At 61.0% G+C, this 113,867-nt stretch carries 103 protein-coding genes and 1 riboswitch (2 of these 104 only partly in view); of the genes, 62 read left to right on the plus strand and 41 right to left on the minus strand.

Annotation, left to right across the window (positions count from 1 at the left end):
* Positions 1 to 508, minus strand: the 5' portion of a protein-coding gene (locus tag C7U61_RS03505) for an HAD family hydrolase (RefSeq protein WP_106996933.1). Its footprint begins 197 nt before the window's first position; the window shows 508 of its 705 coding nt (coding positions 1–508); it begins with the start codon at positions 506 to 508; its stop codon lies off the left edge, out of view.
* 302 nt (positions 509 to 810) lie between these two features.
* Between C7U61_RS03505 and C7U61_RS03510 the strand changes: the two genes are divergently transcribed.
* A complete protein-coding gene (locus C7U61_RS03510) occupies positions 811 to 1,863 on the plus strand; it encodes an aldo/keto reductase (RefSeq protein ID WP_106996716.1) in 1,053 nt (350 codons plus the stop codon).
* Between the two features lie 48 nt (positions 1,864 to 1,911).
* On the opposite strand, the gene C7U61_RS03515 is transcribed toward C7U61_RS03510, so the two are convergent.
* Positions 1,912 to 2,937, minus strand: coding sequence for an NAD(P)-dependent alcohol dehydrogenase (locus C7U61_RS03515; RefSeq protein ID WP_106996717.1), 1,026 nt, complete (start codon positions 2,935 to 2,937; stop codon positions 1,912 to 1,914).
* A gap of 110 nt (positions 2,938 to 3,047) precedes the next feature.
* Between C7U61_RS03515 and C7U61_RS03520 the strand changes: the two genes are divergently transcribed.
* Positions 3,048 to 3,947, plus strand: coding sequence for a LysR family transcriptional regulator (locus C7U61_RS03520; protein ID WP_106996718.1), 900 nt, complete (start codon positions 3,048 to 3,050; stop codon positions 3,945 to 3,947).
* A gap of 20 nt (positions 3,948 to 3,967) precedes the next feature.
* On the opposite strand, the gene C7U61_RS03525 is transcribed toward C7U61_RS03520, so the two are convergent.
* Positions 3,968 to 4,264 (minus strand): YciI family protein, encoded by a 297-nt coding sequence (locus C7U61_RS03525; protein ID WP_106996719.1) that lies wholly within the window; start codon positions 4,262 to 4,264, stop codon positions 3,968 to 3,970.
* An 84-nt stretch (positions 4,265 to 4,348) separates the two neighbouring features.
* On the opposite strand from C7U61_RS03525, the gene C7U61_RS03530 reads away from it, so the two are divergent.
* On the plus strand, positions 4,349 to 5,233 hold the full coding sequence (locus C7U61_RS03530) for a LysR family transcriptional regulator (protein ID WP_245410726.1): 885 nt from the start codon (positions 4,349 to 4,351) through the stop codon (positions 5,231 to 5,233).
* Between the two features lie 38 nt (positions 5,234 to 5,271).
* Here C7U61_RS03530 and C7U61_RS03535 read toward each other — a convergent pair whose 3' ends face one another.
* The 4 genes from C7U61_RS03535 to C7U61_RS03550 form a co-directional block, all read right to left on the minus strand.
* On the minus strand, positions 5,272 to 5,619 hold the full coding sequence (locus C7U61_RS03535) for a DUF305 domain-containing protein (RefSeq protein ID WP_181315785.1): 348 nt from the start codon (positions 5,617 to 5,619) through the stop codon (positions 5,272 to 5,274).
* 95 nt (positions 5,620 to 5,714) lie between these two features.
* The gene (locus tag C7U61_RS03540; RefSeq protein ID WP_106996721.1) at positions 5,715 to 6,092 is read right to left on the minus strand and encodes a hypothetical protein; all 378 of its coding nucleotides are present in this window, start codon (positions 6,090 to 6,092) and stop codon (positions 5,715 to 5,717) included.
* Between the two features lie 75 nt (positions 6,093 to 6,167).
* The gene (locus tag C7U61_RS03545; RefSeq protein WP_106996722.1) at positions 6,168 to 6,437 is read right to left on the minus strand and encodes a type II toxin-antitoxin system RelE/ParE family toxin; all 270 of its coding nucleotides are present in this window, start codon (positions 6,435 to 6,437) and stop codon (positions 6,168 to 6,170) included.
* Positions 6,421 to 6,648, minus strand: coding sequence for a DUF6290 family protein (locus C7U61_RS03550; RefSeq protein ID WP_106996935.1), 228 nt, complete (start codon positions 6,646 to 6,648; stop codon positions 6,421 to 6,423). Before C7U61_RS03550 ends, C7U61_RS03545 begins: the two co-directional genes overlap by 17 nt.
* Positions 6,649 to 6,813: 165 nt before the next feature.
* On the opposite strand from C7U61_RS03550, the gene hisS reads away from it, so the two are divergent.
* The 3 genes from hisS to hisG all read left to right on the plus strand — a co-directional run bounded on the left by hisS (position 6,814) and on the right by hisG (position 10,346).
* Complete coding sequence (gene hisS / locus C7U61_RS03555; protein ID WP_106996723.1) at positions 6,814 to 8,337, plus strand: histidine--tRNA ligase; 1,524 nt, start codon at positions 6,814 to 6,816, stop codon at positions 8,335 to 8,337.
* 195 nt (positions 8,338 to 8,532) lie between these two features.
* The gene (locus tag C7U61_RS03560; protein WP_106996724.1) at positions 8,533 to 9,651 is read left to right on the plus strand and encodes an ATP phosphoribosyltransferase regulatory subunit; all 1,119 of its coding nucleotides are present in this window, start codon (positions 8,533 to 8,535) and stop codon (positions 9,649 to 9,651) included.
* On the plus strand, positions 9,651 to 10,346 hold the full coding sequence (gene hisG, locus C7U61_RS03565; protein ID WP_106996725.1) for an ATP phosphoribosyltransferase: 696 nt from the start codon (positions 9,651 to 9,653) through the stop codon (positions 10,344 to 10,346). Before C7U61_RS03560 ends, hisG begins: the two co-directional genes overlap by 1 nt.
* A gap of 72 nt (positions 10,347 to 10,418) precedes the next feature.
* Here the strand turns inward: hisG and C7U61_RS03570 are convergent, their stop codons facing one another.
* A complete protein-coding gene (locus C7U61_RS03570) occupies positions 10,419 to 10,862 on the minus strand; it encodes a DoxX family protein (RefSeq protein WP_106996726.1) in 444 nt (147 codons plus the stop codon).
* A 217-nt stretch (positions 10,863 to 11,079) separates the two neighbouring features.
* Between C7U61_RS03570 and C7U61_RS03575 the strand changes: the two genes are divergently transcribed.
* A complete protein-coding gene (locus C7U61_RS03575) occupies positions 11,080 to 11,787 on the plus strand; it encodes a glutathione S-transferase C-terminal domain-containing protein (protein WP_106996727.1) in 708 nt (235 codons plus the stop codon).
* Positions 11,788 to 11,843: 56 nt separating this feature from the next.
* On the opposite strand, the gene C7U61_RS03580 is transcribed toward C7U61_RS03575, so the two are convergent.
* From C7U61_RS03580 to groES, 3 genes are all read right to left on the minus strand, one after another.
* Positions 11,844 to 12,302, minus strand: coding sequence for a hypothetical protein (locus C7U61_RS03580; protein ID WP_106996728.1), 459 nt, complete (start codon positions 12,300 to 12,302; stop codon positions 11,844 to 11,846).
* Between the two features lie 457 nt (positions 12,303 to 12,759).
* Complete coding sequence (gene groL, locus C7U61_RS03585) at positions 12,760 to 14,400, minus strand: chaperonin GroEL (protein ID WP_106996729.1); 1,641 nt, start codon at positions 14,398 to 14,400, stop codon at positions 12,760 to 12,762.
* A gap of 74 nt (positions 14,401 to 14,474) precedes the next feature.
* The gene (gene groES / locus C7U61_RS03590) at positions 14,475 to 14,771 is read right to left on the minus strand and encodes a co-chaperone GroES (protein ID WP_004109735.1); all 297 of its coding nucleotides are present in this window, start codon (positions 14,769 to 14,771) and stop codon (positions 14,475 to 14,477) included.
* A 423-nt stretch (positions 14,772 to 15,194) separates the two neighbouring features.
* On the opposite strand from groES, the gene C7U61_RS03595 reads away from it, so the two are divergent.
* From C7U61_RS03595 to C7U61_RS03620, 6 genes are all read left to right on the plus strand, one after another.
* Positions 15,195 to 16,043, plus strand: a complete 849-nt coding sequence (locus C7U61_RS03595) for a TIGR01459 family HAD-type hydrolase (RefSeq protein WP_106996730.1) — start codon at positions 15,195 to 15,197, stop codon at positions 16,041 to 16,043.
* A gap of 15 nt (positions 16,044 to 16,058) precedes the next feature.
* On the plus strand, positions 16,059 to 17,042 hold the full coding sequence (locus tag C7U61_RS03600) for a bifunctional riboflavin kinase/FAD synthetase (protein WP_106996731.1): 984 nt from the start codon (positions 16,059 to 16,061) through the stop codon (positions 17,040 to 17,042).
* A 133-nt stretch (positions 17,043 to 17,175) separates the two neighbouring features.
* Positions 17,176 to 17,373, plus strand: a complete 198-nt coding sequence (locus C7U61_RS03605; RefSeq protein ID WP_034508488.1) for a DUF3311 domain-containing protein — start codon at positions 17,176 to 17,178, stop codon at positions 17,371 to 17,373.
* Positions 17,363 to 18,838 carry a sodium:solute symporter family protein gene (locus C7U61_RS03610; RefSeq protein WP_106996732.1) on the plus strand — a complete coding sequence of 492 codons (1,476 nt, stop codon included), beginning with the start codon at positions 17,363 to 17,365 and terminating at the stop codon, positions 18,836 to 18,838. Before C7U61_RS03605 ends, C7U61_RS03610 begins: the two co-directional genes overlap by 11 nt.
* Positions 18,839 to 19,137: 299 nt before the next feature.
* Positions 19,138 to 22,020 carry an isoleucine--tRNA ligase gene (gene ileS, locus C7U61_RS03615; RefSeq protein WP_106996733.1) on the plus strand — a complete coding sequence of 961 codons (2,883 nt, stop codon included), beginning with the start codon at positions 19,138 to 19,140 and terminating at the stop codon, positions 22,018 to 22,020.
* A gap of 134 nt (positions 22,021 to 22,154) precedes the next feature.
* Positions 22,155 to 22,790, plus strand: coding sequence for a hypothetical protein (locus C7U61_RS03620; protein ID WP_106996734.1), 636 nt, complete (start codon positions 22,155 to 22,157; stop codon positions 22,788 to 22,790).
* 37 nt (positions 22,791 to 22,827) lie between these two features.
* Here C7U61_RS03620 and C7U61_RS03625 read toward each other — a convergent pair whose 3' ends face one another.
* Entirely contained in the window at positions 22,828 to 23,286 is a 459-nt protein-coding gene (locus C7U61_RS03625; RefSeq protein WP_106996735.1) for a nucleoside deaminase, read from the minus strand.
* A gap of 71 nt (positions 23,287 to 23,357) precedes the next feature.
* Between C7U61_RS03625 and C7U61_RS03630 the strand changes: the two genes are divergently transcribed.
* Genes C7U61_RS03630 through C7U61_RS03640 form a run of 3 tightly spaced genes read left to right on the plus strand, consistent with a single transcriptional unit; the run spans position 23,358 to position 26,735 of the window.
* On the plus strand, positions 23,358 to 25,277 hold the full coding sequence (locus C7U61_RS03630; RefSeq protein WP_106996736.1) for a pseudouridine synthase: 1,920 nt from the start codon (positions 23,358 to 23,360) through the stop codon (positions 25,275 to 25,277).
* A 6-nt stretch (positions 25,278 to 25,283) separates the two neighbouring features.
* Entirely contained in the window at positions 25,284 to 25,850 is a 567-nt protein-coding gene (gene rsmD / locus C7U61_RS03635; protein WP_106996737.1) for a 16S rRNA (guanine(966)-N(2))-methyltransferase RsmD, read from the plus strand.
* A gap of 18 nt (positions 25,851 to 25,868) precedes the next feature.
* Positions 25,869 to 26,735 carry a patatin-like phospholipase family protein gene (locus tag C7U61_RS03640; protein WP_106996738.1) on the plus strand — a complete coding sequence of 289 codons (867 nt, stop codon included), beginning with the start codon at positions 25,869 to 25,871 and terminating at the stop codon, positions 26,733 to 26,735.
* 55 nt (positions 26,736 to 26,790) lie between these two features.
* On the opposite strand, the gene C7U61_RS03645 is transcribed toward C7U61_RS03640, so the two are convergent.
* Positions 26,791 to 28,611, minus strand: a complete 1,821-nt coding sequence (locus C7U61_RS03645) for a monovalent cation:proton antiporter-2 (CPA2) family protein (RefSeq protein WP_106996739.1) — start codon at positions 28,609 to 28,611, stop codon at positions 26,791 to 26,793.
* A 150-nt stretch (positions 28,612 to 28,761) separates the two neighbouring features.
* On the opposite strand from C7U61_RS03645, the gene C7U61_RS03650 reads away from it, so the two are divergent.
* From C7U61_RS03650 to lpxK, 6 genes are all read left to right on the plus strand, one after another.
* On the plus strand, positions 28,762 to 30,114 hold the full coding sequence (locus C7U61_RS03650; RefSeq protein ID WP_106996740.1) for a TldD/PmbA family protein: 1,353 nt from the start codon (positions 28,762 to 28,764) through the stop codon (positions 30,112 to 30,114).
* A gap of 27 nt (positions 30,115 to 30,141) precedes the next feature.
* Positions 30,142 to 30,948 (plus strand): 3'(2'),5'-bisphosphate nucleotidase CysQ, encoded by an 807-nt coding sequence (locus C7U61_RS03655; protein ID WP_106996741.1) that lies wholly within the window; start codon positions 30,142 to 30,144, stop codon positions 30,946 to 30,948.
* 61 nt (positions 30,949 to 31,009) lie between these two features.
* Positions 31,010 to 31,255 carry a DUF4170 domain-containing protein gene (locus C7U61_RS03660; protein WP_106996742.1) on the plus strand — a complete coding sequence of 82 codons (246 nt, stop codon included), beginning with the start codon at positions 31,010 to 31,012 and terminating at the stop codon, positions 31,253 to 31,255.
* Between the two features lie 179 nt (positions 31,256 to 31,434).
* Entirely contained in the window at positions 31,435 to 32,754 is a 1,320-nt protein-coding gene (waaA, locus tag C7U61_RS03665) for a lipid IV(A) 3-deoxy-D-manno-octulosonic acid transferase (RefSeq protein ID WP_106996743.1), read from the plus strand.
* 12 nt (positions 32,755 to 32,766) lie between these two features.
* The gene (locus tag C7U61_RS03670) at positions 32,767 to 33,498 is read left to right on the plus strand and encodes an HAD family hydrolase (protein ID WP_106996744.1); all 732 of its coding nucleotides are present in this window, start codon (positions 32,767 to 32,769) and stop codon (positions 33,496 to 33,498) included.
* An 83-nt stretch (positions 33,499 to 33,581) separates the two neighbouring features.
* The gene (gene lpxK / locus C7U61_RS03675; protein WP_106996745.1) at positions 33,582 to 34,631 is read left to right on the plus strand and encodes a tetraacyldisaccharide 4'-kinase; all 1,050 of its coding nucleotides are present in this window, start codon (positions 33,582 to 33,584) and stop codon (positions 34,629 to 34,631) included.
* Positions 34,632 to 34,757: 126 nt separating this feature from the next.
* Here lpxK and C7U61_RS03680 read toward each other — a convergent pair whose 3' ends face one another.
* Entirely contained in the window at positions 34,758 to 34,988 is a 231-nt protein-coding gene (locus C7U61_RS03680; RefSeq protein WP_106996746.1) for a DUF2093 domain-containing protein, read from the minus strand.
* 163 nt (positions 34,989 to 35,151) lie between these two features.
* A complete protein-coding gene (gene mutL, locus C7U61_RS03685) occupies positions 35,152 to 36,984 on the minus strand; it encodes a DNA mismatch repair endonuclease MutL (RefSeq protein WP_106996747.1) in 1,833 nt (610 codons plus the stop codon).
* 377 nt (positions 36,985 to 37,361) lie between these two features.
* Between mutL and C7U61_RS03690 the strand changes: the two genes are divergently transcribed.
* A complete protein-coding gene (locus tag C7U61_RS03690) occupies positions 37,362 to 39,062 on the plus strand; it encodes a response regulator (protein WP_245410735.1) in 1,701 nt (566 codons plus the stop codon).
* Between the two features lie 126 nt (positions 39,063 to 39,188).
* Entirely contained in the window at positions 39,189 to 40,544 is a 1,356-nt protein-coding gene (locus C7U61_RS03695) for an EAL domain-containing protein (RefSeq protein ID WP_106996749.1), read from the plus strand.
* A 96-nt stretch (positions 40,545 to 40,640) separates the two neighbouring features.
* Here C7U61_RS03695 and C7U61_RS03700 read toward each other — a convergent pair whose 3' ends face one another.
* The 5 genes from C7U61_RS03700 to C7U61_RS03720 form a co-directional block, all read right to left on the minus strand.
* Positions 40,641 to 41,261 carry a PRC-barrel domain-containing protein gene (locus C7U61_RS03700; RefSeq protein ID WP_106996750.1) on the minus strand — a complete coding sequence of 207 codons (621 nt, stop codon included), beginning with the start codon at positions 41,259 to 41,261 and terminating at the stop codon, positions 40,641 to 40,643.
* Between the two features lie 357 nt (positions 41,262 to 41,618).
* Positions 41,619 to 42,506 carry an SMP-30/gluconolactonase/LRE family protein gene (locus C7U61_RS03705; protein ID WP_106996751.1) on the minus strand — a complete coding sequence of 296 codons (888 nt, stop codon included), beginning with the start codon at positions 42,504 to 42,506 and terminating at the stop codon, positions 41,619 to 41,621.
* 3 nt (positions 42,507 to 42,509) lie between these two features.
* Positions 42,510 to 43,145 (minus strand): 2-dehydro-3-deoxy-6-phosphogalactonate aldolase, encoded by a 636-nt coding sequence (locus tag C7U61_RS03710; RefSeq protein ID WP_106996752.1) that lies wholly within the window; start codon positions 43,143 to 43,145, stop codon positions 42,510 to 42,512.
* Entirely contained in the window at positions 43,145 to 44,077 is a 933-nt protein-coding gene (locus tag C7U61_RS03715; RefSeq protein WP_106996753.1) for a 2-dehydro-3-deoxygalactonokinase, read from the minus strand. Before C7U61_RS03715 ends, C7U61_RS03710 begins: the two co-directional genes overlap by 1 nt.
* A gap of 37 nt (positions 44,078 to 44,114) precedes the next feature.
* On the minus strand, positions 44,115 to 44,885 hold the full coding sequence (locus tag C7U61_RS03720) for an SDR family oxidoreductase (protein ID WP_106996754.1): 771 nt from the start codon (positions 44,883 to 44,885) through the stop codon (positions 44,115 to 44,117).
* A 148-nt stretch (positions 44,886 to 45,033) separates the two neighbouring features.
* Between C7U61_RS03720 and C7U61_RS03725 the strand changes: the two genes are divergently transcribed.
* From C7U61_RS03725 to C7U61_RS03780, 12 genes are all read left to right on the plus strand, one after another.
* The gene (locus tag C7U61_RS03725) at positions 45,034 to 45,849 is read left to right on the plus strand and encodes an IclR family transcriptional regulator (RefSeq protein WP_106996755.1); all 816 of its coding nucleotides are present in this window, start codon (positions 45,034 to 45,036) and stop codon (positions 45,847 to 45,849) included.
* A 314-nt stretch (positions 45,850 to 46,163) separates the two neighbouring features.
* Entirely contained in the window at positions 46,164 to 46,904 is a 741-nt protein-coding gene (locus tag C7U61_RS03730) for a LuxR family transcriptional regulator (protein WP_181315775.1), read from the plus strand.
* A gap of 626 nt (positions 46,905 to 47,530) precedes the next feature.
* Positions 47,531 to 48,685: an iron-sulfur cluster carrier protein ApbC gene (gene apbC, locus C7U61_RS03735; protein WP_106996756.1), complete on the plus strand. Its 1,155-nt coding sequence runs from the start codon at positions 47,531 to 47,533 to the stop codon at positions 48,683 to 48,685.
* Positions 48,686 to 49,090: 405 nt separating this feature from the next.
* Entirely contained in the window at positions 49,091 to 50,068 is a 978-nt protein-coding gene (locus C7U61_RS03740; RefSeq protein ID WP_106996757.1) for a magnesium transporter CorA family protein, read from the plus strand.
* Positions 50,069 to 50,085: 17 nt separating this feature from the next.
* Entirely contained in the window at positions 50,086 to 51,987 is a 1,902-nt protein-coding gene (locus C7U61_RS03745; RefSeq protein ID WP_106996758.1) for a potassium transporter Kup, read from the plus strand.
* 172 nt (positions 51,988 to 52,159) lie between these two features.
* On the plus strand, positions 52,160 to 53,338 hold the full coding sequence (locus C7U61_RS03750) for a cell wall hydrolase (RefSeq protein WP_106996759.1): 1,179 nt from the start codon (positions 52,160 to 52,162) through the stop codon (positions 53,336 to 53,338).
* Positions 53,339 to 53,649: 311 nt separating this feature from the next.
* Positions 53,650 to 53,994, plus strand: a complete 345-nt coding sequence (locus C7U61_RS03755) for an AtpZ/AtpI family protein (protein WP_106996760.1) — start codon at positions 53,650 to 53,652, stop codon at positions 53,992 to 53,994.
* 78 nt (positions 53,995 to 54,072) lie between these two features.
* On the plus strand, positions 54,073 to 54,825 hold the full coding sequence (locus tag C7U61_RS03760; protein ID WP_106996761.1) for a F0F1 ATP synthase subunit A: 753 nt from the start codon (positions 54,073 to 54,075) through the stop codon (positions 54,823 to 54,825).
* 67 nt (positions 54,826 to 54,892) lie between these two features.
* Positions 54,893 to 55,120 (plus strand): F0F1 ATP synthase subunit C, encoded by a 228-nt coding sequence (locus C7U61_RS03765; RefSeq protein ID WP_015338972.1) that lies wholly within the window; start codon positions 54,893 to 54,895, stop codon positions 55,118 to 55,120.
* Positions 55,121 to 55,198: 78 nt separating this feature from the next.
* Positions 55,199 to 55,792, plus strand: a complete 594-nt coding sequence (locus C7U61_RS03770) for a F0F1 ATP synthase subunit B (RefSeq protein ID WP_106996762.1) — start codon at positions 55,199 to 55,201, stop codon at positions 55,790 to 55,792.
* A 3-nt stretch (positions 55,793 to 55,795) separates the two neighbouring features.
* Positions 55,796 to 56,287, plus strand: coding sequence for a F0F1 ATP synthase subunit B (locus tag C7U61_RS03775; RefSeq protein WP_106996763.1), 492 nt, complete (start codon positions 55,796 to 55,798; stop codon positions 56,285 to 56,287).
* Positions 56,288 to 56,403: 116 nt separating this feature from the next.
* Entirely contained in the window at positions 56,404 to 57,168 is a 765-nt protein-coding gene (locus C7U61_RS03780) for a phosphotransferase (RefSeq protein WP_106996764.1), read from the plus strand.
* A gap of 4 nt (positions 57,169 to 57,172) precedes the next feature.
* Here the strand turns inward: C7U61_RS03780 and C7U61_RS03785 are convergent, their stop codons facing one another.
* Together C7U61_RS03785 and C7U61_RS03790 are read right to left on the minus strand one after the other, a co-directional pair.
* Positions 57,173 to 57,832 carry a ribonuclease HII gene (locus C7U61_RS03785; protein ID WP_106996937.1) on the minus strand — a complete coding sequence of 220 codons (660 nt, stop codon included), beginning with the start codon at positions 57,830 to 57,832 and terminating at the stop codon, positions 57,173 to 57,175.
* 105 nt (positions 57,833 to 57,937) lie between these two features.
* A complete protein-coding gene (locus C7U61_RS03790; RefSeq protein ID WP_106996938.1) occupies positions 57,938 to 59,095 on the minus strand; it encodes a PA0069 family radical SAM protein in 1,158 nt (385 codons plus the stop codon).
* A 239-nt stretch (positions 59,096 to 59,334) separates the two neighbouring features.
* On the opposite strand from C7U61_RS03790, the gene C7U61_RS03795 reads away from it, so the two are divergent.
* Together C7U61_RS03795 and C7U61_RS03800 are read left to right on the plus strand one after the other, a co-directional pair.
* Positions 59,335 to 59,853, plus strand: a complete 519-nt coding sequence (locus tag C7U61_RS03795; RefSeq protein ID WP_106996765.1) for a glycosyl transferase — start codon at positions 59,335 to 59,337, stop codon at positions 59,851 to 59,853.
* A gap of 172 nt (positions 59,854 to 60,025) precedes the next feature.
* Positions 60,026 to 60,334, plus strand: coding sequence for a hypothetical protein (locus C7U61_RS03800; RefSeq protein ID WP_106996766.1), 309 nt, complete (start codon positions 60,026 to 60,028; stop codon positions 60,332 to 60,334).
* A 31-nt stretch (positions 60,335 to 60,365) separates the two neighbouring features.
* Here C7U61_RS03800 and moaB read toward each other — a convergent pair whose 3' ends face one another.
* From moaB to C7U61_RS03820, 4 genes are all read right to left on the minus strand, one after another.
* Positions 60,366 to 60,920, minus strand: a complete 555-nt coding sequence (gene moaB, locus C7U61_RS03805; RefSeq protein ID WP_106996767.1) for a molybdenum cofactor biosynthesis protein B — start codon at positions 60,918 to 60,920, stop codon at positions 60,366 to 60,368.
* Positions 60,920 to 61,834, minus strand: a complete 915-nt coding sequence (locus tag C7U61_RS03810; RefSeq protein WP_106996768.1) for a 4-(cytidine 5'-diphospho)-2-C-methyl-D-erythritol kinase — start codon at positions 61,832 to 61,834, stop codon at positions 60,920 to 60,922. Before C7U61_RS03810 ends, moaB begins: the two co-directional genes overlap by 1 nt.
* A gap of 7 nt (positions 61,835 to 61,841) precedes the next feature.
* Complete coding sequence (locus C7U61_RS03815; protein ID WP_106996769.1) at positions 61,842 to 63,698, minus strand: tetratricopeptide repeat protein; 1,857 nt, start codon at positions 63,696 to 63,698, stop codon at positions 61,842 to 61,844.
* Between the two features lie 122 nt (positions 63,699 to 63,820).
* Complete coding sequence (locus C7U61_RS03820) at positions 63,821 to 64,837, minus strand: polyprenyl synthetase family protein (protein ID WP_106996770.1); 1,017 nt, start codon at positions 64,835 to 64,837, stop codon at positions 63,821 to 63,823.
* Positions 64,838 to 64,945: 108 nt separating this feature from the next.
* Here C7U61_RS03820 and C7U61_RS03825 point away from each other — a divergent pair, with 108 nt between their 5' ends.
* The 10 genes from C7U61_RS03825 (at position 64,946) to C7U61_RS03870 (ending at position 75,047) form a co-directional block, all read left to right on the plus strand.
* Positions 64,946 to 65,176, plus strand: a complete 231-nt coding sequence (locus tag C7U61_RS03825; RefSeq protein WP_106996771.1) for a DUF2007 domain-containing protein — start codon at positions 64,946 to 64,948, stop codon at positions 65,174 to 65,176.
* Between the two features lie 8 nt (positions 65,177 to 65,184).
* A complete protein-coding gene (locus C7U61_RS03830) occupies positions 65,185 to 65,961 on the plus strand; it encodes a methyltransferase (RefSeq protein ID WP_106996772.1) in 777 nt (258 codons plus the stop codon).
* Positions 65,962 to 66,070: 109 nt separating this feature from the next.
* Positions 66,071 to 66,931 (plus strand): S49 family peptidase, encoded by an 861-nt coding sequence (locus C7U61_RS03835; RefSeq protein WP_106996773.1) that lies wholly within the window; start codon positions 66,071 to 66,073, stop codon positions 66,929 to 66,931.
* A 16-nt stretch (positions 66,932 to 66,947) separates the two neighbouring features.
* Positions 66,948 to 67,139, plus strand: coding sequence for a hypothetical protein (locus C7U61_RS03840; RefSeq protein WP_106996774.1), 192 nt, complete (start codon positions 66,948 to 66,950; stop codon positions 67,137 to 67,139).
* Positions 67,140 to 67,258: 119 nt separating this feature from the next.
* Complete coding sequence (locus tag C7U61_RS03845; RefSeq protein ID WP_106996775.1) at positions 67,259 to 68,218, plus strand: glycine--tRNA ligase subunit alpha; 960 nt, start codon at positions 67,259 to 67,261, stop codon at positions 68,216 to 68,218.
* Positions 68,219 to 68,407: 189 nt separating this feature from the next.
* A complete protein-coding gene (locus C7U61_RS03850; protein ID WP_106996776.1) occupies positions 68,408 to 68,959 on the plus strand; it encodes a LemA family protein in 552 nt (183 codons plus the stop codon).
* An 87-nt stretch (positions 68,960 to 69,046) separates the two neighbouring features.
* Positions 69,047 to 70,303 carry a 3-phosphoshikimate 1-carboxyvinyltransferase gene (locus tag C7U61_RS03855; RefSeq protein WP_181315786.1) on the plus strand — a complete coding sequence of 419 codons (1,257 nt, stop codon included), beginning with the start codon at positions 69,047 to 69,049 and terminating at the stop codon, positions 70,301 to 70,303.
* 91 nt (positions 70,304 to 70,394) lie between these two features.
* Positions 70,395 to 72,329 (plus strand): DUF2207 domain-containing protein, encoded by a 1,935-nt coding sequence (locus C7U61_RS03860; protein WP_106996778.1) that lies wholly within the window; start codon positions 70,395 to 70,397, stop codon positions 72,327 to 72,329.
* An 85-nt stretch (positions 72,330 to 72,414) separates the two neighbouring features.
* Positions 72,415 to 74,529, plus strand: coding sequence for a glycine--tRNA ligase subunit beta (glyS, locus tag C7U61_RS03865; protein WP_106996779.1), 2,115 nt, complete (start codon positions 72,415 to 72,417; stop codon positions 74,527 to 74,529).
* A 14-nt stretch (positions 74,530 to 74,543) separates the two neighbouring features.
* Entirely contained in the window at positions 74,544 to 75,047 is a 504-nt protein-coding gene (locus C7U61_RS03870) for a DUF523 domain-containing protein (protein WP_106996780.1), read from the plus strand.
* 72 nt (positions 75,048 to 75,119) lie between these two features.
* Here the strand turns inward: C7U61_RS03870 and C7U61_RS03875 are convergent, their stop codons facing one another.
* From C7U61_RS03875 to purD, 3 genes are all read right to left on the minus strand, one after another.
* Entirely contained in the window at positions 75,120 to 76,934 is a 1,815-nt protein-coding gene (locus C7U61_RS03875) for a methyl-accepting chemotaxis protein (protein WP_106996781.1), read from the minus strand.
* A 366-nt stretch (positions 76,935 to 77,300) separates the two neighbouring features.
* Positions 77,301 to 77,729: a plant virulence effector HPE1-like domain-containing protein gene (locus C7U61_RS03880; protein WP_106996782.1), complete on the minus strand. Its 429-nt coding sequence runs from the start codon at positions 77,727 to 77,729 to the stop codon at positions 77,301 to 77,303.
* A 112-nt stretch (positions 77,730 to 77,841) separates the two neighbouring features.
* Positions 77,842 to 79,110, minus strand: a complete 1,269-nt coding sequence (purD, locus tag C7U61_RS03885; RefSeq protein WP_106996783.1) for a phosphoribosylamine--glycine ligase — start codon at positions 79,108 to 79,110, stop codon at positions 77,842 to 77,844.
* A 244-nt stretch (positions 79,111 to 79,354) separates the two neighbouring features.
* Here purD and C7U61_RS03890 point away from each other — a divergent pair, with 244 nt between their 5' ends.
* Both C7U61_RS03890 and C7U61_RS03895 read left to right on the plus strand, forming a co-directional pair.
* The gene (locus C7U61_RS03890) at positions 79,355 to 81,664 is read left to right on the plus strand and encodes a Tex family protein (RefSeq protein WP_106996784.1); all 2,310 of its coding nucleotides are present in this window, start codon (positions 79,355 to 79,357) and stop codon (positions 81,662 to 81,664) included.
* 144 nt (positions 81,665 to 81,808) lie between these two features.
* Positions 81,809 to 83,068, plus strand: a complete 1,260-nt coding sequence (locus tag C7U61_RS03895) for a cyclopropane-fatty-acyl-phospholipid synthase family protein (protein WP_106996785.1) — start codon at positions 81,809 to 81,811, stop codon at positions 83,066 to 83,068.
* 87 nt (positions 83,069 to 83,155) lie between these two features.
* On the opposite strand, the gene C7U61_RS03900 is transcribed toward C7U61_RS03895, so the two are convergent.
* Entirely contained in the window at positions 83,156 to 83,590 is a 435-nt protein-coding gene (locus C7U61_RS03900; RefSeq protein ID WP_106996786.1) for a hypothetical protein, read from the minus strand.
* Positions 83,591 to 83,885: 295 nt separating this feature from the next.
* Here C7U61_RS03900 and C7U61_RS03905 point away from each other — a divergent pair, with 295 nt between their 5' ends.
* Together C7U61_RS03905 and ubiA are read left to right on the plus strand one after the other, a co-directional pair.
* Positions 83,886 to 84,671, plus strand: a complete 786-nt coding sequence (locus C7U61_RS03905; RefSeq protein ID WP_245410736.1) for a MipA/OmpV family protein — start codon at positions 83,886 to 83,888, stop codon at positions 84,669 to 84,671.
* A gap of 52 nt (positions 84,672 to 84,723) precedes the next feature.
* The gene (gene ubiA, locus C7U61_RS03910; protein WP_106996788.1) at positions 84,724 to 85,686 is read left to right on the plus strand and encodes a 4-hydroxybenzoate octaprenyltransferase; all 963 of its coding nucleotides are present in this window, start codon (positions 84,724 to 84,726) and stop codon (positions 85,684 to 85,686) included.
* A 77-nt stretch (positions 85,687 to 85,763) separates the two neighbouring features.
* Here ubiA and C7U61_RS03915 read toward each other — a convergent pair whose 3' ends face one another.
* Positions 85,764 to 86,330 carry a DUF6101 family protein gene (locus C7U61_RS03915; RefSeq protein ID WP_106996789.1) on the minus strand — a complete coding sequence of 189 codons (567 nt, stop codon included), beginning with the start codon at positions 86,328 to 86,330 and terminating at the stop codon, positions 85,764 to 85,766.
* 318 nt (positions 86,331 to 86,648) lie between these two features.
* Here C7U61_RS03915 and C7U61_RS03920 point away from each other — a divergent pair, with 318 nt between their 5' ends.
* Both C7U61_RS03920 and C7U61_RS03925 read left to right on the plus strand, forming a co-directional pair.
* Positions 86,649 to 89,165: a DUF1217 domain-containing protein gene (locus C7U61_RS03920; protein ID WP_106996790.1), complete on the plus strand. Its 2,517-nt coding sequence runs from the start codon at positions 86,649 to 86,651 to the stop codon at positions 89,163 to 89,165.
* Positions 89,166 to 89,384: 219 nt separating this feature from the next.
* Positions 89,385 to 92,357 (plus strand): DNA translocase FtsK, encoded by a 2,973-nt coding sequence (locus C7U61_RS03925; RefSeq protein ID WP_106996791.1) that lies wholly within the window; start codon positions 89,385 to 89,387, stop codon positions 92,355 to 92,357.
* A gap of 109 nt (positions 92,358 to 92,466) precedes the next feature.
* On the opposite strand, the gene C7U61_RS03930 is transcribed toward C7U61_RS03925, so the two are convergent.
* Complete coding sequence (locus C7U61_RS03930; RefSeq protein WP_106996792.1) at positions 92,467 to 93,018, minus strand: MOSC domain-containing protein; 552 nt, start codon at positions 93,016 to 93,018, stop codon at positions 92,467 to 92,469.
* A gap of 71 nt (positions 93,019 to 93,089) precedes the next feature.
* Here C7U61_RS03930 and phnF point away from each other — a divergent pair, with 71 nt between their 5' ends.
* Positions 93,090 to 93,824 carry a phosphonate metabolism transcriptional regulator PhnF gene (gene phnF / locus C7U61_RS03935; RefSeq protein WP_106996793.1) on the plus strand — a complete coding sequence of 245 codons (735 nt, stop codon included), beginning with the start codon at positions 93,090 to 93,092 and terminating at the stop codon, positions 93,822 to 93,824.
* A gap of 2 nt (positions 93,825 to 93,826) precedes the next feature.
* Here phnF and C7U61_RS03940 read toward each other — a convergent pair whose 3' ends face one another.
* From C7U61_RS03940 to C7U61_RS03950, 3 genes are read right to left on the minus strand one after another with little or no spacing between them, the layout of a single operon-like run.
* Entirely contained in the window at positions 93,827 to 95,257 is a 1,431-nt protein-coding gene (locus C7U61_RS03940; protein ID WP_106996794.1) for an FAD-binding oxidoreductase, read from the minus strand.
* Between the two features lie 33 nt (positions 95,258 to 95,290).
* The gene (locus tag C7U61_RS03945; RefSeq protein ID WP_106996795.1) at positions 95,291 to 96,265 is read right to left on the minus strand and encodes an L-threonylcarbamoyladenylate synthase; all 975 of its coding nucleotides are present in this window, start codon (positions 96,263 to 96,265) and stop codon (positions 95,291 to 95,293) included.
* 59 nt (positions 96,266 to 96,324) lie between these two features.
* Positions 96,325 to 96,942: a DUF6656 family protein gene (locus C7U61_RS03950; RefSeq protein ID WP_106996796.1), complete on the minus strand. Its 618-nt coding sequence runs from the start codon at positions 96,940 to 96,942 to the stop codon at positions 96,325 to 96,327.
* A 349-nt stretch (positions 96,943 to 97,291) separates the two neighbouring features.
* Positions 97,292 to 97,496, plus strand: a riboswitch (cobalamin riboswitch).
* Between the two features lie 96 nt (positions 97,497 to 97,592).
* On the opposite strand from C7U61_RS03950, the gene C7U61_RS03955 reads away from it, so the two are divergent.
* Together C7U61_RS03955 and C7U61_RS03960 are read left to right on the plus strand one after the other, a co-directional pair.
* The gene (locus tag C7U61_RS03955) at positions 97,593 to 98,837 is read left to right on the plus strand and encodes an aromatic ring-hydroxylating dioxygenase subunit alpha (protein WP_106996797.1); all 1,245 of its coding nucleotides are present in this window, start codon (positions 97,593 to 97,595) and stop codon (positions 98,835 to 98,837) included.
* A 2-nt stretch (positions 98,838 to 98,839) separates the two neighbouring features.
* Complete coding sequence (locus C7U61_RS03960) at positions 98,840 to 99,928, plus strand: hybrid-cluster NAD(P)-dependent oxidoreductase (protein ID WP_106996798.1); 1,089 nt, start codon at positions 98,840 to 98,842, stop codon at positions 99,926 to 99,928.
* Here the strand turns inward: C7U61_RS03960 and C7U61_RS03965 are convergent.
* Complete coding sequence (locus C7U61_RS03965; protein WP_106996799.1) at positions 99,925 to 100,935, minus strand: GH25 family lysozyme; 1,011 nt, start codon at positions 100,933 to 100,935, stop codon at positions 99,925 to 99,927. The genes C7U61_RS03960 and C7U61_RS03965 overlap by 4 nt on opposite strands.
* A gap of 245 nt (positions 100,936 to 101,180) precedes the next feature.
* Between C7U61_RS03965 and C7U61_RS03970 the strand changes: the two genes are divergently transcribed.
* On the plus strand, positions 101,181 to 101,651 hold the full coding sequence (locus C7U61_RS03970; protein ID WP_106996800.1) for a BA14K family protein: 471 nt from the start codon (positions 101,181 to 101,183) through the stop codon (positions 101,649 to 101,651).
* Between the two features lie 70 nt (positions 101,652 to 101,721).
* Here C7U61_RS03970 and C7U61_RS03975 read toward each other — a convergent pair whose 3' ends face one another.
* A complete protein-coding gene (locus C7U61_RS03975) occupies positions 101,722 to 102,723 on the minus strand; it encodes a transporter (RefSeq protein ID WP_106996801.1) in 1,002 nt (333 codons plus the stop codon).
* A 286-nt stretch (positions 102,724 to 103,009) separates the two neighbouring features.
* Here C7U61_RS03975 and C7U61_RS03980 point away from each other — a divergent pair, with 286 nt between their 5' ends.
* Together C7U61_RS03980 and C7U61_RS03985 are read left to right on the plus strand one after the other, a co-directional pair.
* Complete coding sequence (locus tag C7U61_RS03980; RefSeq protein WP_106996802.1) at positions 103,010 to 104,788, plus strand: acyl-CoA dehydrogenase; 1,779 nt, start codon at positions 103,010 to 103,012, stop codon at positions 104,786 to 104,788.
* 9 nt (positions 104,789 to 104,797) lie between these two features.
* A complete protein-coding gene (locus tag C7U61_RS03985; protein WP_106996803.1) occupies positions 104,798 to 105,550 on the plus strand; it encodes a crotonase/enoyl-CoA hydratase family protein in 753 nt (250 codons plus the stop codon).
* Positions 105,551 to 105,719: 169 nt separating this feature from the next.
* Here the strand turns inward: C7U61_RS03985 and C7U61_RS03990 are convergent, their stop codons facing one another.
* Both C7U61_RS03990 and C7U61_RS03995 read right to left on the minus strand, forming a co-directional pair.
* Positions 105,720 to 106,970 (minus strand): class I SAM-dependent RNA methyltransferase, encoded by a 1,251-nt coding sequence (locus C7U61_RS03990; RefSeq protein ID WP_106996804.1) that lies wholly within the window; start codon positions 106,968 to 106,970, stop codon positions 105,720 to 105,722.
* Positions 106,967 to 107,707 (minus strand): TlyA family RNA methyltransferase, encoded by a 741-nt coding sequence (locus tag C7U61_RS03995; protein WP_106996805.1) that lies wholly within the window; start codon positions 107,705 to 107,707, stop codon positions 106,967 to 106,969. Before C7U61_RS03995 ends, C7U61_RS03990 begins: the two co-directional genes overlap by 4 nt.
* A gap of 111 nt (positions 107,708 to 107,818) precedes the next feature.
* Here C7U61_RS03995 and C7U61_RS04000 point away from each other — a divergent pair, with 111 nt between their 5' ends.
* Complete coding sequence (locus C7U61_RS04000; protein ID WP_106996806.1) at positions 107,819 to 108,826, plus strand: DUF4424 domain-containing protein; 1,008 nt, start codon at positions 107,819 to 107,821, stop codon at positions 108,824 to 108,826.
* A gap of 223 nt (positions 108,827 to 109,049) precedes the next feature.
* A complete protein-coding gene (locus C7U61_RS04005) occupies positions 109,050 to 110,987 on the plus strand; it encodes a methyl-accepting chemotaxis protein (RefSeq protein WP_106996807.1) in 1,938 nt (645 codons plus the stop codon).
* A 295-nt stretch (positions 110,988 to 111,282) separates the two neighbouring features.
* On the opposite strand, the gene dxs is transcribed toward C7U61_RS04005, so the two are convergent.
* Together dxs and C7U61_RS04015 are read right to left on the minus strand one after the other, a co-directional pair.
* Positions 111,283 to 113,199, minus strand: coding sequence for a 1-deoxy-D-xylulose-5-phosphate synthase (gene dxs / locus C7U61_RS04010; protein ID WP_106996808.1), 1,917 nt, complete (start codon positions 113,197 to 113,199; stop codon positions 111,283 to 111,285).
* Positions 113,200 to 113,324: 125 nt separating this feature from the next.
* Positions 113,325 to 113,867: the 3' portion of a pirin family protein gene (locus tag C7U61_RS04015; protein WP_106996809.1), read on the minus strand. 381 nt of this gene lie beyond the right edge of the window; only the last 543 of its 924 coding nucleotides appear in the window; its start codon lies off the right edge, out of view; it ends in the stop codon at positions 113,325 to 113,327.

Below are 113,867 nucleotides of genomic sequence, written 5' to 3' on the forward strand. Positions count from 1 at the left end.
GTCCATCGCCCACCTTGGAAAAAATGCGGCGATAGGTAGAGGCGGTCTTGTCCGAGACGATTTCGACGGCGTCGAAGAGATCGCCGAGCCCGGATTGCGCAAGCTTGCGCTCCTGATCGAAAAGATCGCCCTTGGTAATCAGCACCAGAAGATATTTTCCCGTCAGGGCCTCCAGCGTCTGGCGCACATGCGGCAGTGTTTCGACGGGATGGGCGAGAAGATCGCGGCCGATATCGAGAATTTGCGCGATGACGGTCGCCGGCACTTCGCCTTCCGTGATCTCGATGGCCGTCTCGATCATCGAGAGGGTGAAGCCCTTTATGCCGAAACCGTAGTGGCGGAGATTGCGCTTTTCAGCCTCCAATAGCCGTGCGGCAATGACGTCGCTTGCGGCGTGATCGGCGAGTAGCTCGGTAAACTGCAGTTCCGTCAGCCGATAGAACTGTTCGTTCTGCCAGAGCGTGTCGTCGGCGTCGAAGCCGATCGTGGTCAAGGGGCGTTGCGTCATCGGTATGTCCGTTTTGCGCATGAATATGAAACCGGAATCTAATCCGTGCCCGGCCGGACGCAAGAGCAAGTGCGGGTAACGCATCGTGATCGGCCCGAGGTCTCGCGTTGAAATCGGTTTCCGGTGCATTATGTCTTTGTTGTCTCGATCGCTGCGGAGCCAGAGCCCGGCGTTGACGACCGTCCTATGACCTCCCCGGGGCAACGCCGACAGCGGCTGCCGTGCCGAGGCCAATTCATAGCTCAAAGATAAGTATTCACCGGTCGGAAGCGTCTTCCGGCTGACCACAAGGGAATTCTCCTATGCGTTACAACCAACTGGGCAATACCGGCCTCTTCGTCTCCGAACTCTGCCTGGGCACGATGACCTTCGGCGAAGCCAATCCCAACAACAGCCTTTGGGGTTCGATCGCCGATGTCGACCAGGCGCTGGCCGACAAGATCGTCGAAGGCTCGCTTGCCGCTGGCGTCAATTTCATCGACACCGCCGACGTCTATTCCTTCGGCAATTCCGAAAAGCTGCTCGGTCAGGCCTTGAAGAACCTCGGCGTTGCTCGCAAGGATGTCGTCATCGCCACCAAGGTCTATGGCGTCATGGGCGATAAGCCGAACGATCGCGGCGCCTCCCGCGGTCATATCATGGACTCGGTGCAGGCAAGCCTCGACCGTCTCCAGACGGATCACATCGATCTCTATCAGATCCATGCCACCGACACGGTGACCCCTATCGACGAGACACTGCGGGCGCTGGACGATCTCGTTTCGCGCGGTCTCGTCCGCTATGTTGGCGTATCCAACTGGCAGGCCTGGCGCATCGCCAAGGCGCTCGGCATTTCCGAACGCCGCGGCTTTGCCCGCTTCGAGACGGTGCAGGCCTATTATTCCATCGCCGGCCGTGATCTCGAGCGGGAGATCCTGCCGCTGATGTCGGAAGAAAAGCTCGGGCTCATGGTCTGGTCGCCGCTGGCCGGCGGTCTTCTGTCCGGCAAATATGGCCCTGGTGCGCCAGGCAATGGCGAGGGGCGGCGTGCGAGCTTCGATTTCCCGCCTGTCGAAAAGGACCGCGCCTGGGCCTGCGTTGCCGCCATGCGCGAAGTGGCGGAGAAGCACGGCTCCAGCGTCGCCACGGTGGCGCTTGCCTGGATATTGGCGAAGCCCTTCGTCACCAGCATCATCATTGGCGCGAAGCGTCTCGATCAGCTGGATCAGAACCTGGCGGCCGTCAAGCTGAAGCTCGATGCCGACGATATGGCGAAGCTCGATGACGTCAGCGCGCTTGCACCCGAATATCCCGGCTGGATGCTCGCACGCCAGAGCGCCCAGCGCGTGCCCCAACCCTTCGAGCCGAAGGGGTGATATCATGCAAAGCCGGGCCGCAGCTTTTCGCGGCGGCCCGGCTCCACGTCAAAGTTCGATGACGATCTTGCCGAAGGGGCCGCGATCGAGGTGATCGAAAGCGGCCGGTACCTTGTCGAGAGCATAGCGATGGTCGATGACCGGCTTCAGGCCGATGCCGTCGACCGCACGGACAAAATCTTCTAGCGAGCGGCGGTGGCCGACACCGATGCCCTGCACCGTCGGCGACTTCAGCAGCAACGGTGCCACCGGACCGGATATGTCGAAGCCCTCAAGGACACCGATGACGGAAATCCGGCCATGAGGCGCCACCGCCTTGAGCGACTGGCCGAAATTCGGCCCCCCGGCGATTTCGATGATATGGTCGATACCGCGATCGTTGGTGAGGCGATAGGCTTCTTCCACCCAATCGCTTTTGCTGCGGTCGATGCCATGACGAGCGCCCAAGGCCCTGGCCCGCTCGAGCTTTTCCTGTCCTGAGGAGGTTACGAAGACCTCGGCGCCCTGGGCTGCGGCGATTTGCAGCCCGAACAGCGCCACACCGCCCGTTCCCTGCACCAGCACACTGTCACCGGGCTTGATCTTGCCGCGCTCGACCAGCGCGAACCACGCCGTTAGACCGGCGCAGGGCAAGGTGCTTGCCTCGGCATAGTCGAGGCTCGTCGGTGCAGAGACGAACCAGTCCTCCGGCATGGCGATATATTCCGAGAGCACACCGGGATAGAAGCCGCCGAGCGTCTTGTAGGGCGGTGTGCGGGCGTCGCCGAGCGGCTTGCCGTCGATCCAGCCGGGATGGAAGGTCGAAATGACCGGATCGCCCGCGGAGAATCTGGTCACGCCGTCTCCCACCGCTTCGATGACGCCCGCCATATCGGACGCCGGTACGAAGGGAAATTGGATCGGCAGTCCCATGCCGGTCTCGCGGACGAGCTTGTCGCGATAATTCAGAGAAACGGCCTTCACCCGCACCAGCACTTCGCCCCGCGCGGGCGAGGGAATTGCGGTTTCTGTGAGGTTCAAGGGAGCGCCGACGGCAATCGTATCGAGAGTCCAGCGCTTCATGGTCTTCGTCATCATGATCTCCTGAGAGGAATTGGAAGCAATGGACGCAGCATATCGTTGCTTTCTAGTCGACAGTGGCGATATTATTTCCGCTTACTGGTTCCCTTCAGGAAGCAATTATCATGAATGACATACTCAGCGGCATTCCGGAATTCGTGGAGGCGGTCGAAGCCGGCGGCTTTTCGGCAGCGGCGGCGCGCATGAATCTCTCGCGCTCGGCGATCGGCAAGACCATCGCCAAGCTGGAGAGACGGCTGAACGTGCGTCTGTTTCACCGTACCACCCGCATGCAGAGCCTCACGGATGAGGGACAGGCCTTTTACGAGCGCTGCCGCCGGGCGCTGGACGAGATACAGTCCGGCGAGGCCATGCTGGAATCGGGCAAGCGCGAGGTTACCGGACGTCTGCGCATCTCGATGCCGGTGCTCTTCGGTCGCCGCTGCGCCGCGCCGCTGCTGCTGGAGCTGGCGCGTATTCACCCCAAGCTTGAACTGGACCTTTCCTTCAGCGATCGTGTGGTCGATTTGTTTGACGAAGGTTTCGATCTCGCCATTCGCAATGGCGTGTTGCGGGACGAGGCCGGCCTTGCCGCCCGCAAGATCGCCTTTCATCGCATGACGCTATGTGCCTCGCCTGATTATCTTGCGGCCAGAGGCACGCCGCAGGCCATTGCCGACCTCGATAGCCACGATCTCGTCGTCTATGCGAGATCGGGGGAAGCCAAGAGATGGACCTTCCTGCGGGACGACGGCACGGCCGTCGATTATTTTCCGCAGACGCGGTTGCGTCTCGATGATCTGGAGGTCATTGCGGATGCGGCTGCCGCCGGAATGGGTATTGCCTGGCTGCCCTGCTGGCTCGTACGGGGCTATGTGCACGCGGGCAAGCTCACGCCGGTGCTCAATGTCTCCAGCCGGCCCGTCAACGTCTATGCCGTCTGGCCGCAGGTGCCGCAGCTTTCACTGAAGATGCGGATGGTCATCGATCTGCTGGCTGCGCGGCTGCCTGACGTCATGGATTGAGCATGTGACGAGGCCTCCGCTTAAAGAAGCGCCCCCTCCGCAAATACCCGGTTCCAACTAAAGACCTTAACGGATTTGCGCAGGCCTGCCGCCCAGAATGGATCGTCCTTCATCAGACGATCGACGGCATCGGCGGTTTCCGCTTCGACAAGCCAGAGCCCGCCCGCAAAAGCGTCGCTCTCCCGGCTGAGTGGTCCGGCCGTCCTGATGGAAGCGGCATTCGCCTCCAGGAAGGCGATGTGGCGCGGCAAATACTCCTTGCGGATCGCGGCGGCGTTTTGTGGATCGTCCTCGAACAGGACTGCGAACAGGGTCATCGTTATCTCCTTGCTAGATATCTCCAGTCTATTGCTGCAATAATGCTGATGCATGCGGTAAGTTTGCCATTGGGAGCTGCAAAATTGCACGACATCGATTGGAATGACCTGCGCCATGTTCTGGCGCTCGCGCGGGGTGGATCCCTTGCCGCTGCCGGAAGGGCGCTCGACACGGATGCGACGACGGTCGGCCGCCGCCTGCGCATTCTGGAGAAACGCTTCGGCACGACACTGTTTTCGCGCGATGGAGGTAGCACCCTATTGCCGACGCTGGCGGGCGAGATCGCGTTGGCGAAGGCCGAGACGATCGAGGCCGAAGTCATGGCGCTGTCGGGCGCGTTGGATGCAGCAGATCCCATGGCGCTCGGTAAGGTACGCCTCACGGCGGCACCTTCCTTCATCGGCCGGCTGTTGATCCCCTCGCTGCCCGGTCTGCTGGCGCAACATTCCGGCCTGCAATTGGAACTCATCGGCGATTCCAGAAATCTCAATCTGACCCGACGCGAGGCGGACATGGCACTGCGCTTCGCAAGACCTACCGATATGACAAATGGCAAAGTCGTCGCCAGACGGATCGCGACGCTGGACTATGCCGTCTATGTCGCTGCCGGGCAGGAGAGGCACGCGGAAGATTTGCCTTGGATCATCTATGAAGAGTCAATGGCGCATCTGCCGCATGCTCGCTGGATTGCCGCACAGGCAGAAAAGTCGGGTCGTTCCAGCCAGCTTGCGGTCAACGATGCCGAGGCTCTGCTGCAGGCGGCGACTGCAGGATTAGGGCGCGGACTGCTGCCGAAAATCCTGGCCGAGAATGCGGGAGGTCTTTGCCGCGTCGATAGTGGCGACAGCAATCTGCCGGTGCGAGAGATGTGGCTGCTGATGCATGCCGAGCTTCGTCCGCTCGTGCGCATTCGCGCCGTTTCCGGTTGGTTGGATGGGATCTTCCGCCGTCCGCATCCGGAGCGGTGAGAGAGGCGGCCGGATGCCGCCTCCCATGATGAGATGAATTACTTGCCGTGCTTCTTCAGCCAGGCTTTCATTTCCTTGATCTCGGCTTCCTGCGCGGTAATGATGCCTTCCGCCATTTTGCGCAGTTCGGGGTCTTTTCCGTATTTCAGCTCGATCTTGGCCATGTCGATCGCGCCCTGATGATGCGGGATCATGCCGCGGACGAAATCTGCATCCGCATCGCCGCTGTAGCGGATCATCATGTCCTTGTGCATCTTGCCCATGGCATCGTCAAACGCCTTGCTGGAAGCGCCTTGGTCTCCCATCGGCTTGCTCATATCCATGCCCTTCATATCGTCTGCAGAGGCAGGAAGGGTAATGGCAAGGACGAATGCGCCGGCAAGCATCAGTGATTTTGAGGTGGACATAGCTATTCTCTCCGTTTCCGGGACGGTATCTGGATTTGAGCGGATGGCCGCTCGTTGGTTGATACAGATGATCGTCAGATGAGACGAGGAGGGGGTGCCGTCGGTTGCCGACGCGAATCGGCAAGAGGTTGGCCGGGTGCAGGCGCTGGATAGGAGATGGCGGGTCCGCCGTCTTCCTCCATAAGCGTCGGCATTAGGGCAAGGCAGGCAGAACAGGATGCGACATGGGCCATGCCGCCGGCGCAAGGGTTCTTCGGCTTCTTTTCCTGATGCTGCGCCATGTCACCATGGCCGGCCATGCCAGGCATATCGGCCATGCTCCCGTGCATGCTCATGGTCGATGCGGCGGGCCTTGCGATGGCGGAATCGCAGATAGGACAGTTCGCCAGTGCCGGCATGGCGCCGTAGAGCAGCCAGGCAACTATCATTGTCAGGACGGCAAGGAAACGCATGTAATCAATATAGGAGGAAGTAAGGCAGGCGCCAACCCGGGGTTTTTCATTATTGTTCCGAATCCAAAATTGTGCCTAACGATAAACATCGCGGCGGTTCCCGATTTCGATAACGAGCACGACCAAGCGGCTATCCTGCAGGTCGCAGATAATTCGGTAATCGCCGACCCGATAACGCCAATAATTTCCCAATCGCGCGCCCTGCAGAGCATCGCCAACTTGGCGGCGATCATGCAAGGTGACGAGACGTTCCTCGAGAAAGCTCCTTATTCTCTTACGTGTCTCGAGATTGAGTTTTTCGACGAATTTGCGAGCAGATCGCGCATACTCAATCGTCCAGGCCACGCCAGAATTCCTCGGAGCTTACGACCTCGTCTTCACCGTTCTTAATCCGCTCCATGGCGCGTTCTGCTAAATATACGTCTTCCATTTCGTCCAAGTGCGCCTCAACGGCTTGACGAATGTAGAAGGTTGCAGTCCGGCCCGTTCGCTCGGCCAGCGCCTGCAGGCGCTCATAGGTTTCATCCGGCAGACGGATGGCGGTTTGTTTGCTCATCAAGGTGGCCTGGGTAGGAATTGGGATGCATGTATCCCAAATATAGATCTTTCTTGTCCATCTGTCATCCATCGTTTGTCGGCCGCTAACTTATAACAATCCTTGCCGCATTCCGCCCAATCCGCTAGTTAACCGCGACTGTTCCCATACCGGATTACCCTAGAGATGAGCGACAAACAAAAGAAACCGCAGAAGCTCAAGGCCCGCCTGCCGCGTGGCTTTGTCGATCGTTCGGCCAGCGACATTCGCGCCGTCAACGAGATGACCTCCAAGATCCGGGCAGTTTACGAGCATTATGGTTTCGATCCCGTCGAAACGCCGCTGTTCGAATATACCGATGCGCTCGGCAAGTTCCTGCCCGATAGCGACCGGCCGAATGAGGGCGTGTTCTCGCTTCAGGATGACGATGAGCAGTGGATGTCGCTGCGCTATGATCTGACGGCGCCGCTCGCCCGTCATGTCGCCGAGAATTTCAACGAGATTCAGCTTCCCTACCGTACCTATCGCGCCGGCTACGTCTTCCGCAACGAGAAGCCAGGGCCCGGCCGCTTCCGCCAGTTCATGCAGTTCGACGCCGATACCGTCGGCGCGCCGGGCGTGCAGGCGGATGCCGAGATGTGCATGATGATGGCCGACACGCTGGAGGCCTTGGGCATCAAGCGTGGAGACTATGTGATCCGCGTCAACAACCGCAAGGTTCTCGATGGTGTGCTGGAAGCCATCGGCCTCGGTGGTGATGACAAGGCCGCTCAGCGCCTGAACGTGCTGCGCGCCATCGACAAGCTCGACAAGTTCGGCCCGGAAGGCGTGGCGCTGCTGCTCGGCGCCGGCCGCAAGGACGAGTCCGGCGATTTCACCAAGGGTGCCGGTCTTGACCAAGGCCAGATCGACAAAGTGCTCTTCTTTGTCGGTATCAAGAACTATGTCGAAAGTGCTGTCCAGCTTGCCGAGCTCGTCGCCGGCACGTCCAAAGGCGGGGAAGGCGTCGAGGAACTGAATTTCATCGGCAGCCTCGTCACCAGCGCGGGCTATCAGTCGGATCGTATCAAGATCGATCCCTCCGTCGTGCGCGGGCTCGAATATTACACTGGCCCCGTCTATGAGGCCGAACTGCTGTTCGACGTCACCAACGAGAAGGGCGAGAAGGTCGTCTTCGGCTCGGTGGGTGGCGGCGGCCGTTATGACGGGCTCGTCTCGCGCTTCATGGGCCAGCCGGTGCCGGCCACCGGCTTTTCCATCGGCGTGTCGCGCCTGATGACGGCGCTGAAGAACCTCGGCAAGCTCGGCACGGACGAGGTGATCGAGCCCGTGCTCGTCACCGTCATGGACGGCGATGTCGATGCCATGGGACGCTACCAGCGCTTCACGCAGCAGCTGCGCGCCGCCGGCATCCGCGCCGAGATGTTCCAGGGTAACTGGAAGAAGTTTGGTAACCAGCTGAAATATGCCGATCGCCGCGGCTGCCCGATCGCCATCATTCAGGGCGGCGACGAGCGTGCCCAGGGCGTGGTGCAGATCAAGGATCTGATCGAGGGCAAGCGCCTTTCCGGCGAGATCGAGGACAATGCAAGCTGGCGAGAAGCTCGGGTGGCGCAGGAAACCGTGCCGGAAGCCGAACTGATCGAGAAGGTCAAAGCGATCTTGGCGGCACAGGCGGAAGACCGAAAGAGGGCACTCGGCAATGTCTGAGCGGGTCGGGCAGTTTCGTTTTCACCTTCTCCCCTCGGGGAGAAGGTGGCCCGAAGGTTCGGATGAGGGGGGCTCTCGGCTCATGCGAGCTATTCATCTTTCGGCGCTCAGAATCCTCGTCACGTCATTCCTCGGCCCCCTCATCCGCCCTGTCGGGCACCTTCTCTCCGCCGGGGAGAAGGGGAGAACAGCCCCATGCCCCTGATCAACCTCCCGGATTTTGCAGGCGATCTCCTTGACGAATTCTCCGTTCGCCGAACGGAGAGGGTGGATACGCCCATCATCCAGCCGGCCGAGCCCTTTCTCGACATGGCCGGCGAGGATCTTCGCCGGCGCATCTTCATGACCGAAAGCGAAACCGGCGCCAGCCTTTGCCTGCGCCCGGAGTTCACCATCCCGGTCTGTCTGCGCCATATCGAGACCGCTACCGGCACGCCGAAGCGCTACTCCTATCTCGGTGAAATCTTCCGCCAGCGCCGCGAAGGCGGTCATGAGTTCTATCAGGCCGGCATCGAGGATCTGGGCGATGGCGATACGGCAGGCGCCGACGCCCGTGCCATGGGTGACGCCATCGGTATCCTGAGCCGGCTCGTTCCTGGCCAGCCGCTCTCGGTGACGCTGGGCGATCAGGCCGTATTCGAAGCGGTGGTACAGGCGCTGGGGCTGCCTACAGGCTGGCAGAAGCGGCTGATCCATGCCTTCGGCAACATGATGCAGCTCGAAACGCTGCTCGCACGGCTCGCAGGCCCGCAGGCGGTCACCGGGCTCGATGCGCACGTACTCGATTTCCTCAATCGCGGCGACGAGCAAGGGCTCATCAAACATATAGATGCGACCATGCAGGCGACCGGCTATTCCACCAATGCCAGCCGCTCGCCGCAGGAAATCGCCCGGCGCCTTCGCGAGAAGCTGGTCCTGTCCGAAACGCGCCTCGATGATGCAGCCTTTCGCGTGCTGGAGGAGTTCTTGTCCCTGAGCGTGCCGCTTGCGGACGCTTCGTCGGCGCTGGCAGGTTTTGCCGATGCGGCAGGGCTCAAGCTCGGGAGCGCATTGAAGAGCTTCGATGCCCGTGTCGCGGCACTGGCCAAAGCCGGTGTCGATGCCTCGAAGATCGATTATCGCGCCGCTTTCGGCCGTCCGCTTGATTACTATACCGGTCTCGTCTTCGAAGTGACGGTGCGGGGATCGAGCGCGGTGCTCGCCGGTGGCGGTCGCTTCGACCGGCTGATGACCCTGCTCGGGGCCAAGGACCATATCCCGGCCGTCGGCTTCGCGCTCTGGCTCGACCGCATCGAAACCGCGAGGGCAGCCTGATGACCATCACGATTGCGCTCCCCTCCAAGGGCCGGATGAAGGATGATTGCTCGGCGGTTTTCGAGCGCGCCGGGATGCCGATCGTCGCGGTCGGTAATGACCGTTCCTATCGCGGCCGTGTTGAAGGTTGGGACGGAGTCGAGATCGCCTTCCTGTCGGCCTCGGAAATCTCCCGCGAGATAGGCAATGGCAGTGTCGATTTCGGCATTACCGGGGAGGATCTCGTGCGCGAGGGCATGGCGGAGGCGGATCGTCGGGTCGAATTCTGTGCAAGGCTCGGCTTCGGCCATGCCGACGTCGTCGTCGCGGTGCCGGAAATCTGGCTCGATGTCGATACCATGGCCGATCTTGGCGATGTCGCCGCCGATTTTCGCGCCCGCCATGGTCATAGGCTCACCGTTGCGACGAAATATTGGCGGCTGACGCAGCAATTCTTCTCCAGCCAGCACGGCATCCAGCTCTACCGCATCGTCGAAAGCCTCGGCGCAACGGAAGGGGCGCCGGCCGCCGGCTCGGCCGATATCATCGTCGACATCACCTCCACCGGATCGACCCTGAGAGCGAACCACCTGAAGGTCTTGTCGGATGGGATCATCCTGCGTTCGGAGGCTTGCCTGGTGCGCGCCCGCAAGGAAAGCCACGAGGGCAATCCGATGGTTCAGCGTATCATTGCGGCTGTGCGCAGCGCGCTCTGATTTCTTCAAGTTTCACGTAAAAAGGCCCGCCGGAATTCCGGCGGGCCTTTTGTCTTGGGAGACAGGCAGCACTTAGGCCGCGGCGTAGGCACCGCGGCGAGCGTCGAGCGAGTAGACGCCTGCACCGTTGGCGGCGAGCATGACGTAGGCTCCGGCGAGCGTGATGTTCTTCAGGAAGTTCACGAAGTTCAGGCCGTTGATCCAGCCGTTGGCAGCAGCCGGGAAGTCCGGAACGTTGACGGTGCCCAGGTGGAAGACGACGCCGGTGAAGACGCAGAAGAGGGCGAGCAGCCAGCCGACGATGCGGACCTGGAAGCCGATGAGGACACAGACGCCGGTAACGAATTCAAAAGCGCCGGCAAGATAGGTGAGCAGCGTCGCGGCCGGCATCCCGGCGCCGGCGATCATGCCGGCCGTACCGGCAGGGTCAGTCAGCTTGCCGAAGCCGGCGAAGATGAACATGAAGGCGAGCAGGATGCGCGCCACAAGAATGATGATGTTGTTGGTATTGGACATCAGGGGGTCTCCGGTAAATTCGCTTGGGTTCAAGTGGCGATAATTTCCTGGAGACGGATATTCGTGATTTTTGGTGAGTTGAAAAGATAAACAACTGCGCACAATTAGTTCACAATCATTGAACAATGATCCGCCCAGATAACTCTTCCCATACAAGCCTTATCGGCTATTGTGGCGCCAAATCAGTCATCAAATCAGAGCCTTCAGGAGCAAGCCCATGGCCGATCTGTCTTCCTTTCCGATCACGAAGCGCTGGCCTGCCAGCGATCCCGATGTTATCCAGCTCTATTCTCTGCCGACGCCGAACGGCGTAAAGGTCTCGATTGCGCTGGAGGAGCTTGGCCTTCCCTATGAGCCGCATCTGATCTCCTTCGGCACCAATGATCAGAAATCGCCGGAATTCGTTTCGTTGAACCCGAACGGCCGCATCCCGGCAATCATCGATCCCAACGGACCCGGCGGCAAGCCGATCGGTCTGTTCGAGTCCGGCGCGATCCTGGTCTATCTGGCGGAAAAGACCGGCAAGCTCATTCCGAGCGATGCTAACAGGCGCTACGAGACTCTTGAATGGGTCTTCTTTCAGATGGCAGGCGTCGGTCCCATGTTCGGCCAGTTCGGCCACTTCTTCAAATTCGCCGCCGAAAAGGTCGCCAATAACTCCTATCCGGTTGAGCGTTATCGCGATGAGGCCAAACGCCTGCTTGGCGTTCTGGAGAGCCGCCTGCAGGGGCGCGAATGGATCATGGGCGATGAATACACCATCGCCGACATCACGACGTTCCCCTGGGTTCGCGGCGTCGACGTCTTCTATGGCGGCCGGGAGGTATTGGAGCTCGAACGCTTCCCTTCGGTCATGGCGTGGCTCGACCGTGCGCTTGCGCGTCCCGCAAGCCAGCGCGGTCTCAGCATTCCGAAGCGGGATTGATCAGGTAGAACCGGTAGCTGGTCAGATGAACTCGCCTGACCATGGGCGACAGTGATTTACTGCCGGGTAGCGAGTTGGCTCCCCGGGTCCAGCTTGAAGCGGGGAAACAGGAAAACGCCGACCATGCTGCCGGCATGCTGCTTATCCGCGGCGACGGATTCGCCGACACAGAAGACCGGCCGGCGATGACCACCGGTGGCGAGCGTGGTCGTGGAATAGCAGAAGCAGGAATGGGTGGCGGCCGCCTGCTCGAAAAGATCGAGGATACGCGCCCGATCGTGCAGGTCATAGCAATGCATGAGGCTCAGCAGACCGCATTCCGAGGAGCTCAACCCATGCAGCATGGTGCTCCACTGCCCAAGTTTGATGATGCCGCTTGAAAGATCGCCCGCCCATCCCTCGGAAACACAGAATTGCGACAGAAGATCCGGGTCATGGGCTTGGAACTCCAGCGAGCCGGGTGCAAACGGTGCGGAAAAATTGGCCTTGGCAATCTTGAACAAACTGACCCCCATTTGAGCGCCAGGTCCCCCTTGCGCTTTATCCAAATTCCGGTGCGTCTTCCGGATGGAATGTCTTCCCGAACGCCGCGCCCGATGAAATGCAGAGCATTTGGCTCTAATGCTTCCTTTTTCGGGCGTGTCGATCCCGGCTATGAAGTCATTTCAAGTAAAAAATCCGGACGCGCATCAACTCTCAAGATCATAACCATGCGCGGGCGCCGATTAATCGTGCCGAAAATAAGTAAAATTTGCGTGCATTGCAGCTAACCCTCCAAAATCGCTGCGTCGCGATTTATAAGAGCTTTTCTGAAAACGGCAATGGGGCAATTTGCGTAAATTTGCGCTACCGCGAAACTTGCCGATCCCTAGTCGAAGCATAAAGGCTAAAACGAAAAGGGCGACCCCGGAGGGCCGCCCTTCGTCAATTCCCGCTGTCGGATGGAACAATCGTGTTAAGGCTGAAGCCTTATCACATCATGTCCATGCCGCCCATGCCGCCCATGCCGCCCGGCATGCCGGCAGGGGCATCCTTCTTCGGCAGTTCGGCGATCATGGCTTCGGTGGTGATCAGCAGCGAGGCAACCGAAGCTGCGTTCTGCAGAGCCGTACGAACAACCTTGACCGGGTCGACGATGCCCATGGCGATCATGTCGCCAAACTCGGACGTTTGTGCGTTGTAGCCGTAGTTGTCTTCGTTCTTGTCGAGAACCTTGCCGACAACGATCGAAGCTTCGTCACCAGCGTTTTCAGCGATCTGGCGAACCAGCGACTGCAGGGCGCGGCGAACGATGTTGACGCCGGCTTCCTGATCCTGGTTTTCACCCTTGGCAGTGATCTTCGTGGAGGAGCGCAGGAGAGCAATGCCGCCGCCCGGGACGATACCTTCCTGAACGGCAGCGCGCGTCGCGTTGAGAGCGTCGTCGATGCGGTCCTTCTTTTCCTTCACTTCGACTTCCGTCGAGCCGCCGACGCGGATGACGGCAACACCGCCGGCGAGCTTGGCAAGACGTTCCTGCAGCTTTTCGCGGTCGTAGTCGGAGGTGGTTTCTTCGATCTGAGCCTTGATCTGCGCAACGCGGCCTTCGATGTCGGACTTGGCGCCAGCGCCGTCGACGATCGTCGTGTTTTCCTTGGAGATCGAAACCTTCTTGGCGCGGCCGAGCATGTCGAGGGTGACGGACTCGAGCTTGATGCCGAGATCTTCGGAGATGACGGTGCCGCCGGTGAGGATGGCGATGTCTTCCAGCATGGCCTTGCGGCGGTCGCCGAAGCCCGGAGCCTTGACGGCAGCGATCTTGAGGCCGCCGCGCAGCTTGTTGACGACGAGGGTGGCAAGAGCTTCGCCTTCGACGTCTTCAGCGATGATGAGAAGCGGCTTGCCGGTCTGAACGACGGCTTCGAGAACCGGGAGCATGGCCTGCAGGTTCGAGAGCTTCTTCTCGTGGAGCAGGATGAACGCGTCTTCGAGGTCGGCGATCATCTTTTCCGGGTTGGTGACGAAGTAGGGGCTGAGGTAGCCGCGGTCGAATTGCATGCCTTCGACGACTTCGAGTTCGGTTTCGGCGGTCTTGGCTTCTTCAACCGTGATGACGCCTTCATTGCCGACCTTCTGCATGGCTTCGGCAATATCGAGACCGATCTGCTTTTCGCCGTTTGCGGAGATCGTGCCGACCTGGGCAACCTCTTCCGAGGTGTTGATCTTCTTGGCCTTGGCCTGGAGATCCTTGACGACTTCTGCAACGGCGAGGTCGATGCCGCGCTTCAGGTCCATCGGGTTCATGCCGGCTGCAACGGCCTTGGCGCCTTCGCGAACGATAGCCTGGGCGAGAACGGTTGCAGTGGTGGTGCCGTCACCGGCGACGTCGTTGGTCTTCGAAGCGACTTCGCGGACCATCTGCGCGCCCATGTTTTCGAACTTGTCTTCCAGTTCGATTTCCTTGGCGACGGAAACGCCGTCCTTGGTGATGCGCGGAGCGCCGAAGGACTTGTCGATCACGACGTTACGACCCTTCGGGCCGAGCGTAACCTTCACTGCGTCAGCGAGGATATCGACGCCACGAAGCATCTTTTCGCGTGCGCCGCGGCCGAATTTTACTTCTTTAGCTGCCATGTTTGAAACTCCTGAATTCGCGTTTTCGGGGCTTTAAGGCCCGTCAGCTGTATCGGAAAAGGGGACCGGCCGGATTAGCCGATGATGCCCATGATGTCGGCTTCCTTCATGATCAGAAGGTCTTCGCCGTTGAGCTTGACTTCGGTGCCGGACCACTTGCCGAACAGAACGCGATCGCCAACCTTGACGTCGAGTGCTACGACCTTGCCGGATTCATCGCGAGCACCGGAACCGACGGCGACGATTTCGCCTTCCTGCGGCTTTTCCTTGGCGGTGTCTGGAATGATGATGCCACCCTTGGTCTTTTCTTCCGACTCGACTCGACGAACGACGACGCGGTCATGAAGGGGGCGGAAATTGGTGCTTGCCATTGTCTAATCCCTCGATCAAATGACATTCACGGATCAGCGGGGATCCGTATGGATTTGTTAGCACTCATCCTCTGAGAGTGCTAGCGACGGTGATTTAGGGGTGGCTTCCGGACGAGTCAAGAACAGCACTGTGAATTTTTTGCGGCGCATAGCGGCTTGTTTTGAGGATGATTAACGCCCGTAGCAGTGCCGCGTAGCACGCCGTTGCAAAGATTCTCTCATTTTGCCCTCCGGAAGAAGGGCCAGGTCACGCCCTTTCCGAAACGTCATGCCACTGCTTCCGCTGCGCAATCTCGCCGCTCGCCGACCTTGCCCATGCCTGCTCCTCGGACCTTGTGCGGCGCAAAAACCTTGCATGCCGCTCTTGTAATTTGCCGGCCGGTTTGCGATGTCAGCCCGTGCTTTATTTGATGCGAGGACGGCATGGGCAAACGGATCGGGAGCTTTCGCGACATCGGCGGACTTTATGATGTTGCGCTCTGCGATGTCTGGGGCGTGCTCCATAACGGCGCCACCGCCTACAAGGAGGCCTCCATCGCGCTTGAAGCGGCCCGCGCCGAAGGGCTGACCGTCGTCCTCATCACCAATTCTCCGCGCGTCGCTCCGAAGGTGGTCGAGCAGTTGCGGGCGATCGGCGTACCCGATAGCGTCTACGACCGCATCATCACGTCGGGCGACGTAACGCGCAAGCTGATCGCCGAAGGCCCGAAGAAGGTGTTCCTGCTCGGTCCCGAGCGCGATATCGGCATCCTGGAAGGTCTGGACGTTCAGCGCGTCGAGGCCGGCGAGGCGGAAAGCATCGTCTGCACCGGCTTCTTCGACGACGAGACTGAAACGCCTGACGATTATACCGATATGCTGACGGCGTGGTCGGCCCGCAACGTGCCACTGATCTGCGCCAACCCGGATCTTGTGGTCGAGCGCGGCCATCGCATGATCCCCTGCGCCGGCGCCATGGCCGCCTATTACGAGCGGCTCGGCGGCCAGACGCGCATTGCCGGCAAGCCGCATCAGCCGATCTACAATGCGGCGATCGCCGCGGCCCGCGAGGTGAAGAGCGAATTTCCGCTGTCGCGCGTGGTGGCGATCGGTGACGGCATGCCGACCGACGTGCGCGGCGCACTCGATTACGGCCTCGATCTTCTTTATATCAGCCATGGCATCCACGCCCGCGAATATGTCGTCGAGGGCCATACGGATGAGGCCGCTCTCGGCGCCTTCCTAGCGCGCGAACAGGCCTCGCCGAAGTGGTGGATGCCACGCCTTGTCTGAGGAGAGTGGCAGCCGATGACCGTTTTCCATCGCAACGAAACCCGCGAGCCGCTTCCCGATGCCTTGAAGGGTGGGGTGGTCGCCATCGGTAATTTCGACGGCGTGCACCGCGGCCATCAATCTGTATTGAACCGTGCGCTGGAGATCGCCAGGGAGCGCGGGCTGCCTGCTCTGGTGCTGACCTTCGAGCCGCATCCGCGCACGGTCTTCAAGCCTGAACAGCCCGTCTTCCGCCTGACCCCGGCACCATTGCGAGCGCGGCTGCTGGAAGCGCTCGGCTTCAACGCCGTCATCGAATATCCTTTCGATCGCGCCTTCTCGCAGCGTTCGGCGGATGAATTCGTCCACTCGATCCTGATCGATTGGCTGCACGCCTCGGAAGTCGTCACCGGCTTCGATTTCCATTTCGGCCATGATCGCCAGGGACGCCCCGCCTTCCTGATGAATGCCGGTAGCCGTAACGGCTTCGGCGTGACGCTGATCGATGCCTTCCGCGACGAAAACACCGAGGTCATCTCATCGAGCCGCATTCGTGCGCTGCTCGCGGAAGGCGACGTCGCCCAAGCCGCCGGCCTGCTCGGCTATCGCTATACTGTTCAGGCGCCCGTCATCGGCGGCGAGAAGCTTGGCCGTACGCTCGGCTTCCCTACGGCAAACATGCAGCTTCCGGCCGAGACATCGCTGAGGGCAGGCATCTATGCGGTTCGCTTCCGAACGGCCGATGGCGTCATTCGCGATGGTGTCGCCAGCTACGGCCGGCGCCCGACGGTAACCGACAACGGCGCGCCGCTGCTGGAAACCTTCGTTTTCGATTTCAGCGGCGATCTTTACGGCCAGGTCTGTTCAGTCTCCTTCTTCGGCTATCTCCGTCCCGAACTGAAGTTCGATGGTCTCGACCCGCTGGTTGCGCAGATCCGCAAGGATGAGGACGAGGCGCGCGCGCTGCTTGCCGGCGTTCAGCCGCTCAGCGAGCTCGACCGGACCATCGCCTTCACCTGATTTTACTTGCCGAATTGCGCGCGGGGATTGCGGCGCTGCAATATCTTTTTGCCTTGAGCGGGTGGGAAGGATGCTGCAATGCTCATACAGCCGGGTGCGAGTCGCCGCGCCCATTTTCCGAAAGGCGCACGAGATGGATAAACGTTTTGGGACAGCGGCCTGCTGGCTGCTCGTTATTCCCTATATTGGTTTGCTTTGGGTCCCCTTCTACAACAGCCATGACCCGGTTCTGCTGGGATTTCCTTTCTTCTACTGGTATCAGCTGGCCTGGGTGCCGATCACCGCTGTTCTGACCTGGATCGCCTATCGGAGCATGCGCCATGATGACTGATATCGATCCGACAGCGCTTGCCGTCTTCATCTTCTTTTTGGCGCTCGTGACCATCATGGGCTTTGTAGCGGCCCGTTGGCGCCGGCCGAAGACTCTGGCCCATATCGACGAATGGGGCCTCGGCGGCCGCACCTTCGGCACCTGGATCACCTGGTTCCTCGTCGGCGGCGACTTCTACACCGCCTATACCGTGATCGCCGTCCCGGCGCTGGTCTACACCGTCGGTGCCTATGGCTTCTTCGCGCTGCCCTATACGATCGTCGTCTACCCCTTCGTCTTCATGGTCATGCCGCTTCTCTGGAGGCGTGCGAAGGATTACGGCTACGTCACGGCGGGCGACGTCGTGCACGGGCAATATGGCTCGCGGGCGCTCGAACTGGCGGTCGCTCTGACGGGTGTTATCGCGACGATGCCCTATATCGCCCTGCAGCTCGTCGGCATGACGGCGGTGTTCAAGGCGCTCGGACTTCATGGCGAGCTGCCGCTCGCCGTCGCCTTCATCATCCTGGCGCTCTATACCTATTCGGCGGGCCTTCGCGCTCCGGCGCTGATCGCCTTCGTCAAGGACATCATGATCTATATTGTGGTGATCGCGGCCATTGCCCTTATCCCTGCCAAGCTTGGCGGCTATGCCAATGTCTTCGCGGCGGCCGATGCGGATTTCAAGGCCAAGGGCGCGGGCAGTCTGCTCCTTGGTGGCAACCAGTATGTCGCCTATGCGACGCTGGCACTGGGTTCGGCGCTGGCCGCTTTCATGTATCCTCATACGCTGACCGGCATCTTCGCCTCCAACAGCGGCAATACCATCCGCAAGAATGCGGTGCTGCTGCCGGCCTATACGCTGCTGCTCGGCCTGCTGGCTCTGCTCGGCTATATGGGCCACGCGGCAAATCTGAAGCTGGACAGCGCCAATGACGTGGTGCCGGCACTGTTCCAGAACCTGTTCTCCAGCTGGTTTGCTGGCTTTGCCTTCGCGGCCATCGCCATCGGCGCGCTTGTTCCCGCAGCGGTGATGAGCATCGGCGCGGCCAACCTCTTCACCCGCAACTTCTGGAAGGCCTATGTCGATCCGCAGGTTTCCGATGCGGGCGAGGCCAAGGTTGCCAAGATGACGTCTTTGGTCGTCAAGGTCGGCGCGCTTCTGGTCATCATTTTCCTGCCGACGCAGTTCGCGCTCGATCTGCAGCTGCTCGGCGGCATCTGGATATTGCAGACGCTGCCGGCCCTGGTCTTCGGTCTCTATACCAGGTGGTTCCGTGCGCCTGCACTGCTCGCCGGTTGGTTCGTCGGCTTCTTCGGCGGCACTTATCTGGTCGGGGATGCCGGCTGGAAGCCGCTGCATATGGTTCCGCTCGGCGAAGCGGGTTTCACCGTCTATACGGGGCTGCTGGCGCTTCTCGCCAATATCGTCGTGGCTGTCATCGTCAACGCGGTCATGCCGGCGCGGGCAGAAGCACGGGCCTGAGCGGATCGGACCTCAATCGGCCGCGGGCGGGAACGTCCGCGGCCTTTCTATGTCTCGCCGGCATTGTTTCCTCTTCCTTTCCTTGGAAAAAACGCCTATGAACCGGCGACCATGACCCAATTTCGGCTGAGCCACTCGATACGAATTATTGGCCCGGCCTTCCGCGCGCTGTAAGCTGCCGGAAGGTCCGGGTTTTTGGCGCTTCGTTCAAGAGGCGCTTTCCGCCGCCGAAAAATCCCCGTATGGCTGCGCCAGTTCCGGCGCAAGACGCCCGAGACACCGAGGCAATTGTCACGACTATGACCGATACCGTTGAAAAGATGGATTACTCCAAGACCCTTTACCTGCCGGAAACCGATTTTCCGATGCGCGCCGGACTGCCGCAGAAGGAGCCGGAACTGGTGAAGCGCTGGGAGGAAATGAACCTCTATAAGAAGCTGCGCTCTTCCGCCGCCGGCCGCGAGAAGTTCGTGCTGCATGACGGCCCTCCCTATGCCAATGGCCACATCCATATCGGCCATGCGCTGAACAAGATCCTCAAGGACGTCATCACCCGCTCGTTCCAGATGCGCGGCTATGACAGCAACTACGTCCCCGGCTGGGATTGCCACGGTCTGCCGATCGAATGGAAGATCGAGGAAAAGTACCGCGAGAAGGGCAAGAACAAGGACGAGGTTCCGGTGAACGAGTTTCGCCAGGAATGCCGCGACTTTGCCGCCGGCTGGATCAAGATCCAGTCCGAGGAATTCAAGCGCTTGGGCATCACGGGCGATTTCGACAATCCCTATCTGACCATGAACTTCCATGCGGAATCCCGCATCGCCGGCGAACTCCTGAAGATCGCCCGCACCGGTCAGCTTTATCGCGGCTCCAAGCCGGTCATGTGGTCGGTGGTCGAGCGCACGGCGCTCGCCGAAGCCGAAGTCGAGTATGCCGACGTCGAGAGCGATATGATCTGGGTGAAATTCCCGGTGGCCGAAGGCCCGGCGCATCTCGCCGGCGCCTTCGTCGTCATCTGGACGACCACCCCCTGGACGATCCCCGGCAATCGCGCAATCGCCTATTCCTCGCGCGTGTCCTACGGCCTCTATGAGGTCACGGAAGCGGCGAATGATTTCGGTCCGCGCCCCGGCGAGAAGCTGATCTTTGCCGATAAGCTGGCAGAGGAATCCTTTGCCAAGGCAAAGCTGCAGTACAAGCGCCTGAGCGACGTGACCGCCGCCGATCTGGCCGCACTCACCTGTGCTCATCCGCTCGCGTCCCTCGGCTACGGCTTCAAGGTGCCGCTGCTCGATGGCGATCACGTCACCGACGACGCCGGTACGGGCTTCGTGCACACCGCACCGAGCCACGGCCGCGAGGACTTTGACGCCTGGATGTCGCATGCACGCGATCTCGAGGCGCGAGGCATCTCGTCCGTCATTCCGTTTCCCGTCGATGACGCCGGCTTCTACACCGCCGATGCCCCCGGCTTCGAAGGCGGACGCGTCATGGACGACAACGGCAAGAAGGGCAATGCCAACGACCTCGTCATCAAGGCGCTGATCGAGACGAACACGCTGTTTGCGCGCGGCAGGCTGAAGCATTCCTATCCGCATTCCTGGCGGTCGAAGAAGCCGGTCATCTTCCGCAACACGCCGCAGTGGTTCGTCTATATGGACAAGGAGTTCGCCGACGGTTCGACGCTGCGCTCGCGCGCCCTGAAGGCGATCGACGATACCCGCTTCGTCCCGGCAGCCGGCCAGAACCGCCTGCGTGCCATGATCGAGCAGCGCCCGGATTGGGTCCTCTCGCGCCAGCGCGCCTGGGGTGTGCCAATCGCGATCTTCGTCGACGAGCAGGGCAACATCCTGCAGGATGACGGCGTCAACGCCCGCATTCTCGAGGCTTTCGAGCAGGAAGGCGCCGATGCCTGGTTTGCGGAAGGCGCGCGCGAGCGCTTCCTCGGCGAAAAGGCCAACGAGCCCTGGACGCAGGTCATGGATATCCTCGATGTCTGGTTCGATTCCGGTTCGACCCACACCTTCACGCTCGAAGATCGCCCGGATCTCAAGTGGCCGGCGGATGTCTATCTCGAAGGCTCCGACCAGCATCGCGGCTGGTTCCATTCGTCGCTGCTCGAAAGTGCTGCGACGCGGGGCCGCGCGCCTTACAACACCGTCGTCACCCATGGCTTCACTATGGACGAGCAGGGCCGCAAGCAGTCGAAATCGCTCGGCAATGTCGTTGCCCCGCAGGATGTGATGAAGGACGCCGGCGCCGATATCCTCCGCCTCTGGGTCATGACCACGGACTATTGGGAAGATCAGCGCCTCGGCAAGGCCATCATCCAGACCAATGTCGATGCCTATCGCAAGCTGCGCAACACCATCCGCTGGATGCTTGGCACGTTGGCACATGACAAGGGCGAAGTGATCGCCTATGCCGACATGCCGGAGCTCGAGCAACTGATGCTGCACCGTCTCGCCGAGCTCGATGAGCTGGTGCGAGAAAGCTACGACGCCTTCGACTTCAAGCGCATCGCCCGCGCCCTGATCGATTTCGCCAATGTCGAGCTTTCGGCCTTCTACTTCGACATCCGCAAGGATGCGCTCTACTGCGATGCTCCGTCGAGCCTGCGCCGCCGCGCCTCGCTCGCCGTCATCCGTACGATCTTCGACTGCATGGTGACATGGCTGGCGCCGATGCTGCCCTTCACCATGGAAGAGGCCTGGCTGTCGCGCAATCCGTCGGCGGTCTCGGTTCATCTCGAGCAGTTCGTCACCGTTCCCGTCGAATGGAAGGACGAGGCGCTGGCCGAGAAGTGGAAGAAGATCCGCGCCGTGCGCAGCGTCGTTACCGGCGCTCTGGAAATCGAACGCAAGGACAAGCGGATCGGCTCCTCGCTGGAAGCTGCCCCGGTCGTCTACGTCGCCGATCCCGAGCTGCTGAAGGTACTCGAAGGCCAGGACTTTTCGGAAATCTGCATCACCTCCGGTATCACCATCGTGGGTGAGCAGGGGCCTGCGGATGCCTTCCGCCTCGACGACGATGCCAGGGTCAGCGTCGTGCCCAAGCTTGCCGAAGGCCGCAAGTGCGCCCGTTCCTGGCGCATCACCACGGACGTCGGCTCCGATCCGGAATATCCGGATGTCTCGGCGCGCGACGCTGCGGCACTCCGTGAGCTTGCGGCTATCAACTGAAGAAAATTGCCGGATGAATTGCCTTTGCGGCGTTCATCCGGTAAAAGCTGCCTGAAAATGGCCAGAATTTTACGGCAGTTGCCGTTGGATGGGGTCCTATCGCGTTTATTCCGGCATGGCTGGGAAGGGTTTTCATGAGAGCGATGCATAAGGTTCGTGTCGGCGTCAGCTTGGCGGCACTTGTGGTTGGCTGCGGCGCCATGTCCGGTTGCCTTAGCAGCCCGACTTACGGCACCGACAAGACGGCCGGCGTGCAGCTCCTCGATGATCTCGGCGACATCGCCTCCGTTTCCGCGGCGACGCCGAAGGATAAGGGCGTGAAGTATCCAAACCGTCCGGGTCTGGTTCTGCCTGCGGACAAGGATCGCGACAATCTCGCCGCGCCGCAGCAGTCTCTGGCAAGCAAGGACAACCCGGCCTGGCTGGAATCGCCGGAAGAAGCCCGCAAGCGCCTCGCTGCGGAAGCCGACGAGAAGAAGAACAACGTCAACTATCGTTCGCCGCTCGCCCAGGCCGACAGCGCCAAAAATCACATGAGCGAAGCGCAGCAGACCGCCGCCTATCGTGCCGCGCGTCAGGATCAGGCCGGCACCTATATCGATCAGCGTCGCTATCTGATCGACCCGCCGCAGCAATACCGCCAGGTATCCGATCAGTCCGCTTTGAACGATCTCGGCACGCCCGAGTCGAAGAAGGAAAAGAAGCGCAAGAAGGATGCCGAGGCCGCACAGCAGACCAGCAACAGCAGCTGGTGGAAGCCTTTCCAGTAAAAAGCTCTCAAGGCGGCGGCATCAAAACCGCCGCTTTTCAGTCTTCGGAGCGTTTCGCTTGGAAGAAACCTCTGAGGATATCGGCGGATGCAGTCTCGCCGAGACCGGAATAGACCTCCGGCGCATGATGGCAGGTCGGCTGGCGGTAGAAGCGCACGCCATTGTCGACACCGCCGCCCTTCGGATCTTCGGCGCCATAGTAGAGACGGCGGATGCGCGCGAAGGAAATGGCCGCGGCGCACATGGTGCAGGGTTCCAGAGTCACGTAAAGATCGGCGCCTGTAAGACGTTCCTGGCCCAGCTCCTCGCAGGCCAGGCGGACGGCGACGATTTCGGCATGTGCGGTGACGTCGTTGAGCTCACGGGTACGGTTGCCGGCAGCGGCGACGACCTTGCTTTCGAGCACGACAACGGCGCCGATCGGCACTTCTCCACGCTCTCCGGCGCGGCGCGCTTCGGCTAAAGCAAGCTCCATGAATTGATTTGTGGCCGCCATTCAAGTTTTCCACTTAACCGCAAGGGCGTGACCTGATAGGAACACGCGTTAAAAATTCAGGCAAACAACAAATGACGATGAATGACAAGCCCAAGCGGCCTGGGTCTAAACCCTTTGCTGGCGACAAGAAGACGGTAAAACGCGATGGCGCGAAGCCTGTAAAGGCCGCGGCCGTCAAAGCTGCGGATGAGAGCGCAGTCGAGGATGGAAAGGCCGAGCGCATTTCCAAGGTGATGGCGCGCGCCGGCGTGGCCTCGCGTCGCGATATCGAGCGAATGATCCTCGATGGCCGCGTCAAGCTGAACGGCGTTCTGCTCGATACGCCGGTAGTCAACGTGACCCTCGCCGACAAGATCGAGGTCGACGGCATGCCGATCCGTGGTATCGAGCGCACGCGTCTGTGGCTCTATCACAAGCCGGCAGGCCTGGTGACCACCAATGCCGATCCGGAAGGACGCCCGACCGTTTTCGACAATCTGCCGGACGAGCTGCCGCGGGTCATGTCGATCGGCCGCCTCGACATCAACACCGAAGGCCTGCTGCTGCTCACCAATGACGGCGGCCTTGCCCGCGTTCTGGAATTGCCGAACACAGGCTGGCTGCGCCGCTATCGCGTGCGCGCCCATGGCGAGATCGATCAGGAAGCGCTGGACAAGCTGAAGGAAGGCATTGCCGTCGATGGCGTGCTTTATGGCTCGATCGACGCGACGCTCGACCGTACCCAAGGGTCCAACGTCTGGATTACCATGGGCCTGCGCGAAGGCAAGAACCGCGAAATCAAGAACGTGCTCGGCGCGCTCGGCCTCGAGGTCAACCGCCTGATCCGCATCTCCTATGGCCCGTTCCAGCTCGGCGAGCTGCCGGAAGGCCATGTGCTCGAGGTGCGTGGCCGCACGCTGCGCGATCAGCTCGGCCCGCGTCTGGTCGAGGATGCCAAGGCCAATTTCGACGCGCCGCTCTATAACGCCCCGGCCGTTGCCGAGCCCGAAGAGGCGGATGACAAGCCGGCTCGGACGGCCCCGGTTCGCGCGGGCAAGGAAGAGCGCCCGCGTCGCGAGCGCCCCGAGGACAAGCGCGAGCGTGCGCTGAGCCGCCTCGATACCAAACGCGATGCCAAGCGTGACGATCGCCGCGATGGTGGTCACAAGGACGACGACCGGGCGAAGCGCCAGCCGCTCGGCCCACGTCGTAGCGCCAATGTCTGGATGGCACCCGGCGCCCGTCCGCTCGGTGAAAAGGCAGCAGCGAAGGCCGCCAAGAATGCAAAGACCGCTTCCAGGCGCGGCGAGATTGAACGCCCACAGCGCAGCGGCTTCGACCGTCCGGACGAAGGCCCCCGCGTTCGCATCAATCGGGTCGACGAGGGTGATGGCGAGTGGATTCGTTCCAGCGAAGAGGCTCCGCGCCGGTCGCGTGGCGATGACGAGGGCTTCGATCGCAAGCGCTCGCGCGGCGACCGCCCGCAGGGTGATCGTCCCGCCCGGGGGGACCGTCCGTTTGGCGATCGTCCCCGCGGCGATCGGGCATTTGGCGACCGTCCGCGCGGCGAACGCGGTTCTCGGTCCGAGGGTGGCGATCGTCCTCGTGCGAAATCCCTCCAGGGCGAAGCCCGCTCCGAGCGTTCCTTCGGAGATCGGCCCGCGCGTGGCGATCGGCCTTTCGGCGACAAGCCGCGTGGAGACCGGCGTCCCCGCGCCGAGGGAGACGAGCGTCCGCGCAGCAAGTCTTTCGGCGGCGAACAGCGCTCCGAACGCCCCCGCGGTGATCGCCCGCAAGGCGAACGTTCTTTCGGCGATCGGCCGGCCGGCAAGCCCTTCGGCAAGAAGCCCGGCGGCGGCAAATCCTTTGGCGGCAAGCCAGGCGGTAAGCCCGGTGGCTCGCGTGGCTTCGGCGGCAAACCGGGTGGCGCAGGCCGCCCCTCCGGCGGTCCGCGCGGCGGTTCCGGTCGGGGCGGCCCCGGCAGGGGCGGTCCCAAGGGCGGCAGGGGTTGACGCGCGGTGAGGATCGTCGGCGGTGAGTTTCGCGGTCGCTCGCTTGCAACGCCGAAGTCGAACGACATTCGTCCGACGGCGGATCGCACGCGCGAAAGCCTGTTCAACATTCTGAACCACGCCTATCCCGAAGCCATCGACGGCACACGGATGATGGATGTCTTCGCCGGCACCGGCGCCGTGGGCCTGGAGGCAGCCTCGCGCGGCTGCCGCCATGTGCTCTTCGTCGAAAGCAGCGTCGAAGGCAGGGGCCTTCTCTGGGAAAACATCGATGCGCTCGGCCTGCACGGCCGCACGCGCATGCTGCGCCGTGATGCGACCGATCTCGGCAGTGCCGGCAATCTCGAACCTTTCGATTTCATCTTCGCCGATCCGCCCTATGGCAAGGGGCTGGGCGAGAAGGCTTTTGCGGCCGCTGCCGCCGGTGGCTGGCTGGTGCCGGGCGCTCTGGCGATCCTGGAGGAGCGGGCCGATGTGACCGTTGCCGCGCCATCGGATTTCCTGTTTCTGGAGGAACGGACCTTCGGCGACAGCAAGATGCATTTCTTCCGTTACCAGCCATTGGCGGCCTGACGGAGGAAGGGGAAGGCTATGGGCGACTATGCTGATTTCGTCGGCAGCGACTATCCGCTCGCCGTCTCCGGCACGCCGAGCGTTGCAGTCGCCTTCGGCTGTGGCGGTGCGCGCGGTCTCGCCCATATTCATATCATCGAGGCACTGGACGAACTCGGCATCCGCCCGGTTGCAATTGCCGGTGCCTCCATCGGCTCCATCATGGGTGCGGCCATGGCGGTCGGCATGAGCGGGGCAGAAATCCGCGACCATACGCTTGCAACGGTCGGTAACCGTCCCGCGGTGCTTAACAAGATCTGGAGCCTGCGGCCCGTCAGCATGCGCAGCATCCGCTTCGGCCAGTTCAATCTCGAACGCATTCTCCGCACCTTCTTGCCGGAAGCCTTTCCTGAGAATTTCTCGGAATTGCACATACCGCTGAAGGTGGTCGCGACCGATTATTATCAGCAGGCCGAAGTGGTGATCGAGAAAGGCGAGCTTTTCCCGGTGCTTGCCGCTTCCGCTGCCATTCCAGCCGTCTTCATGCCGGTGAGACTCGGGGACCGCGTGATGATCGACGGCGGAATCATGAATCCGGTTCCCTACGAGCATCTGGCCGGGCTTGCCGACATCATCATCGGCATCGATGTCGTCGGCGGCCCTGAGGGCGGCGGCAGGCATATTCCGAACCGCATCGAGAGCCTGTTCGGTGCCGGCCAGCTCACCATGCAGTCCAACATTGCCTTGAAGCTGCGCCTGCAGGCGCCGCAAATCTTCCTGCGCCCCACCGTCGGCCGCACCGGCGTCCTCGATTTCCTGAAGGCGCGCGATATCCTCGCCATGTCGGCCGGCGTCAAGGACGAGCTGAAATTCGCGCTTGACCGCGTGATGACGGCAAAGAACTAGTATCCGCCAATGAGCTGCTGGCTGTGCTTATGCCAGGACCGTACAAACGAAGCGGCTAAACCCGCTCCGGCTCCTCCTGCGGCAGGACGACGAGATCGTCGGCGTCGCTGTAGGTTTCGGCCGCACGCTTGGGCTTGACCAGCGGTTCCGGCTTGACGGGGCGCGAATAGAGCATGTCGGCGCCGGCCTGCAGCCCCTGGCTGACCTGCAGCACGAGCCGCTGTTCGTCACGTTTGCGGATATCCTCGCCGATCTCGTAGGCCTCCGCCTCGCTGACCCCCAGCGCTTCCAGGGTGCGGCGGCCGAAGAGCAGGCCGGATTCCAACGTTTCGCGGAGCTCGTAGTCCACGCCTTTGTGCCGCAGCTCGATCGAATGGATACGGTCGTAAGAGCGGACGAAGAGGCGCGCATGCGGATAATCCGTCTGCACGAGCTCGACGATCTTGTTGGTAATCTCGCGCTGATGCGTGCTGACGACGACGATCTTGGCGCGGTCGATACCGGCGGAGCGCAGCACGTCCTTGCGCGTGCCGTCGCCGAAATAGATGCGGAAGCCGAAGCTCGATGCCTGGCGGATGCGATCGGCGGAGAAATCGATGACGGTGACATCGCGGCCACTGGCAAGCAGGATCTGCGCGGCAATCTGGCCAAAACGCGAAAAGCCGATCATCAGCACGTCGGAGCCGGCACCCTCGAAATCCTCGTCCAGCTCTTCCTGCGTGTCGCCCTTGACCAGCCGCTTCGCGAGCGCGGAGCTCAGCGGCGTCAGCGCCATCGACAGCGTCACGATGGCGATCAGCGTCGAGGCCGTATTGGCGGAGAAAAGCCCACCGCTGGCGCTCGCAGCGCTGAAGAGCACAAAGCCGAATTCGCCGCCCTGCGGCAACAGCCCGGCGATGCGAACAGCGTCGTTGTGCGGCGAGCCCGCGACGCGGCAGAGCGCATAGATCACGACCGCCTTGATGAGCATCATGACCGGAACCGCGAGCACGATCAGCATCCAGTTGTCGAGAATCACGTCGAGTTTCAGCGACAGGCCGACGGCGATGAAGAAAATGGCGAGCAGCACGCCGCGAAAGGGCTCGATATCCGCTTCCAGCTCATGCCGATAGGAGGATTCCGCCAGCATCACGCCGGAGAGAAAGGCGCCCATCGCCATGGAGAGGCCGGCAAGCTGCATCAGCGTTGCCGATCCCATGACGACGAAGAGCGCGGCGGCAATCATCGCCTCGCGGGCGCCGGTGCGTGCAATGACCTGGAACAGCGGCGTCAGCAGATAGCGGCCGGCGATGACCATCGCCGCCACGGCGCCGATGGCTATAGCGAGACTCGACAAGGGACTGGCGGTTTCCTTCGTGCCATCGAGCACGGTGATCAGCGCCAGCAGCGGCACGATGGCAAGATCCTGCAGGAGCAGCATCGAGAAGGAGCGCTGGCCGTATCTCGTGTTGACGTCGCCTTGCTGTTCGAGGATCTGCATTGCGAAGGCCGTCGAGGAAAGCGCCAGACCGAAGCCGATGATGATGCTGCCCTTCCAGCCAGCAATGCCGCCGAGATAGGATGCGACGATCAGCGCCAGTCCGCTGAGCACCACCTGCGCCGTGCCGAGGCCGAAAATATCGCGCCGCATCTGCCAGAGGCGGGACGGCTTCAGTTCCAGGCCGATGATGAACAGCAGGAAGACGACACCGAGTTCGGCAACGGCAAGCACGGCTTCGCTGTCGCCGATGCTGTGCAGGATCGGGCCGATCACGACGCCGGCCGCAAGATAGCCGAGCACCGTGCCAAGCCCCAGTTTTTTGAAGATCGGTGCCGTGACGACGGCACCGCCGAGCAGCAGCAAGGTTTCGGTGAAAAGCGTATTGGGGGCGGACATCGTCTGTTTCTTTCCGTGGGGCAGGCGGTGTTGCAACGCTTGGTCATGATAAACAACCATGCGTGAAGTGATTAGAACAAGAATCGGCTTTGCCGCCCTTGATGCTTTATGTAGTGCACAATAAATGGAACGCGAAGGAAAGGCCAAGTCATGACCTCTGAAATCGATTCCGCCGCTCTGCTTTCCCGCGCCAGCCAATTGATCGATCTAGCCCGCAAAGCCGGAGCCGATGCGGCGGATGCCGTCGTGGTGCGTTCGCGCGCCCATTCCGTCAGCGTCCGCCTCGGTAAGGTCGAGGGCACCGAATCCTCCGAGAGCGACGACTTCTCGCTCAGGGTTTTCGTCGGCAACCGTGTCGCCAGTGTTTCGGCCAATCCAGGCTTCGATCTCAATGCACTTGCCGAGCGCGCCGTGGCCATGGCCAAGGTTTCGCCGGAAGATCCCTTCGCCTGTCTCGCCGATGAAGCGGATCTTGCCAAGAGCTATCCCGATCTCGAACTGTTCGATCCGACCGAAGTCTCCACGGAGCAGCTGCGCGAGGCAGCCCTTGCGACCGAGGCGGCAGCCCTTGCCGTTTCGGGCGTCACCAATTCCTCAGGCGCCGGCGCTTCTGCCGGCATGGGCGGGCTCGTGCTCGTCACGTCCCATGGTTTTGCCGGCCACTATATGGGCTCGCGCTTCGGTCGCTCCGTCAGCGTCATTGCCGGCGAAGGTACGGGCATGGAGCGCGACTATGATTTCGACAGCCGCCTCTATTTCGCCGATCTCGATGCGGCCGATGAGATCGGCCGCCGCGCCGGCGAGCGGGCGGTCAAGCGGCTCAATCCACGCCAGGTTCCGACGGACAAAAACGTGACCGTCGTTTTCGATCCCCGTGTCGCCCGCGGCTTCGTCGGCCATATCGCCGGCGCCATCAACGGCGCGTCCGTCGCCCGCAAGACCAGCTTCCTGCGCGACAAGATGGGTCAGCAGGTGCTGAAATCAGGCCTTTCGATCACGGACGATCCGCTGATCGTGCGCGGCCCCTCCTCGCGCCCCTTCGACGGCGAAGGCGTGTCCGGCAAGCGGCTCGTCATGATCGAGGACGGCGTGCTGAAGTCCTGGTTCCTGTCCACCGCGACGGCGCGGGAAATCGGCGGCGGCCTGAAGACCAACGGCCGCGGCGTGCGCGGCGGCACCTCCGTATCGCCCGCATCCACCAATCTTGCGCTGGAACCGGGCGATATTTCGCCCGAAGAACTGATCCGCAACGTCGGCACCGGCTTCTACGTCACGGAGCTGATCGGGCAGGGCGTCAATATGATCACCGGCGAATACAGCCGTGGCGCCACCGGTTTCTGGATCGAGAACGGCGAGTTGACCTTCCCGGTTTCCGAGGTGACGATCGCCTCCAACCTGAAGGACATGTTCATGCGCGTGACGCCGGCAAACGACATCGACCGGGATTTCGGCATCGCCGCTCCGACGCTTGCCATCGAGGGCATGACGTTGGCGGGCCGCTGAGAAACGGGTGGAGATTGGAATTAGTCAATGATCGATAGCAAGGCCGGCCAATTGAGCGATGTGGACCTGATCGTGGGTGCCGCGCTCGAGGCGGGCAAGATCGCTCTCGGTTTCTTCCGGCAATCGCCGGAAGTCTGGTGGAAGAACAACGGCCAGTCCCCGGTGAGCGCGGCGGATTTTGCCGCGAATGAAAGCCTTGCCGCCACGCTTCGCACCGCCAGACCCGATTATGGCTGGCTTTCAGAGGAAACCGACGACGACGCCGAGCGTCTGAAGCACGCAACCGTCTTCGTGGTCGATCCGATCGACGGCACCAGGGGATTTCTCTCGGGTCTCGATCTTTGGTGCGTCAGCGTCGCCGTCGTCACAGACGGCCGGCCTGTGGCGGGCGTTCTCTATGCGCCGGCGCTTGACGAACTCTTCGTGGCGACGGCTGGCGGACAGGCCTCGAAAAACGGCAAGCCGATCGGCGTTTCTCAGCGGATGAGCGACGACATCCATCGTCTGGCGACCGGCGAGGAGATGCTGAAGGGCTTCGATCCGGATTTCCGCAAGACGGTCGAGCGTGTGAAGCACGTGCCGTCGCTCGCCTATCGCCTCGCCATGGTGGCGGACGGCAGGCTGGAAGGAACGATCGTCAAACGCAACTCCCACGACTGGGATCTCGCCGCCGCCGATCTCATTCTGGAGCGGGCCGGCGGCGCCCTCGTGGATCTCTCCGGCAGGGCATTGCGCTACAATCGCGCCGAAGTATCGCATGACGAACTTTGCGGCGCGTCGGCAGCGCAATTACCGGAGTTTCTCCGTCAGCTATCGAACCGACGAGACGGTTGACCTTTCCGTCAAAATCCCGCAGATGAAGGATGGAGGGGGACGACAGTAGAAAGAGACGAAAATGACTGATACCAGCGGCAAAAAGCAGCTCCTGCACCTTGTCTTCGGCGGTGAACTGGAAAACCTCGAAGAGGTCCAGTTCCGCAATCTCAATGAGCTCGATATCGTCGGCATGTATCCCGATTACGCGAGCGCGCTGGTGGCGTGGAAGTCCAAGGCACAGCAGACTGTCGACAATGCCCATATGCGTTATTTCATTGTTCACCTGCATCGCTTGCTCGATCCGCAGGCAAAAGCGGCATCCTGAGTTCGCCTTGCTCCGAATTTGCATTTGATATCTCTCTCCGGAAGAGCGTTGTCGCTTTAAATCCGGCCATGAAGCAGTATCTTTGACACAATAAGAACGAAAATTCGGCTGTTTATTCGGCCGCGTGGTAATCGGGATTTGGCATAGATGATGATCAGCTGGGATGGGAGGCGATCGAAATGAGTAGCCTCAGGGCGCGTCTTGCCTTGAGCGCCTATCGTTTCGGCGGAATTGCCGTTTATCCGTTCATCGGACCTTATCTCGCCGTTCGCGCGGCGAAGGGCAAGGAAGATGGCTCCCGCAAGCTGGAGCGATCGGGTTATGCCAGCGCCAACCGCCCGCAAGGGCCGCTGATCTGGTTCCATGCCGCAAGCGTCGGGGAAACCTCGGCCGTCATTCCCCTGATCCGAGAAATCCGTCGTCGGGATATCCATGTCATCCTGACGACGGGCACGATCACCTCTGCCAAGGTCGCGCATCAGCGGCTTGGGGAGGAGGTCATTCACCAATACGTGCCGCTCGATCTCAAACCTGCCATCAAGCGCTTCCTTGAATATTGGCAGCCCGATTGCGCCATTTTCGCCGAATCCGAGATTTGGCCGGCAACGATCATGGAGCTTGGCCGCAAGCACATTCCGCAGATTCTGGTCAACGCCCGCATGTCGGATCGATCCTTCGCGCGCTGGAGCCGGCATCCCTCGCTTGCCGAGGCGCTGTTCGAAAATCTGGCATTGGTCGTGGCCCAATCCGACCTCGATGCCGAACGCTTCCGTGATCTCGGCGCGCTGCAGGTCCTCAAATCAGGCAATCTCAAGGTGGATACGGACGCGCCGTCCTACGACGCGCCGACGCTTGCCGGTTATATGAAGCAGATCGGCGATCGCAAGACCTGGGCCGCTGTCTCCACCTTCGAGGGCGAGGAGGGCGCTGCAGCCTCCGTCCATTCGATGCTGAAGCAGCATAACGGCCAGCTCACTATCATCGTGCCGCGCCATCCCGAGCGTTGCGACGCGATCGAGGCGATGCTGGTCGAGCAGGGCCTGAAAGTGGCGCGCCGCACCCGCAACGATATCCTTTCCCCCGATGTCGATGTCTTCCTCGGCGATACGATTGGCGAGATGGGGCTATATCTGCGGATGACCGAAGTCGCCTTCATGGGCAAATCGCTGTTCAACGAAGGCGGTCAGAATCCGCTCGAGCCGGCCATGCTCGGCTGCGCGATCCTGACCGGCGGGCATGTCCAGAATTTCCGCGATTCCTATCAATTGCTCGCCCGGCGCGGCAGTGCCCGTATGGTGCGCGATACCGAGATGCTGGCGCGCGGCGTGCATTATCTGCTGACCAACGACGCGGCCCGACGTGGCATGATCGATGCCGGCTTTGCTGCCGTGCATGAAATGCGCGGCGCGCTGGCTGCAACGGTCAAGGGCCTGGAGCCCTATATCAATCCGCTGTCGGTCAAGGCGCGGCTAATGCCGAAGACGATGGCAAACGGATAAGAAGGGAAGGGCATGACAGCCGTCAGATTGGGAGCGATTGCGGGCATTCTTTTCGACAAGGACGGCACGCTGCTCGACTATGACCAGAGCTGGCTGCCGGTCAATCGCGAGCTTGCCAGGATCGCTGCTCAGGACGATCCTATCCTCGCCGATCATCTTCTCTCAGCCTGCGGCATGGATCCGATCACCGGCCACATCGTGCCGGACAGCCTGCTTGCGGCAGGGAACACCCGGCAGATTTCCGAGGGGCTGGTCGCCGCCGGCTCGAAAGTGGACGTCGCGGAATTGGTGGAAAAGCTCGATGCGCTTTTTGCGCATGCGGCCGATTTCTCCTCGCCAGTCACCGATCTCGCGGCCTTCTTCCGGCGTCTGCATGAGCGCGGCTATAAGCTCGGCGTCGCTTCCAGCGACAATGAGCGCTCCATCCGTCAGACGGCGCGCCGCTTCGGCTTCATCGATTATATCGATTACATCGCCGGCTATGATAGCGGTTTCGGCACCAAGCCGGAGCCGGGCATGGTGCTCGGCTTCTACGCAGCAACCGGTCTTTCGCCCGCGCAAGTCGCTGTTGTGGGCGATAATAATCACGATCTTCATATGGGACGCAATGCCGGCGTCGGCCTCACCGTCGGCGTACTGACGGGCACGGGTTCGCGCGAAACGCTCGCAGCCGCGTCCGATTACTGTCTCAACGACATTACCGAACTGGAAGACCTGCTCATGCCGGTCGCACAATCGGCCTGATCTGGCAATGGCTTGCTTTTTCACGCAATCTGCCCTTTCTTGCCGCTTTGTTGCAGGCACAGGAACAGGGCTGGAATAGACGCATGGTATCGGAAGCCCCACCCTTCTGGTGGCGAAAGCCGGATTGGCGTGCGTGGGGGCTCTCACCCTTTTCCTTTCTATATGGCCGTATCGCCGGGCATCGCATGGTGAATGGCAAACGCGCCTCCGTGCCGGTGCCGGTCATCTGCGTCGGCAATTTTACGGTCGGCGGCGCCGGGAAGACGCCGACCGCGCTTGCGCTTGCCAAGGCCGCCAAGGCCAAGGGGCTGAAGCCGGGGTTCCTGAGCCGGGGATATGGCGGGTCGCTCGATGTCACTACGGTCGTAGATCCCTCGCATCACCACGCCACGGCCGTCGGCGATGAGCCGCTGCTGCTTGCCCGCGAGGCGCTGACCGTCATTGCCCGCCGCCGCGCCGATGGTGCGGAAAGGCTGGTGCACGAGGGTGCCGATCTCATTATCATGGATGACGGTTTCCAGAGCGCGCAGATTGCGATCGACTATGCCCTTGTGGTGATCGATGCCGGTAGGGGCATCGGCAACGGACATCTCGTTCCCGGCGGTCCTGTGCGCGCGCCGCTGCGCACCCAGCTTCTCTATGCATCCGCTCTCTTGAAGGTCGGTGAGGGCAATGCTGCCGATCGCGTCGTTCGCCTCGCGGCAAGGGCGGGCAAGCCCTTCTTTTCTGCGAACGTCAGAGTGCGCGGGCAGGAGGATCTGCGCGGGCGCAAGGTGCTTGCCTTCGCCGGCATCGCCGACCCGGCCAAGTTTTTCCGCACCGTCGAGATGCTGGACGCTGAGATCGCCGTCCGGCGCAGCTTCGGAGATCACGAACACCCCGGCGAAGACGATGTCTCCGACATGCTCGACATAGCCTCGCGCGAAGGGCTTGAGATCGTCACTACCTCGAAGGACTATGTCCGCCTCATCGGTCATCATGGTCGCGCCGACGAGCTGTTGCAGCGCTGCAGGGTGATCGAGATCGACATGGTCTTTGATGATCCCCAGGCTCCGGCCCTGATTATCGACAGGGCGATTGCAGCCGCGCGCGAACGGCGCTTACGGGAAAAGCGCAATAGCAAAGCGGCTTAGGGGCACGTCTGCTTACTCGGCGTGGAAAATGAGAGCAATTCCAGGAAAGTACGCAGCGGCTTTCCGTCCGGATTGCGTCAAACAAAGAGATGGAGCGGTTCAGAGATTCCGTGAAACGATGAACCGCTAGTGCTTCTGATTGGGAAGGGCGCCGGCGCGCTTTTCGGCTTCTAGCGAAGTGATGACATCGGCATAGGGTTCCTGCCGGGCGACGCTCCAATAGCGCAGCTCATCGAGCGCAATATGCTTGCCGGTCATGGCGCAGACCACATAGGAACCCGGCATCAGGATCTGGAAATCGCCGTCGAGATAGCGAATTTTCGCCTCGCGGTTTCCATGTCCTTCGAAAAGATTCATCTGATGCCGTCCTTGATCTGTCTCATCCGTTTGCCATACCGCACTACAGCGCCGCGCGTCAAATATGACGCGCAAAGTCGACGTAGCTCTTTCGATTATGCAGCAGCAGCGACTTTCCCAGACTATTATTTCGCGGAAAAGTTCCTTTTGGAAATGGCGGGCCTCAACTGCGCCCGAAGAGCCGTTCGATATCCGAGAGCTTCAACTCTATATAGGTCGGCCTGCCGTGATTGCATTGTCCGGAGCCCGGCGTTGCCTCCATCTGGCGCAAAAGCGCGTTCATTTCTTCCGGTCGCAGGCGCCGGCCGGACCGTACCGATCCGTGGCAGGCCATGGTCGCGGCCACATATTCCAGCTTGGCGGCAAGGCCCGAAGCCGTATCCCATTCGGCGATCTCGTCGGCGAGCTGCCGGACCAGACCCTGCGCGTCGACTTCGCCGAGCATGGCCGGCGTCTCCCGCACGGCGACCGCGCCCGGACCGAAGCGCTCGATGGCGAGGCCGAGTCCGCCGAGTTCTTCGGCAAATACCATCAGCCGGTCGCAATCCTCTTCGGGCAGATCGACGATCTCGGGAATGAGCAGGACCTGCGAGGGTAGGCGCTTCGAATGCAGGGCTTTGCGCATGGTCTCGAACACCAGCCGCTCATGCGCGGCGTGCTGGTCAACGATGACAAGCCCGTTTTCCGTCTGGGCGACGATATAGTTCTCGTGCAGCTGAGCGCGGGCTGCACCCAGCGGAAAGCGGGCGGGTTCCTCGGCGCGTGCTGGTTCCGCCGGCGGTGCGACTTCGGCTCGAGCCGTGGGCATGGCAAGTCCCTCGAAAGCGGCCTGCGGCCTTTCGGCAAATCCGTAGCCGGTTCGCTCGAAGGGACGAGATGGCGATGTTTCCGCCGACCAAGGGGCCGCAGCCGGCGAGGGCCGCCAGCCCGGTTGCCAGCCCGGTTGAAAGCCGGAGCGACCGGCGGTAAACGCCCGCAGCATGCCGTCGGCGCCGGTCGTGGCCGCCCGGTCGCCCTCGCGCGCCAGCGCCTCGCGCACGGCGCCGACGATCAGCCCGCGTACAAGACCGGGATCGCGGAAGCGCACATCGGATTTCGCCGGATGTACGTTGACGTCGACCAGGGCGGGATCGAGCGTCAGGGAAAGCACGGCGACGGGATAGCGTCCGGTAGGAATGGTCTCGGCATAGGCGCCACGGATTGCCGAGAGAATCAGCTTGTCCTGCACCGGGCGGCCATTGACGAAGGCATATTGATGGGCGGAATTGCCGCGGTTGAAGGTCGGCACGCCGGCAAAACCGGTAAGGCTCACATCCTCGCGCACGGCATCGAGCGCGATGGCATTGTCCTTGAAATCGACACCCAGTATCTGCGCCATGCGGGCGAGATGATCATCGCCGGTCGCTGGAAATTCGAGCGTCGAGCGGTCGGTGCCCGACAGAACGAAGCGCACGCGCGGAAAGGCGATCGCCATGCGCTTGACGACCTCGGTGATCGCGGCTGCTTCCGCCTTCTCCGTCTTCAGAAACTTCAGGCGGGCGGGCGTCGCAAAGAACAGGTCGCGCACTTCGACGATCGTGCCCGGATTGGCGGCCGCTGGGCGCAGATGCAGAACCTTGCCGCCGGCAACGGCGATTTCGGCGCCGCTGCTCGCTCCCGCGCGGCGGCTTGCAATCGAAAGCTTCGCCACCGAGCCGATGGAGGGCAGCGCCTCGCCGCGAAAACCGAGGGTGCGGATATCCTCCAACGTGTCGGAAATCTTCGAGGTGCAGTGGCGCCGGACGGCGAGCTCCAGATCCGCCTCTTCCATGCCGCAGCCGTTGTCGGTCACCCTCAGTAGCGCCTTGCCACCGCCGGCGGTCGCTATTTCGATGCGTGTGGCACCGGCATCGAGCGCGTTTTCGATCAGTTCCTTGGCCGCACTTGCCGGGCGCTCGATGACTTCGCCGGCGGCGATCTGGTTGATCAGTGTTTCGGAGAGTTGCTTGATGGCCATGACGTTATTGTCGTGGATTCGCACCGATGTGGAAAGAGGAAAGGCGCTTCCCCGCTGGGGATCCACCCATTTCCATCCATGGCTTTGTTGAGAATTTAATCAATGTTTAAGGGAATGATGACAGGTTGCGGAGATAGAACTTGAAATGACCGCAGGTGGCGCGTTTCGTGCATGCTGACGGCTCTTGATGGCAGGTTGGTGGCCATCAATTGAAATAGAGCCGGGTGCCCTCTGCTTCAAGTGTCAAGGCCAGCATGCAACTTTCCTGAATCCGCCTTGCAGAGCGAATGCAGCCCTGTCGATTTGCCGTGTTTTGAAACTGGTTGAGCGTAGGAATCCGACGAATGACTGCCGAGATTGAAAAGGCAGCTGTGGCAATGATGACGGCTGATGGGCCTTTCGGCGGCAGTCTGCAGGCGATGTTCTTCGATGCCTTCTGCGACGGTCTTTCCAGCGCCTTTTTCGCCTATGACAAGAACGACCTCTTATTGTTCGCCAGCCGCCAGGTTCTGAACTTTTTCCCGATTGCGCCCGATTTCCTGCAGCCTTCCACGCGGCTGCGCGATTTTCTGGGCGCCGTCTTCGATACCGGTATATCCTATCAGCGCCCTCACACCAAAACGGCCGCCAGCCGCGACGATTGGATATCGCAGCGCATAGCTTCGCATTGGCGCGAACGTTTCGAGACCACCGAGCATTTTGCCGATGACCGCTGGGTTCGCATTCTCAACCGGCGGCTGTCGTCGGGTCTCGGCTTCTGTATCATCTCGGACGTTTCGGAAGCCAGGAAACGCGAAGAGCAATGGCGCGTCGATATGGAGCGTGTGCAGCTGACCGAGGATATTCTCGACAACCTGCCTTTTCCGGTTTTCGTCAAGGACCAGAATCTCGTCTATGTCGCGGTCAACCGGGCGTTCTGTGACAAGTACCAGACGGCAGCGGACGAGGTGCGGGGCCGCAAGAGCATCGATATCTTCTCCACCGAGCTTGCCAACCGCTTCCAGGAGAGCGACCGGCATGTGATGGAGACCGGCGAAATGTCGATCTCACGGCAACGCCAGATCGCCCGTGACGGCGTCGAGCGCGATATCGTCACCCGCAAGCAGCGCATCGGCAAGCCCGGCCGCTATTTCCTGGTCAGCACCATGCAGGACCTGCCCAAGGATGGCGGCGATTTCGACGAATTCGCACTGGCATCGAGCATCCGGGAAAACAGCGATCGCTCCTATCGCCGCGCCTATGTTCCGATGGTCGCGCTGCAGACCATTTCGCGCCGTCCGGCCGCTATGGAAACCTTCGTTCCGGAGAACTTCAGCGGCCGCAGGGTGCTCGTGGTCACGCCGGACTTCGCTGCCGAAACCGCGGCCCTGAAGACGCTCGAGAAATACGGCTTCGAAGCTTGCGTCGTGCACAATGAGAACGAAGAGGCGGCTTTTCTGGACGTAGCGAGCGCGCATGGCGTCAAGATCGATCTGGTTATCGTCGACAACCAGCTTGGCAAGCGCGGCATGGAGCTCGCCGAGCGGCAGAACCTCGCTGCGCTCTCGTTGGACGGATCGCAGCTTGCAACCGAGCTTGCCTTCGTGATTGCGCGTCATTTCAACCGCAACATTCGTGGCGGGATGGGAGAGCTGGTCGAGCCGGGACTTGCATCCGAATGGGGGCGGCCGGCCGGGGAGGAGCGCCGGGCGCAAATCCTGGTTGCCGAAGATAATGACATCAATCAGATCGTCTTCTCGCAGATTCTCGAGGGGTTGGGATACAGTTATGTGATCGCCGCAAGCGGTGATGAGGCAGTCCGCGTGTGGCAGGAGCATCGTCCTGAACTGATCCTGATGGACATTTCGCTACCGGGCCTGAACGGTTTTGAGGCCACCCGGCTGATCCGCGGCACGGAAAAGGGCAGCGGCACCCATACGCCGATCATCGGCGTTCTGACGCAGGCTTTCGAGCGTGACCGCAAGGAATGCGCCGAAGTCGGCATGGACGACGTCATTCTGAAGCCGGTAAGCCCCGACATCATCGAGACCGTGTTCCAGAAATACATGCGCGGTGCCTTGAAGGCGCAAAATAGATAAAGGTTACAATGATATCACCACCGACGGCAACTTATCGCCGGTGCCGAGTGACCGTCGTCTTGGCATCCTTTGTTAAGACTTCCCCGGCATGCTTTTCCCCCGGGTGGAGAAAAGGTCGGAACAGATATGAAATCGACTGAGATGCTGCCGGGTCCAGTCAGTCAAGAGCCGCAGGCAATCGCTTACACCGATCCGCTCACCGGGCTCGGCAATCGATATCGTATGCGCGAACGAACGCGTGCGTTATCGCGTGAACGTGCCGGCGATCCCGCACCCTTTACAATCGGCATCGTCAATCTCGATGCTTTCAAGCCGATCAACGATCTCTTCGGTGTCGAAGCGGGCGACGAGATTCTCTGTCAGGTTGCCCATCGCCTCAAGGCCTGCATACCCGATGGCGCGCTAGTGACACGTCATGATGGTGATGAGTTCGCCTTTGTGCTGCCGCTCGTCTTCGAACGCGTCGGCGCCGAGAAGTTCGGACAGATGATCCGCGAAGTACTGTCCGCGCCCTACGATCTCGGAGACCGCAATGTCCGCCTTTCCGCCTCGTTCGGCTTTGCCATCCATCCTTTCGCCGGAGAAGAGTTCGACGATCTTCTGAAAAATGCGGAGACGGCGCTCTATCGCTCCAAGCGCCGCGGCCGTGGGCAGATTACGGTCTATTCCAGGGAGATTGCGCAGGAGATGAAGCGCGCGACGCAGCTCGAGCAGGCGCTGCGCAATGCCATTATTTCCGATGCCATTGACGTGCACTTCCAGCCGATCGTCTCGCTTGCCAATAACATGGTTCTCGGTTTCGAGGCTCTGGCGCGCTGGAACGATCCGGATCTTGGCTTCGTTTCGCCCGCCGTCTTCGTGCCGCTTGCCGAAGAGCGGGGCTTCATCGACGCGCTCTCGGAAACCCTGCTGCGGAAGGCTGCGGAGGCAGCACTTTCGTGGCCGCGCGAATTGTTCCTGTCCTTCAATCTCTCCTCGGCGCAATTGATGGATCCCGGCACGAGCAGCAGCATTCTCGCTATCCTGACGCGCGCCGGCCTGGACCCGCACCGCCTCGAACTTGAAATTACCGAAACCGCGGTCATGAGCTCGGCCGATACGGCTCACCGCATCATCGCCGATCTGCGCGCCGCCGGCGTGCGTATCTCTCTCGATGATTTCGGCACCGGCCAGTCCAGCCTCGGGCGCTTGCGTGAGTTCATCTTCGACAAGGTGAAAATCGACCGGGCTTTCGTCTCCCGCATGAATTCGGACAGGGCTTCCGAACATATCATCAAGGCTGTTCTCGCGATGTGCGAAGGGCTTGATCTGCGCGTTGTCGCGGAAGGTATCGAGGAACATGCGGAAGCGGCGAAGCTGAAGGCGCTGGGCTGCGCCATGGGACAGGGCTATTATTTCGGAAAGCCGGCGGACAGTGCCGCGACCCTTCGCTACCTGCAGACCCATTACTTCGATTTCAGCCACGAGCGCGAAATCGCCTGAGCTGAGAAGCGGGCGCGAAAACATCAAGGAAAGCGGCGCCCCATCAGGGCCGCCGCTTCTGTATCCGTCTGACCTATATTTATTCGCTGCCGATATTTACTTATTGGTGGTCGACGAAGTCGTCGTGTTGTCGGTTGCCGGCATGGTCGACGTACCGGACGATTTGGCTGCCTTTTCGGAAGCCTGCATCGAGAGGGTCTTGAACTCCGGCGCCGCCTTGAGCGATTCGGCCGTTTCCGTCGTCGTCAGCTTCACCGTCCCGTCCTGCGGGTTCTGGGTGGCGCTGATCTTGTCGAAAGGAACGGCGACGTTTTTCTGGCCGAGGCCCAGGAAGCCGCCGACGCCGACGATGGCGGCAACGACGCCGCCCTGCTTCTGCAGAATCAGGTCGTTGATGCTGCCGATGCTTTCATTCTGACCGTTATAGACCGATTGGCCCATATAGGTTTTGGCGCTGATCTGATCGGCGGACTGTGTGGTCAGATATCCCGCCTGGCCTCCGGTTGCGGGCGCAGGAGCCTGAGCACTTTTCTGTGCGGCCGAGCTATCCGGCTTCGCGGCCTCCGGAGTTGCCGGCGCGCTTTGCGTCACCGGCGCGTTGTTGCCCGCGCCGCCATTCGCTGGCTGTTGCGCCTGTGCAAAAGCCATGGGTGAAAGCACGGACGCCGTAGCAAAGATGGCGCCTGCGGCAACGGAAGTGAAGAGTTTCCCAGTCATCGTGAACCTACCTTTCATTCTGATGGGCATGCTTCGTTGTACGCGCATGCTTACCAGCGCGAGTGGAACTTTTGTGCTACCGGCCGTTATCGCACCGGTCCTAGAAGCAATGGCTCAGCGAGGTTTTGGTTCCGTCAAGAGTTGCAGAAAATTGCGTCACACAGCTCGGAAATAAAAGGGATATCGTGGGAAATCAATAACTAACGTGGCAAAAGACAACCAGAAAGATTGGCGGTACAACAGGGCGGCTCGATGCAGGATTCGATTTTTTCAGGGTTGAAGCCGCCTTCCGGCCCTTACATTACCCTAGTGAAGGCAATGTCGCCTCCAGCGTAGATAGCCGGAGGCGGCCTTCAATCAAAGCTTGTATGGAGGATCGAAAACGCCCTTCACCGTGATGCCAAGCTCCAGAAGAGCGCCCGCCTGCGGCTGCGTCGAACGTGCCTCCTCATCCAATCCTTCCCAGGCGGTCGTCACGGCCAGTCGGTCCGCATTCTTGCCTATGAAGGCAGGGCAGGAGGGCTGCATGGCAGGTACGCGATAGCGCTCGATACGCAGGCCATCCGGGCTGTATTTGTCGACGAAGCCCGAACCCCAGCGCGCGTTCCAGATATAACCGTCCGCATCGCATACCGATCCGTCGAGGCCGCCCGGATCTTCCATGCTGTCGACCATGACGATCGGCTCCCCCGTCGGAAGGCCCGTCGCGGGATCGACGAGCACGCGCATGAGCTGGCTGACGCGTGTATCCGTGAAGTAACCGATCGTGCCGTCAGGCGAGAAGCAGATGGAATTCGGGATGCTGATCTGGTCGAAGATCTTGGTGACCTTGCCGCCGGCGACATGATAGATCGCGCCCGCCTGCATCTCGGCGCGCTTGCCCATGGTCCCGATCCAGAGCGATCCGGAAACATGCGTGCGTCCGTCATTGGAGCGGTTCTCGGGCTTGTCCGCTTCGATGGCCGTATAGAAGCTCAGCTCGCCGGTCGCGACATCACGGAGGAAGAGACCCTGTTCGGTGGCGATCATCTGCCGTTCCGCGTCGACCCGGGCCAGTACGCTCGCCATCATCGGCAGTTCGTGAACCTGTTTCTTGCCGGTCGGCAGGTGCAGCTCGTGCAGTTCCTTGCCGAGGATATTGAACCACCAAACAGTGTCCGTATCGGGGTCGTAGGTCGGGCCTTCTCCCAGCACGGAGGAGGTATTGCACAGAATATTGCCCTGGAAATCATGAATATCGGTCATAGATCAGGCTCCTACGGCTGCATCATAGGCATAAATGGTGACCTTGGCGCGTTCGGCAACCTCCGCTGCCGTCATTCCCGGCTTGTAAAGGCTGGTGCCGAGACCGAAGGCCAGCACCCCCGCCTTGGTGTAGTCGGCGAAATTCTTGTCGGAAACGCCGCCGACCGCCGCGATGACGAGCTCCGGCGGCAGCACCGCACGAATGGCCGTTATACCGGAGGCACCGAGCACGCCGGCGGGGAAGAATTTAAGTCCGGTGGCACCGGCGCGCGCGGCGGAAAGCGCTTCCGTGGCGGTAAAGACGCCAGGCATCGTCACCATGCCCTTGTCGCGGGCGCGGCTGATGACCGCAGGCTCGACATTCGGCGTCACCAAGAGCTTGCCGCCCGCGCCGTCAAGCCTGTCGACATCTTCGACCGTCAGCACCGTGCCAGCGCCGATCAGGCAATTGGCCTGGGCCATCTTAGCGGCGATTTCGATGGAGCGGAACGGTTCCGGCGAATTCAGCGGGATTTCGATTGCCGTGAAGCCTGTCTCGATCAGCGTGCCGACGATATCGGCCGTTTCCTCCGGCTTGATGCCGCGAAGAATGGCAATGAGCGGTCGCTTCATGGGCGGGAAGGGGATGCGGGTCGTCATCAGCTTTTGCTTTCTTTCTTGAACCAGATCGCTTCGGCCGCAGCGGAAAGTCCGCGACGGACGGCGGCATCGGCGTCGATGGTCTTATAGGTGAGGGATAGGGCGCGGAACGCCTCTTCGTAGAGCGCCTGAAGGCGGCCGGAGGCGATGAGCGTGATGGCCGCATTCTGACCGGCCGAGGCTCGCGCGCCGGCGATTTCCGCGCCGATCAGAGTGCCTGATATCAGCGCCTGCGCGCCGGCTGCCGTCAGCCCGTTCAGGAGCTGGCCGGAGCGGGCTGTGAACAGCAGATGGGTGAGGAGCGCCGGCTTGTCCAAGGCAGCTTTGAGGGCAGCTTCGAATGCTTTCGTGTCGGCGGTCATGTCGGCGGCGCCGGCAACGGCATGCGACAGGATGCTGTGCCTGGTAATGACGTCGAAGAGTTCGCCGGTCATGAAGGTGGAGAAGCCGGTCACGCGGCCATCCACCACGCGCACCCATTTCGAATGGGTTCCCGGCATGCAGACGAGTTGTTCGCCCTTGGCGTCGGCGGGAATCGCGCCGAGCAGCTGCGTTTCCTCGCCGCGCATGACGTCCGGTACCTGCTGGCTGCGTTGCGCCAGGCCAGGCAGAATGCGGATGTCGCGGGACTGTCCGGGCACAGAGGCGGCAGCGGCGAGGATTGCTGCAAGCGAGGTCGGCGTATCGATGTAACCGGCTTCCACCCAGCCCTGGCGCGCCCCGGCCATGCCGCAGACGATGACGGGAACGGTCTCCGGCGCCGATACGGCATCGAGATGTGCCTGCAGAACACTGGCGAAGCCGGTCTGGGCCGCCGTGGTCATGCCTTCGCCGCTGCGGCGCTCCGCAATAACGCGGCCGTCTTCGCCGATCAGCCACAGCCGGAAACTGCTGGTGCCCCAGTCCACCGCGACATATGCCGGTTTCGTCATGAGAAATGCTCCAAGTCTTGCGTCAGAAAACTCAAAATTAGAAAATGCCGCCATCGACGGTGATGGCTTGTCCGGTCATGGCGCCCGAACAGTCGGAAGCCAGGAAGAGCACGGGGCCGACCAGATCCTCGGCGTTGAGCACGCGCTTCAGGCATTGTCGGTCTATCGTCTTTGCCATGCCGTCCTCGGTCAGCCAGAGGTCGAGCTGGCGCTGGGTGACGATCATTCCAGGCAGAACGGCGTTGACGCGGATATTCTCGGCCCCGAAGCGTCCGGCAAAGCTTTTGGTCAGCCCGATGATGCCGGACTTCGCAGTCGCGTAGGAGGATAGAAGCGGCGGGTTCATCTTGAAGACGATCGAGGAGAAATTGATGATCGCGCCGCCGCCGGCTGCCCGCATGCCCGGTACCGCCGCCTGTGAGACGAAGAAAACCTGCTTCAGATTGATCGCCTGATTGTTGTCCCAATATTCCTCGGTCGTGGTGTCGATGTCGTGCCGGTCGTCCCAGGCGGCGTTGTTGACGAGGACGCGGATCGCCCCGAGATCGGCCTCGATGGCTGCAACCGTGCTTTTGGTCGCACCGACATCGCGGAGGTCCGCATGGTAGAAGCTAACGGGATGGGCGGATTGGCCCGAAAGCTTGGCCGCAAGCGCCTTGCTGGGTTCCTCCGCTATATCGATGAAGGCGACCTTCGCCCCCTGCCGTGCAAAGGCCTCCACGAGGCTTGCTCCGATGCCGGAGCCTCCGCCGGTGATGAGGACGGTGCGATCCTTCAGATCGGGAAATTGGGCCTGAATATCCGCCAAGATGTCTCCTCCCCGGATCAGCCGGGTAGTTCCGTTATTCGGAACATAATTTGACTATATGGAATTATCGGGCTACGTTTTCACAGTGTCAAGGACAGCGCGGTTCTGCCGGAAATAAATGTCGGAGATAAATGCCAGAGATGAATGAATGAGTGTGGGCCTGGGTTCAGAGGCGGGAAAAAATAAAGCGCATCGCGACCGGGAAACCGGGACGCTCGGAAAGCTCGTCTCCCTGCTCGATCTCGTTGCGCTCGCCGATGGGCCGATGCGCTTTACCGATATTCTCTCGCTTTCGGATCAGCCGCGCGGTACGCTGCACCGGCAATTGTCGCATCTGGTCAACGAAGGGCTTCTGGAGGTCGACCGCGACGGACGCTATCGGATCGGGTTGCGGCTCTTGGCGCTTGCCTCGCGCAGCTGGGCGCGCAACGAGTTTCGGGCGATTGCCGAGCCGCATCTTCACCGGTTGCAGGAGGTGACGGGTGAAACCGTGCATCTCGGCGTTCTCCGAGGTGCGGAGGTCATCTATCTCGACAAGGTGGAGGGCCAGCAGTCCGTGCGAATGTATTCGCAGGTCGGCAATGCCTCTCCTGCCTATTGTACCGGTGTGGGTAAGGCGGCGCTCTCCGCGCTCGACGATGCCGAGCTTGCAAAGAGAATCGCAGGCCTCGAATATCGCCCTTACACCGAGCATACCCTTCGCAATGCTTCGGAGTTGCTCTCCGACATCTCGCAGATCAGGGGGCGAGGCTATGCCTTCGATCTCGAAGAGCACGAAAACGGCATCTGCTGCGTCGCTGCGCCGATCCGCTCCGATGATGGTCACATGCTGGCCGGAGTCTCTGTGACCGGCCCGGCCTATCGCGTCACCCACCAGACGCTGCAGGCATGGGCGCCATTGGCGGTCGTTGCCGCTGATTCGATCATGATGGATATGCGCAACCGCATGGGTCCCAAACGTTGAGCTCACAGACGCAACGACAGTGAGAATTCCGCGATTTAACGCTGTCGGCGCGGTAGCTTAGCGAAATTGCTCGTTTATCTTGAATTTTACTGTTGAGATATGGCGAAGAACTGCCATTATCTTCATGTGATTGCTGAAACCATACGGGATTTGGCGGGGCGGTGAGTGGAGACAATAGTAACGGCCGTTGAGGCGATCACGATTTTGAAAAACTTATATTTCGCCGAGCAGTCGATAGCGGCGCCGGCACGTTAATCGTGAGGAGCAAGAGACGGAAGTTCTGTATTTTGCCCTCTTTTACATAAAGAAAACTGATGATGGCGGCATTGGTACAAGCAGGAATGTCCCCTCGCGACGAGGATTTGATCGAGGAAATTGCCAGGCTCAAGACCCAGTTCGATGTGTTCCGGTTCATGAAGGGGCTCACGGAGGCTTACCGCTGCCGGGCCTTCATGGTGCTCAATCTCCCGCCGATTACATCCTCCGACTTGCAAAGCAACTCGGTGATCAACAACTGGCCGGCGGAACTGTTGTCGATTTATGATCAGGAGAACCTGATGTCGACCAGTCCCGTATTGCAACGTCTGCGCGCCTCCACATTGCCCTTTTTTTATGAGGTGGCGCCCAATCCTTATCGCGAAGAGAACAAGTCGCAGCTGGTGGTAGCTTTGTTCGAGCGTTTTCGTATGATGCGTTTCGCCTATTTCCCGACCCATGACGCCTCAGGTCTTCGCGGCGCGGTCTCGTTGGCTGGCGACCGCGAACACTTTTCACCGCAAGAGATCAAGGATCTTTTCTATATTGCGGTTCACGTCTTCGACCGGCTTGCCGCAATTCGCAGCCTGGATGTTCGCGTCGTCGACACTCTTACCGACCGGGAGATCGATTGCCTGAATTGGACGGCAGCTGGAAAGACCAGCGCCGAAATCGCTGAAATCCTTTCTCTGTCCGAGCATACGGTCAATCATTACCTCAACCGCGCGACCAAGAAGCTCGATACCGTCAACCGCACGCAAGCCGTCGCCAAGGCTCTGCGCGTCGGGCTGATAAAATAGGGTGGCCGCCGCCCATGTCGCGGTGATGATCGGGATTTGCGCAGCATGTGAATGATTTTTGTGCGCTGCGAACAAAATATGATGACGTGCGCAGCACTGATCCACTGCCCGATTGAGGTGCGCTGGGTATCACGCACTGAAGAAGCACCGCTTTCAGGATTTTTTGAAAACTGGCACGCTTCCTGCTTCTAAAAAGATAAAGGTCCAGAGGGGACTTTGACAACAGCGCCGATAAAACGTGCGTGGATCGAACGACCGTCGCCGATGCCCTTCGCCATAGCTTCTCCCGGCGAAGGGGATCGGCGGCGGTTGTTACTTATTTAACACGCTCTATAGGGTTCCCCACCTTCAAGCCGATTTTCGCGTTATCGCCCTATATATTTCACATGAGGGTGCTTTATGTCGGCCCGCGATCATGTCTTCCCGAATTGGGAGAGCGTTGCGGCTGGTAAGGGTTATTTCCCATGGACCCGGCGGACCTGCCGGCCGCAACGAAGACGTTTTTATCGACGGCGTCCCGAATTTCGTTTGGCGAAGCCACGCCTCTCCACTATCTAAACCAGAATGATTTCGGAAGTTGCTCGCCGATGCCGCGCTGCCGAAAACGATTCTGTAGTGAGGATGAAATGGCAGACATCACCAAGGAACAGGTGCTGGAAACGTTGAAGACGGTTCGCGGCCCCGACCTGGAGCACAATATCGTCGAGCTCGGCATGGTTTCGGATGTCTTCATTTCCGATGGCAAGGTCTATTTCTCCATTACCGTTCCCGCCGAGCGTGCCAAGGAGCTGGAGCCGCTGCGGCTTGCGGCCGAGCGTGTCATCAAGGAAATGCCCGGCGTTAAAGGCGCTCTGGTCGCGCTGACCGCCGACAAGAAGGCTGGCGCTGCGGCACCCCGGCCGGCCGCGGCACAATCAGCTCCGCGCGGCCACGAACACCCCCATACACACACGCCGCAACAGCCGCCGCGCGCAGCGAAAATCGGCGTTCCGGGGGTCAAAGCCATCATCGCGGTCGCGTCGGGTAAGGGCGGCGTCGGCAAATCGACGACAGCGGTCAATCTGGCTCTCGGCCTGCTGGCCAACGGCCTGCGCGTCGGTATTCTGGATGCCGATATCTACGGTCCTTCGATGCCGCGCCTCTTGAAGATTTCCGGACGCCCGACCCAGATCGATGGCCGCATCATCAACCCCATGGAGAATTATGGCCTCAAGGTCATGTCGATGGGCTTCCTCGTCGAGGAGGAAACCGCGATGATCTGGCGCGGGCCTATGGTACAATCGGCCCTGCTGCAGATGCTGCGCGAGGTCGCCTGGGGCGAGCTGGACGTGCTTGTTGTCGATATGCCGCCCGGCACCGGCGACGTGCAACTCACCATGGCGCAGCAGGTGCCGCTTGCCGGTGCCGTCATCGTTTCGACGCCGCAGGATCTGGCGCTCATCGATGCGCGCAAGGGCCTGAACATGTTCCGCAAGGTCGAGGTTCCCGTCCTGGGCATCGTCGAGAATATGAGCTACTTCATCGCCCCCGATACCGGCGCGCGCTATGATATCTTCGGCCATGGCGGCGCCCGCAGGGAGGCAGAGCGCATCGGCATGCCTTTCCTGGGCGAAGTGCCGCTCACCATGGGCATTCGCGAGACCTCGGATGCCGGAACACCGCTGGTCGCAGCCGAACCGAATGGGGTGGTTGCGAATATCTACCGCGAGATCGCGGCCAATGTCTGGAAGCAGGTTGCGGATACGCCGCAACGCGCAGCGCCATCGATCGTATTTGAATAATTCACTGACCGGCCTTCTTTCATATAGTGACGGATTGTCTTGTCGGCGCCCTGTGCTATGACTTCGCAGATCGGCCAAACTGGTGTGAAGCGCGCGATGTAGAGGTTGTGACTTGATTCTTTGCGAGCTTTGCTGCATATGCGCCGCCTGCGTGGAACTGGTCGGTCGTTTCCGATGACCAATCTCCGCCAAATGGTGGTTTTATTCTGCCATCCAGGCGTTTTCGCCGGGACGGGCGACGGATTGGTACAGCAGCGCAATGGAACATGAACACGGATTCCCGGCCGGACGGGCGGGATACGACCGGGGTTTTATGAGCTTTTTTTGTCGGTCATTGGTGAGATCGCGGCGGGTGCGGGCAGCGCGCCCTGACGCCGCCTGCATCCGTGCCGCAGGAGCGCGCAGTTGATAACTGCCTATTGCTCAGGTTCGAAGCCGCTCGAGCTTCCCGATCTCTCGGCGATCGATCGGCTGCCTGACGATGCCGTGTGGATCGACATGGTCGATCCGTCGCGCGAGGAGGAAGCCAATATCGAGCGCCTGCTTGGGCTCGAGGTGCCGACGCGTGAGGACATGAAGGATATAGAGCCTTCCAGCCGGCTGTATATCGAGGAGGGCTCGGTCTTTTTGACGGCCTCGCTCCTGTGCAAGGCTGATACCAGCCTGCCCATGTTGACCGATGTGGCCTTTATCCTGGCGGGACATCGGTTGATCACCATCCGTTATGCCCAGCCGAAATCCTTCGCTCTCTTCATTGCAGCGCTGCAGCGCATCCCGCACGAGCGGCGCACCGGCATCGCACTCCTGACGAAGCTGCTCGAAACGATCGTCGATCGTACCGCCGAGGTGCTTGAACAGACGGTAGCCGGTGTCGATATATTGTCGGTGCATGTATTTGGCGATCGCGTGAAGAAGGTCCGTCGGCCAGGGAACTATCTGGAAGAAAAGCTCAAGGACATAGCGCGCTATCACCGGACGCTCAGCAAGATACGTGACAGTCTGAGTTCGCTGTCGCGGCTGCTGACTTTCCTTCAGGCTGTCCCCGCCATGCAGCAGGACCACGAAGCAAGGGACCTCTGCCGCAATGTTTCAAGGGATGTTCAATCTCTTTCCGAGCATGCGTCCTTCGTCGCGGGCAATATCACCTTCCTGCTCGACGCATCGCTGGGGCTTATCAACATCGAGCAGAACGCCATCATCAAGATCTTCTCGATCGCTTCCGTGGTGTTCCTGCCTCCGACGCTTGTCGCCTCCGTCTATGGCATGAATTTCGAGCATATGCCCGAACTGCATTTTGCCTTCGGCTACCCTGCATCGCTGTTGTTGATGGTGGTTTCCGCCGTCGTTCCGTTTTTCTTTTTTCGCTGGAAAGGCTGGCTCTGAGAGTCTAGTGATCCTGAATGTCTAATGAAACCCATCATTCTCCCGACGGGAAAATGGACGCTCGCAAGCTCGCATACCTCGCCCTCGGCTCGGTCGGCGTTGTTTATGGCGATATCGGCACCAGCCCGCTTTACGCCTTTCGCGAAGCATTGAAGCCGGTGGCCGCTGACGGTCTGACGCGCGGCGAAGTCATCAGCGTCGTCTCGCTGATGTTCTGGACGCTGACGATCATCGTCACGATCAAATATGTCCTTTTTCTGCTCCGCGCGGACAATGACGGCGAAGGCGGCACGCTCTCGCTGCTGGCGCTATTGATGAAGACCGCGAACGGCCATACCGCCATCCTGATGCTGCTAGGATTGCTGGGGGCCGCACTCTTCCTCGGCGACGCGATGATCACGCCGGCGCTTTCGGTCCTTTCGGCGGTCGAGGGTCTGAAGCTCGTGACGCCGCAATTGTCGGATTACATCGTGCCGATCTCGGTGGCGATTCTCGCATTGCTTTTTGCGATCCAGTCGCATGGTACCGGTGCCGTCGCCCGCTTCTTCGGCCCGATCACGGCGTTGTGGTTCATCGTCATGGGTCTTGCCGGCATCATGCACATTTCCGATGACTACAGCATTCTGGCGGCTCTCAATCCCTGGTATGCGGTGAGCTTTCTGATGCGCGAGGGCTTCCTCGGCGTCGTCGTTCTCGGTGCCGTGTTCCTGACGGTGACGGGCGCGGAAGCGCTCTATGCCGACCTTGGCCATTTCGGCCGCCGCCCGATCCAGTGGGCCTGGTTCGTGCTGGTGTTTCCGTCGCTTACCTTGAATTACTTCGGTCAAGGCGCGCTGGTGCTGCGCGATCCCATGGCCATGTCGGACCCGTTCTTCCTGATGTATCCCCACTGGGCGATCCTGCCGGTGGTCATTCTTGCCACGATGGCGACGATCATTGCCAGCCAGGCCGTCATCACTGGTGCTTTCTCGCTGACGCGCCAGGCGATCCATCTCGGCTTCCTGCCGCGCATGGAAATCCTCTTCACCTCCGAGACCAATACCGGGCAGATTTTCCTGCCGTCGGTCAATACCGTCCTGTTCTTCGGCGTCATCTTCCTGGTGCTGGCCTTCAAGACCTCGGATGCGCTCGCGACGGCCTATGGTATCTCGGTGACCGGCGCGATGGTCGTTACCTCGATCATGGCCTTTGAATTCGTCCGCGTCCGCTGGAACTGGACGCTGCCGATGGCGGTTGCCGTGCTCACGCCGCTCCTGCTGCTGGAATTCGTCTTCCTCGGCGCCAACCTCCTGAAGATCCACGATGGCGGCTATGTGCCAGTGATGATCGCGACGGCCTTCACCGTCATCATGTGGACCTGGCGCCGCGGCACCGCGATCCTTATGGAAAAGACACGCCATACCGATATCCCGCTGTCGTCCTTCGTCAGCTCGATCGAGCGCAAGAGCGATCACTCGCCAGCGCATGTGCCCGGTACCGCGATCTTCCTGACGAGCGATCCGGAATCCGCGCCCGCCGCACTGCTGCACAATCTGAAGCATAATCACGTCCTGCACGACAAGAACGTCATCCTGACGATCCGCACCATCAACAAGCCGCGCGTCGCTCAGGAGGATCGTTATACGGTCGAGAAGGTTTCGGACCGCTTCTCGCGCGTTGAGCTCCGCTTCGGCTTCATGGAATCGCAGAATGTCTCGCAGGCGCTCGCGACCTTGCGCAAGACCGGCCTGAAGTTCGACATCATGTCGACCTCCTTCTATCTCGGCCGCCGCAAGCTCGTGCCGGATGCGAAGTCGGGCATGCCGCATTGGCAGGACCGGCTCTATATCGCCCTCGCCAACGCCGCGACCGACCCCTCGGACTATTTCCGTCTGCCGGCAAACCGCGTGGTGGAACTAGGTTCCCACGTCATCATCTGACGCGGATATTTTCAGCTGTTTGCTCAAAGGGCCCTGTGGATGTCCGCCGCGCCCTTTTTGTGTTTTCGGTTCACCGCCCGCATCATCATAGAATTGCCCGAATTAACCATCCATCAAGGTTAATGGGAGATTATTCCGGCTCCTGGTTTCGAGTGCCGTTTGGAGTCCGGTGTTGTCTCGCTCGCGTTATGTCAGCCGCAAGTCGCGGTTCCTGCCACAAAATTGGACCTCTCCAGCCGTCTTCGGGCTTTGCGCCTGGCTTATTTTTCCGTCGACAGCAGCCTATGGCGATCTTGCCGGCCTGCTTGCGGGGATCGACCGGGAGGGCGCTAACTGGCGCATGGTGATGACGGACTCGCCAGCCGGCTCCACCCATCAGGCAGAGCTGGCCTTTGGCGATGCCAAGGCGTCCGCTGCCATTGGGGACGGCGGTCTGGTGTTGCCGGATGGACGCCGCGTCGCGTTCCAGTCCGAAGGCAAGGGCAGCGATCCCCGGCCGGATGAGGATCGTGTCAATAGGCAGAACAAGAAGGGCAGGGTGGTGGCCGTCACACCCATGCAGCCGCCGAAGGATTTTTCTGCAGGTTCGGTGCTGCAGCGCCAAAGCATGCTGCTTCGGCCGGAATCGGCAACCGGCGAGCGCACGGCATTCCTGAAGCCGCAGCTTGGTGGCAAGGAAATCCAGATTGCCACCGCCTTTTACAGGAAAGAGCCGCCGAAGCCGGACGAGAGCGTACCGGCCTATATCGCCAATCTGGTCACCAATCAGAATGCCGATGTGCTGGCCGCCGCTTATGCTTCGCCGGCGCCGGATTATGCCCGCGTCTCGCCCTTCGATTCCATTCTGGCAAAGGACCAGGACGGGGAGGGACGTTTCGTGCCGCAGATCGGACCTAAGGATCATGCCTGGGCAGCGAATGTCCTGCCGCCTTCGGTCTTCTCGCCGGATGAACAGCAGTGCCTTGCCACTGGCATCTATTTCGAGGCGCGCGGCGAGTCCGTCAAAGGGCAGGCCGCCGTCGCCCAGGTCATTCTCAACCGGGTCCGCAATCCCGCCTATCCGAAGACCATCTGCGGCGTCGTCTACCAGAACGAAGACTGGCACAATGCCTGCCAGTTCTCCTTTGCCTGCGACAACGTCAAGGAGCGCGTCAATTCGCCCGAGCACTGGCGCATCGCCCGCCAGGTCGCCATGGCCGTCACCGCCGGCAAGATATGGCTGCCGGAAGTCGGCTCCGCCACGCATTATCACGCTGTCTATGTCCGGCCGAAATGGGCCGCTGATATGGTGAAGGTCGGCCGCATCGGCATGCATATCTTCTACCGGACCTATGGCGGCGGCTGGAGCTGAGGTCGTTGGCTTCACGCCCCGACGGCCCGAGAACGGCGGCATCCGTCGGCAAAAAAGCCACAGGAACGCGCGAGCTGAAGAGGATTCTTCGGCTCACTTTCCGCCCAATATGGTCCTTTCGCTCTAAACTCATGATTTAATTGGGCTAATTTATGGCTGGACAGATGGTGTCTACGCCTTGACTATGCTTTTTCCTAAAACTATGTTGCGCGCGACTTCAAAACGGGCCGAAAGGTGGCGAAACCTGCCGTTCGTTTACGCGTTGACCGGGGTATAGGGATTACGCGCAGCGAAATGGGGAGGACGTTATCATGACGGATGACCGCGACGAGGGTCTGGAACAGCGGCGGGCGCAGCTGGGAGCCGAATTGGCGAACAAGCGCGCTGCGGTGAAAGAGGGTGAACACGGGGAGGTTCGCGCCGAGGAGAGCCGTAAGGGTTATGCTCAGGCGATGAAACTCTCCAGTGAGTTCATAGCTGCGATCATCGTTGGCGTCGTTCTGGGCTATGTCTTCGACCGTTTTATCGGTACGACGCCGTGGGGCATGATTATTTTTCTGCTTCTCGGATTCTGTGCCGGTGTGCTGAATGTGCTGCGCTCCGCAGGCAAGGTGGCGACACCGGAGCCGCAGGGGCGCGAGCCTAGTAAGAAATGAGCGGAAGCAACGCTGTGGCGTTTTTTCCAAGTGAGAAGCATCCGCTCGGTGGAGCGGAAAAATGAAAGAGAACAAGCGGTGGCAAACGATCCTACCCATCAGTTCCTGATCTTTAAGATTATCCCGATCGATATCGGTGGAATTGATTTTTCGTTCACCAATGCTTCGCTGTTCATGGTTGCTTCCGCAGTGCTGTCCGCGGGCTTTCTCTATTTCGCCAGCGCGCCGCGCGCCGTTGTCCCGACGCGCTCTCAATCCGTGGCGGAAATGGCCTATGAGTTCATCGCTTCGATGTTGAAAGAGGGGGCGGGGACAAAGGGAATGAAGTTCTTCCCGCTGGTCTTCTCGCTGTTCATGTTCGTGCTGACGGCGAACCTGCTGGGTCTCGTTCCCTACTTCTACACCGTCACCAGCCAGATCATCGTGACGCTGGCGCTCGCATTGCTTGTCATCTTCACCGTTATCTTCTACGGTTTGATCAAGCACGGTTTCGGCTTCTTCAAGATTTTCGTGCCGCAGGGTGTTCCGGGAATTCTCTTGCCGCTGGTGGTGGGGATTGAAGTCATCTCCTTCCTCTCCCGCCCGGTTTCGCTGTCCGTTCGTCTTTTCGCCAACATGCTGGCCGGTCATATTACGCTCAAGGTGTTCGCAGGCTTTGTCGCCTCGCTCGGAGCCCTCGGCGCGCTTGGCATCGGCGGAGCCGTTCTTCCTCTTATCATGACCGTCGCCCTCACCGGTCTCGAGTTCCTTGTCGCCTTCCTTCAGGCTTACGTCTTTGCGGTGCTGACTTGCATGTACCTCAACGACGCAATCCATCCGGGCGGCCACTAAGGATAAAGACATTGGCGTCTAACGGGCGTCAGTCATTCACCGCACAACCATTTCAAAGGAGTTCAACATGGACGCGGAAGCAGCAAAGTTCATCGGCGCAGGTTTGGCTTGCTTTGGTATGGCCGGCACGGCTCTCGGCCTCGGCAATATCTTCGGCAGCTACCTGTCCGGCGCACTGCGCAACCCGTCGGCTGCTGACAGCCAGTTCGGCCGTCTGGTATTCGGCTTCGCCGTTACGGAAGCTCTGGGCATCTTCTCGCTGCTCGTCGCTCTCCTCCTGCTCTTCGCCGTCTGATATCAGCGGCGTCATAGATCACGGTTCGCGGATAGCGAGCCGTGATTCTTTGTATTTGCAGACCACCTGGAGGTGAGCATGTTTGTGACCCCGGCATATGCTGAAGAAGCACCGCCGGCCGCCGGAGCGGTGCACACGGAAACGGGTGCGCCGAATGAAGGCCATCACGGCGGCGTATTCCCGCCGTTTGACCATACGACGTATCCATCACAGCTGCTTTGGCTGGTGATCACCTTCGTCATCTTCTACGTGGCTATGCAGAAGATCGTTATTCCGCGCGTCGGCACCATTCTGGAAAGCCGGCACGACCGGATCGCCCAGGATATCGAAGAGGCCTCGCGCCTGAAGGCTGAGGCCGACGCCGCCGTCGCGACTTACGAAAGCGAATTGGCTGCTGCACGCGCCAAGGCAAATTCCATCGGCGCCACTGCCCGAGATGCCGCCAAGGCCAAGGCCGAAGAGGATCGCAAGGCGATCGAGGCAAGCCTGGCTGAAAAGCTCAAGGCCGCCGAAACCCGCATTGCTGAAATCAAGGCGAAAGCCTTCGGCGATGTCGGCGCGATTGCCGAGGAGACCGCCGGTGCCGTCGTCGAGCAGTTGGTCGGCAATGTCGCCGGCAAGGCCGATGTCGCCTCTGCGGTTGCAGCGGCTGCCGCAAAGCAGGAGGGGTGATCCATGGAATTCGCTCTCGATAACACCTTCTTCGCCTTTGTCAGCCTTCTCATCTTCCTCGGCCTGATCGTTTACCTCAAGGTTCCGGGCATGATGGCAAAGTCGCTGGACGACCGCGCCGATCAGATCCGCAACGAGCTGGCCGAAGCCAAGCGCCTGCGCGAAGAAGCCCAGCACCTGCTGGCCGAGTATCAGCGCAAGCGTAAAGAAGCCGAGGCTGAAGCAGCGCATATCGTTGCCGCGGCCGAGCGCGAAGCCGAAATGCTGACGACCGAGGCTCGCAAGAAGACCGAGGAATTCGTTGCCAACCGCACGGCTTTGTCCGAGCAGAAGATCAAGCAGGCCGAAGCCGATGCGATGAAGGCAGTCCGCTCCGCCGCCGTCGATCTGGCGATAGCGGCCGCCGAATCGGTTCTGGCAAAGAAGGCCGATGGCAGCGTCCAGTCCGGTCTCTTCGTCGACGCGGTCAAGGAAGTGAAGACGCGGCTGAACTGAGCCCCGGAATATCGAAATTCGAGAGAGCCCTGCTTCGGCGGGGCTTTTTTATTTTCGCCCTGCCGGTTGATCATTGCCGCAACCGACAGCAAAGTCATGGTATCGAGGAGGGGCGGATGCAGGCGATGACTGGCAGCGAACCGTTTCGCCAAGGCGATCTGATCGTGAGGCCGGCAGCGGCCTGGACACCCGGCGTGCATGCTTTGCTGACTGCGCTGCGTCGGCATGGTTTCCATGCAGTTCCCCATTCGGCTGGATATGACGAGGCCTGGGAGCGGGTAAGCTATCTGCCCGGAGATACCGGCGAGCTTGACGAGCACGTCGCTATGCGCGGCGAAAGGGCGCTGCGGTCGGCGGCATCGCTGCTGCGTCACTATCATAATTGCTCCGCCTTGTTCGCGAAAAGCCTTGAGACCAGTTATGAATGGCAACTGCCGGCGCGGTCGCCTTGCGAGGTCATCTGTCACGGAGATTTCGCCCCCTACAATGTCGTCCTGAACGACGGCGAGGTGACCGGCCTCATCGATTTCGAGGCTGCGCATCCCGGTCCGCGGGTATGGGATCTGGCCTATGGGATTTATCGTTGGGCGCCTTTGTCCTCCAGCGCCGCGGTGGAAGGAGCGGGCACACTTGCTGCTCAAGTCCATCGTGCCCGCATCTTTGTCGATGCCTATGGCTTGTCGATTGCGGAGCGTCCTTCATTGCCCAACGTCATCGTCGAGCGGCTTGAGGCACTGCTGACTTTCATGGAGCATGAGGCCGCGCGCGGTATTGAGAGATATCGCCGAAACCTGCAGGATGGGCATGACCGCATCTACCGGCAGGATATCGCCTATATCAAAAAATCCGCCGCGGATATTGTCACCGCACTGACGGGCTGAGTGTTCAGACGGCCTCTTTGCGCAGCGGACGGAAGCTCATGCGATGCAGCGGGCAGGGACCATGCTCCTCGATGCCGGCGCGGTGCTGAGGAGTGCCATAGCCGGCATGGGCTGCAAAACCATAGGCCGGAAAGACAATGCCCGCGCGCGCCATCATGCGGTCGCGGGTCACTTTGGCGACGATCGACGCGGCAGCGATGGAGAAGGAGCGCGCATCTCCTTTGACGACGGCCTTTCCGGGGCAGGCAAGCCCGGCAGGCACATCGAGCCCATCGGTTAGCACATAGCTTGCCGGCACGGCAAGTCCGCAAACGGCGCGGCGCATCGCATCGAGGCTTGCCTTGCGGATATCGGTCGTATCGATACGGCCGGCGCTGGACGAGGCGATGGAGACCGTTGCTGTTGCGAGAATCTCGATGAACAGCTCTTCGCGTCTGGCGGCGGTCAGCTGTTTGGAATCGTTCAGACCTTGAGGGATCCGTTCGGGATCGAGAATGACAGCGGCGGCGACGACCGGTCCTGCAAGCGGGCCTCGGCCCGCCTCGTCGGCCCCGGCGACAGGCCAATGGCCGGCCCGGCGTGCAATCAGCTCCAGCTCGAAAGTGGGAACGAGTGGGACGTCCTCGAAGAGCATTGGAGAATCGGGTGATGTGCTGCGTGTCATGCGGCGAAGCTCGCACACCACCCGATCTCCTGCAAGCCCCCGGTGGATCAGGGCGGCGAACCCAGGGGCTTTTCCAGCGGGGTCAGGGAAAACCCGCAAGGAATATCAAAGCAGCGACAGCTGCACCCCGCTGCCATCGGGCGGCACGAACAGATCGTCGCGCAAAGCGATATTGCGGCGCGTGAGCTCGAGCCGGCGCGTCGCCATTTCGAAGCGACGGCTGATCTGCCAGGCATAAGGCCCGGCACCCTTCATGCGCTTGCCGAATTCCGCATCGTAATCCTTGCCGCCGCGCATCGAACGGATCAGCGACATGACGTGACGGTAGCGATCCGGATAATGCTGCAGCAGCCAATCGCGAAACAGCGGGCTCACCTCCAGTGGCAGTCGCAGGATGACATAGCTCGCCTCCTGCGCGCCGGCCGCTTTGCCCGCATCGAGGATGCGCTCGATTTCATGATCGTTGAGGGCAGGGATAATCGGCGCCACCATGATCGCAGTGCGGATGCCGGCCTCGTTCAAGGCCTGGATCGCCTCCAGCCGCCGCGGCGGCGTCGCAGCCCGCGGCTCCATGGTGCGCGCGAGCTTGCGGTCGAGCGTCGTCACCGACAGGCCCACCCGCACCAGGTTCTTGGATGCCATCTCTTTCAGGATGTCGATATCGCGCATGACCAGCGCCGACTTGGTGACGATGGCGACCGGATGGTTCGCGCGGTTTAGCACCTCGAGGATCTGGCGCATGATTCGCCATTCCTTCTCGATCGGCTGATAGGGGTCGGTATTGGTGCCTATGGCGATGACGCGCGGCTTGTAACCGGGCTTTGCCAGTTCGCGTTCCAGAAGCTTGGCCGCATCCGGCTTGGCAAACAGCTTCGATTCGAAATCCAGCCCCGCCGACAGTCCCATATAGGCATGCGTCGGCCGCGCGAAGCAGTAGATGCAGCCATGCTCGCAGCCACGATAGGGATTGATGGAACGATCGAAAGAAATGTCGGGGGATTCGTTGCGGGTAATGGCGGTGCGCGGCTTCTCCACCTGCACTTCGGTTTTGAAGGGCGGCAGCTCCTCCCAGCTTTGCCAGCCGTCGTCGAAGGCTTCGCGCTGCTGCGGCTCGAACCGACCGCTGGGGTTCAATCCGGCGCCACGTCCGCGCCGACGCTCGGCATCGACCCTGAGACCGGAATCGGCGATCAAAGCGTTGGCAACGTCTGCCGTATGGGCAGGCGCGAAAGCGGCCTGCCCTGCAAGGGACTGTTCGTTCATCGGTAGCTCCAGGCGGTTCATGCCATTGCACGCCGCGTCTAAGATGATTAAATTCCTATCCGACAAATGAGAACATTGCAAGAACAAAAATCCGGAATCGCGACTTTCCACATCATTGGGAGGAGGGGTTGGCGATGCCCGCGGCGAAGGTTTCCGGCGGCATATGATGCTTTTCTTAAACGTTTTGAGCTGAGGGTTAGACGCTGGCAATAAATGATGCGCCGCACTATAAAAGGGCAATGTTGACGGTCATCATCGAATGCCAGGATCACGAACCCGAACTGGCGCAGACATTGGCGGCATTGGTGGCAGGCGCGGTCGAGGGGCTGGTCAGCGATGTAGTCGTGCTCGATCACGGCTCCAGCGATGGCACATCGAAAGTGGCGGATGCTGCCGGCTGCCGCTTTTATTCGCAGTGGGATATCAAGGACATAGTGCGGTCGGCCCGCGGTGAATGGCTGTTGCTGGTCGAGCCGGGCGCACGGCCGCAAGCTGGGTGGATCGACGAGATCGCCGAATATGTCGCCCTGAACAAAGTGCCGGCGCGGTTTACGGCATCGCGCGGCTACCGCCGCCCCTTTCTGAAGCGGATCGGCCGCCGCTCGCCGCCCCTGGAACTGGGCCTGCTGCTTTCCAAGCATCAGGCCATCGCGATCGCCAGGTCGGGCATGCGACTCGCGGAATTCGCCAAGGGCCAGAAGGGCCGCAAACTTTCGAGCGAACTCATTCCCTCATGGGTGGCGCGCGCGGCGCGGTAGGTCGCTTTCTACAGATTCCATTTGTAAACGCGGGAATAGCTGCGATAATTCTCGTGTGGCGGCACCTTTCGCGTGTCGCGTTGGTGGCCGACCATGAAGATGCCGATATCAGGCGGAACTGGTCAGCAGAACTCTCCTTTTCCGCCGGGATTTCGGCGAAAGGAGGTGCGTTATGAAACGCACGATGCTCTACCGCCTCATGGGAACCGTCCTCGTTGCAAGTGCAATTCTTTTCCCCGGCAACGCCGCCGCTCAGGTAACCTTGGCCTGCGCCAAGCGCGTCGATATCGTCGCGTTTCTTGGCGATCATCTTTCGGAAAAGCTTTCGGCTGTCGGCAAGCTCGATCAGAGCACGATTGTTGAGATCTACGCCGCCGAGAGCGGCAACTGGACACTGCTGATGAGCGACGCATCCGGCCGAAGCTGCATCATTCTCAGCGGCGATTCCTGGGAATCAATTCCTGTCCTGCCGAAGGCATGATGGTCGCGCGATGGCGCGGCGAGCCGAAGATCTATCTGGAGCCGGCGCCGCGCTTCAGATGCTCATCGAGGCGCGGCATGATCTCCACGAAATTGCAGGGCATGTGGCGATAGTCGAGTTGCGCCTTCAAGATACCGTCCCATGCATCCTTGCAGGCGCCAGGCGAACCCGGCAGCACGAAGATGAAGGTGGCGTTGGCCACACCGCCGGTCGCCCGCGACTGGATGGTGGCCGTGCCGATCTTGTCATAGGAGATACGATGGAAAACCTCGGAAAAGCCGTCCATTCGCTTTTCGAAGAGGGGCTCCAGCGCTTCGGGCGTGACGTCGCGGCCGGTAAAGCCCGTGCCGCCGGTGGTGATCACGACGTCGACCGCATCATCCTTGGTCCAGGCTTCCACCTGCGCGCGGATGTGCTCCTTGTCATCGGGAACGATGGCGCGAGCGGCCAATCGGTGACCGGCGTCCGCAATGCGTGCGACCAGCGTATCGCCCGATTTATCGTCGGCAAGCGTGCGCGTATCGGAAACGGTCAGCACGGCGATGCCGACGGGAATGAAGGATCTTTCATTGACCGGACCTGCCATCATGCCTCTCCCGCGATCGTCTCCGTCACTTGGAAATACCAGTCCGGCTTCTGTCTGTGAAGCGATGCGGCGGCTTTCTTCGCCTGTTCGGCATCGGCGAAGATGCCGAAACAGGTGGCACCTGAGCCGGACATGCGCGTCAGGATCGGGGATTCGCCTTCGATCAGTCCGGAAAGCACGCCAATCTCGCCGCAGATCGAGCGCGCCGCCGGTTCGAGATCGTTGCGCAGGGTCTTGATCGTGTCGATCCATTCGCCTTGACCTTGCGGCATCTGCGACGGAAATAGCAATGGCGGATTATCCTTGCGCATGAGCTGGCGGAATACATCCGGCGTGGAGACGCCAACGAGCGGATTGCCGAGAACCACCGGAAAGGAAGGAAAGGACGGCAGCAAGTCTATCGCCTCGCCGATTCCGCGCGCTGTCAGCGGTCGGCTCGAAAGGCACATCGGTACATCGGCGCCAAGCTTCAGGGCTATTCTTTTGAGGGTACCTTCAGGCAGGCCGAGGCGCCAGAGCCGCATCAGCCCGCGCAATGCCGCAGCCGCATCGGCCGAACCGCCGCCGATTCCCGATGCGATCGGCAGATTCTTTTCCAGATGAATATGGACGGCGGGCGCATCGAGGCCGGAAGAGTTGGCTTCCTGGCGCAAGAGATCGCGCGCCTTGAGCACGAGGTTGTCGCCGGCCTCGGCATCGGCCGAAAGGAGCGGCCCAAAGCGCCCCGAAAGGCTGAAATCGTCATTCTCGCTTGCGCGAAAGAAAAGACGATCGCCATGGCGGGCAAAACTGACAAGCATGTCGAGCAGATGATAGCCATCCGCACGGCGCCCCGTCACATGCAGCGCGAGATTGATCTTTGCGGGCGCTTCTTCCGTGAGGTCGAAATCGCCCGCTGCCAAGATCGTGCTCATGGAAGTCTTAGGACTTCTTGTCGACCGGCGCCGGAGCGTTCGTGTCGGGCGAGGGTGCGGGTGCCGGATCGGGCTGCTTGCTCTTGTCGACGGTCTTCGGATCGTTGTCGAGCGGCGGCAAGCCCTTCTCGACCTTCTCCTTGATCTTCGGAATATCCGCCTCTTCCGGCTTGGAGGCGAGCGCCCGGTTCCACTGGTAGACGGCTTCGAGCTTGCGGTTGACGCGCCAGTAGGCGTCGCCGAGGTGATCGTTGATCGTCGGATCGCCGGCCTTCAGCTGCGCTGCCCGTTCGAGCTCGCTCACGGCATCGTCGAAACGGTTGAGGCGGAAATAGGCCCAGCCAAGGGAATCGACGATGTAGCCGTCGTCCGGCCTGAGATCGACGGCCTTCTTGATCATGTCCAAACCCTGGTCGAGGTTCATGTTCATGTCGACCCAGGAATAGCCGAGATAGTTCAGCACTTGCGGCTGATCCGGATTGAGCTCGAGGGCCTTCTTGAAGTTCGGCTCTGCATCCGCCCACTTCTTCAGCCGCTCATAGGCAATCCCGCGCTGGAAGAACACCGCCCAATCGCTGCGCTTCGGCGCGGGGCCGATGATCTGCACGGCCTTGTCGTAATTGTCGGCCATGGCCTGGAAGTCCTTGGCATCCGAAAGGACGCTGCCATAGGCGAGATAGCTGCGGACATCGTTGGGATCTGAATCGATCAACGCCTTCAGATGCTTGCGCGCATCGTCGACTTTGCCTGCCTGGGCCAGCGCGAGGCCGAGCTGCAGCTCGGAGATGCGGGCCATCGGCGAGTTATCGGGCACCTTCTTGTAGAAGCTGATCGCACGGTCGGTCTGCTCCTGCTTCTCGGCCAAGCCGCCGAGCAGCACCAGCGTATCGGCTGCCTTCGGATCGAGGGAGTTGGCTATCTGCAGATAGAGCGAGACGACATCCTCCGCGCCGTCGCGGTTCAGCGCGGCACCGATGGTGAAGAGCACGGCGGCCGCGCCCTCGCTGGCATTGGTCACCTGCTGGTCCGGCGTATCGCCCTTGCTGATACTGTCGCGCAGCGCATTCAAGGGGGCATAGTTGCTGACGAGATTGTCACCGACCGAGATCGCATCCAGGGCCTTCTGCTTGTCGCCGGCTTTGGCTTCGAGGCGCGCGAGCGCCATGACGGCGCGCATGAACGTATCGGGAGCCGTTGCGCCACCCGTCTTGTCGAGGATCGCGTCGTTAAGGTGAGAGCGTGCCGACTTCAGGTCGCCCATCGTCAGCGCAATGGCGCCTGCATGATAGTTCTTGAAGATGTTGAACCAATCCGGACCCTTCATCTTGTCGATCATCGAGATGGCTTCCTTGCCGCGGCCGGAGCCGGCGCGGGCCCAGGCGGCAAGCAGGTTGGTCATCATCCGGTCGAGATCGTTCGGCCCGCTATATTTGAGGATTTCCTGCGCGGTACGGTATTCGTGCCGGCGGATGGCATCCATGCCGCGCACGATGGTGGTCACGCGTTCGACGGAAGGATCGCTCTTCAGCTCGTTGGCGTATTTGACGCCCTCTTCCAGATTGCCGTTGAGCAGCAGCGAGATCATCAGCCGCTGGCGAATTTCCGGGTTGCTCGGGTCGATCATCAGCGCCTTTTTATAAAGCGCGATGGCAGTGTTGTAGTCGTGATCGACATCGGCGGTGCGTGCGGCGAGAAAGGCGCCTGCGAAGGTATCGACACTATCCGTATCGAAGGCCACCGGGGCGCTGGCCTCCGGTGCTGCCGCCGGCTTATCATCGGCCCGGGCGACATTCAGGGCGGACACTGAAAGGACCGCCGCCAAGGCTACGCCCGAGAGGAAACGGATGGCAAGTCTCTGCCGCATTAGAAAGCCTTTCATCAAGGGACAGCCGGCGAAGACGCCGGCGGCATAAGCATTCGTGTCAACTGATTCACAACAGGATGGCTTTTTTGAAGCGGCCCTGCAACAAATTCAGGCCGCCGCCATCAATTAACGCGTTCGATGCAGAAATCGATCACTTCCAGAAGTGCCGATTTCCAAGGCGTTTCCGGCAGTGGTGCCAGAGCGTCGCGCGCGATGGTGCCGTAATGCACGGCACGGGCAATTGTATCGGCCAGCGCGCCATATTTCGTGATCAGCCCGAGAGCCTTTTCGAGATTTTCGTCGCTGTTGTTGCCGGTTTCGATGGCCTCGCGCCAGAAGGCGCGCTCCTTCTCGGTGCCGCGGCGATAGGCCAGGATCACCGGCAGCGTGATCTTGCCCTCGCGGAAATCGTCGCCGACATTCTTGCCGAGATCGGCAGCCTTGCCGCCGTAGTCGAGCGCATCGTCGACGAGCTGGAAGGCGAGGCCGAGATTGGTGCCGTAGGATTTCAGTGCATTGCGTTCGGCCTTGCCGGCATTGGCGACGATCGGGCCGACTTCGGCCGCGGCGGCAAACAATGCCGCAGTCTTGGCGCGGATGACGGAGAGATAATCGTCTTCCGTCGTCTCCATGTTCTTGGAAACGGAAAGCTGCAGCACTTCGCCTTCGGCGATGACGCAGGCGGCCGAGGAGAGCACGTCGAGCGCTTCGAGCGAGCCGACTTCCACCATCATGCGAAAGGCTTGGCCGAGCAGGAAATCGCCGACCAGCACGCTTGCCTGGTTGCCCCAGATCATCCGGGCGGTGGACTTGCCACGGCGCAGATCGCTTTCGTCGACTACGTCGTCATGCAGCAGTGTTGCCGTATGCAGGAATTCGACCGAGGTTGCCAGCTTGATGTGATTGTCGCCCTGATAGCCGTAAAGTGCGGCAGACGCGATGGTCAGCATCGGCCGCAGGCGCTTGCCGCCGGAGGAGATGAGATGTTCCGCAACTTCGGGGATCATCTGCACATCGGAGCCGGCCTTGGACAGGATGAGCTGATTGACGCGTTCCATATCCGCCTTGGTCAGGTCCACCAATGGCTTGATGGATGCCAGTTTATTCTTGCTTTCTTCCAGCGGTATCACGACGCCCAACGATCCGGACTCCTGTTCATTTTCTGCAAAGCACAATAAGAAGGGGCGAAACGGGCGGCAAGAGGCGAATTGTCTCGTCGCGTAAATTTGACAGGAATTCTAAGGCCTATGCACGAGTTGATCCGTACCAATGACCCGGTCCTTCTCTCATTCGCGGAGAGCCTGATGAAGGATGCGGGTATTCATTGCTTCGTTGCGGATCAGGCCATGAGCATTCTGGAGGGCTCGCTCGGGATGCTGCCGCGCCGCTTTCTCGTGGAGGAAGAGCGTGCAGATCTGGCCCGGCGTATCTTGACCGATGCCGGACTCGGCGACGAGTTGCGCCCGGTGCGGACCTGAGGCCGGTCATGACCGGCAAGCCCTCCGAAACCATCGATGCCTTCCACCGCGGCGCCTTCCATGTCGTACAGCCGAAGGGCAGGGGGCACCGCTCCGGCATGGATGCCATGCTGCTGGCAGCGCTCGTGGCCGATGAGCGCGCCATACGGGCGGCCGATCTCGGCGCGGGCGCAGGGGCGGCCGGAATGGCCGTGGCCTCACGGCTGGAGCGGGCGGAGGTCGTGCTGTTCGAGCGCTCGCGCGATATGGCCGAGTTCGCGCGCAAGAGCCTCCTGCTGGCTGAAAACGCCCGTTTTGCCGGCCGCGTCTCGGTTGTCGAAGCCGATGTGACGCTCACCGGCAAAGACCGCAACGCGGCGGGCCTTGTCGACGACAGCTTCCATCATGTGATCATGAATCCGCCCTTCAACGATGCCAGCGACCGGCTGACGCCCGATGCGCTGAAGGCCGAAGCGCATGCCATGACGGAAGGGCTGTTCGAGAAATGGATCCGCACGGCAGGTGCGATCATGATCCCTGGCGGCCAGCTGTCGCTGATTGCCCGGCCGGAATCGATCGGCGAGATTATCACTGCCTGCGGCCGCCGCTTCGGCGGTATGGAAATCACCCCTATCCATCCCCGTGAAGGCGAGAATGCCGTGCGCATTCTGGTGACGGCGATCAAGGGTTCGAGGGCGAGGCTGGCACTGCGCGCGCCGCTGATCATGCATGGCGAAGGGACGCATAAATTCACCGATTTCGTCGATGACATGAACAACGGCCGCGCTTCGTATCCGCGCCGATAGCCATTCGGTCGCCCTCCGCATCAGGGCATCAAATACGATCCGCAATATTGCGTTTGCCGTTTCCATGCATACATCACGGGCAGTAAACATTATGAAGCAGGGATGACGAATGGTTGGGTTCTTGAGACGCATGCTTCCGAAGCGCTTCCGCAAGGAGGAAGTGATCGTCCCTGTCGTCCGCCTGAGCGGCGTCATCTCTTCCGCCGGCGGACCGCTGCGGCAATCGTTAAATCTCGCAGGCGTGTCGCAGGCGCTTGAAAAGGCCTTCGGCATGAAGACGGCGCCGGCTGTCGCCATCGTCGTCAATTCGCCCGGCGGTTCTCCGGTGCAGTCGCGCATGATCTATAATCGCATCCGTGATCTTGCCGCGGAGAAAAACAAGAAGGTCCTGGTCTTCGTCGAGGATGTCGCGGCGTCAGGTGGTTACATGATCGCGCTCGCAGGCGACGAGATCATTGCCGACGCCACCTCCATTGTCGGTTCGATCGGTGTCGTCTCCGGCGGGTTCGGTTTTCCGGAGTTGTTGAAGAAGATCGGCGTCGAGCGCCGCGTCTATACAGCCGGTGCGAACAAGGTAATCCTTGACCCATTCCAGCCGGAGAAGGAAAAGGATATCGAATATCTGAAGAGCCTGCAGCTCGAGATCCACAAGGTTTTTATCGATATGGTGCTCGAGCGTCGTACGGGAAAACTTTCGGCGGACGAAACGGTGTTCTCCGGCCTGTTCTGGACCGGCAGCCGCGGGCTGGAACTTGGCCTTATCGACGGCCTCGGCGATATGCGTCAGGAATTGAGGAAGCGCTTCGGTGACAAGGCCAAGCCGACGCTGATTACCACGCCGCGCAGCCTTTTCGGCCGCAAGGCTCCGGGCATCTCGCTTAGCGGCATGGATCGCCTCGGTGCCGGGCTTGCGTCCGGGCTTGCCGAAGCGGCGGAAGAAAGGGCATTGTGGGGCAGGTACGGATTGTAGGCGGGAGCGCTGGGTAATGCCCCAGATCATCTTCTTCATCATCGCAGTCGGCGGCGTCTGGCTGCTCTATCGGCGCTTCGTGCGCGATGCCCAGAAGCTCGCCGAAAAATCCCGCCGTGCCGAAACGGAACGCCGCACCGGGGCCATGGGCACGCTGGTCAAGGACCCGAAAACCGGTGAGTATCATGTGAAGCGCGGGGATGAATAAAACTCAGATGCCTCGGTGAGGCAGGCTGCAGCGCCGCTTGTGCTGCAAAGCCTTGACCCATTCGCCGCGCCGTGGCACCTGTCCGCCAAACCATTCGCTAGCGGAAGAAATCAATTCCCATGACTGCCAACGTGCCCGACCATATGAACCCGAAGCGCTCCTTTCAGGCGCTGATCCTGACGTTGCACAATTACTGGGCCGACAAGGGTTGCGCGGTTCTGCAGCCTTACGACATGGAGGTCGGCGCCGGCACGTTTCATCCCGCGACCACGCTGCGCTCGCTGGGGCCGAAGCCGTGGCGGGCCGCCTATGTCCAGCCGTCGCGCCGCCCCTCCGACGGCCGCTATGGCGAAAACCCGAACCGCCTGCAGCATTACTATCAGTATCAGGTCATCCTGAAACCCAATCCGCCGAACCTGCAGGAGCTCTATCTCGGCTCGCTGAAGGCCATCGGCCTCGATCCGCTTCTGCACGATATCCGCTTCGTGGAGGACGATTGGGAAAGCCCGACGCTCGGCGCATGGGGCCTCGGCTGGGAATGCTGGTGCGACGGCATGGAAGTCTCGCAGTTTACCTATTTCCAGCAGGTCTGCGGCATCGAGTGCGCGCCCGTCGCCGGCGAGCTGACCTACGGCCTGGAGCGTCTTGCCACCTATGTTCAGGGCGTCGACAGCGTCTATGACCTGAATTTCAACGGCCTCGAAGGCGAAGACAAGATCACCTATGGCGATGTCTTCCTACAGGCCGAACAGGAATATTCCCGGCATAATTTCGAATATGCCAATACAGAGATGCTGCATCGCCATTTCATCGACGCAGAAAAGGAATGCCAGGCGTTGCTGGCTGCTGGCGCGCCCGGTGACAGCGAGAATCATCGCCTGCACAAATGCGTCTTCCCGGCCTATGACCAATGCATCAAGGCGAGCCATGTCTTCAATCTGCTCGACGCCCGCGGCGTCATCTCGGTGACGGAACGCCAGAGCTACATCCTGCGCGTGCGCACGCTGGCCAAGGCTTGCGGGGAGGCCTTCCTGCTGACGGATGCAGGCGGCGCCAATTGGAATCAGCAGGCTGCTTGAGCCTGACGTGTCTCGGAGCGCGCCGGGTGCGCTCTCGAGAGACGATCGTTCATGAGATATGCTTTCTGAACGATCCCAAGATCGGACCAGACTGACCGGATCTTGCTTGCCTATAATCCTGAAGGCCGGGTGACATTGCCGGCAAATCTGCCTACTGTCCTGTGGTTGCAGTCGCCACGGGGTTTCCAGATGTATATTCTTCTCGCGATCATAGTTCTGGCCGCGCTCTATGTCGTCTTCGCCTATAACGGGCTCGTCCGCGCACGCCAGGTGGCTGAGGAGGCCTGGTCGGGCATCGACGTGCAGTTGAAGCGCCGCGCCGACCTCATTCCTAATCTCGTTGAGACGGTTAAAGGCTATGCCGGCCATGAACGCCAGACCTTGGAAGAGGTTGTGGAACTGCGCAACAAGGCGCAGGCGGTGCCGGCGGGCGATGTCGCCGCCCGAGGCCAGGTAGAGGGCTTGTTGTCGCAGGCACTCGGTCGCGTGATTGCGCTCGCCGAAGCTTATCCCGACCTCAAGGCCAACACGAACTTTCTCGAATTGCAGCGCTCGCTGGAGGGCGTCGAGGGTGAAATTCAGATGTCGCGCCGTTATTACAACGGTGCCGCGCGCGATCTGAACGTCAAGGTCGAAACCTTCCCGAACAACCTTATCGCCGGTCCCTTCGGCTTTACCAAGAAAGCCTATTTCGAGATCACGAACGAAGCGGACCGTGCCGTTCCGACGGTAAAGTTCTGAGATTTCCGCTATCGGTTTTTCATGCGAGGCGGTAAAGGATGCCGACCGCAGGCCATCGGCCGCTTTCCTGACTGACCAAAGAGAATGATGATGGGTAGAGCCAAACTCACGATTATCCCGCCGGGCAAGCCCTTGACCGGCCGCGCCATGCCGCCGGGATCGAAGTCGATCACCAACCGCGCGCTGCTGCTGGCGGGGCTTGCCAAGGGCACCAGCCGGCTGACCGGTGCGCTGAAGAGCGACGATACCCGCTATATGGCCGAGGCGCTGCGCGCCATGGGCGTTGTCATCGACGAGCCAGACGACACGACCTTCATCGTGACCGGCAGCGGCAAGCTGCAGGCGCCGGCTGCTCCACTTTTCCTCGGCAATGCCGGCACGGCGACGCGCTTCCTGACGGCTGCTGCGGCACTCGTCGAAGGCAAGGTCATCGCCGATGGCGATGCCCACATGCGCAAGCGGCCGATCGGCCCGCTCGTCGACGCGCTGCGCTCGCTCGGCGTCGATGCCTCGGCTGAGACCGGCTGCCCGCCCGTCACCATCAACGGCACCGGCCGTTTCGAGGCAAGCCGCGTGCAGATCGACGGCGGCCTGTCCAGCCAGTATGTTTCGGCCCTGTTGATGATGGCGGCCGGCGGCGACCGCGCCGTCGATGTCGAGCTGCTCGGCGAACATATCGGCGCGCTCGGTTATATCGATCTCACGGTCGCGGCCATGCGCGCTTTCGGCGCCAAGGTGGAGCGCGTGAGCCCGGTTGCCTGGCGCGTGGAGCCTACCGGCTACCAAGCCGCCGATTTCCTGATCGAGCCGGATGCTTCCGCCGCGACCTATCTCTGGGCGGCCGAAGTGCTGAGCGGAGGCAAGATCGATCTTGGAACCCCGGCAGAACAGTTCTCGCAGCCGGACGCGAAGGCCTATGACCTGATCTCGAAGTTTCCGCACCTGCCCGCCGTCATCGACGGCTCGCAGATGCAGGATGCCATCCCGACGCTCGGCGTCCTTGCCGCCTTCAACGAGACGCCGGTGCGCTTCGTCGGCATCGAGAACCTCCGCGTCAAGGAGTGCGACCGTATCCGCGCGCTGTCCAGTGGTCTGTCGCGCATCGTGCCGAACCTCGGGACTGAAGAGGGCGACGATCTCATCGTCGCATCCGATCCGAACCTCGCCGGCAAGGTGCTGCCGGCCGAGATCGACAGCTTTGCCGATCATCGCATCGCCATGAGCTTTGCGCTCGCCGGCCTGAAGATCGGTGGCATCACCATTCTCGACCCCGATTGCGTCGCCAAGACCTTCCCGTCCTATTGGAACGTGCTGGCGTCGCTTGGTGTCGTTTACGAAGACTGACGCTCCGCCATCTCAAGGGAGGCTGAGCGCAGGCATGTTCCTGACGTGAGCGGCGCCGGTAACGGCGTCGCGCCCATCCTTTGGGGGAGTGATGACACGGCTTTGCGGGTTCTTCCTGGCTCTGTGCCTGCTGCTTTGTACAACGGCGGTGACGGCAGCCGAACTCATCACCAACTTCGATCAGGCAATCGCACTACATCGTGACGGCTCCATGCGCGTCGTCGAGACGATCTCCGTCAATGCCGAGGGCCAAAACATCCGCCGCGGTATCTTCCGGGATTTCCCGCTTGTTATGACCGATGCCGGTGGCCGTCAGATCGAGGTGGATTTCAAGGTCGTCTCCGTCGAGCGCGACGGGCAGCCGGAGGACTGGCGCAGCGAGCGTATCAGCGGCGGCGAGCGCATCTATATCGGCAAGGCCGATCGTATCCTGAACCCAGGCCCACACACATTCCGCCTGACGTATGACACCAACAGGCAGATGCGCTATTTCGGCGATCATGACGAGCTTTACTGGAACGTGACGGGCAATGGCTGGCTGTTCCCGATCCTCAATGCGAAGGCAACCGTCACCTTGCCCGACGGCGTGCAGCCGCAGCAGCTTGCCTTCTTTACGGGGCAGTTCGGCGCTACGGGCAAGAATGCCAATGCGAGCCAGCAGGGTAACATCGCTATCTTCGCGACGACCAGGCCGCTCGCAGCCGCTGAAGGCCTGACGATTGCCATCAAGCTGGCCAAAGGAGCGATCACGCCGCCGAGCGACAGCCAGCAATGGGGCTGGTTCCTTCGGGATCATCTCGATACGACCATTGCTATCGGCGGGTTGATCCTGCTGTTTGCCTATTACATGCGAAGCTGGATCGCGGTCGGACGCGATCCCTCGCCGGGTGTCATGGTTCCGCGCTGGGATCCGCCTGACGGTATTTCGCCGGCGCTCATGAACTATATCGACAACAGGGGCTTCGCCGGTTCCGGCTGGACGGCATTCTCGGCGACGGCGATCGACCTTGCCGTGCGCGGCTACGTCATTCTCGACGATCTGAAGGAAAAAGTCGTTATCCGCCCCACGGGCAAGGCCGGCGGTGATCTCAGCGGCGGCGACAAGGTGCTGATGCAGGCCGTCGGACCATCCGCCCCACTGGTGATCGATAGAGAGAACGGCGAGGCGGTGCAGCTGCTGGGCTCGAAGTTCCGCAGCGCCATCGAGGGCGATCACCGCGGCGAATATTACAAGGCCAATTCGCTCTATGTGATTGCCGGCATCGTGCTGTCGATCCTCATCCTGGCCTCCGTCGTCATCTTTGGGCGGCTGCATGAGAATGTCCTGCCGCTTATCATCACACCGGGATTTCTGTCGATTTTCGTGACGATCTTCGCAAGCTCGATCGGCCGCAGGTTCCGCAGGCACAGCGCCAGCCTCGCCCAGCGCATCTTTTCAGTGCTGATCTTTGCCTTCTTTGGCTTCGTCTTCGTATCGATTGCGGTCAGCGGCTTTGCCGCCGCCGTCGTGCCGCTATGGGAAGCGGGTCTGCTGCCGCTGGTCGCCGCCATTGTCGGCATCTTCGCGCTCAACGTCGTCTTCTATTTCCTGATGGGCGCGCCGACGCCGCTCGGACGCAAGATGATGGATGGCATCGCCGGCCTCAGGCAATATCTGACGCTCGCCGAACGCGACCGCATGAACATGCAGGGCGCACCACAGATGTCGCCGCAGCATTTCGAAAAACTGCTGCCCTATGCAGTGGCACTCGGTGTCGAAAAGCCCTGGTCGAGCGCCTTCGAGGCCTGGCTTGGGACCGCCGCGGGTGCTGCCGCGGCAGCCTATGCCCCGGTCTGGTATTCCGGTGATTTCCGCCCGGGCAATATCGGCGGCACCATCGGCGACTTCTCCTCTTCCATGGCATCGACCATAGCGTCGACCATTCCCGCCCCGGTATCGAGCTCCTCCTCCGCTTTCGGCGGCGATGGGGGAGGTGGTGGTTCCTCCGGCGGCGGCGGAGGCGGTGGAGGCGGCGGAGGGTGGTAAATTCGCCGTTTGCCTTGGTGACTTTTGCCGCCGGGCTTGCTAAGTCCGCCCGGATCATTTCTGCCTCAAGGTAAAGACAGCTCCCATGCCCGATCTCCTTCTCGAACTCCGCTCCGAGGAAATTCCCGCCCGTATGCAGCGCAAGGCTGCCGGCGATCTGAAGAAGCTGGTGACCGATGCCCTGGTCGAAGCAGGTCTTTCCTATGAAGGGGCCAGGGAATATTGGACGCCGCGTCGCCTCACGCTCGATATTCGCGGGCTGACCGCGCGTTCGGCCGATGTGCGCGAGGAGCGCAAGGGGCCGCGCACCGATGCCAACGAGAAGGCGATCGAAGGCTTCCTGCGTGGCGCCGGCCTCAACTCCATTGCCGAGGCGCAAGTCCAGAGCGACCCGAAGAAGGGTGATTTCTACGTCGCGACCATTTCCAAGCCCGGCCGTGCCGCAGAGGAAATCATTGCGGCCGTGATGCCTGACATCATCAGAAATTTCCCCTGGCCGAAGTCGATGCGATGGGGCAAGACCTCGGTAAAGCCCGGTTCGCTGCGCTGGGTGCGCCCGCTGCAGTCGATCGTCTGCACCTTCGGCACCGAGCATGAAGAAACTGCCGTCATCCCCATCGAGATCGACGGCATCGTCGCCTCCAATGTGACCTACGGCCACCGCTTCCATGCGCCCGGTCCGATCACGGTCAAGCGTTTCGAGGATTATGCCTCGAGCCTGGAAAAGGCCTATGTCGTTCTCGATGCCGAACGCCGCAAGGACATCATCCTGCATGATGCCCGCGATGTCGCTTTTGCCAACGGCCTGGAACTGGTCGAAGACGAAGGCCTGCTGGAGGAAGTCTCCGGCCTCGTCGAGTGGCCACAGGTGCTGATGGGCTCCTTCGAGGAGGATTATCTCTCGATCCCATCCGAGATCATCCGGCTGACCATCAAGACCAATCAGAAGTGTTTCGTCATGCGGGCGCCGTCCGGCGAGACGCTGTCCAACCGTTTCATTCTCGTCGCCAATATCCAGGCGACGGACGGCGGCAAGGAAATCATCCGTGGCAACGGAAAGGTCGTGCGCGCGCGTCTGTCCGACGCGCTGCACTTCTGGAAGCGCGACCAAGGCGATCTGCCCGATCTCGAAACGCTGGAAGCCTCCGCTAAAAAGTTCGGCCTCGATCTGAAGAGGCCGCTCGATCAGCGCATGGCGAAGCTTGATGTGCTGAACGTCACCTTCCATGCCAAGCTCGGCAGCCAGGGCGAGCGTGTCGCTCGCATCCGTGCGCTGGCCGCTGACCTTGCGAAGATCACCGGCGCTGATGCCGCTCTGGTCGACCGTGCCGTCGTATTGGCCAAGGCCGACCTGCGCACCGAAGCCGTCGGCGAGTTCCCCGAGCTCCAGGGCGTCATGGGCCGCAAATACGCAACGCTGCAGGGCGAGAACGCTTCTGTGGCGACGGCGATCGAAGATCACTACAAGCCGCAAGGGCCCTCCGACCGCGTTCCCGAGGACAAGGTTGCGATCACGGTCGCGCTCGCCGATAAGCTGGATACGCTTGTCGGCTTCTGGGCGATCGACGAAAAGCCGACAGGCTCGAAGGACCCCTATGCACTACGCCGCGCTGCCCTTGGTGTCGTCCGTATCCTATTAGAGCGCGGCGTACGCCTGCCGCTGCTGGCGACCACCAAGGATGCCGACCTTCTCGCCTTCTTCCACGATCGCCTCAAGGTCTATCTGCGCGATCTCGGCGCCCGCCATGATCTGATCGATGCCGTGCTGACGCCGGAAACCGACGATTTGCTGATGGTCGCCCGCCGTGTCGAGGCGCTGACCGCCTTCATCACCTCCGAAGATGGCAAGAACCTGCTCGCCGGCACCAAGCGCGCCACGCAGCTTCTGTCCGCCGAGGAGAAGAAGGGCACCGTCGTTGCCGATGGTGTTTCGGAAGCCTTGCTGAAGCTCGATGCCGAAAAGGACCTTTTCGCCGCTGTCAAGGCCGCCTCCGCAGAGGCTTCCGACGCGATCGCCAAGGAAGATTTCCGCTCCGCCATGGCAGCCCTTTCCAAGCTGCGCGCGCCGGTCGACCGCTTCTTCGAGGATGTGCTCGTCAACGACGAGGACGCCGCCATCCGCGCCAATCGCCTGGCGTTGCTGCGCATGATCCGCGAGGCAACCGGCACCGTTGCCGACTTCTCGAAGATCGCGGGATAAGGCATGGGGGCGCGATGACCGGAAAGATCCTCGTCAGCGCCTGCCTCATGGGCCATGCCGTCCGCTATGATGGCCGCTCCAAGCCACTCGTGCATCCGGCAATCGATCGCTGGCGAGAGGAGGGGCTGTTGGTCACGATCTGTCCGGAAATGTCCGCCGGCATGGCGGTTCCAAGGCCGCCGGCCGAAATTGCAGGCGGTGCCACCGGAGAGGACGTGCTTGCCGGCACCGCAAAGGTGATGGAAATCACCGGCGGCGATGTCACGGCGGAATTTCGTCGAGCGGCGGAAAATGCACTGGCGCTCGCCAAGGAAACCGGCTGTCGCTACGCTCTGCTGATCGACGGCAGCCCGTCCTGCGGCTCCGGCTTCATCTATGACGGCACGTTTTCCGGTGGCCGGCAGAGCGGCCGGGGTGTCACCGCGGCGCTGCTCCAGCAGGCCGGCATCGAGGTCTATTCCGATCGCGAGATCGACAGGCTGGTCGAGCGGCTGAAGGCTGCAAACCGGATTATTTAGCGACCAGCCTCAGCGCAAAGAAAAACCGCCGGACGCATGTCAGGCGGTTTCTTGTTTTCTGGCTTATGCAGCTCAGGCGGCGCGGCGATGATCCATGACCGCACGGCCTTCGTTGACACGGAAGCCGCGGATGAGGGCGAGAAGATCTTCCGTATCGGCGGCGAGCGTCTCGGCCGATGCGGTGGTCTCTTCGGCCATCGCAGCATTCTGCTGCGTGGCGGCATCCAGCTGGTTCATCGAAGAGGAGATCGAGCGCAGCGTCGTATCCTGCTCGGAGGCGCTGTGGGCGATCTTCGAGACGATTTCGTTGGCGGCCTTGATCTGGTTTGAAATGCGCTTCAGCGCTTCGCCTGCCTCACCCACGAGGCGAACGCCTTGATCGACCTGGCCGGAAGAGCGGGCGATCTGGTCCTTGATCTCCTTGGCGGCAGCTGCGGAGCGCTGGGCGAGTTCACGCACTTCCTGGGCGACGACGGCAAAACCCTTGCCGGATTCGCCGGCTCGGGCCGCCTCGACGCCGGCATTCAGCGCCAGAAGATTGGTCTGGAAGGCGATCTCGTCGATGACGCCGATGATCTTGCCGATCTCGGCCGACGACTTCTCGATGCCGCTCATCGCTTCGATTGCCTGGGCAACCACGGCATCGCTGCGCGATGCTTCGGCGCTGACGGCGTGCACGCGCTTGCTGGCCTCATCGGCGCCTTCCGCAGTCTGGCGGACAGCGACGGTGAGTTCATCGAGCGCTGCCGAGGTTTCCTCCAGGCTGGCGGCCTGGCGCTCGGTGCGCTGGGATAGTTCGTTGGAGGCGCGGCGGATCTCTTCCTTGCTGAGGCCGATGTCGTTGCCCTTGGCATTGACGCGTCCCATCGCGGCTTCGAGATGCGACAGCGCCTCGTTGAAGTTGTTGCGAAGGCCGGCATAGCTTGTGCCGAGATCGCCGCAGCGCACGGTGAGGTCGCCGCGGGCGAGGTCCTCGAGAGCCCGGCCGATGACGGAGACGACGCGCGCCTGTTCGTGGGCCTCATCCTGCTGCTGGCGCAAGTTTTGCTCACGCTCGTTGCTGATTTCCAGCTCCTGTGCCGCCTGGCGGTCGGCCAGCGCATGCCGCTCACGGACTTTTTCCTGCAGCGCCTGGGTCGCCTTGGCCATAAGGCCGATTTCGTTGCGCATTTCGGCATGCGGGATGGCCACCGTCACGTCTTCGTTGGCGACGGCCTTGAGGGCTGCATGGACGTCGGTCAGCGGCTTCGTGATGCCACGGATAAAGTAGAAGGCGGCGCCGACGCCGACCAGGAAGACGATGCCGCAGATCATGAGCGCACGCCACATGGTGGCATTGATCTGCGCCTCGAGGTCGTCCATGTAGACGCCGCAGCCGAGAACGAGCTGCCAGGGTGCGAAAGCCGCCGAGTAGCTGCCCTTCAGGAAGAAATCGCTGTCGGGATGGCCAGGCTTGTTCCAGTAATAAATGGTGCGCCCGCCGCCCTTGATGCCCTTTTCGACCATTTCCTTGCTGAAATGGGTGCCATTCTTATCGACCTGCGAAGACATGTCCTTGCCGATATTGACCGGGCTCGGATGAATGCGCTGGACTACATTGTAGTCGAAACCGAAGAGATAGCCTGATGGTGCGAAGCTGACATGCGATAGAACCTTGAAGGCTTCGGCCTGGGCCGCCTCATGCGTCATCTCGCCGGATTTTTCACGCTGGTAATATTGGTTCAAAACCGAGATGCCGGACTCGACCTGCGTGCGTAGCATGTCAAAGCGGTCGTCATAAATGGAGTCGGCCTGGGACCGGATCTGGAAATAAGTGGCCACTGCGAAGGCGGCCATCAGGACGCCGAACAGGGCAAATAGTTGATGTGAAATCTTGAGATTCTTCATGGTGCCTCCCACAGGGGTGAATACCGGTGCGGTTTCCTACCGCCTGTGCGATCGCCTGAGAGTTCCTCAATACGTTTGCCGCCGCTCGAATGACATGCTGCTGTCCGGTGGACATAAAATCATCGTTTATGTCTAAAAAAGCTTTAATTTTAAGGATTTGGTTGTATTTAATTTCAATTTAAACCGGTGATACGCGCAAGGGTAATAAGCAATACTTAATTTTACCTGGAAATAGCGCCGGTGATACGCTGGAATTCTCGGGCGGTTATTGTGCTTTATCGAATATGGGGGAAGATATATTTTCAAATATGAATATAGCGGACCTTCCACAAGCGGCCGAACGCCGCCGGGAGCGGCTTGTATGGCCTATTGGCGAAGCTGGAAGTCGGAAATATCGAGGGGCGCAGGTTCGCGAGGTGCGGAGGAGTTGGACACGGCTGCCGTCCGGGCTGTCATGTCGATGCCATCGACAGGTTCACCGGCTGCCGCGAGCGCCTCGGGCGTGGGCTTGCTGACGAAGGTAACAGGCGAACCGCCCATCCACGCTTCGGTGCGGACGACTCTTTTCTGACCGTCGATATTGCGCACGACGACGGATTGGGTGCCGGCTTCCAGCGTCGGCACGGCATATTCTCTTTCCGTGACCGGTGGCTTCAGCGGAGGGCAGTCGGCGCAGCTCTTGTCGATAATGCTGCCCCTTCCGCCGATCATCGTGCCATCGATCGGCAGGATCGACGAGGCCATGGCGGTACCGCCGGCCAATACACATGCCAAGGTCAGAAAAAAGGAACGCATAACTGTAAACTCCGCCTTTAGTGACGAAGACATTACGGGAGCTTTATTTCCATACCGTCAGCAGATTGGGTAAAATTTTAATGGACCAGCAATTGCAGAGCCGCGGTGATGTTTACTTTTCGCGTTCGACTGCACGCCAGCCGATATCGTTGCGATAGAAGCCGTTATCCCACTTGACCTTGCCGGCCAAGGCATAGGCGCGCTCTTTCGCTTCGCTCACCGTCTCGCCGGTTGCCGTGATGTTCAGTACCCGGCCGCCGGTCGCGACCAGCGCGCCGTCCTTCAGGCCTGTGCCGGCATGGAACACCTTCTCGCCTTCACGATCGGCTGGCAGCGCCGTGATCGGCGTGTTCTTGGCATAGGAGCCGGGATACCCCTTCGAGGCCATGACGACGGTCAGCGCCGGATCGTCGCTCCATTCGGCCGTTACCTGATCCAGCGTGCCGTTGGCGCAGGCAAGGAGCAGCGGCAGCAGGTCGCTCTTCAGGCGCATCATCAGCACCTGGCATTCCGGATCGCCGAAACGGACATTGTATTCGATGAGTTCAGGCCCATTGGCGGTGATCATCAGCCCGGCGAAGAAGACGCCGCTGAAAGGATGGCCGCTTTCCGCCATGCCGCGCATCGTCGGCTCGATGACCTCCTTCATGGTGCGCTCGATCATCTCCGCGGTCATGACGGGGGCGGGGGAATAGGCGCCCATTCCGCCGGTGTTCGGGCCGGTATCGCCGTCGCCGACGCGCTTGTGATCCTGCGCGGTCGCAAGCGCCAGCGCATGCTTGCCGTCGCAAAGGCAGAAGAAGCTCGCCTCCTCGCCATCGAGATAGGCCTCGACCACCACTTCCGCGCCGGCCTCGCCGAAGGCGCCCTCGAAACAATCGTCGATCGCGGCAAGCGCTTCATCGACGGTCATGGCGACGGTGACGCCCTTGCCCGCCGCAAGCCCATCCGCTTTCACCACGATCGGCGCTCCCTGGGCGCGGACGTAGGCTTTCGCCTTTGTTGCATTGTTGAAGCGCTGGTAGGCGCCGGTGGGAATATCGTAACGGGCACAGATATCCTTGGTGAAACCTTTGGACCCTTCGAGCTGGGCTGCGGCTGCGGAAGGGCCGAAGACGGCGATGCCGGCGGCGCGCAGCACATCGGCGATGCCGGCGACCAGCGGTGCCTCGGGGCCGACCACGACGAAGTCGATGCCCTTTTCCTTGCAGAAGGTGACGACAGCATCGTGATTGTCGATATCGAGCGCTACAATCTGTGCATGCTCGGCAATGCCGGGATTGCCGGGTGCGGCATAGAATTCCGTCATGAGAGGCGATTGCGCCAGCTTCCAGGCCAGTGCGTGTTCGCGTCCGCCCGATCCGATCAACAGAACTCTCATGGCTTGCCCTTTCCTTGCGTCCTTTTGCGCGGTTAAGCGGGGTTGGACCAAAGGTCAAGCGGCAAATCCTGTGGAGGCACCGCCGGCAATATTGCCATGCCTTTTTATCCCGCTAAGCAGGATGCTACTTCGCCCTACACGCCATCTCCGTGCCGGGATTGGCGTGTTCCGTGCCGAAACCGCTTCTTATGTCCGCGGGATCATGCTTATGGTCCCCTCACGATTGTCCAGTTCAGAGAGACACATGGCCGCTGATATCCGTTCCCTTGCCGCAACCATCGCCGCCGAGATCAATGCCCGCCCGGATCAGGCCAAGGCGGCCATCGAGCTTCTCGATGAAGGTGCGACCGTGCCCTTCATCGCCCGTTACCGCAAGGAAGTGACCGGCGGCCTCGATGATACCCAGCTTCGCACGCTGTCGGAACGTCTCGTTTATCTGCGCGAACTCGAAGGCCGCCGCGCCGCCATCATCGAATCCATCGCCGGCCAGGGCAAGATGACCGACGAGCTGATGGGCAAGATCGCCGTCGTCACCACCAAATCCGAATTGGAAGATCTTTATCTGCCCTTTAAACCGAAGCGCCGCACCCGCGCCGAGATTGCAAGAGAGCGCGGCCTCGGCCCCTTGGCCGACACGATCCTTGCGGATCGCTCCAAGGAGCCCGCGACTCTCGCCGAAGGCTTCATCACCGCCGATGTGCCTGATGTCAAAACGGCGCTGGAGGGTGCCCGCGATATCATCGCCGAAGGCATTGCCGAAAATGCAGATCTGCTTGGCAAGCTGCGCAACTACATGAAGACCAACGCAACGCTGAAGGCCGCTGTTGTCGATGGCAAGCAGGAGGCAGGCGCCAAGTTCTCGGATTATTTCGCGCATCAGGAGCGCTGGGCAACCGCGCCCGGCCATCGTGCGCTCGCCATGCTGCGCGGCTGGAACGAAGAGGTCCTGACGCTGACCATCGAGGTCGATGCCGATGCCGTCTCGCCCAACAAGCCGGTCGAACGCATGATCACTGCGGCCTACGACATCGGTTCGAGCCGGCCGGGCGACCGTTGGCTGACAGAAGTTGCAAGTTGGACCTGGCGTGTGAAGCTCTCCATGTCTCTGTCGCTCGACCTGATGCGCGAGCTGCGTGAACGTGCCGAAGAAGAAGCGATCCACGTCTTCGCCCGCAATCTGAAGGATCTGCTGCTGGCAGCGCCCGCGGGCTCGCGCGCCACCATGGGCCTCGATCCGGGCATCCGCACCGGCGTCAAGGTTGCGGTCGTCGACGGCACCGGCAAGCTGCTGGAAACGGCGACCGTCTATCCCTTTCCGCCGAAGAACGACGTGCGGGGCTCGCAGGCCGCACTTGCCTCGCTCATCCGCAAGCACAAGGTCGAACTGATCGCGATCGGCAACGGCACCGGCAGCCGCGAAACCGAAAAGCTGGTGGCCGACATGCTGGCCGAACTGCCGGCGCCGAAGCCGACCAAGGTCATCGTCTCCGAGGCCGGCGCATCGGTCTATTCCGCCTCGGAAGCGGCGGCGCTGGAATTCCCCGGCCTCGATGTCTCGTTACGCGGCGCCGTCTCCATCGCCCGCCGCCTGCAGGATCCGCTGGCCGAGCTGGTGAAGATCGAACCGAAGTCGATCGGCGTCGGACAGTACCAGCACGATGTCGACCAGCAGAAGCTGTCCCGCTCGCTGGATGCGGTGGTCGAAGACGCGGTGAATGCCGTCGGTGTCGATCTCAACACGGCCTCCGCGCCGCTGCTTGCCCGCGTCTCCGGTCTCGGACCGTCCATCGCCGAGGCGATCGTCAGGCATCGCGATGTCGAAGGCGCGTTCGAGACGCGGCGCGATCTCCTGAAGGTCGCGCGTCTCGGCCAGCGCACCTTCGAACAATGCGCCGGCTTCCTGCGCATTCCGAACGGCAAGGAGCCGCTCGACGCTTCTTCTGTGCATCCCGAAGCCTATGGCGTGGCCAAGAAGATCGTCGCCGCCTGCGGCCGCGATCTTCGCACGCTGATGGGCGATACGGCAACGCTGAAGGCAGTCGATCCGCGTCAGTTCATCGACGACAAATTCGGTCTGCCGACCGTGCGCGATATTATCGCCGAACTGGAAAAGCCGGGCCGCGATCCCCGCCCGAGCTTCAAGACCGCAACCTTTGCGGAGGGCGTGAACGAGATCAGCGATCTCAAGCCCGGAATGTTGCTGGAAGGCACCGTGACCAACGTCGCCGCCTTTGGCGCCTTCGTCGATATTGGCGTCCATCAGGACGGTTTGGTGCATGTCTCGCAATTGGCGGACCGCTTCATCAAGGACCCGCACGAGGTTGTGAAGGCCGGCGATGTAGTCAAGGTCAGGGTGGTGGAAGTCGATGCGAAGCGTAAGCGAATCGGCCTCTCCATGCGCAAAGATGGCAGCACTGTGGCAGCCCCGTCCGGACGGGATACACGCGAACAGGGTGGTGCGCGCAACGCTGGCGTTAGGGGAAATACCCGTCCGAAGGCCGAACAGCAGGGTAGTTTTGGCGCTGCTTTGGCGGACGCGCTCAAACGAAAATAAGGACTTAGCGGAATTTTATGCAAGAATGTCACACTCTGGCAGCGTTGTTGCCAGAGTGCCAATGACTGTCGACAGGTGAGCTTGCCACGACGCTGTGAGGCGTTAAAGTTGCCTTAATGTCATGTCATAACATTCGAGGCGTCCATGGCGTCGATCCTTTTTCCTCTCGTCCAGAAAATCATCCGTAAAGGTTCACTCAGGCTTACGCTCGCATCCGGCGAAACCCATATGGTCGGCGACGGAACCGGAGAGACGGTGGCCGTTCGTTTTGCCGATCAGCAGGCTGAAGACGCCGTCGCGCGCGATCCCACGCTCAAGCTCGGCGAAATGTATATGGAAGGCCGCTTCATCCTGGAGCAGGGGGACATCTACGAGTTCCTGTCGCTGGTGAAGCAGAATACCACCAATGAGGTCTTCGATTTCCGCATGGCGGCGCTGCTGATCGGCCGCATCGCCTGGCAGCAGATCAAGAGCCGCTCGCCGATCAACCGCAACAAATACAACGTTGCGCATCATTACGATCTGTCGGCAAAGCTGTTCGATCTCTTCCTCGATGAGGACTGGCAATATTCCTGCGCCTATTTCAACCCACCCGGCATCAGCCTTTATGAAGCGCAGCTGGCCAAGAAGCGCCATATCACCGCGAAGCTGCTGGTCGAGCCCGGGCAGAAGGTGCTGGAGATCGGTTCCGGCTGGGGCGGCATGGCCATGTATCTTGCCGAAGCCTATCCCGGCCTCGACGTGACGGGTATCACGCTTAGCGAGGAACAGCTGAAAGTATCGCGCGAGCGGGCGGCCAAGCGCGGCCTGTCCGATCGCGTCCGCTTCGAGCTGCAGGACTATCGCTACATGAGCGGCAAGAAGTTCGACCGTATCGTCTCGGTCGGCATGTTCGAGCATGTCGGCATCGGCGATTACGGCAAGTTCTTCCGCAAGGTGTCGGAACTGCTTGATGATAACGGCGTCATGCTGCTGCACTCCATCGCCCGCCCGAAGCCGAGCTTTGCCACCAACGCCTTCATCGAGAAGTATATTTTCCCCGGCGGCTACATCCCGTCGATCGGCGAAACCACGCCGCCGCTGGAAAAGGCAGGTTTGCTCACCAGGGATGTCGAAACCCTGCCGATGCATTATGCCTATACGCTGCGGCACTGGCGCAACCGTTTCGTGGCGCGCAAGGCCGACGCCGTCGCACTCTATGACGAGAAGTTCTTCCGCATGTGGGAGTTCTATCTGGCCGGTTCCGAAATGGGCTTCCGCTGGGATGAGCTCTTCATCATGCAGCTCCAGATTACCAAGAACCAGTTCGCCGTGCCGGATAATCGCAATTACATCGCGGAGCGCGAGGCGAAGCTGAAGGAATTCGAGGCGGGGCGCGCGCCTTTGGAGAAGGTGACGTTCTGAGCCTCTGTCATGGCGGCGTTTGATGAGGCCGGACCGTGGAAAGCTGCGGTCCGGCCTTTCTGTTCCTGCCTGCCGTCGCGAGGGTCGCTATCTGCCGACATGGACGGTGAAGGTGCCGTCCTGCACCGTACCGTCCGTATTCAGTCCCGTAAGGCGCAGGGTGAATTGGTCGGTGCCCGAGAAACCAGGATTCGGCGTATAGTAGACGATGTTACCCTGCACCGTCTTGCCCGAGCATAGATAGGCATTGCTGCCTTTTGGAAACTTCGCCGCGACCGGGCCGTGCTCGACGTCAACCTTGCCGTGGGCAGGCTGCTCGATGACGCCCGTATAGGGGAACCCTGCAAAGGTGCAGTCCTGTTTTACAAGCGAAGCACTCGTAATCTTGGTCTTTTTGCCCGGGGCGGCTCTTCCCGAAAAATGGCTTTGTTTTGCCCCGCCGATCGGAGTGCCGACACAGCCGGAAAGCGCCAGGCCGGCACCGAGGATCAGACCTAGGGAGATCAGGGATATGCTCTTCATTCGTTTCTCGTTTTTCGAGTTCGGGGGCTATGAGATGACGGGCACCTGGCAATTGCGACCATTACCCACGATTGAGACTCTATACAGAAATTAAATCAGCGCGATAGGCCGGCGCATGTCAAACGGCGTCTGGATTGGAGCAGCCTCAATTTGATGTTCCGACCGAATTCGCCGTCTTGTGGTTAAGAGAGCGGTAACGCGATCCGCATAATTTGCGGCAACTCTCGGGCCATGCGGCCTATTGTATTGCGTATCATGGAGTTTCGTTGTGTTTGCAAAGTTAAGGTTCCTTTTCATTGGCGGCCTCTCCGCCGTTGCTTATGCCGGCGCTGCCGAGGCGGGGGACGGCCAGCATTTGTGGTCGGGTGACTGGTACCTAAGCGTCGGTGCAGCCGGTTTCTCCGCACCGAAGTTCGAAGGCGGCAAACACAATAAGCTGCAATGGTCGCCGCTGGTATCCATCGGCCGGCAGGGTCCAGGCCCGCGCTTTTCCTCGCGTAACGACAATCCCTCCTTTGCCCTGATCGAAAGCGATGCATTTCGCATCGGTATCGTCGGCAAGTTCGTACCGAGCCGCGACAGCAGCGATGGCCGCGAACTGAGGGGATTGAAGAAGGTCCAGTGGGGTGTGGAAGCTGGCGGCTTTGCCGAAGCCTATCCCACGGACTGGCTGCGCGCCCGCGTCGAAGTTCGCCAGGGCATTCGCGCCCATAGCGGTGTCGTTGCCGATGCCGCGGTCGATGCCTTTACCGACATCACGCCGGAGCTTCGCGCCTCGGCCGGTCCGCGCATGACACTCGCCAGCAGCGACTATTTCGACACCTATTACGGCGTCAATGCGCGCGAATCGGCGGCCTCTGGCCTCAGTGGCTACAAGCCCGGTGGCGGCGTCAAATCCGTTGGTTTCGGCGGCGCCCTGACCTGGAAGGCTTCGCAGAACTGGACCACAAGCACCTTCCTCGAATATACCCGGCTCACCGGCCCGGCCGCCGACAGCAGCCTCGTGCGCGAGCGTGGCGACCGCAACCAGCTGCTGATCGGTGTCTCCGCCAGCTACAAGTTCAATTTTACGATGAACTGAGGAGCGACCTCGCCGCTTGACCTCCGGTGCCGGATGTCACTACTACTCGCCTATGCAAAAGACAGGCGACATCAACGGGCGCGTCGCTGACGCGCCATCCGGCAACTGGGTCTACCGCGTTCTGCCCCCGACGCTCCGGCCTTACGCCCAGCTTGCACGCTGGGACAGGCCGATTGGCTGGCAGCTTCTGATGTGGCCATGCTTCTGGTCCGTGGCGCTCGCGGCCAATGCCTCCCTCGCCACCGGGCAGGGTTCTCCCGGATTCGCGGTGATCTATCATCTCTTCCTCTATTTCGTCGGCGCCGTCGCAATGCGCGGCGCCGGCTGCGCCTATAATGACCTCGTCGATCACGAGATCGACATGTCCGTGGCGCGTACCCGCTCGCGCCCGCTGCCATCGGGCCGTGTGACACGCGCGCAGACCAAGGTGTTCATCGCGTTGCAGGCTCTGGTCGGCCTGCTGGTGCTGCTGCAGTTCAACTGGTTCGCCGTCGCGCTCGGCATTCTCTCGCTCGGCATCGTCGCGTTCTATCCCTTTGCCAAGCGCTTCACGGACTGGCCGCAATTCTTCCTTGGCCTTGCCTTTTCCTGGGGAGCGCTGATGGGCTGGGCCGGGCTTTTCGGCAGCCTGTCGCTTGCCCCGGTCGTGCTCTATCTCGCCGCCATCCTCTGGACCATCGGCTACGACACGATCTACGCGCATCAGGATAAGGAGGATGACGAGCTGATCGGGGTGCGCTCGACCGCGCGGCTTTTCGGCGATCAGACACGCCTCTGGCTGATCGGTCTCTATGGAGCGACGCTGCTTCTGATGTTGCTATCCTTTGCGCTCGCCGGTACAAGCTGGCTCGCCTATCTCGGCCTCGTCGTGGCCGGCGGCATGTTTGCCTACCAGATCGCCGTGCTCGACATCAACGATGGTGCGCAATGCCTTGCGCTGTTCAAGTCGAATAATCGCGTCGGCTTGATCATTTTTGCCGGGCTTTTCCTTTCGTTCCTGCTTCTTGCTTCCTGAAAACGCAAAGACACCGGCCGCGGAATTGCTTTTCCGCAGCCGGTTCCTGAGATATTCGGCTTTCGATCCCGATTGGCTCAATGCCTGGCGATGATCTCGCGGCCTTCGATCTTCATCTTGATGCCGAGCTTGCCGGTCGTGCGGCGCACGAGGAAGCGGGGGCGGCGATTTGCGAAATAGGAATGACGGCGACGCGGCTGGCTGTCCTGCGAGCGAACTCCGCCGAGATGTTCTTCCAGCGGACGGGCGACACCATCGGCTTCGATCATCAGCATCGGAATGCGGAAGGCTTCCGACCACGAGCGCCAGTCGGCGGCGATATCGCTCAAGTCATGTGCGACGAGAAGGGGGATGCAGAGATCCGGATCGGCGTGATGCAGTTCCAATGTCACGGTGACTTCGCCGTCGCCGTGGTCGATGGCGCGCGCCGCAACACCCTGAAAAGCACGTTTGGGCAAGGCGACGGACAGCGGCAGGCCGCTGGACGGCAGGATCTTGCGCAGCACAGCGCCGCGCTCATCGATCGTAATGGTGACATCACCCTCGGCACCTCGCATGGCGTAGCTGACCTGTTGCGGGAAGCGCGCCGGATCAAGCCGCAGTGTGGTTCCAGCCCAATCGGGCTTCAGGACGGTATTAGTCATCGATTTCTCTACCCTTGCTTTACCTGAGAGCCGGTTGTTCCGGTCTTCTCTCGGAGAACTTTTGTCCTCTCGTTGTTGGGCAGATTAGGCGCCGTCCCTTCCAGACAGCTTAAAAATCGAGGTTAAGAAAACTTTGCGTCCTCAAATGGTTAGCAAAGTCGAACGCATCAGGGTTTCCATAAGGTGAATACACGGCGGAGCGGTGCATCAATATAGTGCACGCATGGGATGAGTGCCTGTAAGTCTCAGGTAAGGTTTATATGAAATAATGTCGGTCAGATTCGCCGCTTTTATTAGAGATCTATTGGGATTCTGCTGATGATTTCCACTTATCTTGGGTATACGATCGCAACCAGAGATATGACAACGTCGCTCAATCAGGTGGCGCAGCAGTCGCAAAACAAGCGTTTGATCGACTATTACAATGCCAATATCGGCAAAGTAACTGACGTCGACAGCTTCCTGAATGACTATCAATTATACAGTTATGCCATGGAAGCCTATGGGCTTTCCGACATGACCTATGCAAAGGCCTTTATGAAACAGGTCCTGACCAGCGACCTCAGCGACTCCAGCAGTTTCGCCAACAAACTCACCGATCCCCGCTACAAAGCGTTCGCTGCGGCGTTCAATTTCGGCACGAGCGCGACAGGTACAACGAATACGGCGCAAACCAGCACGCAGGAAGACGACCTCATCGGACTGTACAAGCAGTCATTTACGAATGAGGAGACGTCGGCGGCAACCGAAACGAGCTATTACAGCCAGAACATCGCCTCGGTTAAGACGGTCGATGATCTCCTCGGAAATACCCGCCTGCGCAATTATGTGCTGCAGGCCTATGGCATTGATCCGACCTATGTATCGAATTCGGCTCTGAAGCAGATGCTGACGAGCGATCCCAGCGATCCGAACAGCTATGTCAATCAGAACGGCAGCGCCGCCGACAAGGCTATGGTGGCGGAATTCAATTTCAATGCCGACGGCACGGTCAAGACATCGACACCGGACGGCGACACCGCCTACTACCAGGCCAATATCGGCAACATCACATCCGTCGATCAGCTGACGTCCAATCCGCAGCTGTTCCAGTACGTCAAGACGGCATTCAACATCCCGTCCTACATCACTGCGGATCAGTTTAACGCTTCCGCCAAGGATGCCGGTACCGCGAGTTCGAACGGGCTGACCGCCGTCATGGCCGAGTTCAATTTCCAGAGCGACGGCACCGTCGCATCCGGCTCGCAGGCACAGACCTCCGGCCAGATAAGCGCCACCACGGCAGGCTATACCGCGAACTATCCGGGAGGGCCGCAGACGCTCAGCCAGCAAGCCGATGTGATGAGCGCCTATAATTTCACCGTGCCCTCGTTCGTCACGAGCGTCGGTGCGGCCGATAATGATCTCTACTACAAGAATCATATCGGCTCCATCACCTCGGTCGACCAGCTGACATCGGACACGCGTCTCTTCGACTACGTCAAGACGGCCTACGGCATCGATCCGACGACCCCCGCCGCCGTCTTCAAGAATGCCTTTGCCGATCCAACGACCGCTGCCATCTTCGGCCTGACTTACGCCGTCTCCCAGTTCAATTTCCAGTCGGATGGAACGCTTGCTTCCGGCCAGACGGCGCAGTCCCAAAGCGAGATCGATGCGGCTTCCAAGGCCTATATGAGCAACTACCAGTCGTCGCAGTCGACCCTGAACACGGATGCGGTCAACAACTACAAGAACCGCATCGCCAACGTGAAGACGATCAAGGACTTCTTTGCCAGCAATACCTCCGACAGCAGTGCCGCCAACGGCAGCGCGCCGGAACTCTATCAGATGGCGCTGCGCGCCTACGGTATCGGCGAGAACGAAGTCACGAAGTCACAGCTGACGAAGATTCTCGAAAGCGATCCCTATGATCCGAAGAGCTACGTGAACTCGCTCAAGGATTCCCGGTTCACGGCTCTTGCCAAGGCCTTTAATTTCGACAGCAAAGGCAATCTTAAGGCGCCGGTGCAGGCTCTGTCGCAGACGCAGATCAACAGCTATATCTCGCAATATTCCAGCCATAGTACGGCGGGACTGTCGGGGGCCGAACTGACCAAGGCCACCAACGATGCCAAGACAGCCGCCACCTACTTCGCCACCAACATCGTCAAGGTGACCAGCGTCACGGATCTGCTGGCCGACAGCAAACTTACGAACTTCATTCTGACGGCTAACGGTATCGATCCGAAGACGGTGGATACGGCGACGCTGAAGAAGGCATTCGCGGCCGATCCGTCCAATGCAAAGAGCTTCATCAACACGGCTGACGGTGCTAAGTTCAAGAGCATCGTCGAGGCGTTCAATTTCGGCACCGACGGAAACCTGACCGACAGCAAGCTCGGCACCGCGCAAAACCAGGGTGCGCTCACGGCGACCAATGATCTCTTCCTGCATCAGACGCTGGAAGATCAGCAAGGCGAAAGCAATCCCGGCGTGCGCCTGGCGCTCTATTTCCAGCGCAAGGCGCCCGCGATCAACTCGATCTACGACATCATGGGAGATGCCGCCCTTTATGAGGTCGTTACCACCACCTACAATCTCCCGAGCTCGATCTCCAGCATGGACGTCGATACCCAGGCCAAGATGCTCGGCAACTTCATCAATGTGAGCGACCTGCACGACCCCGACAAGCTCAACCAGCTGCTGCAGCGATTCTCGGCGATGTACGATATGCAGAACAATACGACCTCTTCGACGTCGCCTGCGCTTTCGATTCTGACGAGTTCTTCCCCGAGCGCCGGTATCAGCGCCGACACGCTGCTTTCCATCGCGCAGCTCTCTTCGTCGCGCTGATGGATCCCGCAAAAAATTAAACCTGTCTCATTGCCGCGTTCCCGCGCGGCTGAGCTGTGCTATGGGCCTGTTTCTACAAAGATTCCGAGGATATTCGGATGCGTTTTTCGGGTGCGGAATGGCTGCTTTCCACAGGGGCAGGAAGGAACTTATTAACCAACCTTGCCCTATTCGATTTGAGAAGCCAACGGCAATATCAATGACTGGGTTGCAGGTCTCATGCGTCTTTCCCGAACGACACTTTCGAATGCGTCACAAGGCGTCCAGCCCGAGGGCGATCTGGACCCGGAGCAGGCCGCCGAAGAGGCGCGCCGGGCCGAGCAGATCGCTGCTCGCCGCGCATTCCTGGAAGAGAAGATTCGCAACGCTCGGGAAGCCAAGCGCAAGGCTGAAGAGCAGCGCCGGGCCGAGGAGAAGCGCCTTGCTGAAGAAGTGAGAAAGCGCACCGCCGCCGCGCCGCCGCCGGTCGTGGAGGCGCTCCAGGCCGCGGCGGTTGCGAGCGAGCAGGAAATGCCGGTTCTGCCGCAGGGAATCTCTGCGGAGGATCTCGCGTCCCCCGGTTGGCAGAATGCCTTCCTGATGGGACCGAATGTGCGCTTCACCCGCACCCGCGAAAATGAAATCATCAGCCGCCGACCGCCTCCCGAACCTCGGGCTGAAGTCAAGCCTCCCGTTGCCTCGCATGCGGCGATGCGGGTGATGGAGCCGCCGGCCGTCGAGGTTCTGATCGCCGCCGCTGCTCGGCAGCCGGTGCAATCGTCAGAGTTCCATGTGCCCGCGCTCGAAGACATGCCGCTGGTGGTGGAAGGCTACATTCCGACAGTAATTCAGAATTCCCCGGCAACCGAGCCGGACGCATTGGAGATGACCGTTATCGCTACCGCATTCTCGAAAGCTCCCGCGATTGCGCTGGATGCTTCCCCTGTACAGTCAAGTGTTTCCGAGTCCGTAGCCGCGCCTGTGGTCGAGTCGCGTCTTGCCCATCTTTCCGATTTTGCCTTCTGGGACGCGATGCCGTTCGACGGCGAGTTCGTCTCCGCCCTGAAGGGTGAGCCGAAGCAACCGGCGACGGCGTCCAAGCCGGAGATCGATGCCGAATCGATCATCGCCAAGTTCCGCGTCGTCGAGTGCCGCCGTCCGGCCGCAGCCGTCGAGCCGCAGCCCGTTGTCGTACTGCCTCCGGCAGTGGAGGTTGCGGCACCGGTCGAAACCGCTTCCAGCCAGCCGGCAGATATGAGCACACCGGCCATGGACGAACTCGCTGCGCTCGAGGCCGCCGTCCTGGCCCCGGTCATCGAAGTTGCGCCCGTCGCTGAGGAAGCGCCCCAAGCTGAGCCGCAGCTTGCAGCGGAGGCACCGGCCGAGACATTCGTGCCACCTGCGTTCGTAACTGCAGTCTATGGCACTAAAGCCGCTCCTGCCGTCGAAACCCGCCCCGCTCCGGTCATGGTCGTGGCACCGATGCCCAAGAAGGTTGTTGCGCCTGCGCCTGCCGAGCCGGCCGCCAAGGCCCCATCCACCATTCCAGCCGTCGAAGCCGCCGCGCAGCGCCTGATCGATGCACCGCCGTCGCCGATCTCGCCGCGCCGGCCCGTATCGCTGACGCCGCCCGAGTGGCGTCCGATCGCGCGTACCGCGGACGGCGAATACGAGCTTCCGCCGCGCGAATTACTGCAGGAGCCCGTTGCCCGTTCCGGCGTGATCATGACGCAGGAAACGCTGGAGCAGAATGCCGGCCTGCTGGAAAGCGTGCTCGAGGACTTCGGCGTCAAGGGTGAGATCATCCATGTCCGCCCCGGCCCGGTCGTCACCCTTTATGAATTCGAGCCGGCGCCCGGCGTCAAATCCTCGCGCGTCATCAATCTAGCCGACGATATCGCCCGTTCGATGTCGGCTCTGTCGGCCCGCGTTGCCGTCGTTCCCGGCCGCAATGTCATCGGTATCGAACTGCCGAACGTCAACCGCGAAACCGTCTATTTCCGCGAGATGATCGATTCGCCCGATTTCGAGAAGAGCGGCTATAAGCTGGCGCTCGGCCTCGGCAAGACGATCGGCGGCGAGCCCGTCATTGCCGAGCTGGCGAAGATGCCGCATCTGCTCGTCGCCGGCACCACCGGTTCGGGTAAGTCCGTTGCAATCAATACGATGATCCTCTCGCTGCTCTACCGCATGACGCCGGAACAGTGCCGCCTGATCATGGTCGATCCGAAGATGCTGGAGCTCTCCGTCTATGACGGTATCCCGCACCTGCTGACCCCCGTCGTCACCGATCCGAAGAAGGCCGTCATGGCGCTGAAATGGGCGGTGCGTGAGATGGAGGATCGTTATAAGAAGATGTCACGCCTCGGCGTGCGCAATATCGACGGCTATAACAGCCGCGTCGCCTCCGCCAAGGAAAAGGGCGAGACGATCCATGTCATGGTTCAGACCGGCTTCGACAAGGGCACTGGCGCCCCGATCGAGGAGCAACAGGAAATGGACCTGACGCCGATGCCCTATATCGTCGTCATCGTCGACGAGATGGCCGATCTGATGATGGTCGCCGGCAAGGAGATCGAAGGCGCGATCCAGCGTCTGGCACAGATGGCGCGCGCCGCCGGCATTCACCTGATCATGGCGACACAGCGGCCTTCGGTCGACGTCATCACCGGCACGATCAAGGCGAATTTCCCGACCCGCATCTCCTTCCAGGTGACCTCGAAGATCGACAGCCGCACCATCCTCGGCGAACAGGGTGCCGAACAGCTCCTCGGCCAGGGCGACATGCTGCACATGGCCGGCGGCGGCCGCATCTCCCGCGTCCATGGACCTTTCGTCTCCGATGAGGAGGTCGAGAAGGTCGTCGCTCACCTGAAGCTGCAGGGCCGTCCGGAATATCTGGATACCGTCACGGCCGACGAGGACGAAGAAGACGAGGAAGAAGATACGGCTGTCTTCGACAAGGGCGCGATTGCCTCGGAAGACGGTGACGATCTCTACGAGCAGGCGATCAAGGTGGTCATGCGCGACAAGAAGTGCTCGACCTCCTACATCCAGCGCCGCCTCGGCATCGGCTACAACCGCGCCGCATCGCTGGTCGAGCGCATGGAAAAGGACGGCTTGGTCGGCCCCGCCAACCATGTCGGTAAGCGCGAGATCATCTCGGGCAACCGCAATGGCGGCGGCAATTCGGGCAACGAGGACTTCGATTAATTGGGCAGGGGGATGACACTGGCTGCGGTCGCCGCGGAGAGTATTCAAACGCTCAGCATACTCCGAGCTAGCGTCTCCTCATGAGCAGCGCGTCAGATCGATTGTGATATCAAACACGCTCGAGCTTGATATGCGGCACCGGCGGCAATTCGACGTGAATGGCATCCTCGCGCTGCACGCGGCCGCCCCTCGAGACGATACCCATGATCCCCGCCTTGCGGATCAGGCTGCCATTGGCATCCTTGTCGAGCACGGCATGCAGTAAGCCCTTCTGGAAATTGTCGATCTGCTTGCAGGGATTGCGCAGGCCCGTCACCTCGACGATCGCTTCCGGGCCGATATGAAGGCGTGTCCCCTGGGGCAGAGAAAGCAGGTCTATCCCTCGGGTTGCGATATTCTCGCCCATGTCGCCCGGCGAGACGGAGAAGCCTTTTTCGGTGAGCTCGTCGAACAGCTCTTCCTGGATGAGGTGCACCTGGCGCAGATTGGGCTGGGTCGGATCGACCGCGACGCGGGAGCGATGCTTCACCGTCACCCCCATATGCGCATCGCCTTCGACACCAAGTCCGGTCAGCAGTTGAATATGATCTTTGGTCTGCTTGCTGAACTCGTGCACGCCGCTGCTGCTGACCGATGTCACATATATGCGCTTGTCGCCCATGCCGAACCCTTCCATAAATGATCGAGATCTTATAAATTGGTATATACCAATTTTCAGGCGACAGTATTGCGATGGATGGGAAAAATCAACAGGGCGAAAGCGTGAAGGCCGGTGGTGGCTGGGTGGGCGTTGCCGCGGAGCTGCGAACTGCCATCGAGACGGGCCGGCATGCGCCGGGCAGCCGCCTGCCGAGCGAGCGCGCCTTGTCCGAGCAATTCGGCGTCTCCAGGGTGACGATGCGGCGCGCGATTGGCGAGCTGGAAGGGGAGGGCTTACTGCGCGTGGCGCGCGGCAGCGGCGTCTATGTCCGCGCCGACATACCCGTTCGTTTCCGACTGGGCGACAAGGTGCGGTTCAGCAAGGATTTGACCGCGACGGATGCCAACCTCACGCGCAAGGTTTTTTCGGCTAGGGAAGTTCCGGCAAGCGTCGATATAGCTGCAAGGCTCAATCTCCAACCAGGCGAGGCTGTGCTGGACATGTGCGTGATCGCCTATGCCGACGCGCTTCCCGTCTCCGTCGTCACGCGCAGCTGCTCGGCTGAGCGCTTTCCGGCCCTGGCGGAGAAGTTCGCCGCAATGGACTCGTTTACGGCAGCCCTGAGGGAGTATGGCGTGATGGATTATTGGCGGCGCTCCACCGACATCACGGCCCGGATGCCCACGGAAGCAGAGGCGCGGCTTCTGCAGCAATCACGCCTTGTGCCGGTGCTTGCCTATGCCGGCGAGGACATCGATGCCGATGGCATTGTAATTTCCTGCCAGATCGGCTGCTTCGCCTCAGAGCGGGTCGTCGTGACCGTCTAATCTCAGATCTTCAGGACCTTGCCCGGATTCATGATGCCGGTCGGGTCGAAGGCCGTCTTGATCCGGCGCATCAGATCCATCTCGATATTGGAGCGGATCGTCGCGAGTTCGTCGCGCTTCAATTGTCCGATGCCGTGCTCGGCCGAGATCGAGCCGCCATGCTGCAGCACCAGCCCGTGCACGATCTTGTTGATCTCGCGCCAGCGGCCGATGAACTCCGCCTTGTCGGCGCCGATGGGCTGGGAGATGTTGTAGTGGATATTGCCGTCGCCCATATGGCCGAAGGCGCAGACGCGCGCGCCTGGCATGGCGGCGACGACGGCCTTTTCGGCTTCGGCCATGAATTGCGGAATCTGCGCCACCGGTACGGAAACATCGTGCTTGATCGAGCCGCCTTCAGGCTTCTGTGCGTCCGACATGCTCTCGCGCATGTGCCAGATGGCCTTCTGCTGCGCTTCCGAGCTGGCGATGGCCGCATCCTGGATCAAACCGGCTTCATAGCCCTGTTCGAGCAGTGCGGTCATCATGCGGTCCGCCGTCTCGGCTGAATCGGAGGTGGAGATATCGATCAGCACATACCAGGGATGCGCCGTCTCGAGCGGATCGCGCACACCCGGAATGTGGCGCGTGGTGAACTCGACGCCGATGCGCGGCATCAGCTCGAAGCCGGTCAGCGCCGTGCCGCAGAGGCCGGACGCGTTCTTGAACAGCGTCAGCGCATCATCGACCGATTGTAGACCGGCAAAGGCGACCTGGTGGCCGAGCGGCCGCGGGAAGAGCTTCAGCACCGCGCCGGTGATAACGCCCAGCGTGCCTTCCGCGCCGATGAAGAGATCGCGCAAATCGTAGCCGGTATTGTCCTTCTTCAGGCGGCGCAAGCCGTTCCAGATTTCGCCCGTGGGCAATACGACTTCGAGGCCCAGGCAGAGCTGGCGCATATTGCCATAGGCAAGAACGGCGGTGCCGCCAGCATTGGTGGAAAGATTGCCGGCGATGCGGCAGGAGCCCTCGGAACCGAGCGAAAGCGGAAACATGCGGCCATGCTCGGCCGCAGCCTTATGCACATCGGCAAGAATGCAGCCGCCGTCAACGATCATCGTATTGCCGACGGGATCGATATCGCGAACGCGGTTCATGCGCTCCAGCGACAGGATGATGTCGGAGCCGCCCTCACGCGGCGTCTGCCCCCCGACAAGACCGGTATTGCCGGTCTGGGGCACGATGGCTGTACCCGTCTCGCTGGCGAGCTTGAGGATGGCCGAAACCTCTTTCACCGAGCCGGGCTTCAGCAGCATGGGCGAGGCGCCATGATAAAGTCCCCGATTTTCCACCAGATGCGGCGCAAGTTCCGCGGGGTCCCGCACGGCATGTTTTTCGCTGACGATGGCGGCGAAGCGCTCGAGGAGGTCGGAAGAGGGGGCGGAGCTGCTCATGGCGTGTCCTTTGCCTGATGGTGCCGGGCTGATTTATTCTCTGGGTGCGGCCGCGCGGCGCAGCCGATCGTTGATGGCCTCCCCGAGGCCTTCGTCGGGAATATGCGAAAAGGCGATGGTCGCGGCTCCCGTGGCATCGGCGCGCTTCATGAAGTCGAAAAGGTTGGCGGCGGCCTCCGGAAGGTCGCCTGCAGGGCTGAGATCCAGCACGGCAACGGCATTTTCAATGCCGGCGATGACGGGTGTGCCGAAGCGGATCAGCGCCTCGTCCGCGAAAACCTCCTTCGCCTCGAGCCGCACGGCTGCACCCGGTGCATAATGCGATGCCATCATGCCCGGCGCCTCGATGGCAGCCGAAGCTTTCTTCTTGCGCTTCAGCGCCTTGCCGGTCACCCGCTCGATCTCGGTGGCGGCCAGTCCGCCGGGCCGCAGCAGGCGCATCTCGCCATCCTCGACCTTGACGATGGTCGACTCGACGCCAACGACCGAGGCTCCGGCGTCGAGAATAAGAGTAATCCGCTCCCCAAGGTCGTCACTCACATGATCGGCGCTGGTGGCGCTGATCTTGCCCGACGTGTTGGCGCTCGGGGCTGCAAGCGGGCGTCCGAAGGCGCGGATCAGCTCGCCGGCAAAGCCCTGGGGCACGCGGATGCCGACCGTGTCGAGCCCGGCGGTGGCCAGCGGATGGATGCCGCTATCGGATCTCAGCGGCAGCACCAGAGTCAGCGGGCCGGGCCAGAAGGCTTCCGCCAGCTTGCGCGAGATCGGATCGAAGACCGCGTAGCGCTCGGCCATGGCGAGATCGCTCATATGGCAGATCAGCGGATTGAAGCGCGGCCGCCCCTTCGTCTCGTAGATCCGGGTGATCGCGGCGGGATTGGTGGCATCGGCGGCAAGGCCGTAGACGGTCTCCGTCGGCAGCCCGATCGGCAGGCCCTGGGCAAGCGTTGCCGTCGCCACCTCTATTGCCGTTTGCGGATGTTCGAGAATGTCTATGTGTCGTGCCATGGCCTGCCTGCTTGCAGTTCAGGCCGTTTCTTATGCTCTTCGAGTTTTCGGATCAATCGTCAAAGCTGGCGAATGATGTCGCGAAGCTGCTCGTTGCGGGCGCCAAGGAGGAGAACGTTGCGAATGGCGATCTGCGGATCATGCGTGTGGAACAGCAGGCCGTTGCCGCGAATATCGCGATTGATCGTCAGCTTCTTATCTTCCGCTGCCTTATCCGGATGGATGGCGACAGCGAAATACATCCGCGAATATTTGAGGCTGATGTCTTCGAAGAAGTTCTCTTGCTGGCCGATGCGGGCGAAGAAATTGGCGATATAGAAAGCCCAGTTCACGTCCTCATACTGAGCGAATTGCGTCCGCGCCGCGGTAACGTGGCAATAGCCGAGATGCGGCGTGTCCTTCAGCGTGTGATGAAAGATGAGTTTCGGGAAGCGGATGGACTTGTGGAAGCTGTTGAGCCGGTCATGAGTCTTTTCGCCGGCATCCCTGAGCTTCCGGGCCGTGCGCACAGCGACCTCCTCATGAGTGAGGTACTCCCGCTCTTCCGCCAGCCAATGTAGCTTGTTGCGGCTGATACGGCCCGTGCGCAGGAATTCGGTGTGCCCCGTCGTCGATACCGCTGGCGCCGGTTCTGGCTCGGCGGGCTTCCCAGCGTTGAAATATCTGAGTTTGGCCATGCCGGATCTCGCTATAAAACTCTTTGGACGACATGATGAACGACGGAGCTTGAGCCGAGCTTGACCGCGCCGGCGCGAACGCCCCCGATAACGATTCTGCGGGCATCCTCCGCCGCCCGATTATCCCCTGATCGTCGGCCCTTCGCGGGCCTGTCGCAATCAGAATAAAGCGTCATTGGCGGAATGCGCATGCGATGCTCGGACCATCTCCCACACAAGCGCCCAAGTATTTGAATCGCTTCTCTATATTCTCCCCAGCATGCAACCGTCCTATCGTCCGCTTTCGTCTATCGTCAAATTCGAAGCCGATGTCGCATTGCAGCGCAGCGGCCGACGAGGCCGAGAGCTATGATGATATCAATCTCAAGGTGCCGTCTGCTAGGGAGACGGAGAATTGGGAAGCCGGTCAAAATCCGGCGCTGCCCCCGCAACGGTGGTGGAGTGAGGCATGGCGGATAAAGCCACTGGGCCGACTGGTCTGGGAAGGTGCCATGGGGTCCTGGAAACAGGGCCGCTCCAGAGCCCGGAAACCAGCCTTGGGCATATATGGTTTACTGACCGCGGCGGGCGGTCGGGGCATTGCTTTCGGCCGTTCCCAGCGGCCTTGCATGTCCTCTGCTCGTCTTCCGGTATTGCGCAAGGATAGGCAAATGGATATCGGCAGCAAAGTTCTGCGGCAACTGAAGAACCACCGGACGGGTTTGAGCCTGGAGCAACCCTTCTACACCGATCCCGATTACTTCAAGCTCGATATGGAGACGATCTATTATCGCGACTGGCTGTTCATCGGCCATGATTGCGAAGTGCCGCGCGCGGGCAATTATTTCACCGTGCAGATCGGCGATTATCCCGTCGTCATCGTCCGCGGCCGCGATCAGGTCATCCGCGCCTTTCACAATAGCTGTCGCCACCGCGGCTCACGCGTCTGCACGACCGAGCGCGGCTCCTCGGCAAAGCTCGTCTGCCCCTATCACCAATGGACCTACGAGCTCGACGGCTCCCTGCTCTTCGCCCGCCAAATGGCGGAGGATTTCGACAAGAGCCAGCATTCGCTGAAGCCGGTTCACTGCGAAAGCGTCGGCGGCTATATCTTCATCTGCCTTGCGCAGAACGCCCCGGATTTCGCGCCGGTTCGCGCAACGATCGAGCCCTACATGGCCCCGCATCGCATCAGCGAAGCCAAGGTCGCCTTCCAGAGCACGATCATCGAAAAGGGCAACTGGAAGCTCGTCTGGGAAAACAACCGGGAGTGCTATCACTGCGCGGCCAATCATCCCGAGCTTTGCCGGACCTTCCCGGAGGCGCCGACCGTCACCGGCGTGCAGGGCGCGATGAATGACCCCGTCATCGCTGAACACTGGGCACGCTGCGAAGCCGCCGGCCTGCCGAGCGAATTCAAGCTCTCACCTGACGGACAGTTCCGCGCCGCCCGCATGCCGCTGATCGAAGGCGCCGAGAGCTACACCATGTCCGGGCAGAATGCCGTCAAGCGGCCGCTCTCATCCGACGTGACGATCAACGGCATCGGCACCATGCTGCTCTTCCACTATCCGACGACATGGAACCACATCCTCGGCGACCACGCGATCTCCTTCCGCGTCCTGCCGATCAGCGCCGAGGAAACGGCCGTCACCACGAAGTGGCTCGTTCACAAGGATGCGGTCGAAGGCGTCGATTACAATCTCGAGGAATTGACGCACGTCTGGACCGAAACCAACGACCAGGATCGCCGCATCGTCGAGGAAAATGCCTTCGGCATCCGCTCGCCGGCCTATGAGCCCGGTCCCTATTCGGAAATCCATGAAGGCGGCGTCATGCAGTTCGTCGAATGGTATACGACGTTCATGATCAACCGGCTGCAGGGCGACCAGGCCAAGCTGTCGGCGGTTGCCTGATCATGAACATGACCGTCTCCCTTCCGCATCGCCACCTCGACCAGATGCAGCCCTGGAACGACAGGCAGCATCTGCTTGAATGTCTCTCGGTCACGCCCGAAGCGCCCGATGTGATGACCTTCACTTTCGGGTCCGATAAGGACAACTGGTTCCGATACCTCCCGGGCCAGTTCGTGACGCTGGAGCTGCCGACGGCTCCCGAGCCGGTCATGCGCACCTATACGCTGTCGTCGACGCCATCGCGGCCCTTCTCGATCGCCGTGACGGTGAAGGCGCAGAAGGACAGTATCGGCACGCGCTGGATGTTCGAGAACCTGAAGCCGGGCATGCGCATCAAGGCTTTCGGCCCGCTCGGCGATTTCAGCCACGTCCGCCATTCCGGCGAAAAATATCTCTTTGTTTCCGCCGGCTCTGGCATCACGCCGATGATGTCGATGACGCGCTATATGTCCGATATCGCACCGTTGTCGGACATCACCTTCGTCAATTGCTCGCGCAGCCCGACGGATATCATCTTCCGTTCCGAGCTCGAATATCTCGCCCGATTCATGCCGAACCTCAATCTCGGCTTCATCGTCGAAGGTTGCGGCCGCACCGATCTCTGGTCGGGCTTGAAGGGTCGTATCGACAAGGCGAAGATCGGCCTGCTGGCGCCCGATTTCATGGACCGGACGATCTTCTGCTGCGGTCCGGAAGTCTTCATGGATGCCGTGCGCTCCATGCTGGAAGCCCATGGCTTCGACATGTCGCGCTACCATCAGGAAAGCTTCCAGCCGGCCAATGCGGCGACGCCGCTTGCGGAAGTCTCCGGCGATGCCTCCGGGGAAGCTGCGACCACGATCCGCTTCACCATGGCGGGTAAGGATGTGGCCTGTGGCGCGGGCCAGACCGTGCTTCAGGCGGCGCGCGGCGCCGGCGTGCGCATTGGCGCGGCCTGCGAATCTGGCCTCTGCGGGACATGCCGTGTCATGAAGCTCTCCGGTGAAGTCGAGATGAGCCACAATGGCGGCATCCTCGACGACGAGATAGACGAGGGCTACATCCTCGCCTGCTGCTCTCGCCCGAAGACGGACGTGGAGATCGAGGCTTAAAAGTCCTGATAGTTGAGCTCGTTGATTTCGTCCGGCTTCGTTTGCGGAGTGGAAGCCGTGACGACCGGATCGACGTCCAGCATGAGGGAAACGAGCAACTGCCGCGGCCCGCTGCACATCTGTGCAAGTGCGATCGTCAGGTCCGGTGCGGGCAAGGGTTTGGCCGGCAGGAGATCGCCCTGCGGCCAGATCTTCGCGAGCTGAACCTTCGTCATCGGCACGACGTTGACATCGATATCCGTGAGCGTGCCCGGCACCCGGTAGGGGCAGCTTTTCTCCGAACAATTGTCGGACGAAACAAATTGCCAGATGGCGTAATTGTCCCAGTTGCCAAGCGGAAAGGTGCCTTTCACGTCGGGCTTGTAGCGTGCGTACCACAAGGGGAGCCGCGACAGCAGCGGATAGGAACCGCGGTGATCGGCGATATAGCGCGCGGTGTTATGGTTGACGTAGAGAATGGGATAGCGACCGGTTCTGACCTTGATGTGTGCGACGAAGATCTGCGCATCGTCCAGCGATATGAATTGCGTCGCGTCCATGCCGTCGATGTCGAGCACCATCAGCTCGTCAGGCTGCGGATTGGCATAATCGAGAAAATGATTGGCCTGATCGATCGGATTGCCCGGCCGCCCCAGATGATAGGCGCCCCATAAGAGGCCATTCGACTTTGCCAGCATACGACGTGTTTGAAACAGCTCGCGGCTGACGGCGTATTTGCGCCACATCGTCCTGCAATGGGCCACCGTATCGCCGCCATGATCGCCGGTGCAACTGAAGCTTTCGGGTAGTCCATCCGACGCCTTGGAGATGAAGCCGGCGATCCGCTTGTCCTGCAGAAAGGCAGCCCAGTCGATGGTGTTCAGCTCGTAAGCATCGACGATCAAGGCGTTTTTCGGATCGCTCCAAGGCTGGCTTTCACCGGCCGAAGGCTTGGAGACCGGCCCCATCAGGGCCAGGATCGTCAGCAAGCTGTAGATGAGGAGGTTACTCTTCCGGTATCCTTTCATGAAATAATAGTAAGGATTGCTGGTTAATCTTGGGTTAAGAGTGAAATCGCTATAGGTTCATCCCGGAGCCCCGCATAACTCCTTAATTCGGTAGGGATTTGAGGAACTAACCAACGTGCTGCCGCGTTCTTGTCGTCTACTCGGATATGCGACGAAGCAGGCAGTGACATCTTGCTCGGGAAGCATCCCCGACGAAACGCATGCAGGCTTGAGTACCAAGCCGAACCAGGGAAATGGAGATAAAAATGCTTGGTTTCCGTGCAAAAATCGCGACAGTTGTTCTTACGTCTGTAGTTGCCTTGACCAGCTTCACACCGTCTTTTGCCATGCAGATGCCCGCCGCCCCGGTCACTGATCAGTCCGCGCCCGCCCAGGCCGCGCCTGGCAATGTCGAGCAGGTGCAGTGGCGCCATGGCGGTTACTATCGCCGCGGCTGGTACGGCGGCTACCGCGGTTATCGCGGCGGCTATCGTCACGGCTATCGCTACCACGACGGCTATTGGTTCCCGCTGGCTGCCTTCGGCGCCGGTGCGCTCATCGGCGGCGCGATCGCAAGTCAGCCGCGCTATTACGAGCCGGCTCCGGCTCGGTCCGCTGGCATCAACCCGCGCCACGTCGCCTGGTGCGAGGCCCGCTATCGCTCCTATCGCGCCTACGACAATACCTTCCAGCCGAATTCCGGCCCGCGCCGGCAGTGCTACTCGCCGTATTTCTAATCGGCGTTTCCGGAACGACCAATGCCAGCCGTCCGGTTTCCCGCCGGGCGGCTTTTTGCGTGATTTGATGTCAGAGAATGTTGACCCGCTTGAGCAGCCACCATGCCAGCAGCATGGAGGCGATGATGAAGCCGACCGCATATCCAGTACCGCTTGCGCCGCCCGCCAGCGGGAGGCCGGATGTATTCATGCCGAAGAAGCCGGTTACCAGCGTCGGCGGCAGCAGAAATGCGGTCATGATCGAGAGTATATAGAGATGCCGGTTGATCTCCGAGGCGAGCTTCGAATCGATTTCTTCGTGCAATAGCCTCGCCCGCTCCTGCAGCGCATAGACGTCGTGTTCGACTGCTTCGAGCCGGCCGGTCAGGCGCGCCGCGACATCCTCGAATCCAAGCGGCATTTCCTCGTCATCCGAGGCGGCGGCATGGCGCATCAGCGAGAGAACGGTGCGCAGATGGCGATGCAGGCGCACGATGGTCCTCCGGATGGGCGGCAGCTTGGCACGCTCGTCGCGCGTGGTGTTGCCGTGCACGAAGTCCTCGATGGCATTCAATTCTTCGCTGATCTCTATGACGACGGAAATCAGCGTCCGCTGGAATTCGACGACGATCAGTTCGAAAATATCCACCGGGCCTGCAAATCGCGCGGCGTTCTTCTCGATCAGCACGCGGGTTCGGTCGAGGCTGCGAAGCGGCTGCAGGCGGGTGGTGATCAGCATGCGATCGGTGACGGCGAAATGCAGCCAGCCGATATCGTGGGTATTGTGAGCGAAGTCGCGCTGGAAATCGACCAATGTGCCGAACAGCATCTGCTCGTCGACCGTAATGGTCGCATGGGTCTCATGCGTGGTCAAAGCTATCCGCGCCGCTTCGTTCAATCCCGGCGCATCCTCGAGAAAGGCAGGCACGCGCGCATCGACGAGATTGAGATGCAGCCAGAGAAAACCCTCATCGCTGAAAAGCGTCGAGCGATCGGTATCGTCCGGCAGGCGCTCCGGCTTGGCTGCGCCGGGACGGAGACGGTATGCCCAGATGAAACCGGGTATGATATTGGCTGACGTGAGCGCGTTCATGGGGCATCGTTCGCTTTGTCTGAACAGTTGCCTTAGTCTTCATTCATGACAGCTGTTTATGCGACTCCCGAGCCGTGATGGAATAATCACGGATATCGGCAGCAATGTCACAGCAATGCAGCGCGTAAGACCTCCCTGACGAGGAGGTTCGCGAGATGGCGGAAATCAACATATTAGCGAGCGTCGGGAAATTGACGTTTACGTAAAAATAAATAAGCTGTAACCAGAGACGATCAATGATCCGGGTGAGGCGGCTCATTGCCGGTACCAGTGCGGAGGAAACAGCATGTACAAGGCGCCAGTCGAAGAAATCGCGTTCACGCTGAAGCATGTCGCGGGCATGGAACGCGCTATCGAAGAGGGCATTCTCGGCGATCTCAGCGTCGATCTTGTCGATGCCATCCTTTCTGAGGCCGGACGATTTGCCGGCGAGGAGGTGGAGCCGCTCGCCGAGAATGGCGACAGACAGGGCGCAAGGCTGGTGGATGGCAAGGTGGTTCTTCCGGACGGTTGGGAAAAGCTCTATCGCGACTGGATCGCCGGCGGCTGGAACGGCCTCACCGCACCGGAGGAGTTCGGCGGGCAGGGCCTGCCGCACATGCTGAATATAGCGACGCTGGAAATGTGGAATTCCGCCTCCATGGCCTTCGGCCTCGCACCGACGCTGACCATGGGAGCCGTCGAGGCGCTGCGGGCTCATGGCAGCGAAGACCTCAAGAGGATCTATCTGGCAAAATTGGTCTCGGGCGAGTGGACGGGGACCATGAACCTGACGGAGCCGCATGCCGGCTCCGATGTCGGCGCCTTGCGCACCCGCGCCGAACGCCGCGATGACGGCACCTATCGTCTCTTCGGCCAGAAGATCTTCATCACCTGGGGCGATCACGAGGCAGCCGAGAATATCGTCCATTTCGTCCTCGCCCGTCTTCCGGATGCGCCGACCGGCACGCGCGGCATTTCGCTCTTTCTCGTGCCGAAATTTCTTGTCAACGACGATGGCTCTCTGGGCGCTCGCAACGATTATTTCGCTCATTCCCTCGAACACAAGCTCGGTATTCACGGCTCGCCGACGTGCACGATGATTTATGGCGATGGAAAATACGGATCGGAAAAGGGCGCGGTCGGCTGGCTCGTCGGCGAGGAGAACAAGGGCCTCGCCTGCATGTTCACGATGATGAACAATGCCCGCCTGGCTGTCGGCATCCAGGGTGTTGCGATTGCCGAGGCCGCCACCCAGAAGGCTATCGCCTATGCTCGGGAGCGCACGCAGGGCCGTGCGCCAGATACGACATCCTCAGGCATGAGCCCGATCATCGAACATCCCGACGTCGCGCGCATGCTGCTGACGATGAAGGCCCTGACTCAAGGGGCGCGCGCCATCTGCTACGCCTGTGCGCAGGCGATCGACATGTCGCATCGCGACCCGCAGAAGGCCCCCTTCTGGCAGGAGCGCGCCGCCTTGCTGACCCCGATCGCCAAATCCTTCTCCACCGATGCCGGCGTCGACGTCGCTTCGCTCGGCATCCAGGTCCATGGCGGCATGGGCTTCATTGAGGAGACAGGTGCCGCGCGCCTGCTGCGCGACGCCCGAATTGCGCCGATCTACGAGGGCACGAACGGTATTCAGGCCATCGATCTGGTGACGCGAAAGCTGACGATCGCGAACGGTGATCATGTTCGCGGCTTCATCGGCGAACTGCGAGGCATCGCCGACTCCGTCGCCAAATCCAATCTGGAAGGTTTCGGCGAAACGGCGTCGCGTCTGGAGACAGCCATTGCCGATCTGGAAAAGGCAAGCGAATGGCTCTTGTCGAAACAGGCAGGGGGTGCTGTTGCCGAAGCACTGGCGGGTGCCACGCCTTACCAGCGGCTTTTCGGCCTCGTGCTGACCGGGTCTTATCTGGCCAAGGGCGGTCTTGCCGAAGCCGATGGCGGTGAGGGACCTAAGCGCATCGCACTCTGCCGCTTCGCCGCCGAAAATCTTCTGGCCGAAACTGCAGCTCTCTCCGATCGGGTCATTGCAGGCGCATCCAGCCTCGAAGCCGCCCGCGTCGCATTAGCCTGAGGGAAAGCCATGACCGACCATATCCTTATCGAACGCCCCGAGACTGCACAGCAGGTCCAGATCATCCGCTTCAATCGGCCGGAAAAGAAGAACGCCATCACCCGAGCCATGTATCAGACCATGACCGAAGCGCTGAAGGCCGCGGAAGCCGCGCCGGATGTTCGCGTCCATGCCTTCCTGGGCACGGAAGGCTGCTTCTCCGCCGGCAATGACCTTGCCGATTTCCTCGCCTTCGCCATGGGCGGCAATATGGGGCGCGAAGTTTTCGATTTTCTCGTCGCGCTGGCCAGCACGAAGAAACCCGTCGTCTCCGGCGTCGATGGCCTAGCGATCGGCATCGGCACGACGATCCACCTGCATTGCGATCTGACGATTGCTTCCGATCGCAGCCTGTTCAAGACACCCTTCGTCGATCTTGCGCTGGTTCCGGAAGCCGCTTCAAGCCTTCTTGCGCCGCGCGTCATGGGGCATCAACGCGCCTTTGCCCTGCTTGCGCTTGGGGAAGGTTTTTCCGCTGCCGAGGCCAAGGAAGCCGGCCTGATCTGGAAGGTGACGCCACCGGAAGCAGTGGAGGCTGAAACGCTGTCGCTGGCGGCCAAACTCGCCGCCAAGCCGCCCGAGGCACTTCGGATCGCCCGCGACCTGATGCGTGGCCCCCCTGACGCCGTCCTCGACAGAATCCAGAAGGAAGCCGAGCATTTCGCTGCCCAGTTGAAAAGCGCCGAAGCCCGCGCTGCTTTCGAGGCCTTCATGAAGCGGTGAAACACACCCACCCTCATGCTTCGAGACGGTCCTTCGGGCCTCCTCGGCGTGAGGGCTAATCTCTGGCGCATCTCGATCGTGAGCGACTCCGCCCTCATGGCGAGGTGCGAAGCCCAAAGACGTAGCCTCGAACCACGAGGGTCGGCCACCTCACTTATCCTGAAGAGAACTACTTCTCCAGCGCCGCAACCACCTCGACATGTGAGGTCCAAAGGAATTGGTCGATCGGCGTCACCCGCGTAATGCGATAGCCGCCCTCGACCAGAATAGAGAGGTCGCGGGCAAGCGTCAGCGGGTTGCAGGAGACGGCGACGATCTTCTTGACCTGTGAGCGAGCCAGTTCCTTGCATTGGAATTCCGCGCCGGCCCGGGGCGGGTCGAAGACGACGGCGTCGTAGACCTTCAATTCCTGCGCCATCAAGGGCCGGCGGAAAAGATCGCGGCGCTCAACGCTGACGGGCTTCAGCCCCTGCGTGTTGCGTGCGGCGTGATCCAAAGCGGCAAGCGGCTTGGCTTCACCTTCCACCGCATGCACGCGTCCGATCCGCGCCAGGCGAAGGGTGAACGTACCGCTGCCGGCGAAGAGATCGGCAACGCGTTTTGCCTTGCCGACATGGCTGGCTACCAGTTCGGCCATGGCATCTTCGGCCTGCTTGGTCGCCTGCGTGAAGGCGCCCGGCGGCGGTGCGACCTGTACGCCACCGAAATCGATCATCGGCTTTACCGGTTCGACCAGGATCTCGCCGTTCAGCGAAACGCGGGCGATGCCGCGAAGCGACAGCACGGTTTCGATGGTGCTGCGGCGCTGCTTGTCCGATAGCGACTTGATGCCGTCGACGGCGAGGTCGAGGCCGGTCTGCGTCTCCAATACGGAGATGCGGAAGGCTTCGGCATTGACGGCCATTGCCGCAGCGATCGTCTTGATCGCCGGCAGGCGGGCCATAATGCCGGTCGAAGCGATGGGACACTCCTCGATTGCAACGATGTGGTGACTTTCGGCTTGGTTGAAGCCGATCAGCATATCTTTTTCGGTCTTGCGCGCGGCGAAAACGACTCGCCGCCGCTCGCCGGGGTGCGCAGCGACAATATCGTCCACGTCGGGCGTCAGCCCCTTCGACCGCAGCGCGTCTATGACGAGCTGGCGCTTGAAGGCGCGATAGGGCCCATCGGCATAATGCTGCAGGCTGCAGCCGCCGCAGGTACCGTTGACGCCATGCGGGCCGAAGTGTCGACAGGGTGGTTCCTGCCGGTCCGGCGAGGCCGACGCGACCGACATCAGCGTGCCCTGGCTCTTTACTCGTGCGATGGCGACGTTTTCGCCCGGTAGCGTGAAGGGGACGTAGATCGGGCCATCGGCGCCCTGCGCGATGCCGTCGCCCTGGGCGCCGAGCTTCTGGATGGTAACGGTTTCGGTGCTCATGGCTTGATCCCTGCGAGAAGAAATTCCTGATTGCCGTCGCCGCCTGCGATCGGCGAGGTGATGAGGCCGAGGCTTTGCCAGCCCATGTCTTCGGTGAACCAACGCTCGAGCTCGGCCGCCACGGCCGGAGCGGAGGAGGGGTCCTTCAAAAGCCCGGCCTTGCCGATGGCATCGCGACCCGCCTCGAATTGCGGTTTTACGAGCAGAGCCGCCCGCGCACCGGGTTCGGCAAGCACAAGCGCCGGCGCCAGAGCCAGCTTGAGCGAAATGAACGAGACATCGGAAACGACGAACGAGATGGGTTCGCCTATGTCCTCTGCGGTCAGGTTGCGCGCATTCAGCCCTTCGATATTGGTCACGCGCGGATCGGCTTCTACGCGCGGATGCATCTGGTCGTGGCCCACGTCGATCGCCGTGACGTGGGCAGCACCTCGCTCAAGCAGCACCTCGGTGAAACCACCCGTCGATGCGCCGACGTCGAGACAATGCTGTCCGCGCGGATCGAGCCCGAAATGGTCGAGTGCTGCCACCAGCTTCAACGCCGCGCGCGAGACGTAATCCTGCGCGGGATCGTCGATACGGATCTGCGCGTCTTCGGTGAAGAGTGCGCCGGGCTTCGTCACGATCCTGCCATTCACGGTCACCGTGCCGCGCTGGATCGCATCGCGAGCGCGGGAGCGGCTGGCGAAGAGCGAAAGGGTGACGAGAAGCTGGTCGAGGCGTTGTGGTTCGGACATGGGCTGTCCATGCCGGTCAATGGGCTGTGTTGCAAGCCTTTTATGCTGATATCGGCGTTGACGCGGGATCGCGACAGGCGATAATCGCCGACATCAACGGTGGGGGGCATCATGCGAAAGATCTGTGGCTATGCAGCGTTGCTGGCGATGATCGCCGTTCCGGCTATGGCAAATGATACGATGGCCGAGCTGAAGACCGGCGGGCTCGCCTATGTCCGCACCGGCGATATCAGCATGGATCAGGAAAAGCTGTTCATCTCGCAGACCGAAGTTCGCGTCGATTACGTGTTCGAAAATACCTCCGACAAGGATGTCGAAAGCGTCGTCGCCTTCCCGATGCCTGACATCAAGGGCGACATAGACAACATGGTCGATACAGGAAATGTAGATTCCGATAATTTCCTCGGCTTCACCGTTACGCAGGATGGCAAGGCCATCACCCCGACCCTGCAGCAGCGCGTATCGGTTGCCGGGGTCGACATGACGGATGAATTGAAGGCCCATGGCGTACCCTTGCTGCCGCTGAGCAAGGCGGCCATGGAAGCCGTCGCCAAGCTGCCCGTCGATGTCCTCGAGGACTGGACAGCCCGGGGTTTGATCGCCGATGACGAATACGACAATGACGGCCAGGGTATGAAGCATCATCCGACGCCGATGTGGACGCTGCATACGACTTACTGGTGGCGCACGAAATTTCCGGCAAAGGCGAAGATTGCGGTCGAGCATCGCTACAAGCCAAGCGTCGGCGGCACGGTCGCCATCACTTTTGCCGGCGACGAAGATTACCAGAAGCGGCAGTTGCAGGCCTATCGCGGCAAATATTGCCTCGACGAGACTTTTCTGAAGACGGCGGCCAAGCTTGCCGCTGCTGCCGATAAGGGCGGTCGCGGCTACACCGAGAGCTGGATCTCCTATGTGCTGACGACCGGCGTCAACTGGTCCGGCCCGATCAAGCATTTCGAATTGACGGTCGATAAAGGCAGTCCTGAAAACTACATCAGCTTCTGCGGCACGAATGTAAGAAAGACCGGCGCGACGACGTTCCAGATGACGGCGCAGGATTTCTATCCGGAGCACGATCTGGATATCTTGATTTTGACAGCGGCTACCGTGAACTAGTGGCGCGCAATTGCGTCCCAAATTAAATAAATTTAAAGCCCAAGCCTCTACTCATGCCCGTGATTACGGCGATCCGTTTCAAGATCGCCGCCTGCCATGAAGGCTTCGCGCGTCAGCGTCCCAATCATGCCCCCTCCCTGAATTCTCCGAGCATGGCCGCGTCTCTCGTCGCGCGGTTCTATAAAAATGCTCGCCAGGACCTGCGCTCAGGAGGCGCCCGCTTATGTCCGCGAAAAAGCTCTCTTTGAATGGCAAGCTTGCCATCACATTTACGGCCCTGATCGCCATTTTCGCCTGCGTTTCCGCATTCGTCTATTCCAAGGAAGAGGTTTCCGCCGGCGCCGCCGTCGAGCAGGAAAGATCGCAGCAGCTCGTCAGCCTGATCGATGATTCGCTGCAGGCCATGCTGGAACAGGCGGTCAACCTGCGCGGCTTTCTGCTTCTGCGCAGCGACAGCACCTATGGTGATATCTTCAACAATCGCGAGCGGATGCTGAAGAGCATCGCCGCCGCCAAGCAGGCGGCTGCCGATTCACCGGATCTGCTGCAGGCGATCGACAATATGCAGAAAGCGGCCGATCTCTATTTCCATCAGCTCGCGGAGCCGCAGGCCAAGGCGCGCAAGGAAACCGAGATGCCGCTCGACCAGATCGTCAAGATCGGTCAGAACGAAACCAAGGGCCAGCTTGACGGTTTCCGCGATGCCGCGGCCAAGATCAAGCAAGCCGCCCGCGCCAAGGCAAGCAGTCTTGCAGCCATGCAGGGCGATGCCAATGGCGATCTGCGCTTGACCCTCATCCTCGGCGGCATCTTCGCGTCGCTTGCCGCCGCAGTGCTTGCATGGCTGCTGTCGCGCATCATCGTGCGCCCCATCGTCGGCATGACGGCGGCCATGGGTCGTCTGGCAAATGGTGAGCATGACATCGAAGTTCCGGCTGTCGGCCGCGGCGATGAAATCGGCCGCATGGCGGATGCCGTCCTCGTCTTCAAGCAAGCCGGTATCGAGAAGCTGCGCCTCGCCGGCGAGACCGAGCGCATGCGCAACGACGCCGAACGCCAGCGCCTGATGAATGATGAGCAGAAGGCGCGTGAAGAAGGCGAAATCCGTTTCGCCATGGAAGCGCTCGCCGGCGGCCTCGCGGCCCTGTCGTCGGGCAATGTCGCAACGCGTCTGAACGACAGCTTCGCGCCGCAGTTCGACAGCGTCCGCGCCGATTTCAATCATGCGGTCGAAAAGCTTGAAGCGGCCCTGCGGTCCGTCGGGCAAAATGCTTCCGCCATCAATGCCGGTGCTGACGAAATCCGCTCGGCCGCCGACGACCTGGCACATCGCACGGAACAGCAGGCCGCCGCCGTCGAGGAGACTGCCGCAGCCCTGGAGCAGGTCACGACGACCGTTCGCGACTCCGCCAAGCGGGCCGAGGATGTCGGCCACCTCGTCGAACGCGCTCGCCTCGGTGCGGAACGGTCCGGCGACGTGGTTCGCAAAGCCGTCGCGGCCATGCAGCAGATCGAAAAATCCTCGGGCGAGATCAGCAACATCATCAGCGTCATCGACGATATCGCGTTCCAGACCAACCTTCTGGCGCTGAATGCCGGCGTCGAGGCCGCACGTGCCGGAGATGCCGGCAAGGGCTTTGCTGTCGTTGCCCAGGAAGTGCGCGAGCTTGCCCAGCGCTCCGCCAATGCCGCCAAGGAAATCAAGTCGCTCATCACGACATCGAGCGATCAGGTCAATACCGGTGTGTCGCTGGTCGGCGAGACCGGCAAGGCGCTGGAACTGATCGTCTCGGAAGTGCAGGAAATCAACCGGCACATCGGCGCGATCGTCACCGCAACCCGCGAGCAGTCGACCGGCTTGCAGGAGATCAACACGGCGGTCAACAATATGGATCAGGGCACACAGAAGAATGCGGCCATGGTCGAGGAGCAGACGGCGGCCAGCCATGCGCTCGCGCGCGAGGCGGCGGCACTCAACGAGCTGCTTCAGCAATTCCGTCTCGGCAATGCCGCCAAGGCTGCACCCGCCAGGCCCGTTGCCGCGACGGGGCGCTCCAAGCCCGCAGCGTCTCCGGCTCGCGCCCTGGGCCGCACCATTGCCAAGGCTTTCGCCGGAAAGACGGGTGCTGCCGCCGCGCGGGATGATTGGGAAGAGTTCTGATCGTCAGGCGGGGACTTCGTGGGCGCCCCGCGAAGCGCTTACCGCGAAAATGCCTTCATAGACCCATCGGCGGCCCGTCGCTTTTCAGGCGGGCCGCTTCGTTTTTCACCGCTTGCCTGAAAGCATCATTGTCCGCGAGCTGTGCGACTTGTGGGCAGCGCCACTTGCCGAGCTAAAATGAGGCGTATTCGAGATCCCTTATGGCAATCGGCATCATCCATAATGCGCTTGATGCCCGATATGCGGGAACCTGATGCGACTAGGCAGCCGTAAGAATGCCGCCTGATTTCGCGTCTTATCCGGCTGCCTCGACGATGCGGCCGCGGCCGAGTGCCCGGAATACCGTCTGGACGATGCCGGCGCGATCCAGGCCCGCCATGGCGTTCATAGCCTCGGGCTTGGCCTGTTCCATCCAGATATCAGGCATGACCAGCGAGCGGATTTTCAGGCCATTGTCGAGCAGGGCCTCATTGGCGAGGAACTGCATGACCTGGCTGCCGAAGCCGCCGACCGAGCCTTCTTCGATAGTGATCAGGATCTCGTGATGGGCGGCAAGCTGGCGAATGAGATCGCGGTCGAGCGGCTTGGCAAAGCGCGCATCGGCGACGGTGGTCGACAGGCCGGCGGCATCGAGATCCTCGGCGGCAGCAAGGCTGTCGGCAAGACGCGTGCCGAAGGAGAGCAGGGCGACCTTCGACCCCTGTTTGATGACGCGGCCCTTGCCGATCTCGAGGATCTGACCGCGCTCCGGAAGATCGACGCCGACGCCTTCACCGCGCGGATAGCGGAAGGAGATCGGGCCGAGATCATAGGCGGCGGCTGTGCGCACCATATGCTTGAGCTCCGCCTCGTCGGCCGCGGCCATGACGACGAAACCGGGCAAGGTGGCGAGGAATGCCGTGTCGAAGGAGCCGGCATGTGTCGGCCCATCGGCGCCGACGAAACCGGCACGGTCGATCGGGAAACGCACCGGCAGGCCCTGAATGGCCACGTCGTGCACCACCTGGTCATAGGCGCGCTGCAGGAAGGTGGAATAAAGGGCGGCAAAGGGCTTGTAGCCTTCGGCGGCAAGGCCGGCGGCGAAGGTCACGGCGTGCTGCTCGGCAATGCCGACGTCGAAACAGCGCTTCGGGAAGACCTCCTGCAGCTTGTCGAGGCCAGTGCCGTTCGGCATGGCGGCGGTGATGCCGACGATCTTGTCGTCGAGCGTCGCTTCCTGCACCAAAGCGTCCGCAAAAACGCTTGTGTAGCTCGGCGCATTCGGTTTCACCTTCGTCTGCGCGCCGGTGATGACATCGAACTTGTTGACCCCATGATATTTGTCGGCGGCCGCCTCGGCGGGCGGATAGCCCTTGCCCTTCTGCGTCACGACATGAATCAGCACCGGCCCCTGCGCATTGTCGCGCACGTTGCGCAGTACCGGCAGCAGATGCTCGAAGGAATGGCCGTCGATCGGGCCGATATGGTAGAAGCCCATCTCCTCGAACATGGTGCCGCCGGTCACATAACCCCGTGCGTGCTCGACTGCCCGGGTGATGGCGCGGTCGACTTTCTTGCCGAGATAGGCGGTCAGCTTCTTGCCGAAATCCCGGAAGCCCATATAGGTGCGGCCGGAGGCGAGGCGCGCGAGATAGGCGCTCATCGCTCCCGTCGGCGGGGCAATCGACATGTCGTTGTCGTTGAGGATGACGATCAGCCGCGCATCGAGCGCGCCGGCGTTGTTCAGAGCTTCATAGGCCATGCCGGCCGACATGGCGCCGTCGCCGATGACGGCGATGACGCGGCGGTCGGTATTATCGAGTTCGGCGGCAACCGCCATGCCGAGGCCGGCGGAAATGGACGTGGACGAATGGGCGGCGCCGAAGGGATCATATTCGCTTTCGGCCCGGCGCGTGAAGCCGGAAAGACCGCCTTCCTGCCGCAGTGTGCGGATGCGGTCGCGACGCCCCGTCAGGATCTTGTGCGGGTAACACTGATGTCCGACGTCGAAGATCAGCCGATCGTTCGGCGTATTGAAGACGCTGTGGATCGCGATGGTCAGCTCGACCACGCCGAGGCCGGCGCCAAGATGTCCGCCGGTGCGCGATACCGCATCGATCATCTCGTCGCGGACTTCGCGGGCGAGCTGCGGCAATTCCCGGTCCTCCAGCTTTCGCAGGTCGGAAGGATATTGGACCCGGTCGAGCAGGGGCGTCTGTGGCATTTGTGTCAAGGCGGATGCCTCTTTCTTGCTATTCTTGGGCGGTTGAACGCCTTTACGTCAAAACAGATTGCGACAAAAGGCGCCGAATTCAAGGTGCTCCCGAACAAGAAACATGTGGGAGTGTTATGAACCCGTTAGCCCTCCGGCAGGGGAATGAACTCTTCCTCGTCGCCCGGCACGATATCGAAGCGGCCCGTGCGCCATTCTTCCTTGGCCTTTTCGATGCGTTCCTTCGAGGACGAGACGAAATTCCACCAGATATAGCGCTTCGAATTGAGCGCTGCACCGCCAAAAAGCATGAAATGACAGCCTTTTTCGGCGGCCTCCAGCGTTATCGCGTCGCCCGGGCGGAAGACGAGGAGCTGATCCTGCTCGAAACGGTCGCCGGCGACGACGAGCGAACCGGAGAGAATATAGACCGCGCGTTCCTCATGCACTGCCCCAAAAGGAAACGTCGTGTTCGGCTGCAGTTGCAGATCGACGTAGAGTGTGTCGGAGAAGGATTTCACCGGCGACTTCAGGCCTTCGAAATTGCCGATCACCACGCGCCCGCTCACGCCGGCATCGGTAATGAGGGGCAATTCGTCCTTCTCCGTGTGTGCAAAGGAAGGATCGATCTCTTCCTTGTCGTCGGGCAGCGCCAGCCACGTCTGCAAGCCGGACATGGAAAACGGATG

This window comes from Rhizobium sp. JAB6 (genome assembly GCF_003024605.1).
GTDB lineage: Bacteria > Pseudomonadota > Alphaproteobacteria > Rhizobiales > Rhizobiaceae > Rhizobium.

Excerpts from the sequence above, each read along its gene's own strand:
- C7U61_RS03595 (WP_106996730.1), top strand. The coding sequence starts at position 15,195 with ATGGGCAAACGGATCGGGAGCTTTCGCGACATCGGCGGACTTTATGAT.
- C7U61_RS03875 (WP_106996781.1), bottom strand. The coding sequence starts at position 76,934 with ATGAAGAATCTCAAGATTTCACATCAACTATTTGCCCTGTTCGGCGTC.
- C7U61_RS03775 (WP_106996763.1), top strand. The coding sequence starts at position 55,796 with ATGGAATTCGCTCTCGATAACACCTTCTTCGCCTTTGTCAGCCTTCTC.
- C7U61_RS03515 (WP_106996717.1), bottom strand. The coding sequence starts at position 2,937 with ATGACGAAGACCATGAAGCGCTGGACTCTCGATACGATTGCCGTCGGC.
- C7U61_RS03730 (WP_181315775.1), top strand. The coding sequence starts at position 46,164 with ATGATGGCGGCATTGGTACAAGCAGGAATGTCCCCTCGCGACGAGGAT.
- C7U61_RS03695 (WP_106996749.1), top strand. The coding sequence starts at position 39,189 with ATGAAATCGACTGAGATGCTGCCGGGTCCAGTCAGTCAAGAGCCGCAG.
- C7U61_RS03535 (WP_181315785.1), bottom strand. The coding sequence starts at position 5,619 with ATGCTTGCCGGCGCATTCGTCCTTGCCATTACCCTTCCTGCCTCTGCA.
- C7U61_RS03860 (WP_106996778.1), top strand. The coding sequence starts at position 70,395 with ATGACACGGCTTTGCGGGTTCTTCCTGGCTCTGTGCCTGCTGCTTTGT.
- C7U61_RS03950 (WP_106996796.1), bottom strand. The coding sequence starts at position 96,942 with ATGGCCAAACTCAGATATTTCAACGCTGGGAAGCCCGCCGAGCCAGAA.
- moaB (WP_106996767.1), bottom strand. The coding sequence starts at position 60,920 with ATGGCAGGTCCGGTCAATGAAAGATCCTTCATTCCCGTCGGCATCGCC.
- C7U61_RS03815 (WP_106996769.1), bottom strand. The coding sequence starts at position 63,698 with ATGCGGCAGAGACTTGCCATCCGTTTCCTCTCGGGCGTAGCCTTGGCG.
- C7U61_RS03705 (WP_106996751.1), bottom strand. The coding sequence starts at position 42,506 with ATGACCGATATTCATGATTTCCAGGGCAATATTCTGTGCAATACCTCC.
- C7U61_RS03560 (WP_106996724.1), top strand. The coding sequence starts at position 8,533 with ATGCCCCTGATCAACCTCCCGGATTTTGCAGGCGATCTCCTTGACGAA.
- C7U61_RS03965 (WP_106996799.1), bottom strand. The coding sequence starts at position 100,935 with ATGAAAGGATACCGGAAGAGTAACCTCCTCATCTACAGCTTGCTGACG.
- C7U61_RS03700 (WP_106996750.1), bottom strand. The coding sequence starts at position 41,261 with ATGACTGGGAAACTCTTCACTTCCGTTGCCGCAGGCGCCATCTTTGCT.
- C7U61_RS03925 (WP_106996791.1), top strand. The coding sequence starts at position 89,385 with ATGCGTCTTTCCCGAACGACACTTTCGAATGCGTCACAAGGCGTCCAG.
- C7U61_RS03550 (WP_106996935.1), bottom strand. The coding sequence starts at position 6,648 with ATGAGCAAACAAACCGCCATCCGTCTGCCGGATGAAACCTATGAGCGC.
- C7U61_RS03640 (WP_106996738.1), top strand. The coding sequence starts at position 25,869 with ATGGGCGACTATGCTGATTTCGTCGGCAGCGACTATCCGCTCGCCGTC.
- C7U61_RS03670 (WP_106996744.1), top strand. The coding sequence starts at position 32,767 with ATGACAGCCGTCAGATTGGGAGCGATTGCGGGCATTCTTTTCGACAAG.
- C7U61_RS03780 (WP_106996764.1), top strand. The coding sequence starts at position 56,404 with ATGCAGGCGATGACTGGCAGCGAACCGTTTCGCCAAGGCGATCTGATC.
- C7U61_RS03625 (WP_106996735.1), bottom strand. The coding sequence starts at position 23,286 with ATGGCGGCCACAAATCAATTCATGGAGCTTGCTTTAGCCGAAGCGCGC.
- C7U61_RS03600 (WP_106996731.1), top strand. The coding sequence starts at position 16,059 with ATGACCGTTTTCCATCGCAACGAAACCCGCGAGCCGCTTCCCGATGCC.
- apbC (WP_106996756.1), top strand. The coding sequence starts at position 47,531 with ATGGCAGACATCACCAAGGAACAGGTGCTGGAAACGTTGAAGACGGTT.
- C7U61_RS03980 (WP_106996802.1), top strand. The coding sequence starts at position 103,010 with ATGTACAAGGCGCCAGTCGAAGAAATCGCGTTCACGCTGAAGCATGTC.
- mutL (WP_106996747.1), bottom strand. The coding sequence starts at position 36,984 with ATGGCCATCAAGCAACTCTCCGAAACACTGATCAACCAGATCGCCGCC.
- waaA (WP_106996743.1), top strand. The coding sequence starts at position 31,435 with ATGAGTAGCCTCAGGGCGCGTCTTGCCTTGAGCGCCTATCGTTTCGGC.
- C7U61_RS03810 (WP_106996768.1), bottom strand. The coding sequence starts at position 61,834 with ATGAGCACGATCTTGGCAGCGGGCGATTTCGACCTCACGGAAGAAGCG.
- C7U61_RS03970 (WP_106996800.1), top strand. The coding sequence starts at position 101,181 with ATGCTTGGTTTCCGTGCAAAAATCGCGACAGTTGTTCTTACGTCTGTA.
- C7U61_RS03840 (WP_106996774.1), top strand. The coding sequence starts at position 66,948 with ATGCCCCAGATCATCTTCTTCATCATCGCAGTCGGCGGCGTCTGGCTG.
- C7U61_RS03765 (WP_015338972.1), top strand. The coding sequence starts at position 54,893 with ATGGACGCGGAAGCAGCAAAGTTCATCGGCGCAGGTTTGGCTTGCTTT.
- C7U61_RS03525 (WP_106996719.1), bottom strand. The coding sequence starts at position 4,264 with ATGACCCTGTTCGCAGTCCTGTTCGAGGACGATCCACAAAACGCCGCC.
- C7U61_RS03835 (WP_106996773.1), top strand. The coding sequence starts at position 66,071 with ATGGTTGGGTTCTTGAGACGCATGCTTCCGAAGCGCTTCCGCAAGGAG.
- C7U61_RS03895 (WP_106996785.1), top strand. The coding sequence starts at position 81,809 with ATGGCGTCGATCCTTTTTCCTCTCGTCCAGAAAATCATCCGTAAAGGT.
- C7U61_RS03795 (WP_106996765.1), top strand. The coding sequence starts at position 59,335 with ATGTTGACGGTCATCATCGAATGCCAGGATCACGAACCCGAACTGGCG.
- C7U61_RS04000 (WP_106996806.1), top strand. The coding sequence starts at position 107,819 with ATGCGAAAGATCTGTGGCTATGCAGCGTTGCTGGCGATGATCGCCGTT.
- C7U61_RS03850 (WP_106996776.1), top strand. The coding sequence starts at position 68,408 with ATGTATATTCTTCTCGCGATCATAGTTCTGGCCGCGCTCTATGTCGTC.
- hisS (WP_106996723.1), top strand. The coding sequence starts at position 6,814 with ATGAGCGACAAACAAAAGAAACCGCAGAAGCTCAAGGCCCGCCTGCCG.
- C7U61_RS03655 (WP_106996741.1), top strand. The coding sequence starts at position 30,142 with ATGATCGATAGCAAGGCCGGCCAATTGAGCGATGTGGACCTGATCGTG.
- phnF (WP_106996793.1), top strand. The coding sequence starts at position 93,090 with ATGGATGGGAAAAATCAACAGGGCGAAAGCGTGAAGGCCGGTGGTGGC.
- C7U61_RS03855 (WP_181315786.1), top strand. The coding sequence starts at position 69,047 with ATGATGGGTAGAGCCAAACTCACGATTATCCCGCCGGGCAAGCCCTTG.
- C7U61_RS03570 (WP_106996726.1), bottom strand. The coding sequence starts at position 10,862 with ATGTCCAATACCAACAACATCATCATTCTTGTGGCGCGCATCCTGCTC.
- C7U61_RS03580 (WP_106996728.1), bottom strand. The coding sequence starts at position 12,302 with ATGGGGGTCAGTTTGTTCAAGATTGCCAAGGCCAATTTTTCCGCACCG.
- C7U61_RS03985 (WP_106996803.1), top strand. The coding sequence starts at position 104,798 with ATGACCGACCATATCCTTATCGAACGCCCCGAGACTGCACAGCAGGTC.
- C7U61_RS03920 (WP_106996790.1), top strand. The coding sequence starts at position 86,649 with ATGATTTCCACTTATCTTGGGTATACGATCGCAACCAGAGATATGACA.
- C7U61_RS03900 (WP_106996786.1), bottom strand. The coding sequence starts at position 83,590 with ATGAAGAGCATATCCCTGATCTCCCTAGGTCTGATCCTCGGTGCCGGC.
- C7U61_RS03725 (WP_106996755.1), top strand. The coding sequence starts at position 45,034 with ATGAGTGTGGGCCTGGGTTCAGAGGCGGGAAAAAATAAAGCGCATCGC.
- C7U61_RS03630 (WP_106996736.1), top strand. The coding sequence starts at position 23,358 with ATGACGATGAATGACAAGCCCAAGCGGCCTGGGTCTAAACCCTTTGCT.
- C7U61_RS03620 (WP_106996734.1), top strand. The coding sequence starts at position 22,155 with ATGAGAGCGATGCATAAGGTTCGTGTCGGCGTCAGCTTGGCGGCACTT.
- C7U61_RS04005 (WP_106996807.1), top strand. The coding sequence starts at position 109,050 with ATGTCCGCGAAAAAGCTCTCTTTGAATGGCAAGCTTGCCATCACATTT.
- C7U61_RS03605 (WP_034508488.1), top strand. The coding sequence starts at position 17,176 with ATGGATAAACGTTTTGGGACAGCGGCCTGCTGGCTGCTCGTTATTCCC.
- C7U61_RS03790 (WP_106996938.1), bottom strand. The coding sequence starts at position 59,095 with ATGAACGAACAGTCCCTTGCAGGGCAGGCCGCTTTCGCGCCTGCCCAT.
- C7U61_RS03770 (WP_106996762.1), top strand. The coding sequence starts at position 55,199 with ATGTTTGTGACCCCGGCATATGCTGAAGAAGCACCGCCGGCCGCCGGA.
- C7U61_RS03785 (WP_106996937.1), bottom strand. The coding sequence starts at position 57,832 with ATGACACGCAGCACATCACCCGATTCTCCAATGCTCTTCGAGGACGTC.
- ubiA (WP_106996788.1), top strand. The coding sequence starts at position 84,724 with ATGCAAAAGACAGGCGACATCAACGGGCGCGTCGCTGACGCGCCATCC.
- C7U61_RS03755 (WP_106996760.1), top strand. The coding sequence starts at position 53,650 with ATGACGGATGACCGCGACGAGGGTCTGGAACAGCGGCGGGCGCAGCTG.
- C7U61_RS03880 (WP_106996782.1), bottom strand. The coding sequence starts at position 77,729 with ATGCGTTCCTTTTTTCTGACCTTGGCATGTGTATTGGCCGGCGGTACC.
- C7U61_RS03955 (WP_106996797.1), top strand. The coding sequence starts at position 97,593 with ATGGATATCGGCAGCAAAGTTCTGCGGCAACTGAAGAACCACCGGACG.
- lpxK (WP_106996745.1), top strand. The coding sequence starts at position 33,582 with ATGGTATCGGAAGCCCCACCCTTCTGGTGGCGAAAGCCGGATTGGCGT.
- C7U61_RS03825 (WP_106996771.1), top strand. The coding sequence starts at position 64,946 with ATGCACGAGTTGATCCGTACCAATGACCCGGTCCTTCTCTCATTCGCG.
- C7U61_RS03830 (WP_106996772.1), top strand. The coding sequence starts at position 65,185 with ATGACCGGCAAGCCCTCCGAAACCATCGATGCCTTCCACCGCGGCGCC.
- C7U61_RS03520 (WP_106996718.1), top strand. The coding sequence starts at position 3,048 with ATGAATGACATACTCAGCGGCATTCCGGAATTCGTGGAGGCGGTCGAA.
- C7U61_RS03650 (WP_106996740.1), top strand. The coding sequence starts at position 28,762 with ATGACCTCTGAAATCGATTCCGCCGCTCTGCTTTCCCGCGCCAGCCAA.
- C7U61_RS03510 (WP_106996716.1), top strand. The coding sequence starts at position 811 with ATGCGTTACAACCAACTGGGCAATACCGGCCTCTTCGTCTCCGAACTC.
- purD (WP_106996783.1), bottom strand. The coding sequence starts at position 79,110 with ATGAGAGTTCTGTTGATCGGATCGGGCGGACGCGAACACGCACTGGCC.
- C7U61_RS03845 (WP_106996775.1), top strand. The coding sequence starts at position 67,259 with ATGACTGCCAACGTGCCCGACCATATGAACCCGAAGCGCTCCTTTCAG.
- C7U61_RS03995 (WP_106996805.1), bottom strand. The coding sequence starts at position 107,707 with ATGTCCGAACCACAACGCCTCGACCAGCTTCTCGTCACCCTTTCGCTC.
- C7U61_RS03960 (WP_106996798.1), top strand. The coding sequence starts at position 98,840 with ATGAACATGACCGTCTCCCTTCCGCATCGCCACCTCGACCAGATGCAG.
- C7U61_RS03800 (WP_106996766.1), top strand. The coding sequence starts at position 60,026 with ATGAAACGCACGATGCTCTACCGCCTCATGGGAACCGTCCTCGTTGCA.
- C7U61_RS03575 (WP_106996727.1), top strand. The coding sequence starts at position 11,080 with ATGGCCGATCTGTCTTCCTTTCCGATCACGAAGCGCTGGCCTGCCAGC.
- C7U61_RS03680 (WP_106996746.1), bottom strand. The coding sequence starts at position 34,988 with ATGAATCTTTTCGAAGGACATGGAAACCGCGAGGCGAAAATTCGCTAT.
- C7U61_RS03690 (WP_245410735.1), top strand. The coding sequence starts at position 37,362 with ATGATGACGGCTGATGGGCCTTTCGGCGGCAGTCTGCAGGCGATGTTC.
- C7U61_RS03915 (WP_106996789.1), bottom strand. The coding sequence starts at position 86,330 with ATGACTAATACCGTCCTGAAGCCCGATTGGGCTGGAACCACACTGCGG.
- C7U61_RS03710 (WP_106996752.1), bottom strand. The coding sequence starts at position 43,145 with ATGACGACCCGCATCCCCTTCCCGCCCATGAAGCGACCGCTCATTGCC.
- hisG (WP_106996725.1), top strand. The coding sequence starts at position 9,651 with ATGACCATCACGATTGCGCTCCCCTCCAAGGGCCGGATGAAGGATGAT.
- C7U61_RS03890 (WP_106996784.1), top strand. The coding sequence starts at position 79,355 with ATGGCCGCTGATATCCGTTCCCTTGCCGCAACCATCGCCGCCGAGATC.
- C7U61_RS03945 (WP_106996795.1), bottom strand. The coding sequence starts at position 96,265 with ATGGCACGACACATAGACATTCTCGAACATCCGCAAACGGCAATAGAG.
- C7U61_RS03540 (WP_106996721.1), bottom strand. The coding sequence starts at position 6,092 with ATGCGTTTCCTTGCCGTCCTGACAATGATAGTTGCCTGGCTGCTCTAC.
- C7U61_RS03645 (WP_106996739.1), bottom strand. The coding sequence starts at position 28,611 with ATGTCCGCCCCCAATACGCTTTTCACCGAAACCTTGCTGCTGCTCGGC.
- C7U61_RS03930 (WP_106996792.1), bottom strand. The coding sequence starts at position 93,018 with ATGGGCGACAAGCGCATATATGTGACATCGGTCAGCAGCAGCGGCGTG.
- glyS (WP_106996779.1), top strand. The coding sequence starts at position 72,415 with ATGCCCGATCTCCTTCTCGAACTCCGCTCCGAGGAAATTCCCGCCCGT.
- C7U61_RS03745 (WP_106996758.1), top strand. The coding sequence starts at position 50,086 with ATGTCTAATGAAACCCATCATTCTCCCGACGGGAAAATGGACGCTCGC.
- C7U61_RS03610 (WP_106996732.1), top strand. The coding sequence starts at position 17,363 with ATGATGACTGATATCGATCCGACAGCGCTTGCCGTCTTCATCTTCTTT.
- C7U61_RS03975 (WP_106996801.1), bottom strand. The coding sequence starts at position 102,723 with ATGAACGCGCTCACGTCAGCCAATATCATACCCGGTTTCATCTGGGCA.
- groES (WP_004109735.1), bottom strand. The coding sequence starts at position 14,771 with ATGGCAAGCACCAATTTCCGCCCCCTTCATGACCGCGTCGTCGTTCGT.
- C7U61_RS03940 (WP_106996794.1), bottom strand. The coding sequence starts at position 95,257 with ATGAGCAGCTCCGCCCCCTCTTCCGACCTCCTCGAGCGCTTCGCCGCC.
- C7U61_RS03990 (WP_106996804.1), bottom strand. The coding sequence starts at position 106,970 with ATGAGCACCGAAACCGTTACCATCCAGAAGCTCGGCGCCCAGGGCGAC.
- C7U61_RS03660 (WP_106996742.1), top strand. The coding sequence starts at position 31,010 with ATGACTGATACCAGCGGCAAAAAGCAGCTCCTGCACCTTGTCTTCGGC.
- groL (WP_106996729.1), bottom strand. The coding sequence starts at position 14,400 with ATGGCAGCTAAAGAAGTAAAATTCGGCCGCGGCGCACGCGAAAAGATG.
- ileS (WP_106996733.1), top strand. The coding sequence starts at position 19,138 with ATGACCGATACCGTTGAAAAGATGGATTACTCCAAGACCCTTTACCTG.
- C7U61_RS03870 (WP_106996780.1), top strand. The coding sequence starts at position 74,544 with ATGACCGGAAAGATCCTCGTCAGCGCCTGCCTCATGGGCCATGCCGTC.
- C7U61_RS03715 (WP_106996753.1), bottom strand. The coding sequence starts at position 44,077 with ATGACGAAACCGGCATATGTCGCGGTGGACTGGGGCACCAGCAGTTTC.